This is a genomic window from Saccharopolyspora sp. SCSIO 74807, assembly GCF_037023755.1.
Lineage (GTDB): Bacteria > Actinomycetota > Actinomycetes > Mycobacteriales > Pseudonocardiaceae > Saccharopolyspora_C > Saccharopolyspora_C galaxeae.
This window is the reverse complement of the sequence record NZ_CP146100.1, coordinates 3835474-3950816: the sequence shown is the minus strand read 5'-3', so window position 1 is coordinate 3950816 and position 115343 is coordinate 3835474. Positions and strand designations below refer to the sequence as shown.

The window sequence follows — 115343 nt, the reverse complement described above, 5'->3', positions numbered from 1 at the left end:
GCGGGCAGCAGCCCGGCCGCGTCCAGGTTGGTCAGCACCTCCACCCGCGACGGGGTGAAGAACTTCGGCGGTTTCGGCCCCTTGCGCCGCCCCGGCGGGCCGCCGCGACCGCGGCCCGGCGGCATGTGCGTGCGGGCGAGTTCCTGGGTGTGCCGCAGCAGCCGCGGGTTCAGCTTCAGCTCGCGGTCCTCGGTCTCCCCGCCGAACAGGTCGAACATCCGCGAGCCCACCAGCATGTGCTGCCACAGCGGCACCGGGCGGTGCTCGTCGACCACGACGCGGGTGTCGCCGCGGACCTCGACCAGCCACTCGCCGAACTCCTCGGCGTTGCTGACCGTCGCCGACAGGCTCGCCAGCTGCACCTGCTGCGGCAGGTGCAGGATCACTTCCTCCCACACCGCGCCGCGGAACCGGTCGGCGAGGTAGTGCACCTCGTCCATCACCACGTAGCCGAGCTGGTCGATGCCCTGGGAACTCGCGTAGAGCATGTTCCGCAGCACCTCGGTGGTCATCACCACCACCTGCGCGTCCCCGTTGATCGAGGTGTCGCCGGTCAGCAGCCCGACCGCGCCGGTGCCGTGGCGCTCGCAGAGGTCGGCGTACTTCTGGTTGGACAGCGCCTTGATCGGGGTGGTGTAGAAGCAGCGGCGGCCCTCGGCCAGCGCCAGGTGCACGGCGAACTCCCCGACCACCGTCTTGCCCGCGCCGGTCGGCGCGCACACCAGCGCGCCGTGCCCGGACTCCAGGGCCTGGCAGGCGGTGCGCTGGAACGGGTCCAGGTCGAAGGAGAGCTCACCGGCGAACTCCGCGAACTTCGGGTGCGCGCTGCGGTGCCGGTGCGCCGAGTACGACTCGGCAGGCGACACGGGGGTGTCCGGGTCGCGGGGCTGCGCGCCGACCGGCTGCGGGGAGTCCGCAGGGCTGCCCGGCTGCTGCGGTTGCGCCGGTTCCGGGTTCACCATCCTCGACTCCTCCCGGGTGCCGGAGGTGTCCGGGCTGGAGATGTTCGGCTGGTTCGGGTGCGAACGGCTTGCGGCCACACTTCCAGGTTTTCACATCGCCCCGGCGGTCGTCGCACACACGCCCGCAGAGCTGTTCGGCGAGCGGCGCCGGGCGGTCACCGTTGCCGCCCTGACCGGAGCACCGGCGAGGACGACGTCGGCGCTGCTCAACCGCGAGGCGCTCGCAACACGCTCATGCTCACGCTGCTTCTCCGGTGAGGCTGGCCTCGGCCGGGGCGAGCACGCGCAATGCGCCGGGTTCGCAGCGCACGCTGACCGGCAGCCGCACCTGGGGTTCGCCATCGGCGAACGCCACCCAGCCGTTGCTGCCCGACAGCCGCACCGAACGGGCCCGCAGCGTGCGCACCGCCGGGTGCTGCACGTGCCCGCCGCTGCGCATCGTCGGCATGATCTTCAGGAAGTCCTCGCGGCCGACCTCGCCGACCACGGTGATGTCGAAGGTGCCGTCGCTCGGGTCGGCCCGCGGGCAGATCGGCACACCGCCGCCGTAGGAGGTGGTGTTGCCGATGGCCACGCAGGTCGCGGCCAGGTCGAGCACCGTGTTGTCCGCCTCGACCCGCAGCGGCATCGCCCGCAGCCGGGTCAGCTCGCGCAGGATCGCGAAGTCGTAGCGGGCGCGCCCGATGGGCAGCTTCGACCGGTTCACCCGCGCGTTGACCTGCGCGTCGAACCCGGCGCAGAGCACCGTGGCGAACCGGTTCCCGCCGACCACCCGGCCCAGGTCCAGCACCCGCCGCTCCCCGTCCTGCAGCGCACCGGCCGCCACCCGCGCCGCCGCGAGCGGATCGGCGGGCAGGCCGAGCGCCCGCGCCAGGTCGTTGCCGGTGCCGACCGGGATCACCGCCAGCGCGGTGCGGGTTCCCACGCACGCCTGCACCGCCGCGTGCATCGCACCGTCACCGCCGACCACTGCCAGCACGTCCGCCTCACCGGCCACCGCGTCACCGGCCGAGGCGGCGAAGTCCTCGGCGGTCCGGGCGATCGCGACCCGCACGGCCGACACGGCGCGGAACCGCCGCACCACCTCGGCCGCGACCCCGGCGGCGCGGCCCCGGCCGGAAGCGGGGTTGATCAACACTACGGTGCGCATGGTGCAACATCGTGTCGCACGACCCTGTTCGGTGACCAGAGCCGTCCCCGCTCAGCTGAACCGGCCGGTCCGCAGCGCCGTCGTGGGCAACCCGGCTGGTACGGAAGGGCAACGGCGCAGCGTGCCGACCGGCTGATCCACCCGGAAGTACGGCTCGGCGGCGCGCAGGCGCTCACCCGCGAACAGCCCCGTCAGCTCGCGCAGCCGGTAGCGGCCGTCGGCCTCGGCGGCCAGCAGCCCGACCTCGGCCAGTTCGTCCAAGGCGCGTTCGGCGGTGTCCACGTCCACCTCGGCGAGCACGGCCGCCTGCCCGATCGCGATCTCGCCGTTGCCCGCCAAGGACAGCCGGCGGAACACGTGCAGGGCAGGCTCGGTGCAACGGCGGCACGACGCTTCGAAGGTCTCGCGCATCTGCAGATCACCCGCGGTGAGCGCGGCGAGCCTGCGGTGCGGGGCCGCCAGCCTGCGCGCCAACTGCTCCACCCGCGCGCCCGGGCGCGCGGCCAGCTGGTTCCCGGCGATGCGCAGCGCCAGCGGCAGGTGGTCGCACAGCTCGGCCAGCGCCGCGGTCGCCTCCGGCTCGGCGCTGATCCGCCGAGCGCCTGCGATCGACGACAGCAGCCGCTCGGACTCGGCGGGCCGCAGCTGCTCCAGCGCCGTGCGCGCGACCGATTCCAGTCCGGTGAGCTGGCGGGGACCGCTGATCAGCACCACGCAGTCCGGGTTGCTGGGTAGCAGCGGCCGGACCTGCCCCTCCTCGACGACGTCGTCGAACACCAGCAGCAGCTTGCGGTCGCGCAGCAGCGAGCGGTAGCGGCTCGCGCGGGCTTCGAACCTGGTGGGCAGCTCGTCGTCCGGGACGCCGAGGGCGCTCAGCAGCACGCCGAGCGCTTGCGCGGAGTTGCGCCCGCCCAGCCCCAGATGCACGCAGCCGTCCGGGAAACGTGGTGCGAGCCGGTGCGCGGCGTGCACCAGGAAGGCGGATTTGCCCACGCCCGGCGGGCCGGACACGGTGATCACCGTCGCGGCGCGGGCTCCCCTGGCACGTCCGGCCGCGGCGAGGACTTCGCGCAGCTCCCGCTCCCGGCCGGTCAGATCGGCGATCTCCGGCGGTGGTTCCGGCCGCCCACCGGACGGGCAGCGCTGCGGTCGCGGCGGCGCGGCAGCCGCCTTCGCCCGGCCGCGGCGCAGGAATTCCGCCGACGCGGCCGATCCTTCCGGCGCCAGCACGGAACCCAGCGCCTGCAAGGTGCGCACCTGCGGGCGGACGACCCGGTCGCGCTCCATGTCGCTGATCGCGCGGGAACTCACCCCGGAACGCGCGGCCAGGTCCTCCTGGGTCAGCCCCGCCGCCTCTCGCAGCGTCTTGAGCAGGTACGGGAATCGGGTGCTCGCGGCCGTTCCGTGCCCGGTACCCGCTATCGCCATCGACCCACCACCATTCCCGGCGGCGCGCCGACGCCGCCCCGCAGACCGGCGCCGGGTGGCGAACCGCGGCGCTGCGGGACCGGCGCCCGGAAAATTTCGAGCGAAACCCGCTGACCATTATCCGGCTCGCGCGGACCTGGGCACAATACTGCGCCAAGGCGCTTTCCCGGACGATCGTTTGCACGCGAACGCCGGTAGCGATGCACCCGAACGGCAGATTCGCGACACTCGAACAGCCGGTTCTCGCAGTACCGACCGGAAGGAACCGCGTCGATTTCTGCGTGCCGAACTTCGTGGCCGAATTCAGCCGCCCCGTGATTGTCTGGCGAAAGCGCCGCGCCGGTCGGGCGGGCGGCGCCACGGGGCGAGGGGGAGGAATGCCGCACCAGTTCCCGGTGCGCGGCTCATGGCTGCGCGTTCCGGAGCACGCCTGCGACGTTGAGCAGTTCCGAGCACTGGGTGGCCTGCTGCCCGGTAGCCGGTGTGCCGGGCCGCGCGCAGGTGACCGCGGCGGTGATCCGCTCCCCGGCGGGAACCTGGATCGGCGTGACCCAGTGGTAGTCCTGGTTCCGGAAGGTTTCCAGCGCTATTCGGGTGATCAGCCGATCGCCGAAGGAGATCGTGAGCACTCCTTCATCGCCCTGGTTGTTCGCCACCACCAGATCCGTGGCGAAGAACACCTTCCCTTCCGGAACCGTCCAGGTCCCGGCCGCGTTGTCGGCGCCATCGGTCACCACGGGCAGCGTGACGGATTCTTGACCGCCGCCGGGCGTGGTGTTCAGCGCATCCCCTTCACCCGGTTGCTTGGGCGGAGTCTCCGGCTGCGGCTTCGGCGGCTCCGGCTGCGGTTCCTCCGGCTGCCCGCCGGGCGGCACGAGTTCGCCCGCCGCGGCCATTTCCCGGGCTTGTTCCTCGGCCGCTTCCTTCGCCGATCGCTGCACCTGGGGGCGTACCAGTGTGAACCACAGCAGCAGCAGGGCCAGCAGCAGCGCCAGCAGGGCCAGCAGCCACTTCGGGAAGATCGGGATCTGGTGCAGCTCGCCGTCGAACTGCTCCGGCGGCGCGAGTTCGTGCTCGCTCACCTCACCGGCATCCGGTGCGGCGGTGACCGTGAACGGCTTGCTCGGCGGTTTCCCGAACCAGTGCAACTTGCGCGCCCGCGCGCGCAGCCGCACCTCCCGCTGCTCGCCCGGTTCCAGCGCCGGTTGCTGCTCGTCGAGCCGGAACTTCAGCTCCTCGGCCGGATCCGCGGGTTCCAGCCCTACCGCGAGCGGGGTGTTGCCCTGGTTGTGCAGCACCACCCAGAAGCGTCCGCTGCGCCAGCCCCGGCGGCGCTGCGGGGCCAGCCAACCGCGCAGCATCTGGAACGGTCCGATGTGGACGGTTCCTTCGGGGACCGTGACCAGCTCCGGGCGCTCCACCGGCAGCACCCGCACGGCCAGCGGCACTTCCCCGGCCGGAACCTCCGGGGACCGCGGCGGCCGCAGCCGCAGCGTCACCGTGCCGCGCGTTCCCGGATAAAGCGAGAGCCGTGCGGGTTCGACCACGGTCCACGACGCGCACTCGCCGACCACCTCGAACTCGTACGCCTCGACGATGTCGGTGTCGTTGCGCACCGCAAGGACGGCGGTCGCCTCCCCGCCGGGGGCCACGGCGATCGTCGTGCTCTCCAGCTCCGCTGATGTGCTCACCCGAGAGAAGTTAAGCCGCCACGCACTCCGGACGGCAGGTCCGCGAGGGCAGCACCGGGGCAACACCACTGCCCGCATCGACGTTCCCACGCTGCACCCGAGCGCGGTGCCAGACCAGATTGGAGTGCGGATGACCACGAGAGTGCCGGTCGCGGTGCACGCCGCCGACGAGTTGTTGCAGGCGGGAACCATCGCGCTGCTGCGCCCCCGGCCGGAAGTGCGGCTGCTCGGCGAGGACGAGACCGACCAGGCCGCCGTGGCGCTGGCAGTGGTGGACCGGCTCGACGAGCAGGCGGTGCGGCTGCTGCGCCGGTTGCAGCGCGGCTCGCCCGCGCGCACCGGCCTGGTGATCGGCGAGTTCGGGCACAACGCGCTGCGGCTGACCATCGAGTGCGGAGTGGGCGCGGTGCTGCGCCGCGCCGAAGCCGACCAGGACCGGCTGGTGTCGCTGGTGCTCGCGCTGATCCGCGGCGAGGGCGTGCTGCCCGGGGACATGCTGGGCCGGTTGCTCGACCACGTGGGGCAGTTGCAGCGCAACGCGGGCGAATCGGGCGGGTTGAGCCTGTCCGCGCTGACCGCGCGGGAGGTCGAGGTGCTGCGGCTGGTCTCCGAAGGCTTCGACACCGGCGAGATCGCGGTGAAGATGTCCTACTCGGAGCGCACGGTCAAGAACGTGCTGCACGAGATCACCACCCGGTTGCAGCTGCGCAACCGCGCGCACGCCGTCGGATACGTGATGCGGCACGGGCTCATCTGAGGCCTCCAACGGGGCTTCGCCACCGCTGAACGGACGGTTCGCCCGATCTGTTGGGACCGTCGGCCCGTCCGCTCCGGCGAGCACCCGGATCAAGCGGTGTCGGTGCTGCCCGGCGTCCGACCGTGACGGCGACGAACAAGGGCGCATATCGGCGTTGGAGGATCCTTTACGGCAACTCGCGACCGCCGTTGACCAGCTCGACGCGGGAAACGAGCGGATCGGCGCGCCGTTCGCCGTCTGCGAAGAGGCTCAGCTGTTGCCGAACTTTTCTGCATCTGCATCAAGGCGCCGCGTTCGGCGGCGCGCGGGCGGGAGCTTTTCCGGCGCTTGCGCTCCACCGCTGGGGCGGTGTTCTCGCGCCGGAGCTCCCGCCAGCTGTCGGTGGTTAGCTGTTGACCAGTTCCGCGAAGAGACCGCGGATGCGCTGGTCGATGTTGTCGCGGATGGTGCGGACCTCTTCGATGGATTTGCCTGCCGGGTCGGTGAGGCGCCAGTCGAGGTAGCGCTTGCCGGGGAAGACGGGGCAGGCGTCGCCACAGCCCATGGTGATTACGACATCAGCCGCCTCGACGGCTCCGGTGGTGAGCCTTTTCGGCGCCTCGTGGGCGAGGTCGATGCCGAGCTCGAGCATGACCTCATGCACAGCGGGATTGATGCTCGCGGCCGGCGCCGATCCCGCCGACCTGACGGTCACCCTGCCCTGCGCATGGTGCTGCAACAGAGCGGCGGCCATCTGGGATCGGCCCGCGTTGTGCACGCAGACGAACAGAACTTCCGGCGGGTCGGTCACGGTATCTCCGTTGGGTTTCATCGGGCGGACGACGCTTCCTGCACTGGCTCAGGGGTGCTGAACCAGCGGCGTGCGGCTAGCGAGACGTAGACCAGGCCGACGAGCACGGGGACCTCGATGAGAGGCCCGACGACCCCGGCGAGTGCCTGGCCGCTGGTGACGCCGAACGTGGCGATCGCTACGGCGATGGCGAGTTCGAAGTTGTTGCCCGCCGCGGTGAACGACAGCGTGGCGGAACGCTCGTAGCTCAGGCCGATCAGCTTGCCCAGTGCGAAAGATCCGGCCCACATCAGAGCGAAGTACGCCAGCAGCGGCAGGGCGATGCGGGCGACATCGAGGGGACGGCTGGTGATCTGGTCGCCTTGCAGGGCGAAGAGGATCACGATGGTGAACAGCAGTCCGTAGAGCGCGGCCGGGCCGATCTTCGGCAGGAAACGGGCTTCGTACCAGTCGCGGCCCTTGGCGCGTTCGCCGAACTTGCGCGTGAGGTATCCCGCCACGAGCGGGATGCCGAGGAAGATCAGAACGGACTTCGCGATTGCCCAGGCCGAGACGTCCAGGCCGACCGTGGCCAGGCCGAGCCAGCCGGGTAGCACGCTCAGGTAGAACCAGCCGAGTCCGGCGAAGGCGATGACCTGGAACACCGAGTTCAGCGCCACCAGTACGGCGGCGGCCTCCCGATCACCGCAGGCTAGGTCGTTCCAGATGATGACCATCGCGATGCACCGGGCGAGTCCGACGATGATCAATCCGGTGCGGTACTCCGGCAGGTCCGGCAGCAACGTCCAGGCCAGCGCGAACATCAGCGCCGGGCCGAGCACCCAGTTCAGCAGCAGGGACGAGACCATGAGCCGCTTGTCGCCGGTGACCGTATCCAGCCGGTCGTAGCGGACCTTGGCCAGCACGGGATACATCATCACCAGCAGCCCGACCGCGATCGGCAGCGAGATCCCGTCCAGCTGCACCGCATCCAATGCCGAGCCAAGCCCCGGTATCCACCGTCCGGCCAGCAGCCCGAGGAGCATCGCCGCGCCGATCCACACCGGCAGGAAACGGTCCAGAGTGGACAGCTTCGCCGCAACGGCCTGTTCGCTGCGCGGGCGCTGTGCTGTGCCGGTCATCGCGAAACCACCGGGACTTCTCCGGCGGGGGCGAGCGCGTCCGAGACCAGCCGCAGCGTCTCGGGCCGCACCCGGTAGTAGACCCAGGTACCTCGCCGTTCTCCGTCGATCACTCCGGATTCGCGCAAGATCTTCAGGTGGTGCGAGATCGTCGGACCGGACAGCTCGAACGCCCCGGTCAGATCGCACACGCACGCCTCACCGCCCGCGTGCGAAGCGATCAGCGACAGCAACCGCAACCGCACCGGCTCACCGATCGCCTTGAACACCCGCGCGAGCGCACCCGCTTGCTCGGCATCCAGCGGTTCCCGCAGCACCGGCGAATAGCACAGCTCCGCCTCATCACCCGGCAACTCTTGCTTCGACATGCTTCTATCTTGACGTCCATCGAACCAAGGAGCAAGCTTGTCGCAGGGCTTGATTAGATGCACGTCTAAACAGGGAGAGGTCATGTCACGGATGCAGCTCGCCTTGCGGGTCGGCGACCTCGAAGGCTCCATCGCGTTCTACTCGAAGCTGTTCGGCACGGAACCGGCCAAGCTCCGGCCCGGCTACGCCAACTTCGCCCTCACCGAGCCGCCGCTGAAACTCGTCCTGCTCGAAGGCGAAGCCGGTCAGGACACCCTCATGGATCACCTCGGTGTCGAGGTCGACAGCACTGGGCAAGTCACCGCCGCTACCGAACGACTCAGCGCCCTCGGTCTGTTCACCGACGTCGAGGCCGACACCACCTGCTGCTACGCCCGTCAGGACAAGGTGTGGGTGCACGGCCCCGGCCAAGAGCCGTGGGAGGTCTACGTCGTCACAGGCGACTCCGCCACCTTCGGTTCCGACACGACGCACACCCAAACGCAGTGCTGCGCCGAGGAGAGCAACACGGCATCAGCCAACCCGTAACCACCCACCGAATACTCTGGGGCGCTCGCCGCCCCACGAGGGCTGTCAGGGCTGCGCCCGGTCGACGGGATGAGGACGCCGAGCAGGTCAGAGCAGCCACGAACGACATAGCCACACGTCAGCGAACCCCGCTAAGAAGAACAGGCCGTCCACTCCGCTCGGCGGGAGGGCGCGCGCCGGTTGCCCGAAAGTCCCGGGCGGGTTTCCCGGTGTGCTGCCTGCCGGCTACTGCTGCGCGCGGGCCCGCGCGGGTGAGCATTCGCAGGGCAGCTACACCCGGAGGTGGTCCGTGATCGGCAGTGCGCGCCCGGCTCGCAGCAACACCGCGCTGGCCGGCGTTCTCATCGTGCTGTGCGGGCTCATCTGGCTGCCCTCGGCTTCGGCGCCGCCCGCGCAGGCGCAGCAGCCGCCGCAGGATCCGCCGCCCAGCCGCATCGCGTTCTCCGGGACCCAGCACCGCAGCATCGGGGCCACCAACGGTCTTCCGGGCTCGGGCACGCAGCCGTTGCTCTCCGAGACTCCGCAGCACTTCGACCAGGATCCCGCCGCCCGCGACGGTGTCGTGGTGTTCACCAGCCTGCGCGACGAACGCACTCCGCAGGTGTACCTGCGCGAGCGGAACGGCGACGTCCGCAAGCTCACCGAGGGGCAGGACGCGGCTCATCCGCAGCTGTCGCCGGACCTGCAGTGGGTCGCGTTCGATTCCGCCGACGGCGGTCAGCGCGACGTTTGGCTGGTGCGCGCGGACGGCACCGGCGCGCACCGGCTCGCCGACACCGGCTCGAACGAGACGTTCCCGTCGTTCTCCCCGGATGGCGCGAAAATCGCCTACTCGTCCGACTCGGGCCAGCGGTGGCAGATCTACCAGCGCCCGGCGGGCGGCGGCGCCCAGCAGCAGGTGACCGACGTGACCTCCGGCGGCGCGGTGCAGCCAGCGTGGAATCCGGTCGACGAGGACCGGATCGCCTACACCTTCGACGGGGACGGCGACCTCGGCGACAACGCCGACCAGCGGGTTTACCTGCTCGACGGGCCCAACCAGGTCCCGCTGCTGGGAGACGAGTGCCAGTGCTGGCAGAGCCGCCGCCCCGCGTGGCTGCCCAGCGGCGAGCAGGTCATCTTCATGAGCCACCAGAACCAGCAGGGCGCGGTCACCGATCTGGACCGGGTCTACCGCGTGCCTGCGACGCCGCCGGTGACCTCCCCGCCGGAGCTGCTGCTGGACGAGGACCGGCTGGCGGACTCGCCGACGTGGCTGAACGGCCGGCTGGTCGTCTCGCGCACCACGGGCGAAACCCGCTACACCGCGCGGTTGCAGGACATCCGCAGGGACGGCAGCGACCCGCGGGACCTGAACATGTCGGTGCTGACCGAGGACCCGGAGGCGGCCACCAACGACATCCGGCTGTTCGAGCCGCGCGAAGGCTACGACCCGTGGACGCAGCGGCAGAGCTACTCCCCCGACGGCACCCAGCTCGCGGTGAGCCGCTTCGAGACCATCGACGGGCAGCGGGTCCAGCGCATCTGGCTGATGAACGCGGACGGCACCAACCAGCGCAGGCTGCCGATCGAAGACCGCGAGACGGCGGACTGGGAAACCGACGCGGTCTGGTCCCCGGACGGCAACACGCTCGCGATCGCCCGCAGATGCCCCGGCGGCAGACCCGAAACGCCCCGCTCCCGCAGCCGCATCGTGCTCGTCGACGTCGACTCCGGGCAGGTCACCGGTCGGCTGGCGACCAGCAACGCCGATGACGACGACACCCAGCCCGCCTTCTCGCCGGACGGGACCCAGTTGGCGTTCAGCCGCGGCCGGTCCGCCGACGTCCCGGACGACCAGCGCCGCAACCGGATCTGGACGGCTCCGATAGGCGCGTTGGGCGATGTGGGCCGCCAGACCGACATCAGCGGGAAGGTCTGCAACTGCGACGTGGTCGACGACAGCCCGGCGTTCTCCCCGGACGGCAAGAGCATCGCGTTCAACCGCGAGCGGGACGGGCTGCTGCAGGTGCCGCTGACCGGCGACGGCTGCACGGTGCTGCTGCCGCGCAACCAGCAGAGCTGCCTGGCCAGCGACGAGCCGGTCGCCGGGGACGGCGGGCCGTACCAGCCGCGGGACATCAGCTGGTCGCCGGACGGCAAGCAGATGGTGTTGTCGCAGCGTGCGACGAACAACCCCGCCGAGCCGGAGTTCTCCTCGATCTTCGACGTCGCCACCAGGCGGCTGACGCCGATCACGGATCGGCTGCCGGGGCGGCAGAAGGAGTCGACTTGGCAGGCCACAGTGGACCTGACCATCGACGCGCCGGAAACCGCCGACGACGTGCCGGTGGACGGGACGCGGCAGATCACCGCGACGGTCACCAACCGCGGTCCCGCGACCTCGCCCGGCACGGTGGTCGACGTGGACGTGCCGCCGGGATTGCGGCTGGACCGGCTGCGCGCCCCTTCCGGTGAGTGCGACGCCGCTCGGTGCGACTTGGGGGTGCTCGAAGCCGGGCAGTCGATGCAGGTGATCGCGGAGCTGACCGGGGTGACACCGGGGCCGCAACAGGTCGGCTGGAGCACCTCCGGTGCCCTGCGCGACACCAACAGCTCGGACAACACCGCGAACACCGCCGTGCTGGTGAATCCGCTGGCTCCACCGCCACCACCGCCGCCTCCTCCGCCGCCGCCACCGGTGGCCGGACCCGGTGTCGCAGTCCGCGCCGACCCGAATCCGTCCTATGTGGGCGGTCGTACCGACGTGACGTTCACGGTGCGCAACACCAGCGAGGGCGTGGCCACCGGCCTCCGGCTCGACCTCGCGCTGCCACCGGGTGTGCCGGTGAGCGCGGTGCCACCCGGCTGCACCGCAACCCGATGCCTGCTGCCGGACCTGCCGCCGGGCGGAGTGCTGACCGAAGTCGTCGTGCTGGTGCCGAACGCGGCGCTCGAAGCGCCGATCTCGGCGACCTTGCGCACCACCGGCAGCGACAACACCGACGCGGACAACTTCGCCACCACCCCGTACCGCGTGCTGCAGCCGCGGATCGTCGCAGTGCCGGAGGTGGGTGAGCCCGGATTCGTGACCTCGGTGCGCGGTTTCGACTTCCCGCCGGGAACACCGGTGCGGCTGCGCTGGGATCCGGGCATCACCGCAGCGGCGGTGCCCGCCATTCCGGCCGCGGACGGGCGGTTCATCGCGCAGCTGCTGGTGCTGCCGAAGGACGAACTGGGCCCCCGCACGATCACTGCCTCCGGGCCGGGATTCGGGCCGGTCACGGCACGGTTCCTGGTGGTGAAGCCGTCCGTCGCACCGCCACTGATGCTCGGCCCCCGCTGACCGGGGCCACCACCGCGAAAGGACCTGCGTGATCCACGAAACCGACGAGGGAGTACGGCTGCTGCTGGCCGAGGAGGGCGTTCCGGGCGCGGGCGTGGAGCTCGCGTTCGACCCGCCCACCACGGACTGGGCGGCCAAGCGCAACTCCCCGACGGTCAGCGTGTTCCTCTACGACATCCGCGAGGACGCCGCGCTGCGCAGCACCGGCGCGGTCGAGCAGCGCGACGAGGACGGCGTGGTCGTCGGCTGGCTCGGCGCCCCGCACTGGTTCCAGCTCAGCTACCTGGTGACAGCGTGGACGAACCGCCCGCAGGACGAGCACCGGTTGCTCTCGGCGGTGCTGCGCGGGCTGATCAAGCACGAGTCGTTCGCCGAGCGGTGGCTCACCGGAACGCTGGCCGAACTGGGGCTGACGGTGCGGATGCAGGCGGGCGGGGACATGCCGGAGGGCCGGTCGGTGACCGACGTGTGGTCGGCGCTGGGCGGCGCGCTCAAGCCGTCGATCAACCTGCGGATCACCGCGCCGCTGGCGGGCGAACGGCTGCCCGCCGGGCCGCCGGTCACCGAGGGCATGCTGCTGCGGTCGGAGTCCGCGGTCACCGAGCAGGCGCAGGACACACCTCGGCACCTGCGCTACGAGGGGACGAACGTGGACGAGGGCGACGGGCTCGCCGCATCCAGGCAGCGTCCGGATCCGCGGCACCCGGAGGCGCGGCGGCGGCACCGGAGTCCGCGGCGATGAGCGGCGCCGATCTGCGCCACCTCTGGGCGCGGCTGCGCGGAGTGGAAAACCGCGTCCGGGTGGCAGTGGCGAAGCGGCGAGCCACCGATCCGGCACCGGACGATCCCTATCGCGGGTTGTACCTGACCGACGAGCTCGTCGAGCGGATCCTGGACTCGCCGTCCGCAGCTTGGTCCGGTGCTCTTCCGATCGGTGATTCCTGGGCGGATGAAGGGGAAACGGCCCCGGAACCCGACGACCGGCTGCGGCTGCCACGGCTGGCCGCGGATTTCGGGCTGACCGAACTCGACGTGGAACTGCTGCTGGTGGCGCTGGCGCCGGAAGTGGACCCGCGGTTCGAGCGGTTCTACGGCTACCTCAACGACGACGTGACGCTGCGGCGCCCCACCACCGGTTTGGCGTTGGAGCTGTGCGGGATGCCGCTGGCCGGTGACGGGCGATTCCGGCTCGCCGAGGGAGCGCCGCTGAGTTCGTTGCTGGAAGTGGCCGAGCCGGAGCGGCCGTGGGCCACGCGGACCTTGCGGGTGCCCGACCGCGTGGTGGCGCACCTGCTCGGTTCCGATGCGCCGCCCCCTGCGCTGGCCGAGCTGGTGCGGGAGGCACCGGCGCCGCGGTCGGCCACGGCTCCGGCGAAGCGGCTCGCGGGCGGCCTGGACGCCGGTATCCGGCTGGTCCACCTGCGCAGCGCGGACGGCTCGGCGGCGCAGGTAGCGGTGGAATCCTTGGCAGCAGGCGGTTTCGGCGCTCTCGTGCTGCAACCGCAGGCGCTCACCGAAGCCCCGGACCCCGCGGCCGCGCTGGCGGCTGCGATCCGCGAAGCGCGGCTGCGGCGGGCCGGTCTCATCTTCGGTCCACTTGAGACGGTCGAGGCGGCGCTGCGCCCGCTGCTGCGGCGGATCGTGGCCGCATCGCAGGCGATTCCGGTGTTCGTGCACGGCGCTTCGAGCTGGGATCCGGGCTGGGCGCGGGAATCGCCGGTCTCGATCGCGGTCGAAGCACCCGAGCTGCGCGCGCAGGAATGGCGCGACGCCCTGGAAGACGCCGGTGAAGCACCGCGGCCCGAGCACATCGAAGCCCTGACCCCGTACCGCCTCGGCCCCGACCAGGTGCGCCGCGCGGCTTCCGTCGCCGCCCGGCTCGCCCGGCTCGACGACCGGGCGATGGACACCGCCGACCTGCGAGCCGGCGTCCGCGCGCAGAACGGCGCCGGTCTGGAGCGGCTCGCCCGCCGCATCACCCCTTCGGTCGGCTGGGACGACCTGGTGCTGCCCGAGTCGGCCCAGCGCGCGCTGACGGAGCTGTCGCTGCGCGCCCGGCACCGCGACCGGGTGCTCGGCGAATGGCGGATGCGGCCCGGTGGTGGGCGCGGCCGCGGCGTGCTGGCCCTGTTCGCGGGCGAATCCGGCACCGGCAAGACGATGTCGGCCGAGGTCGTGGCTGCCGACCTCGGCATGGACCTCTACGTCATCGATCTGTCCACAGTGGTCGACAAGTACGTCGGCGAGACGGAGAAGAACCTGGAACGGATCTTCACCGAGGCCGCCGGGGTCAACGGCGTGCTGCTGTTCGACGAGGCCGACGCGATCTTCGGCAAGCGCTCCCAGGTCAAGGACGCGCACGACCGCTACGCCAACGTCGAGTCCGCGTATCTGCTGCAACGCATGGAAAGCTTCGACGGGCTCGCGGTGCTGACCACGAACCTGCGCGCGAACCTGGACGAGGCGTTCACCCGGCGCCTGGACGTCATCGCCGACTTCCCGATGCCCGAGGCCGCCCAGCGCCGCGCCCTGTGGGACCGCTGCCTGGGCACCGCACTACCCCGCGCCGAAGACCTGGACCTGGACTTCTGCGCGGAGCGCTTCGAGCTCTCCGGCGGCTCCATCCGCGCCTGCGCGGTCACCGCCGCCTACCTCGCGGCCGAAGCCGAAAGCGAGGTGGGGATGCCTGAAGTGATCGCGGCGGTGCGGCAAGAGTATGCCAAACTGGGAAGGCTCATCCTGGAATCCGAGTTCAGGTAGCGAGACGACTTCAGAAATTCTCGCAGTCACGCTGTTGCTCTAATCAGAAAACGCAAACCGCCAGTATCCATTAACCTTAAGAAGGATTGCTGCGACACGCCACCGATCGTCAGGTGGACTCTTCTCGTTGCTTTTCCTTAACGGTCAGTCGCTTGTCATCTGTAGCACGCCCGATCGTCTTCGCGATGAGCAAGGCCAGCGATAGCCACTGCTCCCGAGGCAGCGCGCCGCCGAGGTCGCGCAACTCGAATACCGACAGATGCGGTTCTGTACGGTCCGCCCCCATGGCCCCCACCCCCTCAGGCTCTTTGCCACCATCACCATGCGCGGGATACCCGGGCGGCGGCGAGAGCAGATCCTTTTCACCCACCGTGCCGGTCAACACTGATCTAATCCACTCAGCTCGCGTCGGAACCTCCACCCCAGACATTTCTTTTTTGTATTTGTTCAACACAGGACGTTCGATGTCCTCACCGGAATGCTTACTCATTAGCGGCAAGACACCGGAATCGCAGTTTTCAACCAGCCAGGCCTTGACGTCATCGGGCAACGTTTCCCGCATGCTCACAAAATCTGTACGCGGCATCATCGAAAAGTAGTACTTGGGATCATCTTTGTCACTCCCCTGCTTCGTGAGATCGTAAATTGTCTTCAGTATTACAGTTAAGAATCCTTTCGCGGACTTCTCCCAGCCGTCCCCCTGCGGGGACTCACCCCTGGCCCGCCCCTTCAGCTCTTCGACAATTCTCTCCGCGTTCGACTTCGCTTCGGGGAACCCGGGTTGAACCCCTGAGATTCGTTGTTCGTTGTCTCGATTTTCCTTCGTCTCCTTCGGCTCCCTGGTGCGAGTCCGCTTCGCGGGCGGCTCAGTGTCGCCCTGGTGAAACTTATCGAGTTCACTCACCAGGTCGGGTATGTTCCGCATCGCCATACCGAAGGACGCTTGAGGTTTCGCCTGACCGACGCTTTCGGCTTTGATAGAATACTTTCCACTAGGTTCCGTGTGCGTGCCCCTTCGGGCAACATCCTCATGGAAGTTAGTGATATTACTTACTGCGGATTCCACCTGATCCAACGTTGTCAGCGGGTCGGTAACGAATTCCACATTTCCGTTGTCCGCAGCAACATGCGCCCCGCTTCCGAGGTCGATAAGGGGATTCTTCGTGTCCGTTTTTAGCCTCTTGCCCCCTTTCTGGTCACCTCTCGGTATGTTCTCGAAAAACTGCCATGCCCTATTGGGTGTAATTTCGAACTCGTAGCCCACTTTCCGCTGGATCTGCGGTTCGTCCGCGGAAGGCGGCGACGCGGACTCGGCCGGGGCGTCGTCTGTGCGGCCTGATCCCGAATCCGCCATCACCCGCCGCGCATTGTCCTCCGCCGCGCGCTCGTAGCGATCCGACGGGTCGGAGACCTTCAGCCCGTCACCGTTGTCGGTGCCCGCGACCGGCCCCGAGCGTTGTTGCAGCACATGGGTGAGCTCGTGCGCGAGCGTGTGCTTGTCCGAAGCGCCCGAGCCGAGCACGACGTGGTTGCCGGAGGTGTAGGCGCGAGCGCCGATCTCGGCCGCGGATCGTTGCGCGGTGCCGCCGGTGTGCACGCGGACGTCCGAGAAGTCCGCGCCCATCCGCGATTCCATCTCCTCGCGCACCGGGGCGCCCAACGGCTGCCCCGACGAACTCAGCACACCGTGCACAGCGGACCGCTGCACCTCGTCCTCGCCCTGCGCGCCTTCGACCATCCGCGCCACCGCCGCGTTGCCCAGGGTCCGTTGCAGGTGCAGGAGGTGCGCGGCGGTACCGGACTCCGGTGCGGGTGCGACGCGTCGTGGTCGCTCGTGGCGGCTTGTCGAGTCCTTGCCCGGCTCCTGCCGATCGCGCATGGTTCCCCTCCGGATCGCACGGCTCGGCACCACACGTACCCGCTCGCGCGGGCGCGGCGGAATGCACGGAAGGGCAGCACCGCGGGCAACACCACCTGCGCGTCCCGAAAGGCAACGATCCGCTGCCCGCGAAGGCACCCGTGCTGCCCTCAGCCAGGGCCGCGCGGACCTGTCGGCACCCCGCCACGGCTCGCGAAGCTGCCTGCTGGGAGATCGCCGCACACCGAGGAGCGCACATGCCGTCGTACCTGTCCCCAGGCGTGTACGTCGAAGAGGTCCAGAACGGCTCGCGGCCGATCGAGGGCGTCGGGACCGCGGTCGCCGCCTTCGTCGGGTTCGCGCCGCAAGGGCCGTTCCACGAACCCACGCTGGTGACGAACTGGAACCAGTACGTCGAGAACTTCGGCGGGTTCGACGACGGGTACCTCGCGCACGCGGTGTACGGCTACTTCGCCAACGGCGGCGGCTCGGCCTACGTCGTGCGCATCGGCGGACCCGCGCAGACCTCCGCGCAGTCCGCAGCGCCCGCCGAATCCCGCCCGGACCCGGTCGAACTCGGCGACCTGCGGATCTCCGCGCTGCCGGGCGCGGGCGGCGAGGTGACCGTGGAGGTCGCCGACGCCGACGGGGACAACCCGCCGGACGACCGGTTCAAGCTGCTGGTGCGCCAGGGCGGCAAGGTCAGCGAGACCTTCGACGTCTCCACCCGGCGCAACGTCAAGAGCTACGTGGTCAACCAGGTCCGCGAACGCTCCAAGCTCATCGAGATCACCGAGCCCGCAGCGGCGCTGAGCCGCCCGGACAACCAGTCGGTCACGCTGCCCGCCACCCCGGCGCCGAGCAACGCACCGGCCAAAGTGGACGCCGGCGAGTACGTCGGGGACCTCGCCGCGCGCACCGGGTTCGGCGGCCTGGAAACGGTCGACGAGATCACGATGGTCGCGGTGCCCGACCTGATGAGCGCCCACCAGCGCGGGCTGATCGACGCCGAGGGCGTGCGCACCGTGCAGCTGGCGGCCATCTCGCACTGCGAGCAGCTCGGCGACCGGGTCGCGATCTTGGACGCCCCGCCCGGGCTGAACGCCCAGCAGGTGCGGAACTGGCGGGCCGACCAGGCCGGTTACGACTCGCACTACGCTTCGCTCTACTACCCGTGGATCAAGGTCTTCGACCCGGGCACCGGACGCAACGCACTGGTGCCGCCGAGCGGGCACGTCGCCGGGGTCTGGGCGCGCAGCGACAACGAACGCGGCGTGCACAAGGCACCGGCCAACGAGGTGATCCGCGGCGCGGTGGATCTGGAGACGCGGCTGAGCAAGGGCGAGCAGGACCAGCTCAACCCGATCGGCGTGAACTGCGTGCGCGCGTTCGCCGGGCGCGGCATCCGGATCTGGGGTGCCCGCACCCTTTCCTCCGACCCTGCCTGGCGGTACTTGAACGTGCGTCGGCTGTTCAACTACCTGGAGGAGTCGATCCTGCTCGGCACCCAGTGGGTCGTGTTCGAGCCGAACGACGACCGGTTGTGGGCCAGCATCCGCCGCAACATCAGCGCCTTCCTGCACGAGGCGTGGCGCGACGGCGCGCTTTTCGGCCGCACTCCGGACGAAGCCTTCTACGTCAAGTGCGACCGGGACAACAACCCGCAGGAATCCATCGACCTCGGCCGGGTGGTGTGCGAGATCGGAGTGGCGCCGGTGAAACCCGCGGAGTTCGTCATCTTCCGGCTCTCGCAGTTCTCCGACAGCACCAGCCTGCTCAGCGAATGACACTCCAGCAACGTGAAAGGTGATCGATCATGGCCGAAGGTGATGCGCTGTCCGTCCACCGGTTCGGTGTCGAACTCGGCAGCGTGCAGGTCGAGACGGTCAAAGAGGTCAGCGGTCTGGTACTGGAGCAAGAGGTGGTGGACATCCCGCAAACGACCCCGACCGGCAAGCCGATGGTCAAGCGCCAGCCCGGCCCGCAGCAAGGCGGCGAGGTCACCATCACCCGCGGCCTGGACAAGAGTTCCGAGTTCTCCCAATGGCTGAACAAGACGCTGATCGACGGCGACGTGGAGAACGCGCGGGAGAACCTGACCATCGAGGTGATGGATTCCAAAGGGGAATCCGTGCGCCGCATCATGCTGTTCGACGCCTGGGTCAGCAAATGGGAGGGCCCGGAACTCACCGCCGGGGAATCCAACGCCGCCACCGAGAAGGCCACCATCGTCTTCGAACGGATCGAGCTCGAGTGAGACGGAAGATCACATCGCTGTCCGACCTCGACGAGGCCGCGGGGCGCAATCGTCCCGAGGCGGCGGAGAGCCGCGCACCGCAGTCCACCGGTGGGCAGGAGCCGTCCGGCGGCCAGCAGGCGCCGCACGCCGAGTTCGACTTCGAGCTGCCGCGCGGCTACCTGCACACCGACGGCACCGTGCACCGGCACGGCCGGATGCGGCTGGCCACCGCGCGGGATGAGCTGCGCCCGCAGATCGACCTGCGGGTCAAGGAGAACCCGGCATACCTGAGCGTGGTGCTGCTGAGCCAGGTCATCACCCGCCTCGGCGATCTCACCAGCGTGCACGCCGGGCTGGTGGAGAACATGTACGCCACCGACATCGCGTTCCTGCAGGACTTCTACCGCCGGATCAACAGCGAGGGCCACACCAGGGCCGGGGTCACCTGCCCGTCCTGCTCGGCCAGCTTCGAGATCGACCTGGCGGGTGGTCGCCTGGGGGAATCGTGACCTGCGCGGCCGACCGGCTCTACGAAGAGGTCGCCTACGTGGCCTACCACTTCCACTGGCCGCGCGAGGAGATCTTGGAGCTGGACCACCTCGAGCGCAGGCGCTGGGTGCGCGAGATCGCGAACATCAACCAGCGACTGAACGAGGGCGGGTGAGACGGTGCCGCGCTGGAATCCCTTCCGCCGCCGCAACAGGACCGCGTCACCGGACCGCGGCCCGGACGCCTCGCACGACGCTCCCGCCCCGCAGGCCGATCCGGCCTGGGACGGCGGCTGGCGCCGGAGCACGCCGATGACCGGGGTGGTGCAGCGAGCGGGCTGCGACGTCACGCAGGCGACGCGGTTCACCGAGTCGGTGACCTCGTACCAGCGGCACGGGGTGCTGGGCGAGCTGGGCCATCGCGTGCGCGCGGACGCGCCTTCCGGGGTGATGACCGGGCTGGCGCAGGTGGTTCCGGGTACGCCGGTGCAGCGGAGTTCGGACGAGCAGCTGCCGGTTCGGCTCGCGGGCCCGGAACTCGGTGCTGCTGAATCCGGTGCTGCTGAATCCGGCGGCGCTGCATCCGGTGCTGCTGGCTCCGGTGCCTCCGGATCCGGATCCGTGGGCTCCGGCCGTGCTGTTTCGTGGAGTGCTGTTTCGCGCCGCAAGGGCTCTGCGCGCTCGCGTACTGTGGGTTCGCGTACTGCGGGTTCGCGTACTGGGGGCGCCGGAAGCGCGCCCTCCGGCACCGGGAACTCCGGGACTGGGACCTCCGGCAGGGGCATCGGCACTGGGGGTCACGGCGACGCGGTTTCCCCGGCGGGCGCGAGCGGTTCAGGCTCGGGCGGTCCTGCATCCCGCGGCACGGACGGTCCCGCTTCGACCGCTGAGCCGGCTTCGGGCGCTTCGCACGTTTCCCCGCCCGTGCAGCGGAAACCGGTGCCGGTGCAGCAGGTCCGGCCACCGCTGACCGTCGCCCGGCTGGCGACGCCGCTCGCGCCGCGGCCGGTGCCCGCCGTGCCCGGCTCGGCGGTCGCGAAGCCCGAATCCTCGGTTTCCGCAACGAAATCGGAAACCTCGCGCGGCACGACGACTTCTTCGGCCCCGAGCTCTTCGGCGAAGCATCCGAACACCGACGCGTCGCCCGCGGGCGCAGCGCCGGAATCTCCGGACGCGCCTTCCCGCGAAGACGCGCCGCCGTTGCAGCGCTCAGTGCGCGCTGACGCGCCGCCGCTGTCCACGATCGGCGAACCGCTGCACGACCTGCCGCCGAACGCTCAGGTCGCGCATTCCCCGCAGCCGACGGAGAACCCGCTGCCGTTGGCCGGCCGGGAAGGTTCCGCGAGCACGCCGGAATCCCCCGGTTCTTCCGTGGAAGCATCACCAGCGGCGAAACCGGCACCACGGCCCACATCGTCCAAGCCGAGCGGTGGCCCCGGCGACAACAGCGGCGGGAAGTACCCCGTGCAACGAGACACCGGGTCCGCATCGCAGAAAAAGGGTGCCGCGCCCGCCCCGCACAGCGGTGGTGGCTCGACGCCTCCCGCGCAGTCGGCCGGACCTGGAACCGGCGATCCCGCAGCGGATTCCGCCGCAAAATCGGGAAATTCCGGTGATCGCCCGTCGGTCCAACGGCGCGCTTCCCGCAGTGCCGACGACCGCGATGCCGACGGTACGGTGCAACGCAGCGTCGGCGATCCCGTTCGGCCCGTGGAACCCACCGTCGGGCTGGGCAGTCCGATCGCCGCGATCCCGCAGTCCGCTCGACCGCTGGCGGAAGGCGACCCGGCCAGCACGACCACTTCCGCCGATCCGCTGCCGCTTTCGGGAAACATCCAGCGTGCGCAGGATTCGCACGCCGATCGCCCCGTCCTAGGCGAGCAGAACACACCACAGTGGACGGATAGTGCACCGGAGTCCCCGCACTCGGACCGAACCGAAAACCGGACGGTTTCCCCGGAAACGCACTCGGTGCAACGATCCGAGGCCGCGACGCCCAACCCGCTGGAAACTCCCGATCCTGCGCACCTCCCGGTCGCCGGACCGGCAACGGCGCAGCATTCCAGCCCGGCGTCCCCGGCCGAGCAGCGGCCGACGCTGCAACGCCTGACGACATCCACCCAGCCCGAGTCCGCGAATCCGAGCTCCGGGCCGACCGATCCTGACCAGCCCGGGAAAGCGGCGACGACCGGCTCGCGCGCCCCGAGCTCACCCGTCCAACGCAGCACGTCCGGCCACGCGGACTCCGGTGCCGAAACGCCTCCGCTGGTGTCGCCGAAACCGGGCGAGAGCCATCCGGCCGCCGCCGACACCTCCCTGGGAGGCGGACCGCAGCTCGTCCGACCGAAGTGGACGGATCGATCGCCGTTCGCGGCACCGGAATCCCGGTCGCTGCTGGCGAAACGACCGTTGCACGTCGAGGGCGCGCTGCAACGGGCAGCCGAGCCGACGAACTCAGCGACGCCGGTCGTCCAGCCGCGTTGGCGACGTTCCTCCGGCACGCCGCCGGGTTCCCCCGGCACAGCACAGAGTTCCCCCGGCACACCGCAGACGAACCCGTCCAACCGGACGAGCCCGCACCCCCCTGCGGCTGCGCCGAGCCTCCCGCACGTCCCGAGCACGCCCGCTGCGTCCCCGCTCGGCGGTGATCCGCCCAGCACCGGAGGGAACGAGCCACCGGGCCCGGGCAGCGTCGTGCAGCGCTCCGAAGCGCCCGGGCCTTTCCCCCTCCCCCAGCCCGGACCGGGCACCGCAGGCCCACCACCCGGTCCGGCGAAAACCCCGCCCGTGCAACGCAAAACGCAGCAGCCCGCGCAGAATCCCGGCCCCCGAGTCCAAGGTGTCCCGCAAGGCGTTCCGATCAACGTCGTGCAACGGGACGCGGCGGAGAAGACCGGGCGGCAGGATCAGCAGGGCGAGCAAGCGGGATCGAGCACGGCCGACCCCGACCTCGAAGAGATGGCCCGCAAGCTGCTGGACCCGCTGCGCCGGCTGCTGCGCGCCGAACTGCGCCAAAGCCGCGAACGCTTCGGCCGCCCCTACGACCGCCGCCGCTGATCAGGAAGGACCCCCGTGGCCGACGACATCTTCGCCAGCAGTGTGTTCTTCCAGCTCACCATCGCGGGCAACGAGCTGGGCCGCTTCCACAGCTGCAGCGGGCTCGGCGCCCAGCTGGAGGTCGAGGAGTTCGCCGAAGGCGGCAACAACTCGTTCGCCTGGCAACTGCCCACCCGACTGACCTGGACCAACATCACGCTGACCCGGCCGGTCACCGAGGACACGATGAAGATCTCGCGCTGGCTGACCCGCACCATCCGCCGCAACACGCCGAAGGACGGCGAGATCGTCGCGCTGCGCCCGGACCTGACCCCGATCGCCCGCTGGCAGATCCAGGGCATCGTCCCGGTCAGCTGGCAGGGCCCGTCGTTCGACCCGGCCAGCTCGGAAGCCGCGGTGGAAACCCTCGAAATCGCCCACCAGGGCTTGCAACCGTCCTGACAGGAGGCACACCGATGGTCACCGCACCGGGCCGCAACCTCACCCGGGCCCAGCTGCGCATCATGGAGCCGCCCGCCAAGACCGGGGCGAAGCCGGGCGCCACGATCAAACGCGTCCGCCTGCAGTTCAACCCGAACAAGCTGGCGCTGACCAAGAGCACCGAGTGGCGGCGCAAACCCGCCCGCTCCGCCTCCGAATCGGCGATGCCGGAGTTCGTCGGCAGCGGCCCGCGCTCGCTGTCGCTGGAGGTCTTCCTGGACGCCACCAGCAAGCACGACGACTCCGTGGAGAAGAAGGTCGAAGACCTCATGGTCGCGTGCGTGCCCAGCCCGAAGAGCCTGAAGAAGAAGAAACCCGCCAGCCCGTGGGTGCGGTTCGAGTGGGGCACCGCGCGCACCACCTCGTTCAACGGGGTGCTGACGAACTTCTCGGTGGACTACTCGCTGTTCGACGTCGACGGCAAGCCGCTGCGCGCGACCTGCTCGCTGGCCATCGAGGAAGCCACCGTCGACGAACCCGGCCAGAACCCCACTTCCGGCGCCGAGAACGCGCGCCGCACGCACCGGGTGGTGGCCGGTGACACGCTGCCGCAACTGGCCTGGCAGGAGTACGGCGACGCGACGGTGTGGCGGATCATCGCCGAGGCCAACGGCATCGACGACCCGATGGTGCTGCGCCCGGGCAGCGAACTGCTCGTGCCCGAAGAGACCGAACTGGACGGTGCGCGATGAGCGGCAAGGAGAGCGGGCGTTCGATCGCCGCCTACCCGATCATCCGGGCGGGCGCGAAGCTGCCCGAGAAGTGGCAGGACAACCTGGTCTCCTGCGTCGTCGACGAGAACGTCGGGCTGCCGGACGAGGCGCTGGTGACCTTCCGCGACCCGGACCACGAGCTGCTCACCGACAACCCCAAGCTCGCCATCGGCGAGCAGTTGGCCGTCTCGGTCACCGCCACCAACGAAAGCGGCGAGCAGAAGCTGTTCACCGGCGAGATCACCTCGCTGGAACTGGACCACGACGGCACCGGCACGTTCACCATCGTGCGGGCGATGAGCAAGGCGCACCGGCTGATGCGCGGCCGCAAGGTGCAGGCGTTCCAGAACATGGCCGTCGAACAGATCGTGCGGAAGGTCGTCACCGGAGCGGGTCTGCGGGCCGGTCGGGTGAAGACGCCCAAGCGGGTCACCTACCAGCAGCTGTCCCAGGCCAACGTCTCGGACTGGGAATTCCTGCAACAGCTCGCCCAGGAACACGGAGCCACCGTGCAAGTCGACGAGAACGGCAAACTCGACTTCCTCCCGCTGGACCCGGCCTCCGGGGCACCGGCGCCGCGCACCCGGGCATCGGCCAGCCCGTTCGTGCTCGAGTACGGCGACAACCTGAAGGCGCTGCGGGCCGTGCTCACCTCCACCGACCAGGTCAACAGCGTCCAGGTCCGCGGCTGGGACGTGCAGACCAAGACCGCGGTGGTGGCCAACAGGCCCGTCACCAGCAGCAGCACCACAAAGCCGGGCATGACCGCCACGGAAGCCACCAAGAAGTTCGGCAAGGGCCGCAAACTCGTCGTCACCGACACCCCGTACAGCACCCGGGCAGAAGCCCAGGCCGCCGCGGGCGCGCTGGCCGACTCGGTGAGCGCGGGCCTCGGCGAACTCGAAGCGGTCGTCAACGGCAACACCGAACTGCGCGCGGGCACCCCGGTGACGCTGGGCAACGCGGGCGAGAAGTTCTCCGGCCGCTACACCGCGACCGCGGTGCACCACGTGCTCGAACCCGGCACCGGATACCGCACCACCGTGCTGGTCAGCACCTCGCCGGACCGGTCGCTGGCCGGGTTGACCACCGGCGCCGGCGCACCGGATCCCGGATCGCGGATGCCCGGACTGGCGACCGGCATCGTCACCGACATCAAGGAGGCGGGCCGGGCCCAGCGCGGCTGGGTGAAGTTGAAGTTCCCCTGGCTGGACGCCAAGTACGTCACCGACTGGGTCCGCACCGTGCAGCTCGGCGGTCAGGGCGGCGGCGGGGTGTTCAGCCCGGACGTCAACGACGAGGTGCTCGTGGGGTTCGAGCAGGGCTGCCTGGACAAGCCCTACGTGCTCGGCGGGCTCTACAACGGCAAGGACTCCCCGTCCGAGCACGACCTGCCGCTGGTGGACCGCCGGACCGGCAAGGTCAACAGGCGTTCGCTGGTGTCCCGCAAGGGCCACCGGCTGGAACTGATCGACGGCATGCAGGGCCCGCCCGGTGTGCGCATCGCCAGCGGGAACAAGCGGCTCGAAGTACGGATGGACGAACGCGGCCGCAGCGTCGAGATCGCGGTGAAGCGCCCCGGCGGTCGCGGGGCGATGAGCACCGTGTCGGTCACCGATCGCGGCATCACGCTCGACGCCGGGATGGGCGACATCAACCTGTCCGGGCGATCGGTGTCCATCGACGCGAAGACCACGGTCTCTGTCAACGGCAAGGCCGGCGCCAACATCTCCGGCGGCACCAACGCTTCGCTGCGCGCCGCCATGGTCCGGATCAACTGAGCTTTTCCCAGCCGACAAGGAGTTTCGCAACATGCCACCCGCAGCCCGGGCAGGAGATCCGACAAACCACGGCGGCGTCGTCGGGCCGCCGCCCGGCCCGGCCGCCACCGTGTTCATCGGCGGCAAACCGGCGGCGGTCATGGGCAGCACTTACACGTGCGCGAACCCATACCACCCGCCGAACACCGTGGTGGCCAAACCAACGCGCGGCGGTCAGGTGCTGATCGGCGGAGCGCCCGCCGCAAAGATGCTCGACAACACCGCCTGCGGAGCACAGATCATGGCCGGCGCGCCGAACGTGCTGATCGGGGGACCGTTGTGAGCGACCGCTTCATCGGCCGCGGCTGGGGATTCCCGCTGCGAGTCGGGCCAACCGGCGGGATCGGCATGGTCGAACGCGATCAGGAGATCGCCGAGGCCATCCGGCTGGTGCTGGGCACCGCGCCGGGCGAACGACCGATGCGCCCGGAGTTCGGCTGCGGCATCCACGACTACGTGTTCGCCCCCGGCGACGGCGCCACGGCCGGGCAGATCGCCTTCGAGGTGCGCAGCGCGCTGCGCCGCTGGGAGCCCCGCATCGAGGTGACCGACGTGGTGATCGCCTTCGACACCGAGCAGGAAGGCGTGCTCTACATCGACTTGCACTACCGGGTGCGCAGCAACAACGACGAGCGCAACCTCGTGTTCCCGTTCTACACGATCCCGCCCGGCGAATCGGCGGAGGTCGTGTGATGGCGCTGCCCAGCCCCAACCTGGACGACCGGCGGTTCCAGCAGCTCGTCGACGAGGCCAAACGGCACGTGCAGCAACGCGCGCCGGAGTGGACCGACCACAACGTCTCCGATCCCGGCGTGACCCTGATCGAAACGTTCGCGCACATGGTGGACCAGCTGGTCTACCGGCTGAACCGGGTGCCGGAGAAGAACCACCTGGCGTTCCTGGAACTGCTGGGAGTCCGGCTGTTCCCGCCCGCGGCCGCGCACGCGGAGGTGACGTTCTGGCTCTCGGCGGCGCAGGACGAGACGGTGCTGCTGCCGCGGGGCACCGAGGTCACCACCGCGCACGCCGAGGAAGAGCAGGAGATCGTGTTCGCCACCGTCGGCGAGCTGCCGATCCCCCCGTGCGAGCTGCAGACGCTGATGACGTTGACCGCGGGCGGCCGGCCCGCCGACCGCACCCCCGACCTCACCGCCGAGCAGGACGTCCAGTGCTTCCAGCCGGTTCCCGTCGCGGGTGACGCGATGCTGATCGGGCTCGACCGGCCGGTTCCCCGCTGCATCGTGCTGGTGCAGCTGGACAGCCAGGTCGAAGGCATCGGGGTCGATCCGCGCCAGCCTCCGCTGGTCTGGGAGGCGTGGGACGGCGCGGGCTGGGCCGGCTGCGAAGTCCTCGAGGACACCACCGGCGGGCTCAACCGCCCCGGCGACGTGCTGCTGCAGATCGGCCCGGCGCACACCACTTCGGCCGTGTCCGGGGTGCGCGCCGGATGGCTGCGCTGCCGGGTCGTGGAACCCGAGCCGGACCAGCCGTTCTACTCCGAGACCCCGACCGTGCGGGTGGCCGAGGTGTGCACCATCGGCGGCACCACCACCGCCGAGCACGCCGAGACCATCCGGGACGTGCCGCTCGGCGAGTCCGCGGGGGTGCCCGGCCAGCGGTTCGCGCTGGAGCAGGCACCGGTGCTGACCGACGGGGAGCCGATCGTCGTGCAGGTTTCCGCCGACGAGGGCTGGCAGGACTGGACGGTCGTCGAGCACTTCGGACACTCCGGACCCGCGGACCGGCACGTCACGCTCGACGCCACCAACGGCGAGTTCGCCTTCCCGCCCGCCGTCCGGTCACCGGACGGCTCGCTGCACCGATACGGCGCGGTGCCCGCGAAAGGCGCGCACATCCGGGTGCCGAAGCTGCGCACCGGCGGCGGCCGGGACGGCAACGTCGCACGTGGCGCGATCTCGGTGCTGCGCAGCTCGGTGCCCTACATCTCCGAGGTGCAGAACCGGGAAGCCGCCGCTGGCGGCGTGGACGGTGAAACCGTCTCGGAAGCCATGGTCCGGGCCCCGCACCAGCTGCGGATCCAGGAACGCGCGGTCACCGCGGAAGATCACGAGCAGATCGCCCGCCAGGCCGCTCCCGCGGCCGCCCGCATCCGCTGCCTGCCTGCCGGTTCCGATCACGAACCCGGCGCGGCCCGCGTGCTGGTGGTGCCGGACGCGGTGGCCGACAGCGGCGACCGGCTCCGGTTCGAGCAGCTGATCCCGACCGAGCAGATGCTGGCCAAGATCGCCGCGCGGCTCAACGAGCGGCGCCTGCTCGGCGCGCGGCTCGTGGTGGAACCGCCGTACTACCAGGGCATCACCGTGGTGGCGCGGCTGACCACGGCCGAACCGGAGGTGAACCGGGTCAACACCGCGGCGCTGGAGGCGCTGTACCGGTACCTGAACCCGCTGCGCGGCGGCGTCGACGGCACCGGCTGGCCGTTCGGCAGGCACGTGCAGGCAGGCGAGATCTTCGCCGTGCTGCAGCGGGTCGAGGGCGTCGCGCTGGTCGACGAGGTGCGGTTGTTCCCCGCCGACCCGATCAGCGGGCGGCGCGGCAGCCCGGTGGAACGCGTCGAACTCGCCCGGCACGCGCTGGTGTTCTCGCACCAGCACCAGGTCGTGGTGGACAGCGCGGAAGGCAGCGGGACGGCATGACCCGGGGCGAGCTGCCCGAGCTGCCCAGCCGCTACCCGCTGGGCGAGCTGCTGCCCGGGCTGTACGCGGGCGATGACCTCGCGCAGCGGTTCACCGCCGGGCTGGACACCGTCCTCGCACCGATCTTGTCCACTTTGGACAACTTGGCGCACTACTTCGACCCGCGCACGGCGCCGGAGGACTTCCTGGAGTGGCTGGGCGGCTGGGTCGCCGCGCAGCTGGACCCGTCCTGGCCGGACCCGCTGCGGCGGGCCTTGGTGCAGCGAGCCGTGGAGCTGCACCGGTGGAACGGCACGCCGCGGGGCGTGGTCGAACGGTTGTGGCTGTGCCTCGGCGTGCGGTCGCGAGTACTGGACGGTCCGGGCGCGGTCATCTCGACCAGGCCCGGCACCGCGCTGCCCGGCGCGCCGATCAGCGAAGCCGTCGTGCAGGTGTGGCCGGGCCGGGCGGCGGTGGACCGGGCGCGCGTCACCGAACTCGTCGACGCGGTCCAGCCGGTGCACCTGAACTGCACCGTCGAATTCCTGCCCGGCCCACCGGAAGGGGTGTAGCAATTGCGACCGTGTTCGACGTGCGGCGCCGGAGTCGCCGCCACCGACGACTTCTGCGGCAACTGCGGCAGCTACTTGGGTTGGGACACGACGCCGCGCGCGCAGCCGGACCCGGAACCGCCGACCGAACGGATCCCGCGCCCGCAAGCTCCAGACGCCGCACCGGCCGATCCCGTGCCGCGCGACCCGACGTCAGGCGACCCCGCCTCGGCAGGGCCGGTGCGGCCCGATTCCGCAACCTCCCGCCCGGCGGCAGCGCAAGACGCAACTGCGCAGAACGCCGCTGCGGCCGCTCCCGAGGTCCCCGGCGCGGTGCAACCGGCCAAACCCGTCGCACCACGCCCGGAGCGCAGCGCCGCCCCGCCGACCGAAACGCCCGACGGCCCGCCCTGCGACTCCTGCGGCACCCCCAACCCGCCGGGCCGGCACTACTGCCGCCGCTGCGCAGCGCCCCTCGTGGAAAGCGAGCGAGCCGAACAACCGCCGTGGTGGCGCCGCCTGCGCCGCCCGCGGAGCAGGGCCGGGCCGGGCAGGATGGCGCGGCGGCTGCTCGCGCTCGCCGCGTTGGCGGCACTGCTGATCTGCGCGATCCTGCTGTACCCGGCGGGCCAATGGCTGGTGCAGGACGTGCTGGACAAGACCATGCCGTCAGCGCACTACAACCCGCGGACCTGCACCGCCGACGCCGAGGTGCCCGGCCATCCCGCCTCGAACGTGGTGGACGGGGTGACGAACAACTACTGGGGCTCACCAGCCCCCGGCGCGACCCTCGACTGCTCCTTCGACGAGCCGTACCGGCTGCTGGAGATCCAGGTGACCCCCGGTCCGTCCATCCGAGGGGAGATATTCGGCTCCCAGGCCAGGCCCAGCAAGGTGGAGATCACCGCCACCGACGCCCAGCACCGGACGACGACTCTCGAGGAACCGGTGGACGCGAACCCGAAGGAACCGGCCAAGATCAAAACCCGGCTCAACGACGTCGTCAACGTCCGGATCCGGGTGCTGGAGGCCGCCAACCTGACCGAGGGCAAGCACGTCGCGGTGGGCGAGATCCAATTCGTCCGCCGCAACTGAAGCGCTGGCACGTGGCCGCTGACGGGCTGCGCGGCTACGGCGGCCTGTCACCCGGCCCCTGTCACGGTGTCGGCACTCCGCCCAGCTCGTTCGAGACCAGATACGCCAGCGTCACACCTCGCCCCAACGCGAACCCGCTGTTGTAACCGGTCCCGGTCGTGGTCAACGCCGCGCAGGACCCCACCGCGTGGAGACCGTCGATCACCTCGCCGCCGGCGGCGAGGACGTGGCCGTCCCCGTCGATGCGCACCCCGCTCGACCCGATCCCGGTCCCGACGAGCTTCAGCCGCAACCCGTGGAACGGCGGCTCCACGAGTTCCCCGAGCACCGGGCACGGCCGCTGGTCCGGGTCGCCGGCGAAACGGTTCACGTAGGTGACCGTTCCCCGGCCGAAGTCAGGATCCACGCCCCGCGCGGCGTTCGCGTTGAACCGCGCCACGGTGTCCGCGAACCGCTCCGGGTCGATGCCCAGCTGTTCGGCCAGCGCGCGCGGCGTGGGCGCCGAACTCACCCAGCCCTCGGGGTAGGTACCGCCCGGCGGAGTGGCCGCCAAGCCGTACTTGCGCCGGTGCTGGTCGTCCCACACCAGGAAGAACGGCAAATGGCGGTCTTGCGGGTCCAGGGTCTTCGAAACGATGTCGACCCAATAGGAGTCGTTGCAGAACCGGTTCCCGCCGCTGTCCACGATCATCGAATGCGGCATCGCGTACTCCGGGCCGTAGCCGTAGCCGGTGCCGACCTGGGAACGCCATCCCGGCAGCATCGGCACGCTCGTCGCCGGGATGCGGGCGATGTCCGCGCCGACCTGCCGCGCCAGCTTGATCCCGTCGCCGCGCAAGCTCTCCGGGGCCACGCTGCCGAAGTCCTCCGGATCCAGACCGACCATCTCCCGCACGAGCTCGGGATCCCAGTCGTAGGTGCTGGTCGCCAACACCACCGGACCACGTTCCTGCACCGGTCCGTCCGGCCCGTCCGCGCGCACGCCGACGACGGCTGAACCCTCCCGCAGCAACTCGGTCACCGGGGTCGACCTGCGGATTTCGACGTTGGGCTCGACGCGCAACCTGGCCAGGAAGCTCGCCACCACGCCGGTGCCGAACGTCAGCGGGTCACCGCCGTCGTGCGTCCGCGCCCGTTCCGTCCCGTCCGCCAGCCCGAACGCCGGCACGCCCGCGTGGGTGCCCCGCTCCTGCTCGGCCTCGTCGACGTAGGCCGCACGCCTGCCTTTGGCCAGCATGTCGTCATAGGTGGTACCGACCGGGAAGTACGGGCTCACGCGCATCAGTTCGCGCCACTCACCCAGTTCGGCGCCGTCGACCAGGTCGTTGGTCAGGTACCTGCCCTCGGGCAGCGCCCCGTCCGCTTCGTTGTGGTAATCGGCCAGCCCCGGAATCACCTTCCACCGGATCGCACCGACGTCCTCCCAGTACCGGATCGCCTGCGGCGCCGTGTTGATCCAACGCAGCATCGCCTTCTCGTCCAGCGCATCGGGATCGGCTTGCGCGATGGCGCGCACGTAGCGCTCGGTGAGCTGCTTCGAGTCCTCGATCCCGTCCCGGGCGGCGACCGGGTTCGCCCCGCACCAGACCTGCCCACCGGAGTACGCAGCAGCGCCGCCCACCAGGTCCGCCGACTCGAAGACCACCACCCGCCTGCCGTGCAGGGCCGCGCCGAGCGCGGTCGCCAACCCGGAAAGCCCCGCGCCGACCACGATGATCGGCTCCTGAGCAGCTCGCCCCACCATCCCCGAACCTCCCGCGCCGTTGCAGCAGTCCGGGCGAAACTATAATCATCATTATACTGGAGTCAACACGTGCCGCGGGCACGGAGCGGCGCCACCGCGGAGACCGGGAAATGCGGAACCGCCGGCAAAACCGGAAAGATCGATGCGCCGGAAAGATCGGGAAACTGGGAACGATCCGCGATGGCCGAAGCCGAAAAAATCGCGCCGCCGCCGAATCGGAATTCAGGCGGCGGCGCGACTGCAACGAGCCGGAAATGCAGATATCAGGTGGCGTCGTCCTGGCTGCGCGCCTTGGCACTCGCCGCGGTCGCGTCCTGCTCGGAATCCAGCGACGACGGCCGGTGGTCGATGTTCGACGCCTCGTCCAGCCCCACGCCCTGCAAGCCCTGCTCGTCGAGCTTCTTGGCCTTGGCGCGGTCCTGAGCGCGGCAGATCACCAGCGCGATGACGAACAACAACACCAGGCACGCCGCCAGCACCAGCATCGAGAACGGGTCCTGGCCCGGGGTGGCGATCGCCGCCAGCACGAACAACCCGAACACGATGCCGCGCCACCAGCTCTTGAGCTTGGCGTAGCTGACCACACCGGCGCGGTTGAGCATCACCAGCACCAGCGGCATCTCGAAGCTGATGCCGAACATCAGCACCATCAGCAGCACGAAGTTGATGTACTTGCCACCGGTCAGCGCGGTGAAGAACGAATCGCCGCCGAAGCTCGTCATGAAACCGAGCCCCTCGGGGACGACGTAGTAGGCCAGCACCGCACCGGCGACGAACAGCAGGGTCGCCAGGCTCACGAACGTGCGGGCGTACTTGCGCTCCTTGGAGTACAGGCCGGGCGTGATGAACGCCCACAGCTGGTACAGCCACAGCGGACTGGTCAGCACGGCACCGACCGCGATACCGACCTTCAGCCGCAGCATGAAGACCTCGAAGGCCTCCGTCTGCAGCAGCCGGCAGCCGCCGCCCGGGCTGAACCGCACGGTCTCCGGCAGCTGGCAGTACGGGCCGATGAGCAGATCACCGAGCGTGGGCAGCCCGAACAACGAGTTCGAGAACCAGATGAACCCGAGGATCCCGCCGAGCACGAGCCCGAAAGCCGCCCAGCCGAGGCGGTAGCGCAGCTCGTAGAGGTGGTCGACGAGGGTCATGGTGCCGTCGGGGTTGTGCCTGCGCCCCCACCGACGGCGGTCACCGCGCCACGGGTTCAGACGGCGCAACGGGTTTGCACTCACTGCGCGTTCCGTCCCCGATCAGTTCTTGGAATCTTTGCGCTGCGCCTCTTCCGGGGAGGACGCGTTCACCGGCGCGCTGGCCTCACCGGCGGTGAGCTGCTGCGGCTCTTCCTTGGAACCGTCCTTCTTGGCCGCTTCCTCGTCCTGCTTCATGCCGCGGGCCTCGGCCTTGAACACGCGCGCGGACTGACCGAGCGACCGGGCCATCTGCGGCAGTTTGGTGGCACCGAACAGCAACACCAACACACCCACGATGAGTACGAGTTCCCACCCACCTGGAATACCCATCAGTGCACACCTTCCTTGGGGCTTCCTGCCAGCGCAATGGTACGCGGGCAGGACAAGCGATCATAGGGCCGTCAAGCGGCTCCGTTCCGGCGTTCGGATACGGCCACCCGGAGTCCCGCGGCTCGTGCTTTCAGCATTCCGGTCCGATCCGCCAGGTCGGAGACGACGCGGCGTTGCACCGCACGCGCCCGGCGCAACGCGCCGAACAACCGGATCAGGAAAGCGAGCAGGAGTACGACTCCCAGCACCAGCAGCACGAGGCTCCAGATATATGGCACACGATCACCGTAGCGCGTTCAGTCCGCCGGTAGGTGACGTGCCCGCGCCAACGCTGCTTCGCAACGTTGCCGGATTTCCTCGGACAGCTCGCGCGGCTCGACCACCCGGCCCCTGCCGCCCAGCCCGAGCACCAGCCGCACCATCCAGGACCGGTCCGAGTAGCGCATCCGCACCCGGATGCGGCCCTGCGGCGACTCGCTGAGCTCGTCGACCGGGTAGTACTCGCTGATCCAGCGCGCCTCCGGATCGAGCTCGAGCACCGCGCTGGGCTGGTCCGGCATCGGCCGGAACAACCCCTCGGACAGGTCGGTCTGCTCCGCCTCCGCGGGTGGCCGCGCCGCTTCGGCGAGCTCTTCGACAGCGTCGATCCGGTCCAGCCGGAACCGGCGCACCGCACCCGCCGAGCGGCACCACGCTTCCAGGTAGCTGCGCCCGTCGACCAGCACCAGCCGCATCGGGTCCACGGTCCGCTCGCTGATCTCGTCCCGCGAAGCCGTGTAGTACCGCATCCAGAGCGCGCGGCCCTGCGTCGCCGCCCGTTGCACCGCCTCCTGCACGCCGGGGGCCATCGGGCCCTCCCGGCTCGCCAGCCCCACGACGACGCCCGGTGGCTGCGCCTGCCCGACGGCGTCCTCCACCTTCGACAGCGCGCGCTGGACGACTTCGGTGTCGGCGATGCCCGGCGTGTCCGCCAGCGCCCGCAGGGCCACCAGCAGCACGGTCGCCTCCGAAGAGGTCAGCTGCAGCGGCCGCCGCATACCGGCGTCGTAGGTGACCGTGATCGTCTCCCCCTCGAAGGAGAGGTCGATCAGGTCGCCCGGCCCGTAACCGGGCAGCCCGCACATCCACAGCAGCTCCAGGTCGCGCCGCAGCTGCTGCTCGCCCACTCCGAAGTCCGCGGCCGCGTCGGCCACCGGAATCCCCGGCCTGCTCAGCAGGTACGGCACCAGCGCCAGCAGCCGCGGCAGCCGTTCCGTGGCGCTCGCACTCATCCGTCCACCTCCGCACCGCTGAAGGCGGCCACGGTCCCCAGATGCGCTTCGTGCACCGACTTGCGCAGCACGTCCGGCTCCAGCACGACCACGTCCGGCCCGTACCCGGCGATCCAGGACGCCGCCGAGTCCGGGTAGAACAGCTCGATCTCCAGCACGTCTCCGTCGACCCCGTCGAGCCGCTGCTGCCCGACGACGCTCGCGCGCCGACGCAGCCCCTGCGCGCGGCCCTGCTCCACCCACAGCCGGGCGGAGGTGGCGGGCGGCGGATCCCGGTCAACGCCTGCGACGAGCTTGAGCAGGTCCACGTCTTCCGGCCGGGAGACGGCCCCGGCTCGGCCGGAAGCCTCCGGCCGGTCGGTGATCCGGGACAGCCGGAAGCACCGCGTCGCTTCCCGGTCCTGGTCGTGCCCGACCAGGTACCAGCGTCCGCGCCAGGAGACCACGCCCCACGGCTGCACCGTGCGCGTGCGCGGCTGCGGATCGTTCGGGCGCCGGTAGTCGAACGAGACCACCCGGCCGGACTGCACCGCCGCCAGCAATGCCGGGAAAGCAGGCTCGCTGGTACGTACCCGCGGCTCAATCGCCCCGGACGCCCGCTCGTCGACCTCGACCCCGGCGGCCCGCAGCTTCAGCAGCGCTCCGCGTGCGGCGCCGGTGAGCTCCGGCGAGTCCCACAGCCGCAGCGCGAGCGCCACCGCCGCCGCCTCGTCCGGTTCCAGTCCGATGTCGGCGAGTTCGTAGTCGCGCCGGGCGATGCGGTAGCCGTCGACCGAGTCGAACGCCGAGTTCCGCCCGATCTCCAGCGGCACCCCCAGGTCCCGCAGCTCGGACTTGTCCCGCTCGAAGGTCCGGTAGAACGCCTCGTCGGTGGGTGCATCGGCGTAGCCCGGGACGATCCTCCGGATGCCCTCCGCCGTGAGGTACTGGCGGGTGGACAACAGGCACAGCACCAGGTTCACCAAGCGTTCAGCACGCGCAGTGGCCACCTTGAAACCCTAGCTCCATCGCAGTTGATCAGACCTTTCGGGCACGACCGCGAAAAGCGCCGCCGCCTCGCACCGCCTCGGCCCCCCAAGCAGGCACGAACAGCCATCGCCACCTTTCCACGGCCGCCCGCCTCCACAGTGGCTGAAACGGCGAATAATTTCACTCCTCTCTGAAATTCCGGCAACGACGAAGTCGCTCGTCGGCGCCGACCGACGAATAGGGTGCGCACATGACCGCACCAGTCCTGTTGATCACCGGGGCGTCCCGCGGCATCGGTGCCGCGACCGCGCGAGCCGCCGCGCGCGCCGGCTACCGGCTGGCGCTGCTCGCCCGCTCCGCCGAGTCGCTTACGGAACTCGCGCAGGAAATCGGCATGGGCAATGCGCTCGCGCTGCCGTGCGACGTCACGGAGTGGCCCGAAGTCCAAGCGGCCGTGCAGCGCGCGGAAGAGCACTTCGGCCACCTCGACGCCGTGCTCGCCAACGCAGGCAGCAGCGTGCCCACCTCCTTCCTCGGCTCCGAGGGAGCCGATCCCGAACAGTGGCGGGAGATGACGCTGATCAACGTCCACGGCACCGCCATCACCGCCCGTGCCGCGCTGCCCGCCCTCGTCCGCAGCGGCGGGCACCTGCTGCTCACCGGTTCGGTGGCCGGACGCGGCATCCGGCCGGGCAACCTCTACTCGGCGACCAAATGGGCGGTGACCGGGATGGCGCAGAACATCCGAGCCGAGTGCGTCGGCACCGGAGTCCGCGTCACCCTGCTGCAACCGGGCCTGGTGGAGACCGGGATGAACACCCCGGAGCAAGCCGACCGCCCCAAGCTGCAGGCCGCGGACATCGCCCGAGCCGCGCTCTACGCCCTCGACCAGCCGGAGACCGTCGACGTCAACGAGATCCTCATCCGGCCGACCGGCCAGCATCCCCTGCGCTGAACCGAACCGCGGACCAGCCCGCGGCGAGTGGAGGGCCACGCACCGGCACACGCGACCGAGCGGTGAACTCCGGGCTGACGACCATGGTGGACTCCTCTGCTCGAACTGACTATCGCCAGTCTATGCGAACTCGCGTTCGAACATCGGCATTTCCGGTCCGCTTCACCGGATCGTGTCCGCGACCGGTGCTCAGCCGGCACCGGACCGGCCCGGCTACAACGAGCCGATCAGCCGCTCCACCCGCTCGTCGATCGCCCGGAACGGGTCCTTGCACAGCACCGTGCGCTGTGCCTGGTCGTTGAGCTTGAGGTGCACCCAGTCCACCGTGAAGTCCCGCCCGGCGGCCTGCGCAGCGGCGATGAAATCCCCGCGCAGCTTCGCCCGGGTGCTCTGCGGCGGCGTGTCCTTGGCGGCCTCGATCTCGCCGTCGTCGGTCGCGCGATCCACCAGGTCCTTGTGCTGCAACATGTCGAACAGCCCGCGCCCGCGCCGGATGTCGTGGTATGCGAGGTCGAGCTGGGCGATCCGCGGGCTGGACAGCTCGAGCCCGTGCTTGGTGCGGTAGCGCTCCAGCAGCCGGTGCTTGATCGCCCAGTCCACTTCGCGGTCGATGCCCGAGTAGTCCTGCGTCTCCACCGCGTCCAGCGCCCGGCCCCACAGGTCGACCAGCCGGTCCGTCATCGGATCCGAGCCGCGCCGGGCCACGTGCTCGACCGCCTTCGCGTGGTACTCGCGCTGGATGTCCAGCGCGGACGCCTCCCGGCCGCCCGCCAGCCGGACCGTGCGGCGCCCGGTCATGTCGTGGCTGATCTCGCGGATCGCCCGGATCGGGTTGTCCAGGGCGAAGTCCCGGAACTGCACGCCGCTCTCGATCATCTCCAGCACCAGGTGCGCGGTGCCCACCTTCAGCAGCGTGGTGACCTCGGACATGTTCGAGTCGCCGACGATCACGTGCAGCCTGCGGTAGCGCTCGGCGTCGGCGTGCGGCTCGTCGCGGGTGTTGATGATCGGCCGCGAGCGGGTGGTGGCGCTGGAGACGCCCTCCCAGATGTGCTCGGCGCGCTGGGACAGGCAGTACACCGCACCGCGCGGGGTCTGCAGCACCTTGCCCGCACCGCAGATCAGCTGGCGGGTCACCAGGAACGGCAGCAGCACGTCCGCGATCCGGGAGAACTCGCCGGAGCGGCCCACCAGGTAGTTCTCGTGGCAGCCGTAGGAGTTGCCGGCCGAGTCGGTGTTGTTCTTGAACAGGAAGATGTCGCCGCCGATGCCCTCGTCGGCGAGCCGCCGCTCGGCGTCCACCAGCAGGTCCTCGAGGATCCGCTCACCGGCCTTGTCGTGCGTGACCAGTTGCGTCAGGTCGTCGCACTCGGCGGTGGCGAACTCGGGGTGCGAGCCGACGTCGAGGTAGAGGCGCGCCCCGTTGCGCAGGAAGACGTTCGAGGAACGTCCCCACGACACGACCCGCCGGAACAGGTACCTGGCCACCTCGTCCGGGGAGAGCCGCCGCTGCCCGTGGAAGGTGCAGGTGACCCCGAACTCGGTTTCGATGCCGAAGATCCGCCGCTGCATGTCTCCACAGTAGGCGCAACGGCGGCCATCGGCGGTCCGCCGTTCGGGCGTGGGTAGCGTCCGGGGCGTGCACGAGTGGTTTCGCAAGATCGTCCAGCGGGCCGACGCCGCGGACCGGCAGCTGGTCGGGCGCAGCGCGGCGCTGCCCCGCAACATCGCCGACCCCGGCCTGAAAGCCCTGAGCACGGCCGCGAACCACAGCGTGCTGTGGCTGTCCGCCGCAGCTGCGCTGAGCCTGCGCAACGGGCCCGCGCGGCGCGGTGCGCTGCGCGGCGTGGTCGCCATCGCCGCCTCCAGCGCGACCACGAACCTGCTGGGCAAACCGTTGTTCCCGCGGCGGCGCCCTGCGGCGCGCCTGGTTCCGCGGCACCGCAGGTTCAGCGACCCGCCACGTTCCTCGTCGTTCCCGTCCGGGCACGCCGCGTCGGCTGCGGCGTTCGCCACAGCGGTGGCCATGGAGTCGCCCGCGCTGGGGCTCGCCGTTGCTCCGATCGCCACAGGGGTCGCCTACTCCAGAGTGCACACCGGCGTCCACTGGCCGACGGACGTGCTCTGCGGCAGCGCGATCGGGACCGCGACCGCTTGGGCGACGCGGCACTGGTGGCCGCTGCGCCCGGACACCACCGCAGCGGTGCGCCGTCCGGCCGAAGCGCCCCGCCTGCACCGCGGCGAAGGCGTCCTGATCCTGATCAACCCGGAATCCGGTGACGGCTTCTTCGACGCCGAGCACTGGGTCGGCACGCACTGGCCGGCCGCCAAAGTGGTACGCCCGGAGCCGGACGCCGACCTCGCCGCCGGCCTGGAGGCCACGCTGGAGCGGGAAGGCGGCTCCGTGCGCGCGCTCGGGGTGGCGGGCGGCGACGGCACCGTCTCCGCGGTCGCCGCCGTCGCCACCCGCCGGAACCTCCCGCTGGCGGTGCTCTCGGCAGGCACGCTGAACCACTTCGCGCGGGACACCGGGGTCGCCGATCCCGGCGCGATGGCCGCGGCCGTCGAACGCGGCAGCGCCGCCCGCCTCGACCTGGGCGGGATGGCCGTGGACGACCGTCCCACCAGGTGGTTCCTCAACACCGCCAGCCTCGGCGGCTACCCGGACATGGTGCGGTTCCGGGAGAAGTGGTCGCCGCGCTGGGGAAAGTGGCCCGCGGCCGCGGCGGCCCTGGTGCGCGTGCTGCACGAATCCACGCCGCTGGAAGTCGAGCTGAACGGGGTCCGGCGCCGCGTGTGGGTGCTGTTCGTCGGCAACGGCGCCTACGAGCCCCGCGGTTTCGCGCCGACCTGGCGCCCGCGGCTGGACAACGGGCGGCTGGACGTCCGCTACGTGCGCGCGGACGCGCACCTGTCGCGGCTGCGGTTCGTGCTCGCGGCGTTGACCGGAGCACTGCACCGCAGCCGGACCTACGTCGAGCGCGAGCACCGCTTCCTGGACGTCCGGGTGCTCGGCGCACCGGTGGCGGTGGCCACCGACGGAGAGATCGGGCAGCGCGGCAGCCACTTCGCGTTCACCGCGCACCCCGACGTGCTCACCGTCTACCGGCCGTTGTGAGCCTCACCCGCGCTGCTCGGCACCGCTGCCGTACTCCCGGGTGAGGACTTCGAGGATGTGCCCGTTCGGGTCGTCGAAGTAGAAGCCGCGCCCGCCGTCGCGGGTGTTGATGGTGTCCGGCTCGGTGTGGTGCGGATCGGCCCAGTACTTCAGGCCGCGCTCGGTGACCCGGCCGAAGATCTCGTCGAACTCGTCGTCGCGGACGAGGAACGCGTAGTGCTGCGAGGTGATCGCACCGTCGGCCGCGGCGACGTCCAAGGTGACCGAGTTCTCCGGCTGCACCATGAGGAACGGGCCGAAGCGCTGCGGCTCGGCGAGCCCGAGCACTTCGGTGAAGAACCGCGCGGTCGCGTCCTGGTCGCGCGCGGCGACGATGGTGTGGTTGAGCTCGACCATGGTCGGTTTCCCTCCTCGGCGGGCTTTCAGGGCACCGACCACGATGCGAGTTCGACCGCGGTGGAAGTCAATGCGGCTACTTGCCGCTGCCCGACCCCTTGTCCTCGGAACCGTTCTTGTCGTCGTCCGAGCCCTCGGAGTCCTTACCGGACTCCTTCGGCAGCAGCGCTTCCAGCGCCGCACCGGAGATGCGGCGGAACGTCCGGTGCGGCCGCTCCCGCTCCAGCAACGCCACTTCGAGCTGCTTGCTGCCCAGCTCCCGCGAGTTCTCCCCACCGGACCCCAGCGCCTTCACCGCCACCTCGACGGCCGGGCCGAGCTCGAGCCCGTCGGAGAAGGAATCCTTCAACGTCGAAGTGATCGCGTCGGCCTGCCCGCCCATCACGACGTACTGCGGCTCGTCGACGATCGACCCGTCGTAGGTGAGGCGGTAGAGCTGGTCGGTCTCGGCGGTGGCGCCGACCTCGGCCACGCAGATCTCCACCTCGAACGGCTTGATCTGCTCGGTGAAGATCGCACCGAGGTGCTGGGCGTAGGTGTTGGCCAGCGCGCGGCCGGTCACGTCCCGGCGGTCGTAGGAGTAGCCGCGCACGTCGGCGATGCGCACGCCGGCGACCCGCAGGCTCTCGAACTCGCTGTACCGGCCCACCGCGGCGAACCCGATCCGGTCGTAGATCTCGGAGACCTTGTGCAGCGTCGTGGACGGGTTCTCCGCGACGAACAGCACACCCCCGGCGAATTTGAGCACCACCACGCTGCGCCCCCGCGCGATGCCCTTGCGGGCCAGCTCGGAGCGCTCCCGCATCAACTGTTCGGGAGAGGTGTAGAACGGCATCGTCACAGCAGGCACTCCTGGATCGAATCGTTCGGCGCGCCGGCGCCGCGGGGGTACGACAACGTGCGGAGGCGACCTCAGCCGCCGGGGTTCTCCTGACGGCCCTGGACGACCTGCTCGGCGACCGCCGCGGCCCGCTCGTCGGAGAGCCGGACCGCGCCCTCGGCACCGGTGATCGTCACGACCGTCGGATAGATCTGCCGGGAGAGGTCGGGGCCGCCGGTGGCGGTGTCGTCGTCGGCGGCGTCGTAGAGCGATTCGACCGCGTTGCGCACCGCCGAGTCCACGTCCGCATCCGGATCGTGGCGCTTCTTCAGCGCCGATTTCGCGAACAGCGAACCGGAGCCGATGGCGTGGTAGCCGACCTCCGGATAGCGGCCGCCGGTGATGTCGTAGGAGATGATCCGCCCGGCCCGATCCGGGTCCTCCGCGGCGGTGTCGAAGCCGACGAGGATCGGAACCACCGCCAGTCCGGCCATCGCGCCCTGCAGGTTCCCGCGCAGCATCGCGGCGAGCTTGCTCGCCTTGCCGTCCAGCGAGAGCGGAACGCCTTCCAGCTTCTCGTAATGTTCCAGTTCGACCGCGAACAGCCGGCCCATCTCCAGCCCGATGCCCGCGGTTCCCGCGATGCCCGCGGCCGAGTAGGCGTCGGTGACGTAGAGCTTGTCCACGTCGCGCTGCGCGATGACGTTGCCCATCGTGGCGCGCCGGTCACCGGCCAGCAGCACACCGCCGCGGAAGGTCAGCGCGACGATCGTCGTGCCGTGCGGAGCCTCGGTGGTTCCCTCCGGCGCGGCCGCCGCCCGGTTGCCCGGGAGCATCTCCGGTGCGGTGGCCTGGAGGAAGTCGGTGAACGACGAGGACCCGGACGTGAGGTAGGCGGCGGGCAGTGCCGAACCCGGGGAGTTCCGGGCCGAGCTGGATTCCATCGGCGACATCGTCTCCTCGAAGTGACGGGCCGTCCCGGCGGCACGAGGCCGCTGCGGGGACCGTGCGGGGAGGCCCGGGCCCGGGCCTCCCCGCACTCTAATCATGATCGGGTCCTCGAGCGAAGACCGCCGGACCGTGTCATACCGGCCCGGCGGTGCCGCCCCGGGCGGTTACTCGCCGCCCTTCTGCACGTACGCCCGCACGAAGTCCTCGGCGTTCTCCTCCAGGACGTCGTCGATCTCGTCCAGGATGGCGTCGACGTCTTCGCCGAGCTTCTCGCGACGTTCCTGACCGGCGGCTTCCGGACCCGATTCCTCGTCGTCGTCCCCGCCGTCGGGCCGCTGGACCTTTTCCTGGGACATCTCGCCTCCCGGTGATCGTCCTTGGATGTCCGTCCCTCCGGATGCCGGTACCGCCACCGGTGCCGGTGCCCGATTCGCCCCGGTTAACCCGATCAGCCTCGGACGTGGTCGCCGGACAAGGACATCCTGACTGAACAGTACCCAGCAGAACCCCTGTTCGCCCACATCCGAAGGGGCGGCGTCGGATCTTTTCCCGGAGCGCGGAACCGATCCGGAGTCGTCGGTGCCGAGCCGTTCGGTGCTGGGCTGTCCGGTGCCGGGCCGTTCAGCCGCGGGTGAGCGAGTCGACGAGCTCCTCGGCGCTGGAGGCGGCCTCCAGCAGCTCGCCCACGTGCGAGCGGGTGCCGCGCAGCGGCTCCAGCGTCGGGATGCGCACCAGCGAGTCCCGGCCCAGGTCGAAGATGACCGAGTCCCAGGACGCCGCCGCGACCGCCGCCGGGTAGCGCTCCAGGCAGCGGCCCCGGAAGTAGGCGCGGGTGTCCTCCGGCGGCTCGGTGACCGCCGCGCGGACCTCGTCCTCGGTGACGATCCGGCGCATCGAACCGCGCGCGACCAGCCGGTTGAACAGGCCCTTGCCCAGCCGCACGTCGGAGTACTGCAGGTCGATCATGTGCAGCTTCGGGGACGCCCAGCCGAGGTTGCCGCGTTCGCGGTAGTTCTCCAGCAGGCGCAGCTTGGCGGGCCAGTCCAGCCGATCGGCGCAGTCCATCGGGTCGCCGCCGAGCAGGTCCAGCACCTCTCCCCAGGTTTCGAGCACTTCGCGGCCGACCTGGTCGGGGTTGGCCTCCAGGTGCTGCGCGGCCCGCTCGTGGTAGGCGCGCTGCAGGTCCAGGCCGGTGAACCGGCGCCCGTCGGCGAGCTCGACCACTTGGCGCAACGAGGGGTCGTGGCTGATCGCGTGCACCGCCTGCACCGGATCGGCCAGCTTCAGGTCGTCGAAGCGCACCCCGGACTCGATCATGTCCAGCACCAGCGCGGTGCTGCCGACCTTCAGGTAGGTGGAGGTCTCGGCGAGGTTGGCGTCGCCGATGATGACGTGCAGCCTGCGGTACTTGTCGGCGTCGGCGTGCGGCTCGTCGCGGGTGTTGATGATGCCGCGCTTGAGCGTGGTCTCCAGCCCGACCTCGACCTCGATGTAGTCGGAGCGCTGGGACAGCTGGTAGCCGGGTTTCTCCCCCGCCTGACCGAGCCCGACCCTGCCGGAGCCGCACATCACCTGGCGCGACGCGAAGAACGGCGTCAGCCCGGCGATGACCGCGGTGAACGGGGTGCTCCGGGCCATCAGGTAGTTCTCGTGGGTGCCGTAGCTGGCGCCCTTGCCGTCCACGTTGTTCTTGTACAGCTGCATCTGCGCGGTGCCGGGCACGCTGGCCGCCTTGATCGCGGCCTCCTCCATGACCCGCTCACCGGCCTTGTCCCAGACCACCACGTCCCGCGGGTTGGTGACCTCGGGGGCGGAGTACTCGGGGTGCGCGTGGTCGACGTAGAGCCGGGCGCCGTTGGTGAGGATGACGTTGGCCGCGCCGAGGTCGTCGCTGTCCGAACCGTTGTTCTGCGACGCCTGCGCACCGAGGTCGAAACCGCGGGCGTCCCGCAGGGGCGACTCCACTTCGTAATCCCACCGCGCCCGGCGGGCGCGCGGGATGTCCGCCGCGGCCGCGTAGGCGAGCACGATGTGGGTGGAGGTCAGCACCGGGTTGGCCGTCGCGTCGCCCGGCACGACGATGCCGTACTCCACCTCTGTTCCCATGATCCGCCGCATACCTGGAAGCCTACGGGTTCAACGGCGCTGAGCAGAGTTTCCGGCGATGTGCGTTCGGCCCCGTTACCGCGGTGGGTGGCACGCCGGTGTCTCGTGGGATTCACGTGCAGCTCTGGCACGGATGCGGTTCTGCGAGGATGGCGGCGTGGGAGCGCAGGACGAGCAGGTGGCGATCTACGAGCGCAGCGGCCGGGTCGCGGGTGCGGCGCCGCGCTGGCTGATGCGCCGCGACGGGCTTTGGCACGCGGCCTCGTCGGTCCTGGTGCTCTCACCCGACCGGGAATCGGTGTACGTGCACCGGCGCACCGACGACAAGGACGTGCACCCCGGGATGCACGACTGCTGCGCCGGGGGCGTCGTGGCGGCCGGCGAAGAGCCGGACAGCACCGCCCAGCGGGAGCTCGCCGAGGAACTCGGCATCCGGGACGCGCCGGTGCGGTTCCTGTTCCGGTCGGTGTTCGACCAGGGCACGGTCCGGTATCACGCGTTCCTGTACGAAGCGCGGTGGAGCGGGCCGATCGTGCACCAGCCCGAAGAGGTCGCCGACGGCTGGTGGATGCGCATCGCGGAACTGCGCGCCCGGCTCGCCGACCCGGCGTGGCCGTTCGTGCCGGACGGGCGCCAGTTCGTCGAGGAATGGCTGAGCTGGCGGCAGGACCACGACTAGCAGCGCGTCACATGGGCACGCCGTCGCGGCCGGGACCGAACGGCACGCTCGGCGTGCGGAAACCCGCTGCCGCTGGACGGCGACGAGGTCCGGCCTGCCCAGCTGGTCGCGGCCGCTCGCGCCGCGCGACCCGCTGAAGGCTCCCTAGTGCCACGGCAGCGCCGAACGCTCACCCCAGTAGGTCGGCGCGTCCCGCGCCACCGAAGCCAGTTCCCGCAGCTCGTCGTCGGTGAGCTCCACCGAGCACGCCGCCAGGTTCGACCGCAGCTGCTCCGGCCCCGCCGGGCCGACGAGCACGACGTCCGCCCACGGCTGCGCCAGCACGTGCGCCAGCGCGACCGCGTCCGGCCCCACGCCGCGCCGTTCGGCGATGCGCGCGACCTGCTCCGGCGGATTCACCGCGAGCCGCCCGTTGGCCAGCGACTCCTTCACCAGCACCTGCCAGCCGCCGTCGTGCGCCGCGCGCAGCGCCCGTCCCGCCGAAGGTTCCAGCGAGTTCCACGTCGACTGCACCGCGCCGAACAGCTGCCGCCCGCCCGCTTCGAGCTCCCACGCGCGTTCGATCGTCTCGGCCTGCGCCGCACCGCTGGTGGAGATGCCCAGTCGCACGCCGGAATCGCGCAGCTTCGCCAGCTCCTGCTGCAACGCGGCGTCCTCGAACAGCGGGCTGTCCGTGGTCAGCGAATGCACCTGGTAGAGGTCGACGCGGTCGGCGAGCAGCTCGCGGGTCTGCGCCCACTGCTCCCGCAGGCGCTCCACCGAGTGCTCCTTGACCTCGTGCACCTCGGTCTCGATGCGCCACTCCGCGACGTAGGCGTAGCCCCACTTGCTGGAGACGGTGACGTCCTCGTGGCCGCGTTCACCCAGCCAAGCCGCCAGGAACTCCTCGGCGCTGCCGTAGGAACGAGCCGCGTCCACCCAGCGCACCCCGGCCGCGTAAGCCGCGTCCAGGACGACCGCGGTGTGCTCGCGCATCGCTGCGGCGGTGCGGTGCTCGGGCAGCGCGTCGGTGCGGCCGACGTTGATGTAGGCGGGGCGGCCCAGCGCGGCCAAGCCCAGACCGATCCGGCGCGTGGAGATCATGCTGCGAACCTAACCGCCCGCCGCCGGGATCGACACCCGGACCCCGCACACACCCGTGGCGGGCACCGGAGTCCGGCGCCCGCCACGGGAACCACTCGGTTCCGTCCTTGCCGGAACCCGCTGTCTTTCTTTTAGTCAGCGGCGAAGCCGCTGAGCAGTAACCACCAAAGCAGCCAGAACAAGTCCGAAACAGTTCCTACAGGTATTGGCCGGTGTTGGTGGCCGTGTCGATCGCCCTGCCGGAGTCCTGGTTCTTGCCGCTGACCAGGGTCCGGATGTAGACGATGCGCTCGCCCTTCTTGCCCGAGATCCGCGCCCAGTCGTCCGGGTTGGTGGTGTTGGGCAGGTCCTCGTTCTCGGCGAACTCGTCGACGATCGCGTCCTGCAGGTGCTGGACCCGCAGGCCCGGCTGCCCGGTGTCGAGCACCGACTTGATCGCGGACTTCTTCGCCCGGTCCACGATGTTCTGGATCATCGCCCCGGAGTTGAAGTCCTTGAAGTACAGGACCTCCTTGTCCCCGTTGGCGTAGGTGACCTCCAGGAACCGGTTCTCGTCGGTCTCGGCGTACATCCGCTCGACGGTGGTCTGGATCATCGCGTCCACGCAGGTGTCCTGATCGCCGCCGAACTCGCGCAGGTCCTCCTCGTGGATCGGGAGTTCCTTGGTCAGGTACTTGGAGAAGATGTCCTTGGCCGACTCGGCGTCCGGCCGCTCGATCTTGATCTTCACGTCGAGCCTGCCCGGCCGCAGGATCGCCGGGTCGATCATGTCCTCGCGGTTGGAGGCGCCGATGACGATGACGTTCTCCAAGCCCTCGACACCGTCGATCTCGGACAGCAGCTGCGGCACGATCGTGGTCTCCACGTCGGAGGAGACGCCGCTGCCGCGGGTGCGGAAGATCGAGTCCATCTCGTCGAAGAACACGATCACCGGGGTGCCCTCGGAAGCCTTCTCCCTGGCCCGCTGGAAGATCAGCCGGATGTGCCGCTCGGTCTCGCCCACGAACTTGTTCAGCAGCTCGGGACCCTTGATGTTCAGGAAGTACGACTTCGCCTGGCCGTCGTCGTCCCCGCGGGCCGCGGCGACCTTCTTGGCCAGGGAATTCGCCACCGCCTTGGCGATCAGCGTCTTCCCGCAGCCGGGCGGGCCGTACAGCAGCACGCCCTTCGGCGGCTGCAGCTGGTATTTCACGTAGAGCTCGGAGTGCAGGAACGGCAGCTCCACGGCGTCCCGGATCTGCTCGATCTGGTTGCCGAGGCCGCCGATGTCGAGGTAGCCGACGTCCGGCACCTCCTCCAGCGTGAGGTCCTCGACCTCCGCCTTCGGCACGGTGTCGTAGGCGTAGCCCGCCTTGCTGTCGACCAGCACCGAGTCGCCGGAGCGCAGCCCCAGGTCGAACAGCGGTTCGGTCAGCCACACCACGCGTTCCTCGTCGGTGTGGCCCTGCACCAGCGCACGCGGCAGGCCGGAGCCGTCGCCGCCGCTGGAGGGCAGCACCTCGCGGAAGGTGCACACTTCACCGATCTGCTCGAAGGCACCTTCCTCCACCACGGTCAGCGCCTCGTTGAGCCGGACCGATTGGCCCAGTTTCAGTTGTTCGACGTCCACGTTCGGCGACACCGCCACGCGCATCTTGCGACCGGAGGTGAACACGTCGACCGTGCCGTCTTCGAAGCGGGTCATGAAGGTCCCGTAGCCGCTCGGTGGCTGCGCCAGCCGGTCGACCTCCTCGCGCAGGGCCGTGAGCTGGCCGCGCGCTTCCTTCAGGGTCTCGGTGAGTTTGGCGTTCCGTTCGGTGAGCTGGCTCACCCGCTCGGATGCCTCGGCCAGCCGCTTTTCCAGCAACCGGGCCTGTTGGGGGGATTCGTTGAGCTTTCGGCGCAGCAATGCCACTTCGTCTTCGAGCAGACGGACCTGGCTTCGCAGCTCGGTCTGGTCACCGGGCTGCTGCTCGCCGCCCTCTTCAGGCTGGCTGCCGGGACGGTCGTGCTGCATGTCGGCACCCTCCTCCCGTGCTCGTACCACCACGGTACCGGCGATCACCGACGACGGCGGCGTCGTGATTGCCCGCCGGATCCGCCAGCGTGCCACAAAAATCGGCGAATACCCATGACTTCGCAGCGGCCACCGAGCACGCCCGGGCGCGGCGGGCGCGGCGGCCGACCACGGTGTGCTCACGATCATGGTCCGTTCGGTGCGGGTGCCGCTGTGCGGTCCCGGCTGGACTCGGCGCCGAACCCACGAGTTTTCCGCTCCGCCACGGCATTTCGGACGGGATGGCGGCATCCGGGTGTCCGGGAGCCGACAACCGGGTGTCGTTGGAGTGCCGACGCGCACGGGCGTGTCGGCGAATCGTCACAGCTCCCACCATTTGGAACACAGCGCTGCTGCGACCGGCCCAAACCTCGGTCCACGAGATCCTCGTGTAGGACATCTCACGCCCAGCGGGTTGATCGGCTCCGCTCTTGGGCGCCTCCCCGCTCTGGTCTACTTGCCTAGCCGCACACCGGGCGCACCGCACCGGACGCCGTTGTGCCCGGACGACCCCTGGGGGTGGACATGACCTATCCGCCGCAGCAGCCCGACCCGGGCGGGTGGGGCCGGCGAGCCGCTGAGGACGCGGACGAAGATGCGCCGGAATCGCAGCAGCAGCCCGCCTTCTACGGCAACCAGCACGCCGGGTTGCCGAAGGGGCCGATCACCGGAAACCCCGCGCAGCCGGGACAGCAGCCGTTCCCGCCGCCGCAACACGCGCAGTTCGGCGGTCCGCAACCGTCGTTCCCGCCCGCACCGGACTGGGAGAACTTCGGCGCGCAGGACCGCGAACCGTTCCCGGACATCGAGGCGGAGCCGCGCGGGCGCCGCCGGCTGCCGTGGGTGCTCGGCGGCGCCGGGGTGCTGGTCGTGGCGGCGGCGGTGGTCGGCGGGCTGCTCCTGTTCGGCGACGCCGATCCCGGCGAACCCCGGCCGGTCGCCCAGGACATGGTCGACAAGGTCAACGCGGGCGACTTCGGCGCGCTCGGCTCCTCGTTGTGCGAGTCCAACCGGGCCGAACTCGACCAGCAGCTCGGGCAGCTCTCGCAGGGCCGGTTCGAGCTGCGGCTCGGCCCCGTCACCGCGCAGGGGCGGCAGGCCCGCGCCGAACTGACCGGGACCTACGAGCTGGACGGGGCGCGGATACCGGTGGCCCAGGCGCTGCTGCTGGAGGTCGAGGACGGCCGGTGGAAGGTGTGCAGGCTCGGGACTCGATGAGCCGGGTCGTGATCGTGCGCGGCGTCAGCCCTTGCTCGGCCTGCGTTGCGGGCGCGGTGGCGTGACACCGTCCGCCAACCGCCGGGTGACCAGTAGGAACGCGGTGTGCGCGACCATCCGGTGTTCGGGCCGCACGGCCATGCCCACGACGTGCCAGGGACGCAGCATCGTCTCCCAGGCTTGCGGCTCGGTCCAGCACTGCTGCTCGCGCAGCGCCTCGGTGACCCGGGAGAGCTGTGTCGTGGTGGCCACGTACGCCACCAGGACACCGCCGGGGACGAGCTTGTCGAACACGGTGTCCAGCACGTCCCACGGGGAGAGCATGTCCAGCACGACGCGGTCCACCTGGCCGCCGTCGTAGTCGGTGAGGTCGGCGACCCGCAGCGTCCAGTTCTCCGGGACCTCGCCGAAGAACTTGCGCACGTTGCGCTCGGCGTGCTCGGCGTGGTCCGCGCGGACCTCGTAGGACGTCACGCTGCCCTCGTCGCCCACGGCACGCAGCAGCGAGCACGTGAGCGCGCCCGAACCCGCGCCCGCTTCGAGCACCCGCGCGCCGGGCCGGATGTCGCCCCACATGAGGATCTGCGCGGCGTCCTTCGGGTAGATCACCTGAGCACCGCGCGGCATGGACAGCACGTAGTCCGCCAGCAGCGGCCGCACCGCCAGGAACGAAGTGCCGCCCGCGGAAGTCACCACCGAGCCTTCCGGACTGCCGATGAGGTCGTCGTGCGCCAGCACGCCGCGGTGGGTGTGGTACTCGCCGCCCTTCTCCAGGACGACGGTGTAGCGGCGGCCCTTCGGGTCGGTCAACTGGACCCGGTCGCCGGGTTCGAACTCACCGCTGACGGTGCTCACGTGCGTCGGACCTCCATGTGCGCAAGAAGGGAAAAGCCGCCGGCCGGTGAGATCCACGGCGGCGGGTACGGCGGACCATCGTCGCAGAGGGGTGCGCCGGGCTCTTGCGCGCGCCCCGCTCACTGCCTGCGTCTGCGCGCGTTGAGCGCGTTGCGCACGTCCTCGCGGCGCAGCACCCCGCAGGGCCGCCCCTCGGAATCGATCACCAGGAACTGCCAGGCGCGCACGGTGCGCACCCGCTCCAGCACGGCTTCGCCGGATTCGCTGTAGAGCAGGATGGTGTCCGGTTCGACGGGTTCGGCGGCGCGCTCGGCTGGATCCTGCGGCGAACGGGTGGCCAGCCGCTCGGCAGCGGTCTGGTCCAGCAGGCCGACCGCGATGCCGTCGGCGCGCACCAGCACGACGCCGCGCCCGGCCGCGGCGACCAGCGCGTCGCCGACCGGGCTCTCCGCGGGCAGCTGCAGCACCGGCCGCATCAGCTTGGGCAGGGACAACCTCGTCGGGCGGCTCTTGCGGTGTTCCGAGGAGTGCTCCGCGCTCGCCCCAGCCACCACGAACCAAGCCATCAACACGCACACGGCCAGCCGCAGCCATTGGTCGCCGGTGTTGCTCAGCAGGCCCACGAGCGCGTAGATGAGCAGCGCGGCGGCCACCAGACCGGCGCCCACGACACCCGCGTTGGTGCCCGTGTGCCGGTTGCCCGTCATCGCCCACAGCAGCGCGCGCAGCATCCTCCCGCCATCCAGCGGCAGTCCCGGCAGCACGTTGAACAGCGCCACGACCAGGTTCGCCACGCAGGTCTGCGCGATCAGCAGCCACACCGCCCCGTGCGGCGTCACCGCGAACCAGCCGATCCCGGTTGCCGCGGCCAACAGCAGGGAGACCGCGGGACCGGCCGCGGCCACCAGACCTTCGTGCCCAGGTTTCGACGGTGCGCGGGTGATCTCGGAGATGCCGCCCAGCAGGAACAGCCGCACCCGGCTCACCGGTAGCCCGAGCCGCAGCGCCACCACGCAATGGCCCAACTCGTGCAGCAGCACCGAAGCTCCCAGCAGCACGGTGAACACGGCGGCGATCAGCGCGCTGGTCAACGTTGTCGCCTGCGGGAGGATGTGCCCGACCAGCGGGGTGTAGAGCAGCACGATCAGCACGGCGCCGAGCCACCACGACGGCGACAGCAGCACCGGCACACCGGCTACCCGGCACAGCAGCAGACCGCCGTCGCCGGATGCGGAGCGGCTGCGGGCGTTGGTGGCGGGCATGGCCGAAAGGGTAGAACGGCCGCGGTGAACCGCCGGTGATCCGGCGTGCTTGGGATCTTGTCGGGGCGCTGATCTATCGTGCGGACCATGTCGGAACCGGCCCGGACCAGCACAGCTACGCAGGACAGCACGCAGCGGGACGGTGCTCGCCCGGATGATCCGGGCGCGGGCGGTCCTCCCTCGGGCGGCCCTTCGTCGAGCGATGCTGCCGCGGATCACCGCTCGCCGGACGTCGAGAACTCCGGCACGCCGGGGGCGGGCCAGCGGACGTCCTCCGGAAGGCGGCGCCCCGCGCTCTCGCCCTCGCGCGCGGGCGATTTCAAGCAGTGCCCCCTGCTCTACCGCTTCCGCGTGGTCGACAAGCTGCCGGAGCAGCCGACGCGGGCCCAGGTCCGCGGCACGGTCGTGCACTCCACCCTGGAGCGGATGTTCGCGCTGCCGACGGCCGAACGCGACGCCGAGCACGCCCGCGACCTGCTCGAACCGGCATGGGAGGAGTTGCTGGCCGAGCAGCCCGAGCTCGGTGCGCTGTTCACCGACGACCCGGAGCTGACGAAGTGGCTCGGCTCGGCGCGCAAGCTGGTGGACTCCTACTTCGAGCTGGAGGACCCGCGCAGGCTGGAGCCGGAGGCGTGCGAGCTGCGAGTGGAGACCGAGCTGGACTCCGGGCTGCTGCTGCGCGGCTTCATCGACCGCGTCGACGTGGCTCCGACCGGCGAGATCCGGCTGGTCGACTACAAGACCGGTGCGGCCCCGCGGGAGATCGGCGAGGCCAAGGCCATGTTCCAGATGAAGTTCTACGCGCTGGTGCTGTGGCGCACTCGCGGCGAGATCCCGCGCCAACTGCTGCTGATGTACCTGGCGGACAAGCAGTCGCTGGCCTACACCCCCGACGAGGCTGAGCTGCGCAGGTTCGAGCGCACGCTGGAGGCGATCTGGCAGGCGATCCTGCGGGCCGGGCGCACCGGGGACTTCCGGCCGAGCCCCAGCAAGCTGTGCGACTACTGCGACCACAAGGCGCTGTGCCCGTCGTTCGGCGGCACCCCGCCGCCGTACCCGGGCTGGCCGGAACCGGATCCTGGGCAGGAGACCGCGCTGGACCGCGCCGACTGATCTCTCCGCGGTCGGCGAACGCGGCCGAGTGCGGCGAGCTCCCAGCAAGCGGCCCGGCAGCGGGGCGGTTCCGCTACCGGGCCGAACGTGCCCGCTCGTCTTTTCAACTGTCCTGGGATTGTTCGGCTCCGGACGCCGGTCCGGTTCCGCCGGCCGAGCAAAACGAGCTCAACGGACGAGCACTTGCGAGCTCAGTCGTCGTACGGGTCGAAGTTGGCGGCGCTGTCGAACCAGTCGGTGGCCTGCGTGCCGTCCACCACCGCGAACCGCGCGCCCGTCGGGTCCCGCAGCACCGCGACCCGCCCGATGCTGGAACCGTACGGGTCGACGCGGATGCGCCCGCCGAGGCCGACCGCCCGGTGCACCAGCTCGTCGACGCCCTCTTCCGCGTCCGCGCCCAGGTACACCAGCCAGTGCGGCCGGGTGCTGGGCGTGAGGTAGTCGCGGATCATGCTGACCCGCGCCAGCACCGACTCGTCGGCCAGGTACCACACGGAGTAGTTGGAGCGGTTCTCCGCGCCGAACTGCTCGGCGGTGTAGCCGAACATCGACTGGAAGAACGTGTCCGCGGCCTGCGCCTTGATGGTGACCAGTTCGGCCCACATCAGCGTGCCCGGCAGCCCGACGTCGAACTGCCAGGACTCCGCCGGGGTCAGCAGCCCGAACTCGGCATCGGCGGGGCCGAGCAGCACCGCCTTCGAGCCGATGCCCGGCACGTGCGTGATCGGCACGGCGAGCTCGGCGCCGTGCCGTTCGGCTTCTTCGGTACTGGCGTGCACGTCCTGCACGGCGAGGAACAGCCGCCACACCGAATGGTCCGCGGCGGACCGCCGGATGCTGGCCACCGGGAAGCCTTCCCGGGAGGCGATGATGTGCTCGCCTCGCTGCCCCTCGTCGTGCACCGTGTAATCCCAGCCGAACAGCCCGGCGTAGAACTCGCACGCCTGGTCCACATCGGTGGTCGCCAGCTCGATCCAGCACGGCATTCCTGCGAGCAGCTCCCACCGCGGAGCCGCCGATCCCGGCTGCACGACGGACATTTCGCTCACCCCCGACTCTCTTCCCCCGGCTCCATGATCGTCTGAGCCCATTATGGCGCAGTGATCGCCGCGGGCGGGCCGACACGACGCGATCGGATCAACGCGATGCGCGGAAACGGCCTACCGGGCTGAGGAACTCACAGGTACCGGTAGACGTCCTGCGGGGTCAGGCCGCGGGCGAGCATCACGACCTGCAGCCGGTACAGCAGCTGGGAGATCTCCTCGGCGAGGGCCGCATCGGACTCGTGCTCGGCCGCGAGCCACACCTCACCGGCTTCCTCGATGACCTTCTTGCCCTGCGCGTGCACCCCGGCGTCCAGCGCGGCCACGGTCGCCGAGCCGTCCGGGCGGTTGCTTGCGCGGTCCTGGAGCTCGCTGAACAGCTCGTCGAAGGTCTTCACGAGCGCTGATCCTCGCATTCGGCGGGCGGGCGGACCACAGCCACCTCACCACCGGGCAGCCCGCAGCACCCGGGCGCCCTCACGCGCCGGGCAGCAGCGCACCCAGCGTGCGCACGTCGAGCCCTTCGAGGCTTTCGCGCACCACGCGCCGCTCCCCCGGCTCCAGCGGCACCTCGCACGGCACCGCCAGCACCGTGCACCCGGCGGCGACGGCCGCGGCCACACCGGTCGGCGAGTCCTCCACCGCGACGCACCGGGCGGGGTCCACGCCGAGCAGCCGGGCCGCCCGCAGGTAGGGCTCCGGGTCCGGCTTGTTGCGCCCGCCCACCTCGTCGCCGCAGACGGTGACCTCGAAGGAGTCCCTGCCGAGGGTGTCCAGCCCGATCTCGGCCAGCGAGCGGATCGTGGAGGTCACCAGCGCGGTCGGCACGCCGAGCGCGCGCACGCCCGCCAGCGCCTCCTGCGCACCCGGCCGCCACGGCAGGCCGCCGCGGAACAGTTCGGCGCTGCGGGCTTCGACCCAGTCGGCGGCCGCGGCCACCTCGGCCTCGGTGGTGCTCAGGCCGAGGGCTTCCAGCAGGATCCGCATGCTGGTGCTCATGTTGGAGCCGACCATGGTCTCGCGGGTGGCCAGGCTGAGCTCGCCGCCGCGGTAGGTCGCGTAGTCGCCCAGCGCGATGCTCCACAGCTTTTCGGAGTCGACCAGGGTGCCGTCCATGTCGAACAGGACGGCGGCGGGGGCGGTATCAGTCATCGCGGCCGGTTCCCGGCGTGCTCGCAGTTGCCACGCGTCCCAGTAGAGCAAAACCCCGCGGGACCTTGACAAGGAAGGTGGCCGATCCCTCCCGCGGCGGCGCGTGTCCGGTTGCGGGATGTCGGGCGCTGCGGTTCGCGATAGGTCGTAGGCTGACACGGTGAACGATCGCGAACCACGCTCCGCAGACCCGGTGGACCGGACCGAAGGGAGCCCCACAGCGGCCAGCGAGACCGGGACCGGCACGAACGGCGCCGGCGAGACCGAGGCCGATCGGAACGGCACCGGACCGGCCAAACCGGACGGCCCGGTGGCGATCTTGGGCTTTGAAGGATGGAACGACGCAGGCGACGCCGCCAGCTCCGCGATCGAGCACCTGGAACTGACCTGGGACGCCGACCCGCTCACCGAGATCGACCCGGATCCGTACTACGACTTCCAGGTCTCCCGGCCGACGGTGAAGCTGATCGACGGCGTCACCCGCCAGGTGACCTGGCCGACCACGCGGCTGTCGGTGTGCAGGCCGCCGGGTGCCGACCACGACGTGCTGCTGGTGCACGGCATCGAGCCGAACATGCGCTGGAACGCGTTCTGCTCCGAACTGCTCGGGCACCTCAACGAAGCAGGCGTGCGCACGGTGGTGTCGCTGGGCGCGCTGCTGGCCGACGCGCCGCACACCCGGCCGGTGCCGGTGACCGGCACCGCCTACGACGCGGATGCGGCCGCGCACTACGGGCTGGAGCGGTCCCGCTACGAAGGCCCGACCGGCATCGTCGGCATCTTCCAGGACTCCTGCGTGCAGGCGGGCATCCCGTCGATCGCGTTCTGGGCGGCGGTGCCGCACTACGTCTCGCAGCCGCCGTCGCCGAAGGCCACGCTGGCGCTGCTGCACCGCGTGGAGGAGACGCTGGACCTGGAGGTGCCGCTGGGCAACCTGCCGGACCAGGCGGAGGAGTGGGAGACCACGGTCAGCGAGATGGCCGAGGAGGACGAGGACGTCCGCAACTACGTCCGCGCGCTGGAAGAACGCGGGGACGCCGAGGTGAAGCTGACCGAGACCAGCGGTGACGCCATCGCCGCCGAGTTCGAGCGCTACCTGCGCCGCCGCGGCCCCGGCGGCAAGGGACCGCTCGGCCCGGGACCGGGCTGACTTCAGGCGAGAACGCCCTCCGCGCGGAGGGCGTTCTCGCGTTCAGCTCACGCCACGGAGGCCAGGTACCGGTCGGCCAGCTCCGGGTCGAACAGCCACTCGGCGAAGGTCGAGGGATCGTCGAAGCCGTTCACGAACCGCCCGGCCACTTCGTCGCTGTGCTGCGCCGCGCCGAGGATCCGCATCATGTGCTCCGGCAGCGGTTCCAGCATCGCGTTCGTCCACCTCGTAACGTGCGCCGCGTAATCCCAGTACCGCTCGAAGGTGGTCCGCATCCAGTCCGCGTCGAACGGTTCCGCGCCGCGTTCGACGATGCTGTGCTGGAACGACGCCGCGCACTTGGCGGCGTTGTTGGAGCCCTGCCCGGTGATCGGGTCGTTCGCCACGACCACGTCGGCCATGCCGAGCACCGCCCCGCCGGAAGGCAGCCGGCCGACCGGTTTCCGCACCACCGGCGTGTAGCCGCCGGTCAGCGTGCCGCGGGCGTCGGTGAGTTCGGCGCCCGCGAAGCGCTCGTACTCCCAGGGGAAGTACTCGCGCATCAGCCCCAGCATCCGCTGCCAGTGCTCGGCCGGCTCCGGGCGGTCCCGGAAGGAGTCCAGCGCGCCGCCGGGGACGGCCTCGAAGAACGGGATCTCGCAGGGCCCGCTGAAGGTGTAGCCGGGGATCACGAACAGCTCCCCCACCCCCGGGCACGGGTTGAACCGCACCGCGTCGCGGTCCGGGTGCTCCGGGCGCCGCCCCGCGCCGTGCACGTAGGAGACCGTGAGCATCCGCTGCGGCGAGGTGAACCTGCAGCGTTGCGGGTCCCGGTCGAACAGCTCGACCAGTTCGCCCTTGCCCGCGGCGACCAGCACCAGTTCGTAGTGCTGGGTGAGCCGGTCCAGGTCGGCGGTGGTCACGCCGTGGTAGATCACCTTGCCGCCGCGGTTCTCCAGCAGCTCCAGCCAGCCCGCCATCTTCACCCGCTGGTCCACGGACTGCGCGTAGCCCGCCAGCAGCCCGACCCATTCCAGCGCGCGGGAACCATCCGGGCCGCCGACTCCGGTGACCTTCGGCGTCTGCTCCTCCCAGAGGTTCAGCCCGAGGTCGCGTTCGTGCTGCAAGGCGTTGTGGAACATGCACTGGGTGGAGGTCACGCGGCCGTTGCGGATCTCTTCCGGGGTGCGCGCGGACATCACGGTCACGTCGTAGCCCTGGTCGTTGAGCCCGAGCGCCAGTTGCAGCCCGGCCTGCCCGGCACCGACGATCAGTATCTTGCGCATCGCCTACTCGTCCTCCTGCTCGATCATGCCGCGCCGGAGACCACGTTCAGCCGCATGGTGTGCGACACCAGCGCGCGCAATGCGTCCACAGTGGACACGCTGTCGCGGGCGTCGCAGGTGACCAGCGGGGTCTCCGGGCTCAGCGCCAACGCGTCGCGCACCTCGTCGAGCTCGTAGGGCAGCTGCCCGTCGAAGAGGTTCAGCGCGACGATGAACGGCACGTCCGAGTCGTGCTCGAAGTAGTTGATCGCGGCGAAGGACTCCTGCACCCGCCGGGTGTCCACCAGGATCACCGCGCCCAGCGCGCCGCGGGCCAGGTCGTCCCACAGGAACCAGAAGCGGGCCTGCCCGGGCGTGCCGAACAGGTACAGCATCAGGTCGGAATGCAGTTCGATGCGGCCGAAGTCCATCGCCACCGTGGTAGTGGTCTTCGCGCCCTCCGGATCCGGCTCGTCGATCCCCGCAGCTGCCTCGGTCATCCACGCCTCGGTGTTCAGCGGAGGGATCTCCGAGACCGAGGAGACGAACGTCGTCTTGCCGACGCCGAACCCGCCCGCGATGACGATCTTCGCCGAGAGCATCAGCTCGGCGGGGTCATGCGGAGAGCTTGTTGAGGCCATCCAGAACCCTCTCCAGGATGTCGTGGTCGTAGCGGTATGCGTGCCCGGTGGGGTGGATGAACACCGCGCCGTCCGCGGCCAGGTCGCTGACCAGCACCCGGATCACGCCGAGCGGGATGCTCAGGATCGCGGAGAGCTCGGCCAGCGAGATCGGCCTGCGCGCGGACTCGTAGACCGACCGCGACTCGGGCAGCAGCCCGGTGGCGAACTCGGCGTCGTAGTTCGGCACCGAGATCATCGTCTCCACCAGCAGCTGGTGGCGGGTGCGGGTCCGGCCGCCGGTGAGCGCGTACGGGCGCACCCGGCTGCTGCGGGACTCGGGCCTTCCGGGATCCGGGTGCGTGCGCCCCGGTTCCCGGAGGTGGTGCGGCTCGGAGTCCTGGGCTCCGCGATCCTGCGAGTTCTGGTGTTGCTCCCCCGCCGCGCCGGAATCGCTCCGCGCGGTTGCACTCATCTCGTTACCTCCCGCATCCGCGTCACGCCGGCCGCCGCGCGCTGACCACGCGGCGCAGGTCGGCGCGCACCTCCGGGGTCAGCGCGTGCCCGGTGTTCTCGACGAACTGGGTCATCTCGTAGGCCACCACCCGCATCTGCGCGTCGTGCGCGGTCAGCACCGCCAGCCCGGCGCCCGAGCCGATGCCCATGAACAGGAAGTAGCCCTGGCTGAGCCGGATGATGATCTGCTCGCAGGTCCCCTTGTCGAACAGCGCAGCGCTGTTGTGCGCAAGGCTGAGCACGCCGCTGGAAATGGCGGCCAGCTGCTCGGCCTCGTCGCCGGAGATCGACGAGGACCCGGCCAGCGGCAAGCCGTCCGCGGAGAGGATCAGCGCGTGGGTGGCTCCGGCCACGCGGTCGACGAAGTCGTCGACGAGCCAGCCGAAATCGCGTCCTGTGGTGTCGTTTCCCGCCGTCACTGCTGATTTCCTCCGGGCGTGCGGCCGGAGCCCGGCCGGTCTTGGGCGTCCGGCTGTTCGTGGGTGTGCTGATCCCGGTCGTGCCGTTGCGCGCCGGACTGTTCGTGGCCGGGCCGCTGTTGCTGGCTGTGCCGCTGTTGCTGGCCGGGCTGCTGTTCCTTGCTGTGCGGCTGTTCCTTGCTGTGCTGCTGTTGATTGCTGTGCTGCTGTTGATTGCCGGGCCGCTGCTTGGCCGCCTGTTCGCCGTCGGCGAAGTCGCCGAGGTCGGCCAGCAGCTGCTCGTGACCGGCGCGCTGTTCCTGCGGGTCGTGCTCGGTGGGCTGCTGCGCGGGCCGGGCCGATTCCTTCAGGCTCTGCGGAACGCGGCGCGGCAGGCCGTTCGGCGTGGTCGGCGCGGCCGAAGCGTCGTCATCGGCGGGCCGCTGCGGATGAACGGCCTCGGCGATCACCGTGCCGGTGGCGCCGGGTATCGAGCGCCCGGTCCCGTTCCCACCGGGTCTCGCCGCGCGTGCGGGCGCGGGCGCCGGTTTGGCCTCCTTGCGCGGCCGGTTCGGGCCGGCGCGATTCGCGCCCGGGGTCTCCTGCACCAGCGCAGCGGGCAGCAGCGCCGAAGCGATCGTGCCGTGCGGCGCGCGCCGGGAAAGCCACACCCGGACGCCGTGCCGCGCGGAGATCCGCCGCACCACCGCCAGCCCCATGTGCTGCACCGCGTTGCGGTCCAGCACCGGCGCGCTGGCCAGCCGCTCGTTGAGCGCGGACAGCCGCGCGGCGGGCAGCCCGATGCCCGCGTCCTCCACCCGTACCAGCACGCTGCCCTGTTCGGTCAGGTGCGCGCTGACGGTGACCTGCGAGGTCGGAGGTGAGTGCGAGGTGGCGTTGTCCAGCAGTTCGGCCAGCAGCCTGCTGACGTCGTCGGCGGCGAAGCCGACGACACCGAGCGAGGCGACCGTGCCCAGCTCGACGCGGGCGTAGTGCTCCACCGCGGAAACGCCCGCGCGGATCACGTCGACCAGCGAGGCCGGTTCGGAGCTGCCGCCGCCGGCGTCGCGCCCGGCGAGCACGCGCAGGTTCTCGCCGTTGCGCCGCAGCCGGGTGGCGAGGTGGTCCAGCCGGTAGAGCCGCGCCAGCGCGTCCGGGTCGTCCTCCTCGGCCTCCATCTTCTCCAGCTGCTCGAGCAGCGAGTCGACGAGGTTGAGGTCGCGCAGCGCCACGCTGGAGCACACCCCGGCGAGGATCTCCTGCGGGCCGGTCTCGCGGGTCGCGGGCTGGCCGACGAACTGGGCCACCGTCGCGCGGGACCGTTCCAGCAGGTGCCGGGTGGAGCCTTCGATGCGTTGCCGGGCGGTGCCGTCGAGCAGCGATTTCCGGGAGCGTTCCAGCACGTCGCGGACCCGCGTCACCATTGCACCTCACGACCCGCGATGCGATCGCCAATTCGTGGTTCGTGCCGAGTCATGGACCGGGATCCAACCAGAGCGAATTCGGAAAGTCACGCGGCTACCGGCGGTTCAGTCGGTTTTCGGCGAGCGAGGAAAAGCGCAACGTACGCGCAGGGTCACCAAATCGGACGTTCGCGCCTCCGCCAAAGATCGAGAATATTCAGATTATTCCGCCATCCGAATGACGCCCGCCGCATCGCGAACACTCTCGACCTGCAATGAAGCCCGCTCAGCAGGAATCAACTCGTCCAATTGCGCGTAACCGGATCGCCGCGACTACTCCACTGGCGGCATGGCATCAATCACGCCAAGTGCTCGGCCCGACCTGCGCCGCGATGCCGAAATGCGCCCGGCGGGATTTTCGGCCAGGTCGCACCGGTCCGACCTCCGCCGATTGCGGAGGCAACCTTCGGCGCACGAACCGCGCGGAAAAGGAAAAGGTGCCGCGGCGATCGACCGAACGATTGCCGCGACACCTTCCGCGAAAACAATTTCGCCCGCAATCGGGCGCGCGAAACTACAACCGGACCCCGAGCAACGCGTCCACCGCATCCCGCACCGCACCCGGCGCCGACTCGTCCGAACCACCGCCGGACAGCGCCGCGTCCACCCAGGCGTCCACCGCCAGCAGCGCCCGCTCGGTGTCCAGGTCGTCGGAGAGCCGGTCCCGCAGACCCGCGATCGCCTCGTCCGCGGACGGCCCGGCCGGCAGCGCAACCGCCGAGCCCCACCGCGCGAGCCGGGCGGAGCCCGCGGTCAACGCGTCCGCCGTCCACGAGCGGTCCGCGCGGTAGTGCCCGTCCAGCAGCGCCAGCCGCACCGCCATCGGGTCCACCCGGTCACCGCGCAGCCGGGACACGAACACCAGATTGCCCTTGGACTTGGACATCTTCTCGCCGTCCAGGCCGACCATTCCGGCGTGGCAGTAGTGCCGGGCGAACGGGTGCTGCCCGGTCAGCGCCTCGGCGTGCGCTGCGCTGTACTCGTGGTGCGGGAACGCCAGGTCGGAACCGCCGCCCTGGACGTCGAAGCCCATCCGCAGCCGGTTCAGCGCGATCACCGAGCACTCCAGGTGCCAGCCCGGCCTGCCCGGCCCGAGCTCGGAGTCCCAAGACGGTTCACCCGGGCGCGCGGCCCGCCACAGCAGTGCGTCGAGCGGGTGCTCCTTGCCCGGCCGTTCCGGATCGCCGCCGCGCTCGGCGAAGAAGCGGTCCATGTCCGCGGCGCTGTAGTTCGACTCGTAGCCGAAGCGGCCGGTGGCGTCGTGGCGGTAGTAGATGTCCGGGTACTCGGCGTCGTCGGCCCGGTATGCCGCGCCGGAGGACAGCAGTTTGCCGACCGCCTCGATGATCTCCGGCATGGCCTCCACGGCGCCGATGAAGTCCTGCGGCGGCAGCACCCGCAGCGCCTCCATGTCCTCGCGGAACAGCGCGGTCTCGCGCATCCCGAGGACCATCCAGTCGTCGTTGTCCCGCTCCGCGCGCTCCAGCAGCGGGTCGTCGATGTCGGTGACGTTCTGCACGTAGTGCACGTCGTGGCCGTTGTCCAGCCAGATCCGGTGCACCAGGTCGAACGCCAGGTAGGTGGCGGCGTGCCCGAGGTGCGTTGCGTCGTAAGGGGTGATGCCGCAGACGTACATCCGCGCCAGCGGGCCGGGCGCGACGGGCCGGACCTCGCCGGTGGCGGTGTCGTGCAGCCGGAGCGGACGGGGGGTGCCCTGCACCTGGGGCACGGATACCGACGACCAGGGTTGCATGTACCCGACCTTAAACGTCGCCGGTCGGCGGACGCGCCCCCGTTACACATGGTGAGAACCACTCCGGCGCGCCCGGGCGGGTGCCTCTCGCTCCGCAGCAGCACCGCCGGACCCGATTCGGACCGCTTCGCAGGCACCCGTGGGGTCGGTCCCGGCCCGCCGTTGCGCACCTTCCGCGATCGCCGCGGCGCGAGCTTCGCCGCGCTTGCCGGTCTTCGCCGCACAGCTCGCGGTCCGCGCAGGTCGCAGCCCGCTGGATCCGTTCTCGGCCGCGGTCGAGGGGACTTTCGATCCGGGTTCTTTCCCGGGTTCCGGGTCGTATCCTCATTCGCACGGGGAATGTCGTTCCTCATCGCGCGACCCGGTGCCGTGCGACCCATTCCGGCTCGCCGGAGGCGGGACGGTTCGCGGGAGGCGGGATTTGACATCGGTACGGGTGGACGAGCTCTGCAAGGTCTTCGGTCCGCATCCCGCCGAAGCGCTGCGGCGGCTGCGTGACGGCGCGGACACCGCGCGGCTGCGCGCCGAGGGCGCCACCGCAGCGGTGCTGGACGCCTCGTTCACCGTGGCCACCGGCGAGATCTTCGTGGTGATGGGGCTGTCGGGCTCCGGCAAGTCCACGCTGATCCGGATGCTCAACGGCCTGCTGCGACCGACCGAAGGCCACGTGTACGCCGACGAGGAAGACGTCACCGCGCTGTCCGGCAACGCACTGCGCGACCTGCGGCGGCGCACGATGAGCATGGTGTTCCAGCACTTCGCGCTGCTGCCGCACCGCACCGTGCTGGACAACGTCGAATACGGCCCGCGCATCCAGGGCGATCCCGCCGGGCAGGCGCGGCGCGCGGCCGGGGAGGCGTTGGAGATGGTCGGACTCACCGGCTGGGAGCAGCGGTTCCCGCAGCAGCTCTCCGGCGGGATGCGGCAGCGCGTCGGCCTGGCTCGCGCGCTGGCCGCGGGCACCGACGTGCTGCTGATGGACGAGGCGTTCAGCGCGCTGGACCCGCTGATCAAACGGGACATGCAGGACCAGCTCGCGCAATTGCAGCAACGCCTCGCCAAAACGATCGTGTTCATCACGCACGACTTGAACGAGGCGATGCGGCTGGGCGACCGGATCGCGGTGATGCGGGCCGGTCGCATCGTGCAGCTCGGAACCGCATCGGAGATCCTGCGCGGTCCCGCCGACGACTACGTGGCCCGGTTCGTCCGGGACGTCGACCGCAGCCGGGTGCTCACCGCCGCGCAGGTGGCCGATCCGGAGTTGGCCGTGTCCGCCGACCGCACGCCGCAGCACGCGCTGGCGGCGCTGCAAGGCGCCGAGCGGCTGCTGATCACCGACGGCGAGCGCAAGCTGCTGGGCAGCGTGGACGCGGCCGCCGCCGGACGGGCCGCGCGGGGCGGGCTCGCGGAGATCCGCGACGTCGTGTCCCCGACGGCCGAGCCGATCACCGGGGACCGGCCGCTGCGCGAAGTCCTCGGACGCGCGACCGCGGAAGCCGTGCTGCCGGTCGTGGACGGCGAAGGGCGGCTGCTCGGCGCGCTGACCCCGGCGGTGCTGCTGCGGGCGCTGGGTGATCAGCGATCTCAGGAGGCCCCGGATGCCTGAAGTGCCCCGCATCCCGCTCGGCGACTGGTTCCAAGCCGTCGTGAACTGGTTGAACGACACGATCGGGCCGGTCTTCGACTTCATCGACCTGGTGGTGCGTTCCGCGGTGGACGGCTTGACCGCGGCGCTGCTGTGGCCACCGCAGTGGCTGCTGGTGCTGGTGCTCACGGCGCTGGCCTGGTGGCTGCGCGGCTGGCGGTTCGCGCTGTTCACCATCATCGGATTCGGGCTGGTGGCCGGGATGCGCGAGTTCCAGCCCGCGATGCAAACGCTGGCACTGGTCCTGGTGGCCGCCGTGATCGCGATCGTGGTGGCGATCCCGGTGGGCATCCTCGCCGCGCGCGAGCGGGTGGTGAGCCACGTGGTGCGGCCGGTGCTGGACCTGATGCAGACGATGCCCGCGTTCGTGTACCTGATCCCGGTCATCTTCTTCTTCAACATCGGCGCGGTGCCGGGCGTGGTGGCCACGGTGATCTTCGCGCTGCCGCCCGGAGTGCGGCTGACCGAGCTGGGCATCCGGCAGGTCGACGCCGAGGTGGTCGAAGCCGGGGAGGCGTTCGGGGCGCCGCCGCGGCGGATCCTCACCGGCATCCAGTTGCCGCTGGCCATGCCGTCGATCATGGCGGGCATCAACCAGGTGATCATGCTGTCGCTGTCGATGGTGGTCATCGCGGGCATGGTCGGCGCGGAAGGACTGGGCACCGAGGTCTACACCGCGGTGACCCGGGTGCAGTTGGGGGCGGGTTTCGAAGCCGGGGTCGCGGTGGTGGTGCTGGCGGTCTACCTGGACCGGATCACCGCCGTGCTGGCCGACCGCTCCCCCGTCTCGCGCGCGGCCGAGGAGACCGCGCCGGTCGCCTAGGAAGGGCGGGAAGTGCCATGCCGAAGAAGCGTTGGACCCGTCGGCTGGTGGCATGTTTGGCGATGCTCGCCGCGTTGGTGCTGGTCGCTGCCGGGTGCGGGGGCCGGGAAGCGGGCACCGGGCAGCAGGCGAAGCGGATCAACATCGGCTACATCGCCTGGGACGAGGCGATCGCGGTCAGCAACCTCTACAAGGTGCTGCTGCAGCGGCAGGGCTACCAGGTGCAGCTGACCGAGCTGGAGGCCGGGCCTACTTACGCGGGCCTGGCGCGCGGCAACATCGACCTGTTCATGGACGCCTGGCTGCCGCAGACGCACGCCGACTACTGGAACCAGTACCGCGGTCAGCTCGAGGACCTCGGGGTCTGGTACGACCAGGCGACGCTGAACATCGCGGTGCCGAAGTACCTGACCGACGTGAACTCGTTGCAGGACCTGCGCGGCCGGGGCGCCGAGTTCCACGGCACGATCACCGGCATCGATCCGGGCGCAGGGCTGAGCCGGGTGACGCGGGACCAGATGATCCCGCAGTACGGCCTCGCAGGCGAGTACACGCTGCAGACCTCGTCGACGACCGCGATGTTGGCCTCCTTGGAGCGCGCGATCAACGAGCGCCAGCCGATCGTCGTCACGCTGTGGCACCCGCACTGGGCGTACGCGAAGTACCCGATCAAGGACTTGGCGGACCCGCGCGGCGCGATGGGCGCTGCGGAGCAGATCCACGCCGCCGGGCGGAAGGGCTTCAGCGCCGACTTCCCGGACGTGACCGGGATGGTGCACAAGTTCCGGTTGAACGACCAGCAGCTCGCCTCGCTGGAGAACGAGATCAACAGTGCGCCGAAGGGCCAGGAGGAAGCCGCCGCGCAACGCTGGGCGGACGCCAATCCGCAGGTCATCGCGACGTTCGCGCCGACGCGCTGACCGCGGTTCGCGCAGGTTCGTGGAGTCCGGGACGCGGGCGCCGGAGCGAACGGGGTCGCCTCCGCCGAAGCCGTCCGTGCGGTGCTCGCCGACGTCCCGCGGTCACTGGTGCACGGGCAGCGGACGCGCGGCGCGGCGGCAGGCGCCGCCACTACCAGCGACCGCCCGAGAGCCGAGATCGACGGGCGGTCACCTGACCAGGTGATCGCCAAGTTACTATCCGGCACTGCCGAGCGTGCCCGCCCGCACGAACCTGGAGGACCCCCGTGCACGACGCCGGAAGCAGCGCGCGCCCGATCGCCACTTCGGCCAACGACGCCTTCCCGGCGGGCCATGCGCCGTCCGCCCCCGGCGACGCGGCGGTGGACCGGGGCAGCCGGTCGCTGTCGATCGCGGCGCTGTTCTTCGTCGCGATGGCCGCCGTGATGGGCTGGGGCGCGAGCTTCGTCGGCCTGCACGAGTACGGGATGCAGTCGATGGCCGGGTTCACCAACGTCACGGCCTGGCTGGTGCCCGCGACGTTCGACGGCGCCGCGTTCGCCTGCACGCTGATGACCTACCGCTCGTCCATCAACGGTCGTTCCGCGGTGCGCGGCCGGATCCTGATGTGGGCGTTCACCGGGGTCAGCTCGTGGATCAACTGGATCCACCAGCCGAGCCAGGAGGCGCAGATCGTCGCGGCCGGGCTGCCGATCGCTGCGGTCGCGGTCTTCGACGTGGTGCTGCTGGAACTGCGCGCCGACTACGAGGCCAAGCACGGGATGCGCGGTTTCCGGCTGCGGCCGGGGCTGCTGGTGCTGCGCTGGATGGTCGACCGCAAGAGCACCAGCGAAGCGTTCCGCAACCAGGTCATCGACATCCCCGTCGAGGAGATCGCGGGCCTCGGCACGCTGTCCCCGCCGGAGGCCCGCCGCGCCGCTGCGCTGCAGGCGTCGTCCGAGGCGCACGCAGCGGGACCGCGGTCCGGCGGCGAACCGGCGGTGCCCGCGCGCGGCGACCGGTTCGCGGGCGATTCCGCCGCGGTTGCGGGAATTTCGCCGGATCGGCAGGAAGAACGCCGGACGGTCGCTCCGGCCGGGAACGAGTTCGGCGGCGCTGCGGAACTGCCCGGCGGGCAACGCGCACCTCGTCCGGACGACGTCGGCACGCTGCCCCATGAGTCCGATGTGGACAGTGGTCGCGGCGATGCCGTGCACGCCCGCGTCCCGGCCTCCACCAGCGCCGCTTCGGTGCGCACGTCCGCGGTTTCGGCCGACTACCCGGCTCCCGGCCGGGACGAGCCGACCAGCGCGAACAGCGACTCCGGCGAGTCCGGATCCGCCGACGACGCTGCGACCGCGCGCAGCGGCCGAGGACCGGCCGCGCAGTCCGGAGGCGAACCGGAAGCGTCGGCGGGCACGAAGGACGTTCCGACCGCGGAAACCGAGCCGCACGCCGCGCGCGCGGTCGCGGCTGCCGCTGCGGCCGGCGCGGACGAGACCGGTTCCGAGGCTCCCGGCTCCGGGACACCCGGCGACGGATCGGCCGAATCCGGCACCACGAGTTCCGGGGCGGCAGGCACCGCCTCGGCCGATCCCGAAACGACCAGCTCGACGGCTCCCGCCTCCGGCAAGGCCACCGCGAACAGCACCGGCGAGGCGAACGGCACCGGAGCGGAACCGTCCACTTCGGACGCAGAAGCCGCCACGGTGACCATGGAGCTGCCCAGCACGACCGGCGGCTCCGGCGAAAAGCCGGGCAACGGCCCGAAGTCGGCGGATCGGCCGGGCAAGGGCTCCGCGGCGTCCAACTCCCGCGCAGGCTCCGGCAAGACCACCGGGGACGCGGCGCCCGCGGACACAGACAAGACCGCTGCGAGCACGGCATCAACCGGCGCGAACGCCGCCGACACCTCCGACGCGGAGAAGACGCTGCAACTGCCCCCGGTCCCGGACGGCCCGATGAGCGACCGGGACAAGCGCTCCGCCGCCCGCAGCGACTATCGCACGTCCCTGGCGGCCGACCAGCCCGTCAAGCCCGCCGAGCTCGGCAAGCGCTACGGCCTGTCGGAAAGCTGGGGCCGCCGCCAGATCAACGCGGTCCGCAAGTCCATGGCCCAGGAACAGGCCCAGGAGCCCGCGGACCTGGTGGGCGCGAACAAGCAGTAGGCGCCGCTTTCCGCTCGCGCCGCCGAGCGCGGCGGCCACCGGATTCCGCTGCGGCGGGCAACCGCCCACGCGCAGCCGCCTCGAAACGCGGCCGGCAGCGCCCCGCCGGTGGTCGTCGCCCGTGCCGCGCCCCGGACCGCTCGGTGAACGACCTCGCAGTCGCCGCTGCCACCGGAATCGGTGGCAGCGCAGCGGCACTTCCGGCAGGCCTGATCGCGAGTCACGCCGCCTCGGACCTCGCTGGAGCGGCCGCCCCGGTGGTTCGAATCCGCCCCGCGCGGACCGCTCGCACCGGACCGCGAAGGCCCCGCGCTGCGTTATCTTCAAAATCGCACGGACACCGCGCCGCGAACTACCGCTTTCGCGAACACGGAATACCCGAACCGCGTGTCCGGCACTACCGCGCAGGTGGACCGATCGGAACGAGAGAGGCTCGCTTGGAACCCGAATTCGTAGAATTCCGCGACGGTGAACAACTCGCTGCCTGGCAGGATTTCCAACTGTCCGGAATGCCGGACATGATCAGCTCGATGAATCTGTGCCACGCCATCTTCGCGCTGGTGGACGGCGGCATCCTGGACAACCTGCGCGCCGGCAAGAAGTCGCCGGACGAAGGACTGCTCGACGGCACGGTGGAAAAGATCGGCGCCGGACTGCTGGACTACCTGGTCCTGCGCGGCGTGCTGGAACGCCGCGCGGACGGATTCGCCCTCACCCGCAAGGGCGAGCTGCTGACCGGCGAGGTCCCGCTGGCCCGGCTCGGGGTCTACCTGGAGTCCTACGGCCCGGTCATGAGCAGGCTCCGCGAGCTGCTGACCGGCGAGGCCGTCTACGGCGAGGACGTGCAGCGCAACGGCGGTCCGCTGGGCAAGCACTCGGCCACCATGTTCTCCGCTTTCCACACCCCGGTGCTGGTGGAGGCCATGCGCGGCCGCGGCGTGCGCAAGATGCTCGACATCGGCTGCGGCGGCGGGAGCCTGCTGGTCGATGCCTGCAAACGCGATCCCGGGCTGACCGGCATCGGGTTGGACATCGACGCCGACGCGATCGGCGAAGCGCAGCGCCTCGCCGCGCGAGAAGGGGTGGACGACCGGCTGGAATTCGTGGTCGGCGATGCGTTCGCTCCGCAGGATTGGCCCGCGGTGTGCGGGACCGCTGACGGGCTGTGCATCGTGAGCGCCTTGCACGAACTCTTCCGGGACGGCGAGCAGGCCGTGGTCGACATGCTCGACGCATACCGGAAAGCGCTGCCGGAGCAGAAGATCCTGCTCGTGGGCGAGCCGGAGATCAAATACGTACCGCGGGACAACGACGACGATTTCTACCTCGTCCACGTGCTGACCGATCAAGGAATTCCCCGGCAACGCGGTGAGTGGCTGGAAGTGTTCGGGAAGACCGAACTGGAATGCCGCCGCGTCTACTCCAGGCCCGGCGCGGGCCCGCCGGTTTGCTTCTACGACCTCGCACCGCGGTAAGCGCGGGCGGCGGTGTCCCGGCAGGATCCGGTTCCTGCCGGGACACCCGTCGTCATGCCAAGCGAGCGGGTGCACCCGCGGTCAACGCCGTGCGGGCGATCTCCGCGAGCGTGCCGGGAAGCTCCGCCTTGCAGCGCACCGCGGGAGGCTCTTGCAGCTCGATCGGCTCTTCGGCGCGGCTCGGCGCCCACTCCGGGTAGAGACCGTTGGCGGCGACGTCGAGATTCACCGCCTGCAACCGCCGCACCAGCTGGGTCACCACCGCGCGCCAGTCGGTGCCGGAGGCGCGCATCGTCAGGAAGGTGCCGTCGTAGAGCGCGCGCAGCATGTCGCGGCCGGCCGCCGGCCCGCGGTGCCCCTGCGCGGATTGCAGCAGGGAAACCCCGGAAGGCACCAACTTGGTCGCGATGCCGTTGTGGATGCGGTCGTTGAGCGCGCACTCCTCCGCCAGCGCCGAGCCCGCGGGCCCGGGCACGTCCACCTTGCCGCGCAGCAGATCACGAACGGGCCGGTAGTCCCTCGCCCAGGAACCGCTCAGGTTCGGATGCTGCCGGAACAGCGTCGAGCGGATCACCCGGCCGTAGACATCCCGCGGGCACGAGCTGGAATACAGCAGCATCTGGGAATAGCCGCGCACGTACAGCCGCGCCCGCCGCACCGCGCCGGAACCGTCCGGCACGTCGGCCATGACACCGGCGAGCAACTGCCAGAGCAGGAAGGTCACCTGGTGCCCGGTGATCCACCGGAACCAGAACAACCGGTCCACCTCGTCGCCGTCCGAGGGCACCAGCCCGGCGAGCACTTCAGGCTCCGGTGCCGTACCGGTCGGCAACCGCTCCGGGTCGTCCGGCAACGTCCGCGCGGACTCGTCCGGGCGGATCCACCGCGGCGGCAGGAACAGCGGCTCCAGCCCGAACGGGATGCCACCGAACCGCCAGGTGTCGTCGGCGGGGATCGCCACGTCCACCCCGGCGGCATCAGTCCAGTCACTCACCAGGGAAGAAGCTGAACTCATATTCCAATCCGTTCACGTCGAAGGCGTAGAAGCTCTGCATCCCGTCGGGATCGGTGTCGATCCCGCTGGCCGGTTCGTCCCGGGCGAAGGTGAATCGCCCGGAGCGGTAAAGCCGCATCCACTTGTCCCGCCACTGCACGAGCGCATCCGGTGAGGCGGCCTGCAGGCACAGGTGCTGGAACTGCTCCGCCTTGGCCGGAACGGTCGAGCGGGTTTCCGGATCGACGTTGAACAGGTGGAACCGCAGTGATCCCGCCTTCAGTTCGGCGAGCCGCGTGATCCCCGGCAGCCGGCTGTGGCTGAGCTCGGAGAACTGCTCCAGCGTCCAGGAGACCTCGCAGCCGAAGAACTCCTGGTACCAGCGGATCGAGTTGTCGAGTTCCGCCGTCTGCACTCCGACGTGGTGAAATCCGCCGATCAGTGCTTGCGCGTCGTCGCGGGCCGCGCCCGCCAAGTCCGAGGACATCGGTACCTCCTGGGATCGGTATCGGTCGCGCGATCACCGGCAGACCGCGTAGGGCTGGCGCCCGCGCGGGCTGGCTGCGGCGAGCAGCAGCTCGTTGTGCAAGTCGGTCCCGACGGCGCACACCTTGCCCATCGAGAATTCGGGCCCCGGTTCGGCGACGTGGCCGCGCCGCCGGAGTTCGTCGAAAACCTCCTGCGAGCAGCCGCTTTCCAGGCTCAGGAAGCCGGGGTGGAACTCGTGCGGGACGAACGAGGACGGCACTTGGCCGGTGCGGAACGTGGGGGCTTCCACGGCGGCTTGCAGGTCCAGGCCGAAATCGATGACGGCGAGGAAGAACTCGAGGGTGTACTGGTCCTGCTGGTCCCCGCCCGGGGTGCCGAAGGCGAGCACCGGGTTTCCCTCGCGCAGCACCACGGTCGGGCTCAACGTGGTGCGCGGTCGCTTGCCCGGTTCCAGCGAATTCGGATGGCCGCCCGCGAGGTGCATGGTCTGCCCGCGGGTGCCGAGCGAGAAGCCGAGTCCGGGGATGACCGGGGAACTCTTCAGCCATCCGCCGCTGGGCACCGCCGCGACCATGTTCCCGTACCGGTCCGCGACCGTAACGCTGCAGGTGTCGTTGCGGGTGTTGCTGAGCTCGACCACGGTCGGCAGCCCGTTGCCCAACTGCCGCAGCCATTCCGCGTCCGCGGCCGGAATCTCCTGCTGCGGCGGGCGTTCCGGCACCCGGGGGACGCGACCGCCCACCGCGCCCGGCCGGAATTCGTGGTTCGCGGACCCGGTCACCAGGCTGCGCCGCCGCTCGTTGTACTCGGCGGACAGCAGCACGTCCATCGGGACGTCGGTGAAGGCCGGATCGCCGTACCACGCCTCGCGGTCGGCGAAGGCCAACTTCGCGCATTCGACGACCGTGTGCAGGTGTTCGGCTCCGTAGGGCGCCATGTCGCCGAGGGGGAAGCCTTCCAGCAGCGCGAGCTGCTGGGCGAACACCGGGCCTTGCGACCAGGGGCCGGGCTTGAACACGTCCACCCCGCGGTACGGCTGGTGCAGCGCACGATCGACCTCCGGCCGCCAGCCCGCGAGATCCTGCCCGGTGAGCAGCCCCGGGTTGCGGCGCCCGGTCGCGTCCAGCACCGGACCGGCGGAGACGAACTTGTCGATCGCTTCCGCCGCGAAGCCTTCGTAGAACGCCCGGTGGGCTGCGCCCAGCTGCTCCTCCCGATCGGCGGAGGCGGCCTCCGCCTCGCCCAGCAACCGCCGGTAGGTCTCGGCCAGCATCGGGTTGCTGAACCGCGAGCCCGCGGGCGGTGCCGCGCCGTGCGGCAGGTAGACCTGTGCCGAGCTGGGCCATTCGGTGTTGAACAGCGGGGACATCGTCTCGATCGCCCGCGCCATCTCCGGCAGGACCGGGAAGCCGGACTCGGCGTAGCCGATCGCCGGCGCGAGCACCTCTGCCAGCCGCTTCGTGCCGAACTCCGCGAGCAGCCGCAGCCAGGCCCCCATCGCTCCAGGCACGCAAGCGGGCAGCAGCCCCGAGCCCGGGATCTGGTCCAGTCCCAGTTCCGCGAACCGCTCGGGCGTCGCGGCCATCGGCATCGGGCCTTGACCGCACACCGCCACGGCGTCCTCGGTCCCGGCCCGGTGCGCGACGATCGAAACATCGCCGCCCGGACCGTTGAAATGCGGCTCGACCACCTGCAGCACGAATCCGGCCGCCACCGCAGCGTCGAAGGCATTCCCCTCCCGCTCCAGAACGGCCATCGCGACTCCCGAGGCCAGCCAATTCGTGGACGCTACCGCGCCATGCGTTCCCCTGAGTTCCGGTCGTGCAAAGTTCACTGGCCCACCGCCGAATCCTTTTGGGCACTGCACAATTCCGCGGCACGAGCTTAATTGACCGGGCAGGGAACCGGGGCGGTGCGCACGCCTGTCTCGCCGGCGAGACAGGAGCGTCCCGCCATCTCCTCGCGCTTTTCCGCGCGCGGGAGAACACCGGACCGCGCCCCGGGCGGACACCGAACGCGCACCACTTCTCGACGCGGCTCGCCTATCGTTGCCGCCATGACGGTCAACTCTGGCAGGCCGGCCGGAAACGATGCCCGCGTCCGGGAGCTGTCCGCGGAACAACGGAAGCTCGTCGAAATGCGGTTGCGGGGGGCTGCGAGCACTTCTGCGCCCGTTCCGGAGATCTCCCCGCGCGATCCGGAAAAGCCGGACGAGGCGTCGTTCGCGCAACGGCGGCTGTGGTTTCTCGAACAACTCGTTCCGCGGTCCGCCATGTACACCGTCGAAAGCCTCTGGCAGATCAACGGCCCCCTCGACACCACGTCGCTGGCGCAGGCGCTGGAACACGTGTGGCGCCGCCACGACGTTCTGCGCACCCGTTTCGCCGACCGCGCCGGAGAACCGCGACCGATCATCGACCCGCCGCACGGCTTCGAGCTGCCGGTCACCGAGGTTCCCGCGGCTTCGATCGGCGAAGCGCGCGAATTCGCCCGGGACGCGGTCGCGCAGGACGCGACGCGCGGATTCGACCTCGTCTCCGGCCCGCTGCTGCGCGCGCACTTGTGGCGCTGGCAGGACGAGTGCCACTTCCTGCAGATCAACCTGCACCACATCATCGTGGACGGCTGGTCGATCCAGGTGCTGTGGGACGAACTCCGTTCGGCGTACCGGGCGTTCTCCCGGGGGGAGACCGACCCGCTGCCGCGGCTGCCGATCCAGTACCCGGATTTCGCCGCGTGGCAGCGCGCCTGGCTGGAAGGCCCGGAGGCGATCCCGCACCTGCGGTACTGGCGCGAAAACCTCGCCGCCGCCCCCGACCCGATCCCCCTGCGCACCGACCACCCGCGCCCGTCGGTCCTAAGCGGACAGGCGGACGAGGTCGGCTACGTGGTCCCCGCCGAGATCACCGATCAGCTCCGCGCGCTGGGCAACGAGCACGGTGCCTCGCTGTTCATGGTGCTGCTGACCGGTTTCGCCGCCGCGCTGTCGCGGTACGGCCCGGGTGGCGACCTCGTCGTCGGAACCCCAGCGGCAGGCCGCTCGACCACCGAACTCGAGCGGCTCATCGGCTTCTTCGTGAACTCGATCCCGCTGCGGTTGCGCTGGGACGGCGACCCGACGTTGCACGAGCTGCTCGAGGTGGTCCGCGAAACCACGCTCGAAGCCCACAGCCACGAGCAGATCCCGTTCGAGCGCATCGTGGAGGAGGTCGCGCCGCGGCGGGAGGCCAACCGCAACCCGCTGTTCCAGATCTGGTTCGACGGCGGCCGCGAGGTCGAACGGCCCGAACTGCCGGGCGCCACCGTCGAACGGCTCGAGACGGGGTTCCGCAACACCCGCTTCGACCTGGAGATGCGGCTGGAAGTGCGGGGCCGCGAACTCGTCGGCTCACTGCTGTACAACACCGACCTGTTCGAGGCGGCAACCGCGCGGCGCCTGGTCGAGAACTACCGCAGCGCGTTGGCGGCACTGGCCCGCAGGCCCGCGGCCGGACTGTCCGAACTGCCCGTCCCCGCCCTGGCGGAGGCCGAGCTGGTCGTGCGCGAGTGGAACCGGACCGGCCACCGGGCCACGCCGACGGCCGACCTGCTCGCCGAGTTCGCCGCGATCGCCGCGCGGCGACCGGAGCTGCCCGCCGTGCGCTGCGGCACGGAGCAGCTCGACTACGCCGAGCTGAACGCGCGCGCGAACCGCCTGGCCGACCTGCTCATCGAGCGCGGCGCGGGGGCCGACGAGGTCGTCGCGCTGGCGGTACCGCGATCCGCCGACGTGGTCGTGGCCATGCTCGCGGTGCTCAAATCGGGCGCCGCGTACCTGCCGCTGGACGTCGACCAACCCGCCGACCGGCTGGCGCTCATGCTCGACGCGACCCGGCCGGTGCTCGCGGTCGGGACCGCCGAGACCGCCGCCGCGCTCCGGCGGAACGAGGCCACGCCGCTGATCGTCCTCGACGACCCTGCTACGCAGCGGGACATCGCCGACCGCCCGGGCACCGATCGCCCCGCGGAAACCGTGCCGGAGCCGCTCGCACGCGACTCGCTGGCCAACGTGATCTACACCTCCGGGTCCACCGGCCGGCCGAAGGGCGTGATGATCACCCGGGCCGGGTTCGGCAACCTGCTGGCGCTGGTGCGCGAGCGGCTCCCGATGGCACCGGGCGACCGGTTCCTCGCCGCGACCACGGTGGCGTTCGACGTCGCGGCGGTGGACATCTTCCTGCCGCTGATCTGCGGCGCCACCCTGGACCTGGTTCCCCGCGGCACGGCGCGGGAACCGTTGCGGCTGGCGGCGCTGGCGGAGTCGGACGTGCCCACGACCATGCAGGCCACCCCTTCCCTGTGGGACGCCCTGCTGGAGGCTTCCCCGGATTCGCTCACCGGCCTGCGGATGATCACCGCCGGGGAGGCGTTGCCCGCCCACCTCGCGCGCAGCATGTGCGAGCGGGGCCGCGCGGTGTTCGACTTCTACGGCCCGAGCGAGACCACGATCTACTCCACCGGTGTCGAGCTGGACCGCGCCGACCCCGCGCCGACCATCGGCGCACCGGTGCGCAACACCGAGGTCTACGTGCTCGACCGGTTCCTGCGGCCGGTCCCGGTCGGCGCGACCGGCGAGCTCCACATCGCGGGCGAAGGCCTCGGCCGCGGGTACCGCGGACAGCCGGAACTGACCGCGGAGCGCTTCGTGGCCTGCCCGTTCGGGCCGCGCGGTGCACGCATGTACCGCACCGGGGACCTGGTCCGGTGGAACCCGGACGGGCGGCTCGAATACCTGGGGCGCAACGATCAGCAGCTCAAGCTGCGGGGCTTCCGGATCGAGCCCGGCGAGCTGGAGTCGGCCTTGGTGGAGCACGGATCGGTGGGTCGCGCCGCGGTCGTACCCCGTGCCGACGCACCGGGCGGGCAGGGACTCGTGGCGTACGTGACCCCGGCTGCGCAAGTGCGCGCGGGACGGGCCGGCACCGACCGCCAGGTCGCGGAGTGGGCCGAGGTCTTCGACTCCGCGTACGCGACCGGCCCGCAGCGCGGCGCGGGCCCGGACGCCGCTGCGGCGTCGGACACCGACGATCCCGAAGACGAGTTCGGCGTGTGGCAGAGCAGCTACACCCGCCGCCCCATCCCCCGCCCGGAAATGCGCGAGTGGGTCGACCGCACGGTCCGGCACGTCCTCGGACGGCAACCCCGGCGGGTGCTCGAGATCGGCGCCGGAACCGGCCTGATCCTCGCCGAGGTCGCCCAGCACTGCGAGTCCTACTGGGCGACCGAGGTTTCCGCCACCGCGTTGCAGCGGCTGCGAGCTCGGGTGCGCGCCGCCCCCGAGCTCGCCGGCGCGGTCGAGCTGCGCCATCAGCCCGCGCACGACACCGGTGGGCTGCCCGAGCGGTACTTCGACGCGGTCGTCATCAACTCCGTGGTGCAGTACTTCCCGAGCGCCGCCTACCTGCTCGAAGTGATCCGCGCCGCGCTGCGGCTGACCGCTCCCGGCGGCTGCGTCCACCTCGGCGACGTGCGCAACCGCGACCTGCTTCCGCTGTTCCACGCGGCGACCAGGGTGGCGCGAGCAGCGGCGGGCGAGGATCCGGGCACCACCCCGGAGCAGGTGGAGCAGGCGATCTCCGCCGAGGAAGAACTCGTCATCTCCCCCGACTTCTTCGCGCTGCTGGAGGAGTCCGAGGGCCTGGCCGGAGTCGACGTGCGGCTGCGCGGCGGCCGGCACGACAACGAGATGACCCGCTACCGCTACGACGTCGTCCTGCACACCCGGCCTACCGCGGTGACGCGCGCGGACGACGCGCCGGAGCACGAGTGGCCGGACGGCGGAATTCCGCACGACGAGGCGGAATCCTGGCTGCGCGGCCTGCTCGCCGACGCTCCCGAGGTGATCCGGGTCAGCGGCGTGCCCAACGCGCGGCTTGCCGCCGACCTGGCCCGCGCCGCGACGCTGTCCACCGGCGAGGTGGCACCAGCGCGCACCGCCCCGGGACTCGAATGGTTCGGCGAAGTGGGCGCCGCGGCCGGCTACGCGGTGGTCGCGAGCTGGTCCGGGACCGGCCCCGAGAAGATCGATGTCATCTTCGCGGACCGCACTCGCACCACCGCGCTGACCGGCACGCACAGACCCGCCCGGCGACCGTCGGCCGACCCGTCCGCACACGCGAACACTCCCCTGGGGTCCCGGGGCGGGATCTCGATCCCCAGGCTGCGGGCGGACCTGGCCGCCGTGCTGCCCGATTACCTGGTGCCCGCTGCCATCGTGGTGCTCGATGATCTCCCGCTGAACCCCAACGGGAAGGTCGACACGGCCGCGCTTCCCGCTCCGCAAGCGCGCACGACGCGGGCGCAACGGCCGCGCACCACCACCGAGTCCGCGCTGTGCACGGTGTTCGCCGAGGTGCTCGGGCTGGCCGAGGTCGGCGTCGAGGACAGCTTCTTCGCACTCGGCGGGCATTCGCTGCTGGCCACCCGGCTGGTGAGCCGCGTCGCCGCGGAACTGGACATCAACTTGACCGCGCGAGCGGTGTTCGACAATCCCACGGTGGCGGGCCTCGCCTCCGCAGTCGCCGACGCGGGTGGCTCGCGCCCCCGGTTGCTGCCCCGGCACCGTCCCCGGCCGCTGCCCACGTCGTACGCCCAACGCCGGTTGTGGTTCATCCACCAGCTCGAAGGCCCCTCGGCCACGTACCACATGGGCGCGGCGCTGCGGCTCACCGGAGCGCTGGATCTCGCGGCGCTGCGCGCCGCGTTCGCCGACGTGGTGGCCCGGCACGAAAGCCTGCGCACCGTGTTCCCGGAGCAGGACGGGGAGCCGGTGCAGCTGGTGCAGCCGCACGCGCAGGCGCCGGTGCGGGTACGGCCGGTCACCGAGGCCGCGCTGCCCGGCGAACTCGCCGCGGCGGCGGGAGAGGGCTTCGACCTGATCGCCGAGCCGCCGATCCGCGCGACGCTGTTCCAGCTCGGGCCGCACGAGTCGGTCCTGCTGATCGTGCTGCACCACATCGCGGGCGATGGCTGGTCGGTGCATCCGCTGACCCGGGATCTCGTGCGCGCTTACCGGGCACGAGCCCGCGGTGCCGCACCGGAGGTGGAGCCGTTGCCGGTGCAGTACGCGGATTACGCGCTGTGGCAGCGCGAAATGCTGGGCTCCGAGGACGATCCCGAATCCGTGCTCGCCCGCGAACTCGCCTACTGGACCGAACGGCTCGCCGGTCTCGCGCCGGAACTCGAACTCGGAGCCGACCGGCCGCGCCCGGCGGTCGCGCAGCACCGGGGCGGCACGGTGCACTTCACCGTCGAGACCGCGGTCGTGGACGAGCTGGAACGGCTCGCGCACGCCGCGAACGCGAGCCTGTTCATGTTCCTGCACACCTGCGCGGCCGCGCTGCTGACCAGGCTCGGTGCCGGAACGGACGTGCCGATCGGCACACCGGTGGCCGGGCGCGCCGACAGCGCGCTCGACGACCTGGTCGGACTGTTCGTGAACACCCTGGTGCTGCGCGCCGACACCGGCGGGGACCCGACTTTCCGGGAGCTGCTCGAACGGATCCGGGCGACCGACCTCGAAGCCTTCGACCACCAGGACGTGCCGTTCGAGCGGTTGGTGGAGGCGCTCAACCCGGACCGGTCCATGGCCCGGCACCCGCTGTTCCAAGTGGCGCTCGCGTTCGAGGAAGGCGCCGCGGAACCGCCGGGCTTTCCGGGGCTGGAAGTCGAGGCCGAGCCGGTGCCGACCGGCACGTCGCGATTCGACCTGACCTTCGCGCTGTCCCGGCGGGGCCCCGGCGGCGAGCTGCGCGGCGGGCTGGAGTACAGCCGCGAGCTGTTCGATCCGGACACCGCGGAGCGGATCGCGAGCCGTTTCGAGCGGCTGTTGCGGGCCGCCGCCCGCGACCCCGATCTCCGGCCGTCCCAGGTGGACCTGCTCGAACCGGCCGAACGCGCCGCCGCGGTCGCCGTGCCGGGCGCGGTCGCCGTGCCGGAGAACTCGATCCCGGCGGTGTTCGAGGAGCGAGCGCGCCGAGCACCGAACGCGATCGCGGTGGACTCCGCGGAGGGCGCGCTGACCTACCGGCGACTGGACGAACGATCGAGCGCGATGGCCTCCGCGCTGCGCGAGCGCGGAGCGGGCCCGGACCGGTACGTGGCGCTCGTGCTCCCGCGCGGGACCGATCTCATCGTCTCGCTGCTGGCGGTGCTCAAGGCCGGGGCGGCTTACGTGCCGGTGGATCCGGAGCACCCGGCCGAGCGGATCCGGTCGTTGATCGCCGATGTCGCCCCCGTGCTGGTGATCAGCGCTGCGGACCCCGGTCTCGGGGTCCCGCACACCTCGGTGCAACAGCTGGAGCGGGCGGGCACCGGGAACGCGCCCGCTGCCCGGCCGCTTCCGGACTCGGCGGCCTACCTGCTGCACACCTCCGGCTCGACGGGACGACCGAAAGGCGTGGTCGTCAGCCATCGCAACGTGCTCAGCCTGCTGGCCGCAGCCGACACCGGGATCGGTTTCCGCCCCGACGACGTGTGGAGCTGGTTCCACTCGATCGCGTTCGACTTCTCCGTCTGGGAGATCTGGGCGCCACTGCTGCACGGAGCGCGCGTGGTCGTGGTGCCCCGGGAAGTCGCCCGCTCCCCCGAGGAGTTCGCCGACCTGCTCGAGCAGCGCGGGGTCACGGTGCTCAACCAGACGCCTTCGGCGTTCGCGCAGCTGACGGCGGCCGTTCGCGACCGAGCCGCGGACGCGCTGCCCGCGTTGCGCTGCGTCGTGTTCGGCGGTGAGGCGTTGGACGCGGGAACGGTCCGGGAGTGGTTGTCCTGGACCGGAACCGCACGGCCACGGCTGGTGAACATGTACGGCATCACCGAGACGACCGTGCACGTGACCTGGCAGGAGCTGACCGCGCAATCCGTGGACGCGCGCCCGCGCGCCATCGGAGACCCGATCCCCGAAGGGGCGGTGTACCTGCTCGACGAACGGCTGGAACCGGTGCCGCTCGGGGTCGTCGGCGAGGCGTACGTGGCCGGAGCCCGGCTCGCCCGCGGCTACCGCGACCAGCCCGGATTGACCGCCGGGAGCTTCGTCGCCTGCCCCTTCGGCCCGCCCGGGACGCGCATGTACCGCACCGGCGACCTGATGCGCCGCACCGGCAGCGGCACGCTGGAATACCTCGGCCGCGCGGACGCCCAGATCAAGGTGCGCGGGTTCCGCGTGGAGCCGGGCGAGGTCGAAGCCGTCCTGGCAGCGCACCCCGAAGTCGCGCGGGCAGTGGTGCGCGCGGACACCGACGCCGGGCACGACCGGCGGCTGCACGCCTACGTCGTCGCGACGAGCGGCGCGGCCCCCGCGCCGGAACAGCTGCGGGCGTTCGCCGCCGCCCGCCTCCCGGCGCACATGGTGCCGTCGACCTGCACCGCGCTGAGCACGCTGCCGCTGACCCGCAACGGCAAGATCGACAGCGCGGCGCTGCCCGCCCCGGCCGCTGCTGCCCGGGCGAGCGGCCGGAGACCGCGCACCACGCGGGAAGAGGTGTTGTGCGGCCTGTTCGCCGAAGTCCTCGGGCTGGGCGAGGTCGGTATCGACGACGGCTTCTTCGAACTCGGCGGCCACTCGCTGCTGATCACTCGCCTGCGCAACCGGATCCGCGAGACGCTGGGCGTCGCGGTGCCGGTCCGGGAGGTGTTCGCGGCCCCCACCGTCGCCGAGCTGTCCGAGCGCATCGACCGGCCGGGCGCTCGCCAAGGGCTGCGCACCCTCCTCCCGCTGCGCTCGACCGGTACCCGGGCACCGCTGTTCTGCGTGCACCCGGCCGCCGGGGTGAGCTGGCGCTACGCCGGCCTGCTGCGGCATCTCGGCCCGGACGTGCCGGTCTACGGCCTGCAGCATCCCGCGTTGTCCGCCGAAGCGGCCGCCGACGGCGAGGTCCCGGGTCTCGCCGAGCTGGTCTCGCATTACCTCCGCCGGATCCGCTCGGTGCAACCGGAGGGGCCGTACCACCTGGTGGGCTGGTCGTTCGGCGGTCTGCTCGCACATCAGATGGCGGCGAGGCTGCGGCAGGACGGGCAGGACGTCGCGGTGCTGGCGATGCTGGACTGCTACCCGCCGGAGCTCACCGCCCGGGTCGATCTGGAGCTGCTGCGGCAGAACTCGGACATCGCGGGCGTGCTGCGGGACCAGTCCGGTGTCGGGTTCGAATTCGACGAGGACGAGCAACGCGCGGTGCACCGGGTGATGCTGGCCAACGCCGAAATCGCCCGCGACTTCGAACCCGTTCCGTTCGACGGCGACATGACCTTCTTCGCCGCGATGCGCGACCAGCGCGCGTTCGGCTGGAGCTCAGCGGACTGGAAACCGTTCGTCACCGGGCGCATCGAATGCCACGAGATCGACTGCGAGCACCTGCACATCATGCACCCCGAGCACCTCGCCGAAATCGGTCCGGCGCTGGACGCGCTCGTTCGGCGCCCGTCCCGCTGATCCCGCGAGCAAAAGAACACCGATCCCCGGAAACACCGGAAAGGAATACGGATGAATCCGTTCGACGACCCGGACGGCACGTTCTTCGTGCTGACCAACGACGAGGGCCAGCACTCGCTGTGGCCGGCGTTCGCGGACGTTCCCGAGGGCTGGTCCGTGGCGCATTCCGAGGCGTCCCGCGAAACCTGCCTGGCCTACGTCAGCGAGCACTGGACCGATCAGCGCCCGAAGAGCCTGATCAACGCCATGGACGACTCCGCCGCGGCGGAATGAGCGGCCCGTCGGTCCGATCGGAGAGCAGGTGAGCATGTCTTTTCCCGCGGAAGCGGAACAGCTGGTCGATCTCGTGGAGCGTCAGGTGGCGGCGACGCCCGACGCCGTCGCGCTCCGCACCAGCACCACCCGACTCACCTACGCCCAACTCGACCGCACCGCCAACCGGTGGGCGCACCACCTCAATCACCACGCTCAGCCCGAAAACCCCATCGCCATCTGCGCGAGCCCCGACGCCCAGCTGTTCGCCCTCCTGCTCGCCACCCTCAAGACCAACACCACCTACCTCCCCGTCGACCCGCACCAACCCGACGAGCGAATCCACCACATCCTCCACCAGACAAACCCCCCGCTCGTACTCACCGATCCGACCCACTACCGACGAATCCGCGCACTCGCCCCGTCCGGCACCACCATCCAAACCCGCACCGACCCGCCCGCGCACGAATCCACGAAACCGCCCCGCACCCGCCACCCGCACACCAGCACCTACATCGTCTACACCTCCGGATCCACCGGACGGCCAAAAGGCATCACGCTCACCGAAGCCACCATTCGGAATCCGGCCGAATTCCAGCTCGGCCGGGGCGGGGGACGGCGAACCGGCGCGCAGCTCTCCTCGATCGGGTTCGACGTGTCCCTGCTGGAGATCTTCGTGACCTGGCTCAGCGGAGGAACCCTCGTGGTGGCCGATGAGCAGCAGCGGCAGGACCCCGACGCGCTGCTGCGGCTGCTGGCCGAACAGCAGGTGGAGCGGCTCTACCTGGGCCCCGCGTTGCTGACCCAGCTCGCGTACGCCTGGTGGCGGCGGCCGGTCGAGCTCGCGCTGAGCGAGGTCCTGGTATCCGGGGATGCGCTGCGGCTCACCGGCGCGGTGCGCGAGTTCGTGCACTCGCTCGCCCCCGGCGCGGTGCTGGAGAACCAGTACGGTCCCTCGGAAACGCACGAGGCGACCGCCGCGCTGCTGTCCGGGCAGCGGGAGCACTGGCCGGAGGCGCCGTCGATCGGCCGCGCCATCACGAACGTGCCGGTCTACGTCCTCGACGAGTTCTTGAACCCGGTTCCGGCCGGAGTGCCCGGCGAGATCTACGTAGCCGGGCCAGGTCTGGCGCGCGGTTACGTGGCCAGAGCGGACCTGACCGCCGAACGCTTCGTCGCCGACCCCTACGCCGCCGTTCCCGGCACCCGCATGTACCGGACCGGCGACCGAGCGCGCCGCCGGGCCGACGGCGCGCTCGAATTCCTCGGCCGCACCGACGACCAGGTCAAGATCCGCGGCTACCGCGTCGAACTCGGCGAGGTGGAGGCGACCTTGGCCGCGTGCCCCGGTGTGGCATCAGCGGCCGTGACGGTCGTCGAGGGCACCGGCGGGGTGGAGGTCCTGTCCGGATACGTCGCGCTGTCCGCCCCGGCGCCGTCCGTGCGGCGGATCCGGGAATTCCTCGCGGAGAAGCTGCCGGACCACATGATCCCGGCCGCCATGACCGTTGTCGAGGACATGCCGCTGAACCGGAACGGGAAGGTGGACCGGCGGGCGCTGCCTGCGCCGGAGCTGTCCCGCCCGGAGCTGTCCAGCGAGTACGAACCCGCGCGCACCAGCCACGAACAGATCCTCTGCCACATCTGGTGCACCGTGCTCGGCCTGGACGACATCGGCATCCACGACGACTTCTTCGAACTAGGCGGCCACTCCCTGCTGGTCACCCAGGTCATCTCCCGCATCCGGACCGCGTTCGCCGTCGACCTGCCCACCCGCACCCTGTTCGAGCACCGCACCGTCGCGGCGCTGAGCCCGCTGGTCGACTCCGCGTCGCGCGACGAACTCCCGCCGATTCCCCGCCGCCGCGGCGAGGAACCCGACCTGTCGTTCGCGCAGCAGCGCATCTGGCTGATCGAGCAGCTCACGCCCGGAACCCCGATGTACGCCGTGGAGAACCTCTGGCACATCACCGGCGCCCTGGACACCACCGCGCTGACCCGGGCGCTGGAGCTGATCTGGCACCGGCACGACGCATTGCGCGCGACGTTCCGCGACGAGCACGGCAGTCCCCGGCAGCACCCGCGACCCGCCGGAGAGCTGCCGGTCCCGGTCGCGGACCTGTCCCACCTGAGCCCGGCAGAAGCCGAGGCCGCCGCGAAGCGGTTCGTCGAGCAGGACGCGGCCGCGGGCTTCGACCTCGGCACCGGCCCGCTGCTGCGGGCACGGCTGTTCCGCGTGCGCACCGACGACCACCTGCTGATGATCAATTTCCACCACATCGCGGTGGACGGCTGGTCGATGCGGGTGCTGTGGCAGGAGTTCACCGCCGCGTACGAGGCGTTCCGCGCCGGCGCGCAGCCCCGGCTCCCGCAGCTGCCGGTGGATTACGCCGACTACGCCGACTGGCAGCGGCGTTGGCTGGAGGGCGAGCAGGCCCAGCAGCAACTGCGGTTCTGGCGCGAGGAGCTGGACGGCGCCGATTTCGCGCTCGAGCTGCCGACCGATCACGACCGGCCGGCGGCGCTGACCGGTCGCGGCCAGCGGGTGCACTTCAGCTTCGACCGGGAGCTGACGCACCGGCTCCGCGACGTCGCCCGGCAGCACAGCGCCACGATGTTCATGGTGCTGCAGGCCGCGCTCGACGTGGTCCTGGCGCGCAACGCGGCGAGCACGGACATCGTCACCGGATCGCCGGTGGCCGGCCGCTCCCGGCCCGAGCTCGAAGGATTGATCGGCTTCCTGGTCAACACGATCCCGTTGCGGGTCTCCTGGTCGGGCGACCCGGCGTTCACCGAGGTGCTGGCCCGGGTCCGGACCAGCGCGCTGGGCGCCTTCAGCAACGACGACGTGCCGTTCGAGCGGATCGTCGAGGACCTCGCCCCCGTTCGCGATCTGGCGCGCAACCCCCTGTTCCAGGTGTGCTTCGTGTTCGACAACTCGCTGGAATTCGAGGCCCCGGCGGAACTCGCCGTCGAACAGGTGGCGACCGAGCCCGCCAGCACGCGCTTCGACCTGGAATTGCTGGTCGACGAATATCCGGACGAAATGCGCGGGTTCCTCGGATTCAGCGTCGACCTGTTCGACGAGTCCACCGCGCGGCGCTTCCTCGAGCACTTCCGCAACGTGCTGAACCACATCGCCGAAGACCCCGAGTGCCGGTTGTCGCGGATTCCGATGCTCGGCACCGAGCAACGGCACACCCTGCTGGCCGCGTTCAACCGGCAGAACGGGTTCGAGCTACCCGTCGGGCGGGATCTCGCGAGCATGGTCGAGCACCAGGTGGCGGCGACACCCGACGCCATCGCGCTGCGCACCGGCACCACCCAGCTCACCTACGCCGAACTCGACCGAGCCGCCAACCAATGGGCCCACCACCTCAAGCAGCACAGCACCCGGCCCGAAACCCCCATCGGCATCTGCACCGCACCCGGGCCCGAACTGTTCACCCTCCTGCTGGCCACCCTCAAAACCAAAACCACCTACCTCCCCCTCGACCCGCACCAGCCCGACGACCGGCTCCACCACATCCTCCACCAAACCAACCCCCCGCTCGTGCTCACGCACCCCGCGCACCAGCAACGAATCGAACAGCTCACGCCGCCCACCACCACGATTCACACCACCACCAACGCACCCACCGACCAACCCACCACACCACCCCCACGCACCCACCACCCGCACACCAGCGCCTACATCGTCTACACCTCCGGATCCACCGGAGAGCCCAAAGGCATCACGCTCACCGCGCGCACCATCGAGCATTTCGTCGGCTGGCAACTCGCGCTCGACCCGCGCCCCCGGGTGTGCGCGCAATTGGCCACGACCGGTTTCGACGTGTCGTTGCAGGAATTCTTCGTGACCGTGATCGGAGGCGGCACTCTGGTCGTGCCGACCGAGGAGGAACGGGGCGATGCCGACCGGGTGCTGCGGGTGCTCGCGGACAACGGCGTGCAGCGCGCCTACCTGCCGCCTGCCCAGCTGGAGGAACTGGCGCTGGCGCACCGGCCGGGCAGCGCGGACCGCCAGCCGCTCGTGCTGGACGAGATGATCATGGCGGGCGAGGCGCTGCGGTTGTCCGGCGCGGTCCGCGACTTCGTCTCCGCGCTCGGCCCGGACGCCGTGGTCGAGAACCAGTACGGCTCGTGCGAAACCTACAAGGTCTCCGCGACCGTGCTCTCCGGTGATTCGGCGCAGTGGCCGGAGCTGCCGTCGATCGGACGGCCGGTCTCGAACGTCTCCGCGTACGTGCTGGACGACTTCCTGAACCCCGCTCCCATCGGGGTTCCCGGCGAGCTGTACGTGTCCAGCCCGGCGCTGGCGCGCGGTTACGTGGCCAGACCGGACCTGACCGCCGAACGCTTCGTCGCCGACCCCTACGCCGATGCCCCCGGCACCCGCATGTACCGCACCGGCGACCGAGCGCGCTGGCAACCGGACGGCACCTTGGACTTCATCGGCCGCACCGACGACCAGGTCAAGATCCGCGGCTACCGCGTCGAACCCGGCGAGGTCGAGGCCGCGCTGACCGCGGCTCCAGGGGTCGGGGCGGCCGCGGTGAAGGTCGTGGAAGCGGCGGGCGGGCAAACGGTGCTCGCCGGCTACGCCGTACCCGCCGCCGGGTCCAGCACCACCGCCGACGACGTGCGCAAGTTCCTGCGCAGCAAGCTGTCCGACTACATGGTCCCGGCGACGCTGCAGCTGCTGCAGGCCCTCCCGCTGACCCGCAACGGCAAGGTCGACCGGGCCGCACTGCCCGAACCGGTCCTGCGCAGGCCCGAGTTGTCCAGCGAGTACACCCCGCCCCGCAGCAGCCACGAGGAGATCCTCGCCCAGCTCTGGTGCGGCGTTCTCGGGCTGGACGACATCGGCGTCCACGACGACTTCTTCGAACTCGGCGGCCATTCCCTGCTGGTCACCCAGATCACCTCCCGCATCCGGGACGCCTTCGCCATCGACCTGCCCACCCGCACCCTCTTCGAGCACCGCACCATCGCGGCACTCGCCGACGCGGTAGAGGAAGCCGTCGTCGCCGCGGTCGCCGCGATGCCCGAGGAAGCCGTCCGCAGCGAAACGGCCCCGGACCCGAACGACTCCTGACCATCGGTCACCAGCAGAAGGGAAGACCCTCCATGACGACCTACCAGCGCGTCTCCGGTGGCAGCGCTCTCGAGGACCGCTTCGGCTATTCCCGCGCGGTGCGGGTCGGGCCGTGGATCTCGGTCGCGGGCAGCACCGCGGCAGGCCCCGACGGACCGGTGGGCGGATCGGACATCACCGCGCAGACGCGGGAAGCCCTCGGCCGCATCGCCGAGACCCTGCGCCAGGCGGGCGCCTCGACGGCGGACGTCGTCCGGACCCGGCTGTTCGCCACCGACATGGCCCACTTCGACCGGATCGGGGCCGTGCACCGGGAGTTCTTCGCCGACGTGCTACCGGCGAGCACGATCGTCCAGGTCGAGCGGCTGGTACTGCCGGAGCTGCTCATCGAGGTCGAAGCCGACGCTTACCGCGCGGAGTGAACCCACCAGGCGAGCAGCGAGGAGCGACAGTGACCGAACGCGCGGACGGCGAGCCGACGCCGATCCTGTTCGAGCGGCAGGCGGCGACCACACCGCAGGCCGTCGCCGTGATCTCCGCCGCGGCGCGGTTGTCGTACGCGGAGCTGAACGAACGCGCCAACCGCTTCGCGCATCTGCTGATCGAGCGCGGTGTCGGGCCCGACGACGTGGTGGCGCTCGCGCTGCCGCGCGGAGCCGGAACGGTCGTGGCGATGCTCGGCGTGCTCAAGGCGGGCGCGGCGTACCTGCCGGTGGATCCGGAAAACCCGCCCGAGCGGAACCGCTACGTGATCACCGACGCCGCACCGAGCCTCGTCGTGTGCGATCGCGCCACCCCGCCACCCGAGGTCTCGGTACCCGTCGTCGATCCTTCGGCCACCGGCGGGTACCCGCGCACGAATCCCGCTGATACCGACCGGACCGCTCCGCTGCTACCCGGGCACCCCGCCTACGTCGTCTACACGTCCGGCTCCACCGGTGCGCCGAAAGGTGTCACCGGGCTGCACGAGGGCCTGGTGAACAGGCTGCTGTGGTTCGCGGCGGAATTCCCCGAGCAGCGGGGAAGAGCGGTCTTGGGCAAGACCTCGCTCGGCTTCATCGACGGCACCACCGAAATCCTCGGCACGCTCGTCACCGGCGGCACGCTGGTGATCGCGGAGGAGACCTCGCTGGTCGAACTGCCCGAACGGGTCCGGCAGCACGGGATCGAACGGCTGACCGCGGTGCCGAGCGCGTTGAACGAGCTCGTCCGGCACCCGGAGGTGGCATCCCTGGACCCGTGCCGGTTCTGGATCAGCAGCGGTGAGCAGCTCACGCCCGCGCTCGCCGCGGCGTTCGCGGAGACGTTCCCGGGAGCACGGCTGATCAACCTCTACGGCGCCTCCGAAATCAGCGGCGACAGCCTGTGGTCGGAATGCAGCGGTGCGGACGCCCCCATCGGCACGCCCATCAGCGGCACCCGGACGCACGTGCTGGATCAGCGACTGCACCCGGTCCGGCCCGGGGAGACCGGTGAGCTGTACATCGCCGGAAGCGGATTGGCGCGCGGTTACCGCGGACGGGCAGCGCTGACGGCGGAGCGCTTCGTCGCCGAAATCGGCGGGCCGCCGGGTTCCCGCATGTACCGGACCGGTGATCTCGTCCGCCAGCGGCCGGACGGTGCCCTGGAGCACCTGGGACGCCTCGACGACCAGCTCGAGATCCGCGGAGTGCGCATCGAGATCGGCGAGATCGCCGCGGTGCTGGAACGGCACCCGGCGGTCGGCCGGGCGACGGCGGCCGAGCACGGGGATCGGCTCGTCGGCTACGTGCTGGCCGAGTCCGAAGTGGACACCGACGACGTCCGCGAGCACGCTCGCGCGACCCTGCCCGCGCAGGTGGTCCCGGACGTGGTGGTAGCGCTCGAGAGCTTTCCGGTCACCGCCAGCGGCAAGCTCGATCGGCGTGCGCTGCCGGAACCGGAATTCCGATCCGGCCGGGCCGCTGCCCGCGATTCGCGCGAGAGCGCGCTGTGCCGCATCTTCGCCGAGACGCTGCGGGTCTCCGCCGTCGGCACCGACGACGACTTCCTGTCCCTCGGAGGTCACTCGCTGGCCGCGGTGCGCATCGTCAACCGGGTGCGCAGCGATCTCGGCGCACGACTGGACATGGGGCTGCTGTTCGAGCAGCGGACCGTGGCCGAGCTCGCCCGGGAACTCGACACCTCCGCAGGGGAACACCGGCCGCCGCTGCCCGTGGGCCCGCGACCGGATCGGGTTCCGCTCTCCGCCAATCAGGAACAGCTGTGGTTCCTGAGCCGCCTGGACGGCAGCAGCGCGCTCTACAACCTGCCGCACGCGCTGGAGTTGTCCGGCGAACTGCGGGTTCCCGTTCTCGCGGAGGCGCTGCGCGACGTCGTGCAGCGGCACGAAAGCTTGCGCACCGTTTTCCCGGACGACGACGGCGTGCCGCGGCAAGTCGTTCTGGACGCGGAGGCGGCGGCCCCCGTCCCGGAACTCGTGCACTGCGCACCGGACGAACTCGACGCGCTGCTCAGCGCCGCGGCCGCCGAGGAATTCGACCTGGTCAACGATCCCCCGTTCCGAGCCGCCGTGTACTCCACCGGCACCGATGAGCAGGTGCTGCTGCTGGTGACGCACCACATCGCGTCCGACGGGTGGTCCTTCGGCCCGCTCGTGCGCGATCTGGCCACCGCTTACGCGGCGCGCGCAGCGGGGCGGCCACCGGAATGGTCGCCACTTCCGGTGCAATACGGCGATTTCGCCGTCTGGCAGCGGGAGTTCCTCGGCGCCGAGTCCTCTTCGGACAGCGTGCTGGCCCGCCGCACGGCCTGGTGGACCGGGAAATCGCGCGGTCTGCCCGAACAGCTCGAACTGCCCACCGACCGGGACCGTCCCGCGATTCCCAGCCACCGCGGCGGCATCGTCACCATCGAGGTCGGCGCCGAGACCCGCAGCCGGATCCGCGAGATCGCCACCGAGCACCGCGCCACGACGTTCATGGTGCTGCACGCCGCGCTGATCGCGCTGCTGACCAGGCTCGGCGTCGGAACCGACGTCCCGGTCGGGACGGTGGTCGCCGGGCGTGACGGTGCGGCGCTGGAAGACACCGTTGGCTTCTTCGCGAACACGCTCGTCCTGCGCGGCGACACCTCGGGCAATCCCGCGTTCGCGGAACTGCTGGACCGCGTGCGGGACGACGACCTCGAGGCGTTCGCGCACCAGGACATGCCGTTCGGTCGGCTGGTGAGCGCGCTGAACCCGCCGCGGCATCCGGCCAGGCACCCGCTGTTCCAGATCCTCCTGGAGCTGGACGACACCACCTCCGAGCAGCCGCGACTGGCCGGGACCACGCCCGCGCGGCGTCCCGTGCACATCGGCCGCTCCCGTTTCGACCTCGCCTTCGAGTTCCTCGGAGGTTCCGGCGACACCGATCCGGAGGGGCTGAGCGGAACCGTGGAGTACAACGCCGACCTGTTCGAGCGTTCCAGCGTGCAGCGCCTGGTGCAGCGGCTCGTCCGGGTCCTCGAAGCGGTCGCGCGCGACCCGCAGGTGCGCCTCGGTCGGATCGACATCCTGGGAGACGACGAACGGCGGGAGCTGCTCGGCAAATGAACCGCACACCTCCGACCACCACCGCAGCGGCCGCGGAAGCGGGCGGCACCGGATTCGCCCGGCTCCCGTCGCTGACCGGAATGCGCTTCGTGGCGGCGTTCCTCGTGTTCGTGCACCACGCCTTCTACCAGAGCTTCTTCGCGGACCCGGGCACGAACGCCGTGCTCCAGCGGATCGGCATCGGCGGAGCCTTCACCGGGGTCGGCTTCTTCTTCGTGCTCAGCGGCTTCGTGCTCACCTGGTCGGCCACCGGCGACGACGGCGTGCTCGCGTTCTGGCGGCGGCGGCTGGTGAAGATCTACCCCAACCACCTGGTCACCTGGCTCGCCGGGATCGCGCTCGCGGTGCTGTCCGGAACGGCGTTCACCGCGATGCAGGTGGTGCCGAACCTCTTCCTGCTGAACGTGTGGGCACCGGACCCGGTGCTGCTAACCGCGATCAACCAGCCCAGCTGGTCGCTGTGCTGCGAGCTGTTCTTCTACCTGCTGTTCCCGTGGCTGCTCGGCCTGCTCAAGCGGATCCCGGAGCACCGGCTGTGGTGCTCGACCACCGGATTGCTGCTGGTGATCGCCGCACTTCCGTTCATCGTGCTGGCGGTGCTGCCCGACACCCCCACTTACCCGGGCCTGCCGGCATCCGCGTCGCAGTGGTGGTCGATCTACCTCTTCCCGCCCACCCGGTTGCTCGAATTCGCGCTGGGCATCCTCGTGGCGCGGATCGTGCGCGCGGGCCGCTGGATTCCGATCAGCCTGGCGGCCGCCTTCGCACTGCTGGTCGTCAGCATGATCGTGCAAGTGGTCCTGCTGCCCAACGTGTACGGCATCATGGCCCCGGTCGCGGCACCGCTGGCGCTGCTGATCGGCGCGGCCGCGACCGCGGATCTGCGGGCGGCGCCCAGCCCGTTCCGCGGCAGGCTCATGCTCCGCCTGGGCGAGCTGTCGTTCGCGCTGTACATGGTGCACTTCCTGGTGCTCACCTTCGGCAGGCTCGCGTTGAACACCCCCGGTGGCTGGGCCGCTCCGGTCGCGATCGGGCTGATCGTCGCGTCCTTCCTGATCTGCCTGGCATTCGCGTGGCTGCTGTTCACCTGCGTCGAGAAGCCGCTGGTGCGCCGCTTCGGCGCGCCGAGGAAGCGGCTGCCGCGCACCGACGCGGTGCCGGGCTGAGCGCGGCGTGCGAAGGCCCGGTCACCGCGATCCGCGATGACCGGGCCGTTCTGCGCGGTCGGCCCGGACGAGCCGGGCGCGGGGTTCACAACGTGTAGACGCTGCTGCCGTCCACCAGCTCTGCGAGCTGCGGGTCATCGGAATGGCGCAGCTTGTCCGTCAACGCGCCCTCGGGCGGCACCCCGAGGGCCACCTCGTTGCGCAGCCACGCCGGTGCGTAGGAGAACAGCAGGAGTCTGCGCTGCCCGCAGCCGGGAGCGGTCGGCACCGTGCGGTGCCACAGGTTCCCGTGCATCAGGACGGCGTCGCCCGGGGCGAACTTGATCCGGTCCTCCTCCGGATGCGGCTCGTAGGTGCCGTCCAGTTCCATCCGCGGCGTCTTGTGGCTGCCGGGGATGACGCACAGCGGTCCTTCGGACTCGTCGATCTCGTCCAGGTAGATCAGCCCGTGCACGCTGTGCGGGAAGCAGAAGAACGGCGGGAGCGGCTCCGGGATGACGCACAAGTGCATGTGCCACGGCACGCCCGCGTCCGCGACCCCGGCCAATGCGTAGCGGCAGTCCATGCTGAACGAGACGCGCGGCCCCAGCAGGGCCCGCGCCACGGACAACGCGGGATCGTAGGTGATCAGCTTGTGGAACGACGCGTCCTTGTCCAGCAGCCGGCGGAAGTACAGGCCGTTGCGCTCCAGCACCTCGGCGCCGGCCGCGTCCTTTTCCTGCTCCGCCAGCGCGTCGACGGCGGCGCCGAACTCCCGCACCCATTCCGGCGGGATGAACCCCCGCCGGAGCACGTAGCCGTCCTCGACGAACCGGTCCATCTCCTCCTGCGAAGCGTGCACATCGATGTCGTGGCGCGGGTAGTCGTGCAGCCGGTTGTTGATCTCGTAGCTGACTTCGTGCCTGGACGTGGTCATGCCAACCTTCCGTCGTTGTTGCTACTTGCCGCGCGGGCTCTGCCTGATCTCCAGGTGCACGCCGGCGCTTTCCGCGGTCTCGAAGAAGGTGAAACCGCTCGAGTCCTCGCGTCGTCCGGTCAGCCAGGGCGGCAACCCGAGCTGTCCGGCCGAATCCGTGGCCGCGGCCACGTCGTCGACCAGGAACCCGAGGTGGAAGACCCCTTCACCGCGCTCCTCCAGGAACCGCCGCTGCGGGGAGTCGCCCTCGCCGGGCTCGACCATCTGCAACTGCATGTCGCCCAAGCCGACGAACTTGTACTTGAGGTTCAGCAGCCCGTCGTGGTCCGGCGGATCGAACGTGTACTGCGACAGCGGCGGGTAGTCCTGCCACGGACCGATTCCCACGGATTCGTAGAAGCGCACGGCGCGCTCGATGTCGCGCACCACGATGCAGATGTGGTGCAGCCGTCGGAACGGTGTTTCCATTCTCGCACCTTTCGGCGTCGGAATTGCGGACGCCGGGATCACAGCCGCCGAATCCGCGGCAGCGCCTCCTCGGCGATCTTCTCGAAGGTGGCGAAATCAGCGGCGTAGACGCCGGACTCGCGCGGCCAATGCACCACGAGTTCGGTCACCCCCGCCGCCGCGTACGACTCCGCCGTGCGCAAGAACTTCTCCGGCGAATCGAGGAAGTCGCCGGTGTAGCCCGTGGTCGCGTAGATCTTGTCCATCCCGGCGAAGTCGGTGCCCGCGCGCTCGCACGCCCGGGACAGCTCGCCGAGCTGCTGCCCGACGATTTCCCGCACGTCGTCGGGGGTGTACTTGCCGGAGAGGTCCGGCGGTCCCAAGCTCACGTACGCGTCCCCGCGCCGCGCCGCCAGCTCGATGCCCCGCCGACCGGCCGCGGCGACCGCGATCGGCACTCGCGGCAGCTGCCTGCAACCCGGGGTCATGCGCACGTCCACCGCCGAGTAGAACTTCCCCCGGTAGTTCGTCACATCGTTGCGCAGCAGTTCGTCGGACAGGTCGACGAATTCCTCGAACCGCTCGAAGCGCTCCCGGCGCTGCACCTGCGTCCCCAGCGCCGCCGCGTCCCCGGAATTCTCCGCTCCCGCGCCGATGCCCAGCGTGAACCGTCCGCCCGAGATGTCGTCCACGGTCACCACGTCCTTGGCGGTGGTGACCGGGTGCCGGAAACTCGGCGAGGTCACCAGCGTGCCGAGGCGGATGCGGCTGGTCACGGCGGCCGCGGCCGTCAGCACCGGGAACGCCGAGAACCACGCCCCGTCCCGCAGCGGATCCCACCACAGGTGGTCATAGGTCCAGGCGGAGTCGAAGCCCATCTCCTCGGCTGCCCGCCACCGCTGCGCGGCTCGCGACCAGCGTTGTTCCGGCAGGATCAGCACACCACAACGCACGGCTCCTCCTCAGCGAAATTCCCCGGCGGCTCGCACCGCCCGCATGACGACCTCTTGACGGCGAACGATCCGCCGCGCGCTCACCAGGCCACCGGAAGCCGCCGGATCGTCCGCAGCAGCAGGTCCGACCGCCACTCCACGTCCTCGGCCGGGATCGCCAGCCGCAACCGGGGCAACCGGCGCACCAGCAGATCGAGCACGACCTGGATCTCCATCCGCGCCAGCGCCGCACCCAGGCAGTGGTGCACGCCGTGGCTGAAGGTCAGGTGCGGGTTCTCCGAGCGGGTCAGGTCGATCTCCTCCGGGCGGTCGAACACCTCGGGATCGCGGTTGCCCGCGTACGGGAAGGAGATGACCGCGTCGCCCTCCTTGATCAGGACACCGCTGAGCTCGATGTCCGCACCGGCGACGACCGGGAACGTCGTCTCCTGCACCAGCGGCAGGAAGCGCAGCAGTTCCTCCACCGCATTCGGCACGTACTCCGGGGATTCGACGAGCCGGTTCCACAGCTCCGGCCGCTCCAGCAAGGTGTAGACCGAGTTGCAGATCTGGTTGGCCGAGGTCTCGAAGCCGCCGACCAGCAGCACCATCCCGGTGGAGATCAGCTCCTCCTCGGTGAGCCGATCGCCTTCGTCCCGCGCCAGCACCAGCGAGCTGAGCAGGTCGTCGGCCGGGGCCGCGCGACGCGCCGCGACGAGCTGCGCGAGGTGCGCGTTCAGCTCGGCGTGGCCCTGCTCCATCTGCTCGCGCCCTTGCGACCCCTGGACCTGCACGGCCCACTTCGCGAACCGGTCCTTGTCCGCCACGTCGCCGCCCAGGATCTTGCAGATGATCCTGATCGGGAGCTGCCACGCGATCGCCTCGCCGAGATCCGCAGGAGAACCGCGCTCGACCATGTCGTCGATCAGTCCGTCGACGATGACCTGCGCCTGCTCGCGCAGCTTCTCGATCTCGCGGTGGGTGAACGCCTTCATGACCAGTCGCCGCAGCCGCATGTGCTCCTGCGGTGGCGCGGTCAGCAGCGATTCGCGGCTCGCGGGGTAATCCTCCGTCGTGCGCGGAACGTCGGGGTCCTCCGGGGTCGTCCGCCGGAATCTGGGATCGTTCATCGCCGTTTTGATGTCCGCGTACCTGGTGAGCAACCAGGCCCGGCCGCCGTACGGCAGGCGCACCTCGGCGACCGGCTTGGTCGCGCGCAGCTCGGCGAACCGCGGGTGCAGTTCGAGCCGACGAGCCGGACCGAACGGATACGGCTCGATGTCGTCGTTTTCCTCGTCCACTTCTTCGCGAGCGGAAGTCATGACCTGTTCTCCTTTTCGGCACACCAGGCGGAACCGGAACCACCGCCCCGGATCCGCCGCACAGCATCGACTTTGCCGGGAAACGGTCCGGGAACCGCCGTTCAGCAGCGGTCCCTTCTGCCGGACATCCACCTGGCCGGCCGGAACTCCCCAGCTTTCCGGCCGCCTCGCGCGCCCGTGATCCCGGCGCCGATCACCCGTTGTCGGCCGCGGCGTCCAGCGTGCTCACGATCCAGCTCTGCAGACTGCGATTGCTGCGCTGCGCCGCGCTCTCCCAGCTCTGCACCCGGTTCTGGTTCAGTTCGAGCTGCACGTTGAACGACGAATCCGCGCATTCCCCGGCCGCACGCTCCGAGCTGTTTTTGATCTGCTTCCGCAGCGCGTTCTTGGACCACTTGAACTTCTCGGACAGTTCGAGCCAGTGGTCCTGCTCCTCCGGCCGCAGCCCGGCCACCTCGACGTGGTGCTGGAAGCTCAGCGACTTCCGCCGCCGGGACGGCGCGAACTTGCGCGCCACCCAGGAATAGTTCCGCAACGTCTGGTAATCCAGCATCGTCCGGTCGATCGCCCGCTTGTAGCGATCGGGGTAGGCGTCCTGCCCGTACACCAACCAATCGCCGATCCACCAAGCCGACGCACTTGATACCGTTGCCAGGGTCTCACCGATAGCACGCCAATCCTCCAGCGTTACCGGTTCGACGATCTGCAATCCGCTGGAATCCGCCACCACCGCGGGATGAATCGGCATCAAGTTGTTTTGTCCCGTTGCGTCCGCACAGTATGTGCCGACTGTCGGAATACTCAAGCGCGTCCCCCAAGAAACGGCTCAAACCTCTGCAGGCAGTGCAAGCGGAGCTTAACAAGCCGGCCTACCGGCACAAGGTCCGATCGAGTGGACGCGCCCGGCCCGTTGCCGGTCACACCGGCACCCGCACATCGGCGAAGCCCTGCTCGCGATGTCGACGAAAGGAGGTACCGGACCTCGGCTGCGCCTGCTATTCGACGCGCATGGCGCGCGTCCGGACCTGTCTCGCCGGCGAGACGGAAGCGGGCCGCCCCACGCCTCGATTCTCACCGGGAAGTCCCCGGGAAAGGAACGATGCGGGGCGCGCGGCCCGTACGATCGCAACCGCAGAAGAATTCGCGTCGGTACCCGGAGGCTCGGCGTTCCCGCCGAATGGGGGAATCGTCCGCTTTCGGGTGTTCGAAAGGAGCAGCGCATGGCCGTGCGGGAGGTGCCGATCAACTCGCTGGCGGGCACCCGGATTCGACTGCGCGAATACGCGGGAACGGCCATGCTGATCGTCAACGTGGCCTCGGAGTGCGGACTGACCGGCCAATACACCGCGCTGGAGCGGCTGCACCGCGACTACCGCACGCGGGGGTTCACCGTCCTCGGCGTCCCGTGCAACCAGTTCTACGGGCAGGAGCCCGGTGATCCGGTGGAGATCGCCGAGTTCTGCTCGACCCGTTTCGACGTGACGTTCCCGATGACCGAAAAGGTCGAGGTCAACGGCCAGGGCAGGCACCCGCTCTACGACGGCCTCGTCGAGGCGCCCGACGCGGACGGATACCGCGGCGACATCCGGTGGAACTTCGAGAAGTTCCTCGTCACCCCGGACGACGTTGTCGCCGCCCGCTTCGCACCGACCGTCGAACCCGATTCGCCCGAGGTGCGCGCCGCCATCGAGCGCGTCCTTCCCCGCTGACCCGCCCTCCGGACCGGCGCCGTCCGCAGTGGGCGGTCAGCACCGCCGCTTGGTGCGCAGGTAGTCGCCGACCACGGCCGCACCGAGGCCGTCCGCGGTCGGTGCCACGACCCGGCCGCCGCCGCGGCGGGCGACGATGTTCACGAACCGCTCCAGGCGCGGGTCCTCGCCGAGCATGAACACGCTCAGCGTCGCGCCCAGCCGGTGCAGCGAGTCCACTTCGGACAACGTGACGCCGAGGGTGCGCGGCGTGGGCGGGTACTGGAACACCGCTTCGCCGTCGGTCTCCAGGTGAGCGGTGGGTTCGCCGTCGGTGACCACCAGGACCACCGGCTGCGCGTCGGAGTTCCGCCGCACGTGCCTGCCCGCCAGCAGCAGCGCGTGGTGCAGATTCGTCCCCTGCTCCCAGGTGCCTTCCAGCGCCGCCAGCTCCCGATCGTCCACAGTGGACGCATAGCGGCCGAAGGTGACCAGTTGCAGGGCATCCGAGCGGTAGCGGGTGGCGACCAGGTGGTTCAGCGCCAACGCGGTGCGCTTCATCGGCACCCACCGGCCGTCCTGCACCATCGACCACGAGGTGTCCACGCACAACGCCACGGCCGCGCGGGAACGCTGCTCGGTCTCGGCGACCTCCAGGTCATCCACCTGGAGCAATGGCGACCGCGGGCCCTCGGCGGCGCGGCGCAGCACCGAATTGCGCACCGTCCGGCCGGCGTCCCACGGTTCCGTGTCGCCGTAGGACCACGGCCGGGTCGTGCCGGTGAGTTCCCCTGCCGCGCCCGCCCGGTCGGTGTCGCGTTCGCCCTGGCGGCTGCGCAGCTGCGAGATCACCGACTGCAACGCGGTTTCCCCGAGCCTGCGCATCGCGCGCGGGCTCAGCTGCAGGTTGCCGTCCGGAGCACGCTGCAGCAGGCCCTGCTGCCGCAGCTGCCGCTCGATCTCGGAGAGCCGCTGCGCGTCCACCACGGCCTGCTCGCCGAGCTGGCGTTCCAGCGCCTCCAGGTCGATGTCCTGCAGGCTCGCGCCCGGGTAGGACTGGCCGAGCTGCTGGGCGAGCTGCTCCAGCTCACCCAGCTCGGCCATCGCCTCGGTGGCCTCAGCCAGCCCCATCGGCTGATCACCGCGGAACCGCCCCCGGCCGGACCAGTCCTCGCCGGGACGCAGCGACTGCAACTGCTGATCCATCCGGTTCAGCGCCTCGCCGATGCGCGGATCGCCGAACGCCTGTTGCGACAGCTGCGACAGTTCGGCGCGCTGCTGCTCGCTCATCGAGTTCAGCATCCGCTGCGCCGCCGCGGAACGGGCGGCGAGCGCATCGATCAGCTCGTCGACGTTGCGCGGATTCTCCGGGAAGAACTCGCCGTGCTCGGCCATGAACTCGTCGAACCGCCGCGGCACGTCGGCATCGCCGCGGGCGTGCGCGGCCAGCAGCTCGGAGAGGTCGTCGAGCATCTTGCGCACCCGCTCGACGTCCTCCGGGGTGGTGTCCTGCAGCGCTTCCTTCATGCCCTTGAAGCGCTGCTCGAGGAATTCCGAACCCAGCATCCGCTGGATCTCCTCGAAGGTTTCCCGCGCGTCCTGGGATCGCCAGTCGTAGTTCGACAGCTCCTGCACCGAACCGGCCGCGTCCGGCGGCAACGCGTCCAGCTGCAACTCGCGGAACCGGGCGTCGTCGCCTTCCTCGGCCACCAGCGACTCCCGCTCCTGCGCCACCGCGCGGTCCAGCAGCCTGCGCACCTCCTGCAAGGTGCCGTCCAGGTTGTGCCTGCGCTGCAGCTCCGAGCGGCGCTGCCACAGCCTGCGGGTCAGTTCGTCCAGACCGGACGTTTCGCGCGTGCCGGTGCGCAGCATCTCTTCCAGCGCCGACCGCGGCGACGCGCCCTCCATCACGTCGCGCCCGATCTGGTCCAGCGCCTCGCGCAGGTCCACCGGCGGCTCCAGCGGATCGGAGCCGCCGTGCCATGCTCCGTAGCGGTAGCGGCGCGGCCTCGGAGTCATCAGCCGTACACCGACCGATCTTCGTCGAAGTCCTTGGCCAGCTTCTTGTTCAGGTACAGCGATTCCAGCGCCAGCTCGACCGCGCTGGCGATGCGCCCGGACGAGTCGTCCGCGCGCACGCCGAGCCGTTCGGCGACCTGCTGCAGCACCGGCAGCTCCGGCAGCGCGGTGAGCACGTCGCCGCCGCTGATGCGCTCGCCGGTGGCGACCTGGTGCCCACCGGTCACCGCTTCGACCAGCGAACGCAGGTCCAGCCCGGCGAACAGGCCGCGCGCGGTGTCGGCGACCGAACGGCGCAGCAGGTAGCCGAGGACCTCGTCCTCCCGGCCTTCCTCACCCGCCTCGAACTCCAGCTTGCCGCGCAGCACCGCGGGCACCGCGTCCAGGTCCACCGGCCGCGCCACCGCCGGTTCCTCCCCGGTCAGCGCGGCGCGGTGCACCGCGGCCGCGGACACCGTCTCGGCCGCGGCGATCGCGAACCGGGCCGAGACCCCGGAACGCTGATCCACCGCGGAGGACTCCCGCAGGTGCCCCACGAACCGGGCCAGCACCTCCAGCAGGTGGTCACCGACCTCGGCCTCCAGCAGCGCCTCCTGCCGGATCAGCGAGATCTCTCCTTCGAGTTCCAGCGGGTAGTGCGTGCGGATCTCCGCGCCGAAGCGGTCCTTGAGCGGCGTGATGATCCGGCCGCGGTTGGTGTAGTCCTCCGGGTTCGCGGTGGCCACCAGCAGCACGTCCAGCGGCAGCCGCAGGCTGTAGCCGCGGATCTGGATGTCGCGCTCCTCCATCACGTTCAGCAGCGCCACCTGGATCCGCTCGGCCAGGTCGGGCAGCTCGTTGATGGTCACGATCCCGCGGTGCGCGCGCGGCACGAGTCCGAAGTGGATGGTCTCCGGATCGCCCAGCGAGCGGCCCTCGGCGACCTTCACCGGATCCACGTCGCCGACCAGGTCGCCGACCGCGGTGTCCGGAGTGGCCAGCTTCTCCACGTAGCGCTCGCTGCGGTGCCGCCACTCGACGGGCAGCTCGTCGCCCTGTTCGGCGGCGCGGCGGATCGAAGCCGGGGTGATCGGTTCCAGCGGGTGTTCGTCCAGTTCGGACCCGGGCAGCACCGGGGTCCACTCGTCGAGCAGTTCGGTCAGCCCGCGCAGCAGCCGCGTCTTGCCCTGGCCGCGTTCGCCGAGCAGCACCACGTCGTGTCCGGCGATCAGAGCGCGCTCCAGCTGCGGCAGCACGGTGCGGTCGAAGCCGACGATGCCCGGCCACAGCCGGTCGCCGGAACGCAGCGCGCTGAGCAGGTTCCGGCGCACCTCGGCCTTCACGCTGCACGGCAGGTACCCGCCCGCACGCAGCTCTCCAGCCGTACGGGGCAGTCCGGTGGGTGGAGTCTGGAGATTCGTCACCCGTCCGACGCTACTCCCCAGAGCCTGTTGTTCAGGGGTTTGCGTAGGTGGTCGCTTAGCGGAACCTCAGTGCCTCGCTGCGGGATCTCCTACTCAAGCAGCTCCGGTCGGCCGAGGCCGCCCGCGACGATCACCACTCGGCATGGCGACCGGCCCGCGCCTGCGCGTAGAAACGAACCAGCCAGGTCGCGAAGGAGGACGCCGTGAGTCAGTCGCAGTTCGAGATCGACCCCGCCGGAGCAGGCTTCGACCCGCAACGACTGCAGCGGCTCGACCGGCACTTCGCCCGCTACGTCGACGACGGCAGGCTCGCGGGCTGGCAGGTCCTGATCGCGCGCGGCGGCAAGATCGCGCACTCGAGCACCTGCGGCCTGCGGAACCTGGAGTCCGAGGACCCGGTGCGCGACGACACGCTGTTCCGGATCTACTCGATGACGAAGCCGATCACCTCGGTGGCGGCGATGATGCTCTACGAGGAAGGGGCGTTCGAGCTCACCGACCCGGTCAGCGACTTCATCCCGTCGTTCGCCGACCTGCGGGTCTACACCGGCGGCCCCGCACGGGAAGCGCAGACCCGGCCGGCCATCGAGCCGATGCGGATCTGGCACCTGCTCACGCACACCTCCGGGCTGACCTACGGGTTCCACCGGCTGCACCCGACCGACGAGATCTACCGGCAACAGGGCTTCGAGCTGGGCACCCCCGCCGACCTGGACCTCGAGGGCGTCTGCGACGTGTACGCGGGGATGCCGCTGCTGTTCGACCCGGGCAGCTCGTGGAACTACTCGGTGTCCACCGACGTGCTCGGCCGGGTGGTGGAGGTGGCCTCCGGCATGGGCCTGGACGAGTTCTTCCGCACCCGCATCTTCGAGCCGCTGGGCATGACCGACACCGGTTTCGCGGTGCCGCCGGAGTCGCTGGACCGGCTCGCTTCGCTCTACGTCGCCGACTCGAACGGCAAGGCGGTGCGGCCGAAGCGCCCGTCGGTGCCGGAGACCCCGCCGAAGGCGCTGTCCGGCGGTGGCGGCCTGGTGTCCTCGGCGCACGACTACCACCGGTTCACCGGGATGCTGCTCGGCCGCGGGCAGCTGGACGGGGTGCGGCTGCTCGGCGACCGCACCGTGCGGTTCATGGCGCGCAACCACCTGCCCGGCGGGGCGCACCTCGACCAGCTGGCGCACGGCTCGTTCTCCGAGGTCAGCAACGCGGGCAAGGGTTTCGGCCTGGGCTTCGCGGTGGTCGAGGACCCGGTCCCCTCGCGCGTGGTCGCCAGCCCCGGCGAGCTGTCCTGGGGCGGGCTGGCCAGCACCGCGTTCTGGGTGGATCCGGCCGAGGAGCTCACCGTCGTGTTCCTGACCCAGCTGGTGCCCTCCAGCACGCACCCGATCCGCTCGCAGCTGCACCAGATGGTCTACCAGGCGCTGGTGGACTGAAATCCGGTTCACCGGTCGGTGCGCGGGATCTCCCCGCGCGTGCGCCAGCGCGCGAAACCGCCCTCGGTGTTGATCACCTGGCCGGTGATCCAGCGGGCTTCGTCGGTGCTCAGCCACGCGATCAGGCGTGCGGGATCGTCCGGTTCGCCGTAGCGGCCGAACGGGAACATCGGTGCGACCACGTGCCAGTCCCGCTCGCCCAGGTACCCGGTCTGCACCGGGCCGGGATTGACCGTGTTCACCGTGATACCGGAGTCGGCGAGCTGGTCGGACAGGGTGAGGGTGATCTCCGCGAGCGCACCTTTCGCCGCGGCGTAGGCGACCTCGCCCGGCATCGGGCCGAGCTGCTGGCCGGAGGTCAGGAACACGACCCGCCCGCCGGGACGGCCGTCGTGGTGGGCAGCGAAGGCTTGCGCGAGCAGGATCGACGAGCGGGTGTTGACCGCCCAGTGCCCGTCCAGCACCTCGGCGTCCAACTCCCCCAGGGCGCCGTCCGAACCGCTGCGGGCGTGGTTGCAGACCAGCACGTCGAGGTGCCCGAACTCGGCGACCGCGCGCTGCACCAGCCGCTCCGGCTCGCCGGGTTCGACGAGATCGCCCGGCGCGTCCGCGACCCGGGCGTCGCCGACCAGGTGCCGGGAGACCCCGGCGCGGACCTCGTCGGCGTCGTCGGCGCCCCACGGCTGCTCGATATCGTGCGGCCGGTGGTGGTGCAGGAAAACGCTCCCGCCCCAGGCCGCGAGCCTGCGGGCGATCGCGAAACCGATGCCCTGCCTGCGGCTCGCGCCGGTCACCAGCGCCGCGCGGCCGCGCAGCGGATGCGGGTCCCGGGCCAGGTCGAGATCTTGTTCCACGTGCGCATGGTGACGTTCCGAGCACGCAGCGCGCACCTGATTTTCGCGGGCTGCTCCGGGTTCAACCGTTGCTGTGGAGTGGCTCCACGCGCAGCGGCCTCAGCCGTTTCCTGGGAGAACGAGCGGGAAAACCAACGCTCAGAACGGCGGCCAGGGAATCGCGGGCCACTCCCCGGAAGGCGCCGGGAAAACGCCCTCGCCGAGCAGGGCCTGCACCCGCTCGTTGATCGCCTGGACTTCCTTGGGCGTGATGTGCTCGGCCAGGTCGGCGGCCAGCTCGCCCTCCATCAGCGCCCGGAAGCGGCCCAGCGCCTCGGTCGCCTCCGCGGGCAGCGGTTTGCCGATCCAGCCCCACAACACCGTGCGCAGCTTGTTCTCCGCGTTCAGGCTCACGCCGTGATCGATGCCGAAAACGTCGCCGTCGGGCGCGTGCAGGATGTGCCCGCCCTTGCGGTCCGCGTTGTTGATCACGACGTCGAGCACCGCGAGCCGGCGCAGCGCCGCGTGGTCGGCGTGCGCCAGCACCACCGGATCACCGTGGTTGTCCTGCGCCTGCAGCACCGCCCGCCAGCCTTCCGGGACGTCCGCCGGTTCGGCCAGGTCGACCAGCTCCGAGTCCTCCTCGGTGTCCACCCACAGCTGCACCATCCCCGGCCCGAACGGGCCCTCGCGCAGCAGCGTCGGCGGGACCAGGTGCCAGCCCAGCGCTTCGGACACCAGGTAGGAGGCGACTTCCCGACCGGCCAGCGTGCCGTCCGGGAAGTCCCATAACGGACGTTCCCCGCGCACCGGCTTGTAGACGCATTCGGCCGCCGCGCCGTCGTGCTCGACCGAGCACAGCAGCGTGGCGTTCGAGGCTTCCACGAGCCGCCCCTCGACCTCGATGCGGCCCTGCGCCAGGACCTCGCGGGCGGCCGGATCGGCGGGATGCACGAGCCGCTAGTCCTCTTCCGACCGGCGGTAGCCGTTCTGCCGCGGGCAGATGTGGCCTTCCGGGTCCAGCGGCTCGTTGCACAGCGGGCACGGCTTGCGGCCCGCGTTGATCACCCGCTCGGCGCGGTCGGCGAACGCGCGGGCGCGCGCCGGGCTGAGGAACACGCGGACCGCGTCCGGGCCCTCCTCGGTGTCGTCGAGCACCACGGACTCGTCGATCTCCTCCTCGGTGACCGCGAGCAGCTCCACCACGACGGCTTCGGTCTCGGCGTCCCAGCCGAGTCCCATCGTGCCGACCCGGAACTCCTCCTCCACCGGCACCGCCAGCGGGTCCGAGTCGACGAGGTCGTCCGGGGCGTCGGCGGGCAGCTCCGCGTCGAACCGGCGCTGCACCTCCTCCAGCAGCGCACCGATGCGTTCGGCGAGCACGGTGACCTGCTGCTTCTCCAGCTGCACGCTGACCGTGCGGACGTCCTCGGACGCCTGCAGGTAGAAGGTGCGCTCGCCTGGTTCCCCGACGGTCCCTGCGACGAACCGGTCGGGCTGGCGGAAGACGTGGATGACACGAGCCATGGCACCTTCGACACTAAGCCACCCGCGGTCGGGCGCGCGCAGCCGTCCCCCGTATCCGGCCGGACGCCTCCTCAGCAGGGTTCACCTGCCGCGAAGCCGGGCTCGCAACGGCGCTGCGGGCGGCCGCGGAACGGCAGAGCCGCGAGTTCGCCGAACGCGAACACGCCGCTGCCGGGCTGCTCGCCCGGGCGTTGCGGACCGCTACGCTCACCTCGCCCCCGGAGTCCGGAACTTCTCCCCCTCATGGAGCGCCGCATTGAGCACCCGCGAACGACGCCGTCCCCCGCGGCTGCGCGCCGGGGACACCGTCGCCGTGGTCGCCCCCGCCGGACCGGTGCCCGCCGACCTGCTCGAGGCCGGGATCGATCTGCTGCGCAGCTGGGATCTGCGAGTGGTGCCCGGCAAACACGTCCGCGAACGGCATCCGCGGCTGGGCTACCTCGCCGGAACCGACGCCGACCGGGCCGCCGATCTGCAACAGGCGTGGTGCGACCCGGACGTCGCGGGCGTCGTGTGCGCCCGCGGCGGCTACGGCAGCATGCGGTTGCTGGACCACCTGGACTGGACCGCGATGAGCAACGCGGGGCACAAGGTGTTCGCCGGCTCGAGCGACGTGACCGCGCTGCACGGCGCGTTCGGCAACAAGCTCGACTTGGCCACGGTGTTCGGCCCGATGATCGGCACCGCGGCGTTCGTGGAGGACGGCGCGGCGCGCGAGCACTTCCGGCGCACCCTGTTCGCCCCCGAGTCGGTCACGATCATCACTCGCCGCGGTGCGGAGGCACTGGTGCCGGGGCGGGCGCGCGGCATCACCTACGGCGGCAACCTGGCACTGGCCGCGGCCGCGCTCGGCGCACCGGACACCGCCCCGCCGCCGGAGCGCGGGATCGCGCTGCTCGAAGACGTCGGCGAGGACCCGTACCGGCTGGACCGCGCGCTGACCCAGCTGCTGCGCGCGGGCTGGTTCGACCGCGCCAGCGGTGTCGCGCTCGGCTCGTGGAGCGGCTGCGGGCCGCAGGAAGACGTGCGGGACGTGCTCCGGAACCTCCTCGGCGACCTGGGCATCCCGGTGCTCGGCGAGCTCGGCTTCGGCCACTGCGCGGCGCAGCGGACCATGCCGCTGGGAGTGGCCGCGGAACTGGACACGTCCGCGCAGCGGCTCAGCGTCCTGCAACCGGCGCTGCGCTGACACCCATGGCCGGGTCGGCCGGCAGTTCCGGATAGAACGGGGACATGCGGGTCCGAGCGATCACACCGGAAAAGCTGGCCGATGAACTCGCCGAGACCATCGCCGAGGTGCGCGCGCCGCGGCCCCGGGTGGCCGTCGACGGCGCCGTCGGCACCGCGGAGTTCGCCGACGGTCTGGTCGAACCGCTGCGGGTGCGCGGCCGGGAGGTCGTGCGGGTGAGCACCTGGCGCTACGTGCGCGCGGCGTCGCTGCGGCTGGAGCACGGGCGCGACGATCCGGATTCGTTCTACGAGAGCTGGTTCGACTTCGGCGGGCTGCGCCGCGAAGCGCTCGATCCGCTCGCCAGCGGCGGCTCCGGACTGGTGCTGCCCGCGCTGTGGGACGTGACGACCGACCGTTCCCCCAGGCTCGACCGGGTCCGGCTACCGGAGCACGGCGTGCTGCTCGTGGACGGGCCGCTGCTGCTCGGCGCCGGATTGCCGTTCGAGCTGACCGTGCACCTGTGGCTGCCGGGGCGGTCGCTGCAACGCCACCTCGCCGAGTCCGAGCACTGGACGCTGCCCGCGTTCGACCGCTACAGCGCCGAAGTCGCGCCCGAACGACTCGCCGACCACGTCGTCCGCGTGGACCGTCCGGGCCATCCCGCGGTGGTCGACAGGTTCGGCTGAATCACGCGTGATGCGTCGCCGCGACCGTGTACAGCTTCGGATCGGAGGTCGCCAGCGCCGTGGCCGAGGACATGTGCTCCTGCGCGGCCGGGTCGGCGAGCATCGCGCGGAAGGCGGCTTCGTCGCGCCATTGCGCGTAGTTGACCACGGTGTGCCCGTCCCGGCTGGCGTGGATGTTCGCCGAGACGAACCCGTCGCGGTGCCGCATCACCGCTTCGGTCGCCTCGTTCAGCAGCGACACGAGTTCCTGCTGCTTGTCCGGTTGGACGTGGAAGACGTTGATCAGCGTGGTGATCGCGGCGTCCGGGTCGATCGTGCTGGTGGCCATGACGGCTCCTCACCGGTGCGAAGTTCCTACTCGGCCAGGGTGCCCCAGCTGCCGGTCCCGTTCGCGTCGATCGCCGCGGCCACCGGTTCGCTCACTCCGCGGCCGGTTCGCCGCGGCCCGCCAGCGAAGGCACCGCGGCCAGCAGCGTCCTGGTGTAGTCGTGCTGCGGTTCGAGCAGCACCTGTTCGACCGGCCCGAGTTCGACGATCTCGCCGCGGTACATCACCGCCACCCGGTCGGCGATGTTCCAGGCCAGCCCCAGATCGTGCGTGATGACCAAAGTGGACAGACCGCGGGTTTCGCGCAGCCGCAGCAGCAGCGCGAGGATCTCGCCGCGGACGGTGGCGTCCAGCGAGGCCACCGGTTCGTCGGCCACCAGCGCCTTCGGGTCCAGCACCAGCGCACCGGCGATCACCACCCGCTGCCGCTGGCCGCCGGAGAGCTCGTGCGGGAAGCGCGACAGGAAGTCCTCGGCGGGCCGCAGCTCGGCCGCCTCCAACGCGGCCACGACCTTCGCCGATTCGTCGGCGGCGGCACCGTGGATCCGCAGCCCTTCGGCCACCAGCTCGTAGACGGTGTTGCGCGGGTTGAGCGCACCGGTCGGGTCTTGCAGCACCAGCTGCACCAGCCGCCGGTACTCCCGCAGCCCGGCCGACGAACTCGGCAGCGGTGCGCCGTCGAAGCGCACCTCGCCCGCGGTCGGCGGCTGCAACCCGAGCAGCGTCCTGGCCAGCGTGGTCTTGCCGGAACCGGACTGGCCGACCAGCGCCACGATCTCCTGCTCCCCCACCTGCAGATCCACTTCGCGAACCGCGCGCACCGGCGGGCCCGAACGCGCCGGGAACGTCACCGACACCCCCTCGGCCGACAGCAGCGCACGACCCGGCTCGCCCGGCTGCACCAGCCGGAACCCGGGATCGCCCACGGTCGGGAACGCCTCCGCCAACGCGCGGCTGTGCGGGTGTTCCGGAGCGGCCATGAGCCGGTGGGACGGGCCGTGCTCGACGACCTCGCCCTGGTACATCACCGCGATCCGGGCGCAGCTCGACGACAGCACCGACAGGTCGTGGCTGATCACCAGCAGCGCGATGCCGCGCTCGGCGACCAGCCTGCCCAGCAGTTCCAGCACCTGCGCCTGCACCACCACGTCCAGCGCGGTCGTCGGCTCGTCGGCGATGATCAACCGCGGATCGCAGGCCAGCGCCATCGCGATCATCACGCGCTGCTTCTGACCGCCGGAGAGCTCGTGCGGGTAGGCGTCTGCGCGCTCGGCGGGCAGCTCCACCGCCTCCAGCAGCTCGACCACCCGCGCCCGCGGATCGCCGGAGACGGTCTCGTGCAACCGCATCGGCTCGGCGATCTGCGCGCCGATCGTCTGCACCGGGTTCAGCGCGTGCATCGCGCCCTGGAACACCACCGACGCCGTGGACCACCGCACGGCGCGCATCCGCCCGAACGACATGCCGCGCACGTCCTGCCCCTCGAGCAGCCGCGCACCGCCCACCTCAGCCGAGCGCGGCAGCAGCCGCAGCACCGACATGGCCAGCGTCGTCTTGCCGCACCCGGACTCCCCGGCCAGGCCGAGCGTGTCGCCCGGTTCCAGGCTCAGGTCCACGTCCCGCACGGCCGGGGATGCCGCGCCGCGGTAGGTGATCGACACTCCGCGCAGCTCCAGGATCGGGCTCATCGCTGCCCCCGCAACCTCGGGTTGAACACCGTCTCCATCGCCCTTCCGCACAGCGTGAAACTCAGCACCACCAGCACGATCCCGATCCCGGGCGGCAGCAGGTACCACCACGCGCCGCCGGTGACCGCACCGGTGTCCATCGCAGACTTGAGCATCGAGCCCCACGAGGCGCGGCTCGGATCGCCGAGCCCGAGGAACGCCAGCGTGGACTCCATGATGATCGCGCTGGCCACCGACAACGTGGTGTTCGCGAACACCAGCGGCAGCACGGCGGGCAGCACGTGCTTGCGGATCACGTGCGCGTGCCCGCCGCCGAGCACCTGCGCCCGCTCGATGTAGGGCCGGGCTTCGACGGTCAGCGTCTGCGCGCGCACCAGCCGCGCCGTGGTCGGCCACGAGGTCACCCCGATCGCCAGCACGATCGTGCCGAGCCCGCGTTCCAGCACTGTGGACAGCGCGATGGCCAGCACCAGCGCGGGCAGCACCAGGAAGAAGTCGGTGATCCGCATCAGCACCGTCTCGGTCCACCCGCTGAAGTGCGCGGACAGCACGCCGACGATCGTGCCGATCACCACCGACAGCACCGCCGCGGCCAGGCCCACCACCAGCGACACCCGCGCGCCCCACCACGTCAGCAGCAGTACCGAGCGGCCGGATTCATCGGTGCCGAGCCAGAAATCCGCGTTCGGCGCCTGCAGCGAATCACCGGTCGCGCTGGTCACGTCCAATCCGGACTGGTCGGTCAGCACCGGTGCCAGCAACGCCAGCGCGGTGATCGCCACCAGCAGGACCAGCCCGGCCACCCCGCCGCGGTCCTGCCGGAACACCCGCCACGACTCGGCCGCGGACGCGCGCCGCCGCGCCCGCAACAGCTGCCCTGCCGTGGGTTGCCGGCCCGTCGGTTGCTGCCCCGTCGGTTGCTGCCCCGTGGGTTGCGGCGCCGTCACGAGGCACGCACCCGCGGGTCCAGGACCCGGTATAGCAGGTCCGCCACCACGTTCATCACGATCACACTCCCCGCCAGCACGATGAATGTGCCTTGCAGCAACGGCAGATCCGGCACCTTCAGCGCCTCGTAGGTCAGCAGGCCGAGCCCGGGCCACGAGAACACCGTCTCCACGGTGATCGCCCCGCCCACGACCAGGCCCAGGTGCAGGAAGATCAGCGTCACCGTCGGCAGCATCGCGTTCGGCACCGCGTGCCTGCGCCGCACCAGGTCTTCGCGCAGGCCCTTCGCGCGCGCGGTGGTCAGGTAATCCGCGCCCATTTCCTCCAGCAGCGAGGACCGCATCACCATCAGGTATTGCGCGTAGACCACCGCGACCATCGTCGACGCGGGCAGCACCAGGTGCCGCGCCACGTCCAGCACCTGCGCGGGCAGCTCCGGCGGCGTGTCCGGCGAGTTGATCCCGCCGACCGGGAACAGCCCGGGAATCGGCCCGACCCCGACGCCGAAGACCATCAGCACGATCAGCCCGAACCAGAACGTCGGCACCGACCAGAACGTCAACGCCACCGAGGTCGAGATCTTGTCGAACTTCCCGCCCTGGCGCCACGCCGCCCGCGTGCCCATCCACAGCCCGAGCACCACCGCCAGCACCGTCGCGGTGCCGACCAGCAGCACCGTCGGCCAGAACCGCTCCGCGATGAGGTCGGCCACCGGGCGGCTGTAGGTGTAGGAGGTGCCCAGGTCACCGCGCAGCAGCGCGCCGAGGAAGTCCAGGAACTGCTTCCACAGCGGCTGATCCAGCCCGAAGCGGTGCCGCAACTGCTGGATCTGCTCGCCGGAGACCGCCGCGCCGCGGGTCATCGTGCGCACCGGATCACCGGGCATCACCCGGAACAGGAAGAACCCGAGCACTGCCACCAGGAACAGGCTCAGCAGCCCGCCACCGAGCTTGCCCGCGGCGTAGCGCAGCCAGCCGCCGGAGCCGGTCGCGGCGTCCTCGGTCGCCGGTTCCTCGGCCGGGCGTGGTTGGTGCTGCGTCACCGGATCGGCCATCGCGTCACTCCCGTTCGTCCATGGTGGCCCGCCGGTGGCGCGCCACCAGCAGGATCACCACTCCGCCGACGACCACGATCCCGAGCAGCACCAGCCCGATCCGCCCGTAGTCCGGGGGATCCGAGGCGTGCTCGGCCTTCGGCGTCGGCTGGGCGCCGTAGTAGCCCCAGTAGCCCTGCTGCCCGGTGATCACGCCCCCGTTCGCGGGCTGGGTGGTGAACCCGCTGAAGCGGTCGGAGCGGTACGCCTCCAGCGAGTTCTGGTAGTACAGCACCGATGCGCTCGCCTGGTCGTAGAACCGCCGCTGCGCCTGCTTGACCAGGTCGATGCGCTTGGCCGGGTCGAACTCGCCGAGCTGGCGGGCGTAGAGGTCGTCGTAGACCGGGTCGCACAGGAACGAGTCCGGCGTGCCACCGCCGTCCGGGCTGGGCCGGGATCCGCAGGTCTGCAGCCGCAGCACGTAGTCCGGGTCCGGGTTCGCCGACCAGCCGGACATCGCCAGGTCGAAGTCACCCCCGGTGGTGCGGTCGTTGACCTGGTTGTCCGAGACCGGATCCAGCTGCACCGCGATGCCGATGTCGGCCAGCCACTGCTTGACGAACTCGCCCACCTGCGCATCCGCCGAGGTGCTCGCGTGCAGCATGAACTCGAAGTTCAGCGGCTCGCCCTGCGGCGTGCGGCGGATTCCGTCCGGCCCGCGCAGGTAGCCTGCGGCGTCCAGCTCCCGGTTCGCCGCGGCCGGGTCGAACCCGCGCGGCCGCGGCGGCTTCCAGTGGTAGTCGTCGAAGATCGGCGGCAGGTACCCGCCACCGACCTGGCCGTATCCGTTGAGCACCCTTTCGATCAGCTTCGGCTTGTCGATTGCCTTGTCGACAGCGCGGCGCACCCGCACGTCGGTCAGCGCCGGATGCCCGCTGCCGATCGGCTGCCCTTCGCTGTTGGTGGCACCCGGGTTGATCAGCATCTCGGAGAACCGGCGCCCCTGGCCCTTGACCTGCTGGATGTCGCGCTGCCCGGCCAGCGCTTCGAACTGCGTGGGAGTGAGCTGCTGCGCGACGTCGATCTCGCCCTTGCGCAGCGCCTGCACCGCGGCGTCGGTGTTCTTGAACTGCACGAACCGCAGCTCGCCGATCTTCGCCGGGCCGCGCCAGAAGTCCGGATTGGCCCGCAGCGCGGCGTAGCGCTCCGGCTCGTACTCGGTGAGCTGGAACGGACCCGACCCGACCACCGGCATCCGGTCGTTCGGGTAGGAGGTCAGGTCGGGGATCTTCGACCACACGTGCGCGGGCACGATCGGCGCGTCGATGGCCAGCATCGTCGTCTGCGGGGTCTTGGTGCGGATCACCAGCGTGCCGTCGTCCGGCGCGGACACCGACTGGAAGTTCTCCACGAAGTTGCCGTTCGCGGTGGCCGCCGTGGGGTCCCGCATCATCCGGTCGTAGGTGTAGGCGGCGTCGCGCGCGGTCACCGGCAGCCCGTCGGTCCAGCGCACCCCTGGGCGGATCTTGAAGGTCCAGGTCAGCTTGTCCGGGGAGGTCGACCACGACTCCGCCAGCTCCGGTTCCGGCGCGAAGTCCCGCGGGTCGTACGTGGTCAGCGTCGGGTAGATCAACCGGAACAGGTCGGTCGACGCCAGCGAGTAGCCCAGGAACGGGTTCAGCGAGTCGATCTGCTGCGCCGTTCCGACCCGCAACGTCGCCGCGCGGGCGGGCGCATCCGCCGGTTGCGCGCCTGCCGCCGCCGGAACGGCGAAACCGGCCAGCACGGCCAGCAGAACCACGATTCTTCGAGCCACGAGGACCTCCTCTTCTCCCGAAGTGAGAAAAAAGAACCATCCTCGGCGGCTTCTCGTCAATAGTTCACAAGAGCTTGCGCCGAATGGCTAACCCAATGTGTACCGAACAGTTACCGAACCCGTCCGGCAATCCCGTGACCTGCGATCACGTCTCGCCCCACCGGGCTTGCTGCCATTGCAGCGCCTCCGGCCGGGAACCGTCCGCGACGTACTCCAGAAGGCCCGCGCGCAGCTCCCGGAATGCCAGCACCGAATCGCGCGGGAACAGCAGCGCGCTGCCCACGTCGAAGCGCAGCTTCGGCGGCTCGGCGAACGGTTCCGGGTTGCGGGTGTGCCAGGACGTGAGCTCGCCGTCCTCGGATTCCTCGGTGTAGTTGACCACCCCGACCTCGGCTTCGCCGTCGGTCACGACCCGCACGCTCTGGTACGGCCCCGGGATGTCGTCGCTCTCGTAGGGGCGGTCCCAGACGTAGAGGTGGCTGGCGCGGCCCGCGGTGCCCGGCCGCAGCACCTTCTCCACCAGCCCGGCCTTGTCCTCGGAGGTGTGCGCGTAGTGCCGCTCGCCGTCGACCACCGCCGTCGCCACCGAGACGCCGAGCTCGGAATTCCGCGCGCCCACCGCCTCGGAACGCAGTGCGTCCAGGCATTCCCTCGCCTCGCGCAACGCCTTGATCGCCGCGCCCTGGTGCAGCACCAGGTCGCCCCAGTAGGCGTGACCGTGGACCTTGTTGAGGTCGCCGTAGACCGCGTTGGTGGACTCGATCAGCTTGTCCAGCACGTCCAGCGGAACGTCGGCGAGGCGGGCGAACACCACCGCCAGCGGATCGACCGGGCCGTCTTGCAGCGGCGGATTCGACATGCCTTCGTTGCACCCCACGCAGTCGATAGCTGTACTCGCCTGGAAACGCCGTCGGCCAATGATGCCAACCCGCCGGTTCACGACGTACGGCGCCTACCGCGCAACGGACACTACCTCGCGTGATCTTGCGGTCGCGCAGCGCGGCCCCCGAGCCGATGTGTGCGGCGGAAACGCAGCTGACGCGCGGCAGCGGGCAGGTTTTCGGTCAGCAGCGCAACGCGGCGCGGGGGCAGCACCGAGCGCGCATTTCACCCGAACCGCGCAGCGCTCAGCTCGCCTGCCCGCGCAACAACCCTTCCGCCGGCTCCGCGTCCGCGGCCATGTCCAGCAGCGACCGCCCGAGCGCGTCCGGGTCGTCGAAGCCGATCCGGCCCACCACGTCGTCCGGCAGGCTCAGCATCGTCATCGCCACGCCCAGCATCCCGGCGTCGAGCAAACCCGCGCCGCGCGCCGGGATCGGCTCGCCGACCGCTGCGTGCAGGTGCACCGCCGAATCCACCCCGGCCAGCGTGATCTCCCCCAGCGCCGAGCGGACCTGCGGATTGCGCACCCCTTCCAGGTGCAGCTCGAACAGCGCGAGGAATTGGGACCGGGCCGTGGTCACCATCCGCTGCAGCATCGCCAGGTACAGCGCGGTGACGTCGCCCTGCGCGACCCCGTCGGGCAACTGCTCGCGCAACCGGCGCATGGCCGCGGTCTGCTGGTCGGCGACCCGGCGGCCGATCGCGGCGAACAGGGCTTCCCGGGTGGCGTGGTAGTTCTTCGTGGTCCCCTCCGGGAACCCGGCCTCCCGGTCGATGGCCCGGTGCGTGAGCCCGCGCCCCCCTTCGCGCGCCAACACCTCGACTGCTGCGTCGGCGAGCACGGCGCGGCGATTGCTGCGCTGCGACATGCGACCCCTGCTGATCTGTCCCGTTGACCTTGTCGGACGCCGACCGGTTCGCGAATCGGCACGTCCGGCCCCTCGAAGCGATCATTGTAGACCCGCGTTGATCACACCCGCGCGATCAGCACGCCGAGCGGCGCGGAATCGACGTGCTTGCCGCGCACCGCCGAACAGGTATAGACCAGCGGTGTTCGCGCCATCGACCCGAGGAGCAGTGCCCATGTCCGGAGTTCTCGGCAGCCAGCCCGCGCCGCCGCACGCCGAAGCCACCCTCGAGCACCTGCGCGGAGTCGGTGCGCACAACGCCACCGCGCTCGCCGAAGCCGCGGACGCGCTGCTGACCTGCCTGCGCGCGGACGGCCTGGTGTGCACCGCCGGGGCCGGGCACTCGCTGGCCGGAGTCATGGAGTCCTTCTACCGCGCAGGCGGACTGGCGGCCGTGCGCCCGCTCTACCGCCCCGACCTGCTCCCGCTGCACGGCGCCGTGGCTTCCACCGGCACCGAGCGCACCAGCGGCCTGGCCGCAACCGTGCTCGCCGACGCGGAGTTCCGCGGCGGCCAGGACGCCTTGGTGGTCTTCTCCAACTCGGGCGTCAACCCGTACCCGGTGGAACTGGCCGTGACCGCGGCGGGCACGGGATCCACCGTCATCGCGGTGACTTCCCCGGCCGCGAGCGCCGACGCCCCCAAGCGGGCGGGCACCACCCTGGCCGAGCAAGCGCACATCGTGCTGGACACCCGAACCCCCGGTGGAGACGCCAGCTACCCGCCCCGAGACCCGGTCACCGCGCCGCTGTCCTCGCTGGCGAACGCCTACCTGTGGAACCTGCTGCTGGTCCGGCTGCACGACTCCGCGCAGCGCGCCGGACTCGAGCTGCCGGTGTGGCGCAGCGCGAACACCGTCGGCGGCGACGACGCCAACGCCGCGAACCTGCGCCACTACGGCGCCCGCGTCCCCGGCCTGACCTGATGTGCCTCCCGACCCGGGCACGAAAGACCGGGCCCGACCCGAAGGTCGAGCCCGGTCCGGGCGATTCGCTCAGTTCGCTTCGAGCGCGCCTGCCAGCTCCGTGATCCGCCGGATCTGCGCCGCCCGCTCCGCGGCGAGCTGCTGCTCCGGGTCCACCGCCTCGTCGGCCTGCGCCAGCAAGGCCAGCGTCTCGCGCACCGCGCCTTCCGGCGGGGTGCTGACCGCCTCGGCGAGCTGATCGACCGCGGCGTCCAGCCCTTCGACGGGCACCACCGAGTTCGCCAAGCCCATCCGCAGGGCTTCCTCGGCACCAACCTCCCGGCCGGCCGCACAGATCTCGACCGCGCGGGCGTAACCGATCGCGCGCACCAGCGGCAACGTCCCACCCAGATCCGGCACCAGGCCCAACCCGGTCTCGGCCATCCGCAACCGCGCGTCCTCGGTGAGCACCCGCAGGTCGCAGGCCAGCGCGAGCTGGAACCCGGCGCCGATGGCGTGGCCTTGCACGGCCGCGATCGTCACCCGGTCGGGTTCCCGCAGCCAGCTGAAGCCCTGCTGGAACCCGGCGATCTCGGCGTCGGCCTCTTCGGTGGGGCGCTGCCCCAGTCCGATCAGGCCGGGCGCCCCGTCCACGTCCTCGGACCCGAACAACCTGCGGTCCAGCCCGGCGGAGAACGCGCGCCCCCGCGCGCGCACCACGACGACCCGCACTCCCGGGTCGAGGGACTGGCCGATCTCGCGCAGCGCCGCCCACGTCAACGGAGTCTGCGCATTGAGCTTGTCCGGGCGGTCGAGCGTGATGGTGGCGCGCCGCCCCTGAACCGTGAGCCCCACACCGCCACGGTCCAGGAGGTCGGCGTCCATCCTCGACTGCTGCAAACGGGCCTCCATCAGTTCTGCGTCGACCGGGCGGAACCGAACGGTACCCGCCGGCCGGAAAGGAACCGCAACGAACCGATCATGCCCGCTGCCTCACTTCTTCTTCGAACGCGTCGCACCCCCGCGGCCGCGCAGTTGCACGCCCGATTCGCTGAGCACCCGGTGCACGAACCCGTAGGACCGGCCGGTCGCCTCAGCCAGGGCGCGGATGCTGGCTCCCTTCTCGTACTTCTTCTTAAGGTCACTGGCAAGCTTGTCCCGTGCGCTTCCGGTGATTCGCGCACCCTTCTTCAGGTCAGCCACAGTGTCCCCGCCTTCCCTCCGAACAGGTCGGGCCGCTCGCGACCCCTGTCGTCGCAATGATCGAACAGGACGGCCGTAAACGCCAGGCGATCATGCAAAAAGATCGCCCAACGGTCGAGATCAGCCCACGGCGATCACCGGAATGCGCTCACCTGTTCGGACTAACTCAGCCGCGACATCCGGCGGTGAGCCGCCTAGCCGCCGGAGTTCTTCGCAGGTCAGGGCGTTTCGATGCGCCGAGCCGGGCATGATTGGTCGTAACGGGTGTTCGCGCCACCGGAGCAGCGGTCGTCACGCCGCGTACGGCCCAGGGTGGGAAAAACCACTCGTCAGGCGAGTTGCACTAGCTCCATGTAGTCCTCGGACCAGTGGTCCTCAGTCCCGTCGGGCAACAGGATCACCCGTTCCGGCTCGAGCGCTTCGACCGCGCCGGGATCGTGCGTCACCAGGACCACCGCTCCGGTGAAACTGCGCAACGCGTCGAGCACCTGCTCGCGACTGGCCGGGTCCAGGTTGTTCGTCGGCTCGTCGAGCAGCAGCACGTTCGCCGCGCTGGAGACGAGCCCGGCCAGCGCCAGCCGGGTCTTCTCCCCGCCGGAGAGCGTGCCCGCGGGCTGCTGGAGCTGTTCACCGCGGAACAGGAACGCGCCGAGCAGCGTGCGCAGCTGCTGCTCCGGGGTGTCCGGGGCCGCGCTGCGGATGTTCTCCCACACGGTCGCGTCGTGGTCGAGGGTTTCGTGCTCCTGCGCGTAGTAGCCGACGCGCAGCCCGTGGCCGGGCACCATCTCGCCGGCGTCGGACTCCTCCATGTGGCCGAGCAGCCGCAGCAACGTGGTCTTGCCCGCGCCGTTGAGCCCGAGCACCACGACCCGGGAGCCGCGGTCGACGGCGAGATCGACGCCGGTGAAGATCTCCAGCGAGCCGTAGGACTTCGACAGCCCGCGGGCGGTC

The 115343-nt window shown here is 70.7% G+C and carries 96 protein-coding genes (2 of these 96 only partly in view); 40 read left to right on the top strand and 56 right to left on the bottom strand.

The features are described from left to right. The 4 genes from V1457_RS18160 to V1457_RS18145 all read right to left on the bottom strand — a co-directional run. Positions 1–866 carry the 5' portion of a DEAD/DEAH box helicase gene (locus V1457_RS18160; protein ID WP_338605029.1) on the bottom strand. It extends 1882 nt beyond the left edge of the window, so only the first 866 of its 2748 coding nucleotides appear in the window; its start codon is at positions 864–866; its stop codon lies beyond the left edge, outside the window. Between the two features lie 334 nt (positions 867–1200). After that, positions 1201–2112 (bottom strand): YegS/Rv2252/BmrU family lipid kinase, encoded by a 912-nt coding sequence (locus V1457_RS18155; protein ID WP_338595722.1) that lies wholly within the window; start codon positions 2110–2112, stop codon positions 1201–1203. A 51-nt stretch (positions 2113–2163) separates the two neighbouring features. Continuing rightward, entirely contained in the window at positions 2164–3540 is a 1377-nt protein-coding gene (locus tag V1457_RS18150; RefSeq protein ID WP_338595720.1) for a helix-turn-helix domain-containing protein, read from the bottom strand. A 404-nt stretch (positions 3541–3944) separates the two neighbouring features. Further along, positions 3945–5231, bottom strand: a complete 1287-nt coding sequence (locus tag V1457_RS18145; RefSeq protein ID WP_200069666.1) for a hydrolytic protein — start codon at positions 5229–5231, stop codon at positions 3945–3947. A gap of 130 nt (positions 5232–5361) precedes the next feature. On the opposite strand from V1457_RS18145, the gene V1457_RS18140 reads away from it, so the two are divergent. After that, the gene (locus V1457_RS18140; protein ID WP_338595718.1) at positions 5362–5988 is read left to right on the top strand and encodes a LuxR C-terminal-related transcriptional regulator; all 627 of its coding nucleotides are present in this window, start codon (positions 5362–5364) and stop codon (positions 5986–5988) included. Positions 5989–6373: 385 nt separating this feature from the next. Here V1457_RS18140 and V1457_RS18135 read toward each other — a convergent pair whose 3' ends face one another. Genes V1457_RS18135 through V1457_RS18125 form a run of 3 tightly spaced genes read right to left on the bottom strand, consistent with a single transcriptional unit; the run spans position 6374 to position 8267 of the window. Then, the gene (locus V1457_RS18135; protein ID WP_338595717.1) at positions 6374–6778 is read right to left on the bottom strand and encodes an arsenate reductase ArsC; all 405 of its coding nucleotides are present in this window, start codon (positions 6776–6778) and stop codon (positions 6374–6376) included. 17 nt (positions 6779–6795) lie between these two features. Next, the gene (gene arsB, locus V1457_RS18130) at positions 6796–7899 is read right to left on the bottom strand and encodes an ACR3 family arsenite efflux transporter (RefSeq protein WP_338595716.1); all 1104 of its coding nucleotides are present in this window, start codon (positions 7897–7899) and stop codon (positions 6796–6798) included. Further along, positions 7896–8267 carry a metalloregulator ArsR/SmtB family transcription factor gene (locus tag V1457_RS18125; protein WP_338595715.1) on the bottom strand — a complete coding sequence of 124 codons (372 nt, stop codon included), beginning with the start codon at positions 8265–8267 and terminating at the stop codon, positions 7896–7898. Before V1457_RS18125 ends, arsB begins: the two co-directional genes overlap by 4 nt. A gap of 82 nt (positions 8268–8349) precedes the next feature. Between V1457_RS18125 and V1457_RS18120 the strand changes: the two genes are divergently transcribed. The 4 genes from V1457_RS18120 (at position 8350) to V1457_RS18105 (ending at position 14881) form a co-directional block, all read left to right on the top strand. Further along, a complete protein-coding gene (locus V1457_RS18120; RefSeq protein WP_338595714.1) occupies positions 8350–8796 on the top strand; it encodes an ArsI/CadI family heavy metal resistance metalloenzyme in 447 nt (148 codons plus the stop codon). 289 nt (positions 8797–9085) lie between these two features. Further along, complete coding sequence (locus tag V1457_RS18115; RefSeq protein ID WP_338595713.1) at positions 9086–12121, top strand: hypothetical protein; 3036 nt, start codon at positions 9086–9088, stop codon at positions 12119–12121. Between the two features lie 28 nt (positions 12122–12149). Then, positions 12150–12863, top strand: a complete 714-nt coding sequence (locus V1457_RS18110) for a DUF4255 domain-containing protein (protein ID WP_200069672.1) — start codon at positions 12150–12152, stop codon at positions 12861–12863. Next, positions 12860–14881 carry an ATP-binding protein gene (locus V1457_RS18105; RefSeq protein WP_338595711.1) on the top strand — a complete coding sequence of 674 codons (2022 nt, stop codon included), beginning with the start codon at positions 12860–12862 and terminating at the stop codon, positions 14879–14881. Before V1457_RS18110 ends, V1457_RS18105 begins: the two co-directional genes overlap by 4 nt. A 109-nt stretch (positions 14882–14990) precedes the next feature. Here V1457_RS18105 and V1457_RS18100 read toward each other — a convergent pair whose 3' ends face one another. Further along, positions 14991–16760 carry a DUF4157 domain-containing protein gene (locus V1457_RS18100; protein ID WP_338595710.1) on the bottom strand — a complete coding sequence of 590 codons (1770 nt, stop codon included), beginning with the start codon at positions 16758–16760 and terminating at the stop codon, positions 14991–14993. Between the two features lie 236 nt (positions 16761–16996). Here V1457_RS18100 and V1457_RS18095 point away from each other — a divergent pair, with 236 nt between their 5' ends. The 13 genes from V1457_RS18095 (at position 16997) to V1457_RS18035 (ending at position 29818) form a co-directional block, all read left to right on the top strand. Continuing rightward, a complete protein-coding gene (locus V1457_RS18095) occupies positions 16997–18526 on the top strand; it encodes a phage tail sheath family protein (RefSeq protein WP_200069675.1) in 1530 nt (509 codons plus the stop codon). A gap of 29 nt (positions 18527–18555) precedes the next feature. After that, the gene (locus V1457_RS18090) at positions 18556–18996 is read left to right on the top strand and encodes a phage tail protein (RefSeq protein WP_200069676.1); all 441 of its coding nucleotides are present in this window, start codon (positions 18556–18558) and stop codon (positions 18994–18996) included. Next, entirely contained in the window at positions 18993–19487 is a 495-nt protein-coding gene (locus V1457_RS18085) for a hypothetical protein (RefSeq protein ID WP_200069677.1), read from the top strand. Before V1457_RS18090 ends, V1457_RS18085 begins: the two co-directional genes overlap by 4 nt. Then, positions 19484–19642, top strand: coding sequence for a DUF6760 family protein (locus V1457_RS18080; protein ID WP_200069678.1), 159 nt, complete (start codon positions 19484–19486; stop codon positions 19640–19642). Before V1457_RS18085 ends, V1457_RS18080 begins: the two co-directional genes overlap by 4 nt. Positions 19643–22253: 2611 nt before the next feature. Then, the gene (locus V1457_RS18075) at positions 22254–22523 is read left to right on the top strand and encodes a hypothetical protein (protein ID WP_295141580.1); all 270 of its coding nucleotides are present in this window, start codon (positions 22254–22256) and stop codon (positions 22521–22523) included. Between the two features lie 15 nt (positions 22524–22538). Next, complete coding sequence (locus V1457_RS18070; protein WP_200069680.1) at positions 22539–22964, top strand: phage tail protein; 426 nt, start codon at positions 22539–22541, stop codon at positions 22962–22964. A gap of 14 nt (positions 22965–22978) precedes the next feature. Beyond that, entirely contained in the window at positions 22979–23695 is a 717-nt protein-coding gene (locus tag V1457_RS18065; protein ID WP_200069681.1) for a LysM peptidoglycan-binding domain-containing protein, read from the top strand. Next, a complete protein-coding gene (locus V1457_RS18060) occupies positions 23692–25497 on the top strand; it encodes a VgrG-related protein (protein WP_338595706.1) in 1806 nt (601 codons plus the stop codon). The genes V1457_RS18065 and V1457_RS18060 overlap by 4 nt, the downstream gene beginning before the upstream one ends. A 31-nt stretch (positions 25498–25528) precedes the next feature. Further along, on the top strand, positions 25529–25819 hold the full coding sequence (locus V1457_RS18055) for a PAAR domain-containing protein (protein ID WP_200069683.1): 291 nt from the start codon (positions 25529–25531) through the stop codon (positions 25817–25819). Further along, positions 25816–26229, top strand: coding sequence for a GPW/gp25 family protein (locus V1457_RS18050; protein ID WP_295141588.1), 414 nt, complete (start codon positions 25816–25818; stop codon positions 26227–26229). Before V1457_RS18055 ends, V1457_RS18050 begins: the two co-directional genes overlap by 4 nt. After that, the gene (locus V1457_RS18045; RefSeq protein ID WP_200069685.1) at positions 26229–28193 is read left to right on the top strand and encodes a putative baseplate assembly protein; all 1965 of its coding nucleotides are present in this window, start codon (positions 26229–26231) and stop codon (positions 28191–28193) included. Before V1457_RS18050 ends, V1457_RS18045 begins: the two co-directional genes overlap by 1 nt. Continuing rightward, positions 28190–28744 (top strand): phage tail protein, encoded by a 555-nt coding sequence (locus tag V1457_RS18040; RefSeq protein WP_200069686.1) that lies wholly within the window; start codon positions 28190–28192, stop codon positions 28742–28744. The genes V1457_RS18045 and V1457_RS18040 overlap by 4 nt, the downstream gene beginning before the upstream one ends. A gap of 456 nt (positions 28745–29200) precedes the next feature. Beyond that, positions 29201–29818: a discoidin domain-containing protein gene (locus V1457_RS18035; protein ID WP_200069687.1), complete on the top strand. Its 618-nt coding sequence runs from the start codon at positions 29201–29203 to the stop codon at positions 29816–29818. Between the two features lie 61 nt (positions 29819–29879). Here V1457_RS18035 and V1457_RS18030 read toward each other — a convergent pair whose 3' ends face one another. The 6 genes from V1457_RS18030 to V1457_RS18005 form a co-directional block, all read right to left on the bottom strand. After that, positions 29880–31562, bottom strand: coding sequence for an FAD-dependent oxidoreductase (locus V1457_RS18030; protein WP_338595701.1), 1683 nt, complete (start codon positions 31560–31562; stop codon positions 29880–29882). A 263-nt stretch (positions 31563–31825) separates the two neighbouring features. Beyond that, on the bottom strand, positions 31826–32797 hold the full coding sequence (gene tatC / locus V1457_RS18025) for a twin-arginine translocase subunit TatC (protein ID WP_307849978.1): 972 nt from the start codon (positions 32795–32797) through the stop codon (positions 31826–31828). A gap of 18 nt (positions 32798–32815) precedes the next feature. Next, the gene (gene tatA / locus V1457_RS18020; protein WP_200069689.1) at positions 32816–33085 is read right to left on the bottom strand and encodes a Sec-independent protein translocase subunit TatA; all 270 of its coding nucleotides are present in this window, start codon (positions 33083–33085) and stop codon (positions 32816–32818) included. A gap of 71 nt (positions 33086–33156) precedes the next feature. Further along, positions 33157–33363, bottom strand: a complete 207-nt coding sequence (locus V1457_RS18015) for a bacteriophage holin (protein WP_200069690.1) — start codon at positions 33361–33363, stop codon at positions 33157–33159. A gap of 18 nt (positions 33364–33381) precedes the next feature. Further along, entirely contained in the window at positions 33382–34356 is a 975-nt protein-coding gene (locus V1457_RS18010; RefSeq protein WP_200069691.1) for a YafY family protein, read from the bottom strand. Then, positions 34353–35345 carry a YafY family protein gene (locus tag V1457_RS18005; RefSeq protein ID WP_200069692.1) on the bottom strand — a complete coding sequence of 331 codons (993 nt, stop codon included), beginning with the start codon at positions 35343–35345 and terminating at the stop codon, positions 34353–34355. The genes V1457_RS18010 and V1457_RS18005 overlap by 4 nt, the downstream gene beginning before the upstream one ends. A gap of 230 nt (positions 35346–35575) precedes the next feature. Here V1457_RS18005 and V1457_RS18000 point away from each other — a divergent pair, with 230 nt between their 5' ends. Continuing rightward, entirely contained in the window at positions 35576–36280 is a 705-nt protein-coding gene (locus tag V1457_RS18000; RefSeq protein ID WP_338595697.1) for an SDR family oxidoreductase, read from the top strand. A gap of 213 nt (positions 36281–36493) precedes the next feature. Here V1457_RS18000 and pafA read toward each other — a convergent pair whose 3' ends face one another. Then, positions 36494–37852: a Pup--protein ligase gene (pafA, locus tag V1457_RS17995; protein ID WP_200069694.1), complete on the bottom strand. Its 1359-nt coding sequence runs from the start codon at positions 37850–37852 to the stop codon at positions 36494–36496. Between the two features lie 67 nt (positions 37853–37919). On the opposite strand from pafA, the gene V1457_RS17990 reads away from it, so the two are divergent. Then, positions 37920–39398 (top strand): phosphatase PAP2 family protein, encoded by a 1479-nt coding sequence (locus V1457_RS17990; RefSeq protein WP_338595696.1) that lies wholly within the window; start codon positions 37920–37922, stop codon positions 39396–39398. A gap of 3 nt (positions 39399–39401) precedes the next feature. Here V1457_RS17990 and V1457_RS17985 read toward each other — a convergent pair whose 3' ends face one another. The 5 genes from V1457_RS17985 to dop form a co-directional block, all read right to left on the bottom strand. Then, entirely contained in the window at positions 39402–39794 is a 393-nt protein-coding gene (locus tag V1457_RS17985) for a VOC family protein (protein WP_200069696.1), read from the bottom strand. Between the two features lie 76 nt (positions 39795–39870). Next, positions 39871–40635, bottom strand: coding sequence for a proteasome subunit alpha (prcA, locus tag V1457_RS17980; RefSeq protein WP_338595694.1), 765 nt, complete (start codon positions 40633–40635; stop codon positions 39871–39873). A gap of 71 nt (positions 40636–40706) precedes the next feature. Then, entirely contained in the window at positions 40707–41558 is an 852-nt protein-coding gene (gene prcB / locus V1457_RS17975; RefSeq protein ID WP_200069698.1) for a proteasome subunit beta, read from the bottom strand. Positions 41559–41729: 171 nt separating this feature from the next. Further along, positions 41730–41921, bottom strand: coding sequence for a ubiquitin-like protein Pup (locus tag V1457_RS17970; protein WP_200069699.1), 192 nt, complete (start codon positions 41919–41921; stop codon positions 41730–41732). Between the two features lie 265 nt (positions 41922–42186). Further along, positions 42187–43683 (bottom strand): depupylase/deamidase Dop, encoded by a 1497-nt coding sequence (gene dop, locus V1457_RS17965; RefSeq protein WP_200069700.1) that lies wholly within the window; start codon positions 43681–43683, stop codon positions 42187–42189. A 145-nt stretch (positions 43684–43828) separates the two neighbouring features. On the opposite strand from dop, the gene V1457_RS17960 reads away from it, so the two are divergent. Next, positions 43829–44350 (top strand): NUDIX domain-containing protein, encoded by a 522-nt coding sequence (locus V1457_RS17960; protein WP_307849980.1) that lies wholly within the window; start codon positions 43829–43831, stop codon positions 44348–44350. Positions 44351–44494: 144 nt separating this feature from the next. Here V1457_RS17960 and V1457_RS17955 read toward each other — a convergent pair whose 3' ends face one another. Further along, entirely contained in the window at positions 44495–45433 is a 939-nt protein-coding gene (locus tag V1457_RS17955; protein ID WP_338595692.1) for an aldo/keto reductase, read from the bottom strand. A gap of 196 nt (positions 45434–45629) precedes the next feature. Continuing rightward, positions 45630–47429 carry a proteasome ATPase gene (gene arc / locus V1457_RS17950; RefSeq protein ID WP_200069702.1) on the bottom strand — a complete coding sequence of 600 codons (1800 nt, stop codon included), beginning with the start codon at positions 47427–47429 and terminating at the stop codon, positions 45630–45632. A gap of 564 nt (positions 47430–47993) precedes the next feature. Here arc and V1457_RS17945 point away from each other — a divergent pair. Beyond that, positions 47994–48686, top strand: a complete 693-nt coding sequence (locus tag V1457_RS17945; protein ID WP_338595690.1) for a hypothetical protein — start codon at positions 47994–47996, stop codon at positions 48684–48686. A 24-nt stretch (positions 48687–48710) separates the two neighbouring features. Here the strand turns inward: V1457_RS17945 and V1457_RS17940 are convergent, their stop codons facing one another. Both V1457_RS17940 and V1457_RS17935 read right to left on the bottom strand, forming a co-directional pair. Beyond that, positions 48711–49541: a tRNA (adenine-N1)-methyltransferase gene (locus V1457_RS17940; protein ID WP_200069704.1), complete on the bottom strand. Its 831-nt coding sequence runs from the start codon at positions 49539–49541 to the stop codon at positions 48711–48713. A 119-nt stretch (positions 49542–49660) separates the two neighbouring features. Further along, positions 49661–50803 (bottom strand): site-2 protease family protein, encoded by a 1143-nt coding sequence (locus V1457_RS17935; RefSeq protein WP_338595688.1) that lies wholly within the window; start codon positions 50801–50803, stop codon positions 49661–49663. Positions 50804–50890: 87 nt separating this feature from the next. Between V1457_RS17935 and V1457_RS17930 the strand changes: the two genes are divergently transcribed. Continuing rightward, positions 50891–51916: a RecB family exonuclease gene (locus tag V1457_RS17930; RefSeq protein ID WP_338595686.1), complete on the top strand. Its 1026-nt coding sequence runs from the start codon at positions 50891–50893 to the stop codon at positions 51914–51916. 191 nt (positions 51917–52107) lie between these two features. On the opposite strand, the gene V1457_RS17925 is transcribed toward V1457_RS17930, so the two are convergent. The 3 genes from V1457_RS17925 to V1457_RS17915 form a co-directional block, all read right to left on the bottom strand. Then, positions 52108–52956 (bottom strand): VOC family protein, encoded by an 849-nt coding sequence (locus tag V1457_RS17925; protein WP_200069707.1) that lies wholly within the window; start codon positions 52954–52956, stop codon positions 52108–52110. 137 nt (positions 52957–53093) lie between these two features. Beyond that, positions 53094–53357 (bottom strand): phosphoribosyl-ATP diphosphatase, encoded by a 264-nt coding sequence (locus V1457_RS17920; protein WP_200069708.1) that lies wholly within the window; start codon positions 53355–53357, stop codon positions 53094–53096. Between the two features lie 79 nt (positions 53358–53436). After that, positions 53437–54111: an HAD family phosphatase gene (locus V1457_RS17915; RefSeq protein ID WP_200069709.1), complete on the bottom strand. Its 675-nt coding sequence runs from the start codon at positions 54109–54111 to the stop codon at positions 53437–53439. A gap of 310 nt (positions 54112–54421) precedes the next feature. Between V1457_RS17915 and V1457_RS17910 the strand changes: the two genes are divergently transcribed. Further along, the gene (locus tag V1457_RS17910; RefSeq protein ID WP_295140700.1) at positions 54422–55261 is read left to right on the top strand and encodes a PAC2 family protein; all 840 of its coding nucleotides are present in this window, start codon (positions 54422–54424) and stop codon (positions 55259–55261) included. Between the two features lie 47 nt (positions 55262–55308). Here V1457_RS17910 and V1457_RS17905 read toward each other — a convergent pair whose 3' ends face one another. The 6 genes from V1457_RS17905 to mshC all read right to left on the bottom strand — a co-directional run bounded on the left by V1457_RS17905 (position 55309) and on the right by mshC (position 61255). Continuing rightward, entirely contained in the window at positions 55309–56526 is a 1218-nt protein-coding gene (locus tag V1457_RS17905) for a styrene monooxygenase/indole monooxygenase family protein (protein WP_338595683.1), read from the bottom strand. Between the two features lie 23 nt (positions 56527–56549). Beyond that, positions 56550–57146, bottom strand: a complete 597-nt coding sequence (locus V1457_RS17900) for an ATP/GTP-binding protein (protein WP_200069711.1) — start codon at positions 57144–57146, stop codon at positions 56550–56552. Next, positions 57121–57447 carry a DUF742 domain-containing protein gene (locus tag V1457_RS17895; protein WP_295140706.1) on the bottom strand — a complete coding sequence of 109 codons (327 nt, stop codon included), beginning with the start codon at positions 57445–57447 and terminating at the stop codon, positions 57121–57123. The genes V1457_RS17900 and V1457_RS17895 overlap by 26 nt, the downstream gene beginning before the upstream one ends. A gap of 175 nt (positions 57448–57622) precedes the next feature. Further along, positions 57623–58060 carry a roadblock/LC7 domain-containing protein gene (locus tag V1457_RS17890; protein ID WP_200069713.1) on the bottom strand — a complete coding sequence of 146 codons (438 nt, stop codon included), beginning with the start codon at positions 58058–58060 and terminating at the stop codon, positions 57623–57625. Beyond that, entirely contained in the window at positions 58057–59463 is a 1407-nt protein-coding gene (locus tag V1457_RS17885) for an ATP-binding protein (protein WP_338595682.1), read from the bottom strand. The genes V1457_RS17890 and V1457_RS17885 overlap by 4 nt, the downstream gene beginning before the upstream one ends. Positions 59464–60016: 553 nt before the next feature. Next, positions 60017–61255, bottom strand: coding sequence for a cysteine--1-D-myo-inosityl 2-amino-2-deoxy-alpha-D-glucopyranoside ligase (mshC, locus tag V1457_RS17880; protein WP_200069715.1), 1239 nt, complete (start codon positions 61253–61255; stop codon positions 60017–60019). Positions 61256–61691: 436 nt separating this feature from the next. Here mshC and V1457_RS17875 point away from each other — a divergent pair, with 436 nt between their 5' ends. The 5 genes from V1457_RS17875 (at position 61692) to V1457_RS17855 (ending at position 68268) form a co-directional block, all read left to right on the top strand. Further along, positions 61692–62864 (top strand): betaine/proline/choline family ABC transporter ATP-binding protein, encoded by a 1173-nt coding sequence (locus V1457_RS17875; protein ID WP_338595680.1) that lies wholly within the window; start codon positions 61692–61694, stop codon positions 62862–62864. Further along, entirely contained in the window at positions 62857–63726 is an 870-nt protein-coding gene (locus V1457_RS17870; RefSeq protein ID WP_200069717.1) for a proline/glycine betaine ABC transporter permease, read from the top strand. The genes V1457_RS17875 and V1457_RS17870 overlap by 8 nt, the downstream gene beginning before the upstream one ends. Before the next feature lie 17 nt (positions 63727–63743). Further along, positions 63744–64646: a glycine betaine ABC transporter substrate-binding protein gene (locus tag V1457_RS17865; protein ID WP_295141436.1), complete on the top strand. Its 903-nt coding sequence runs from the start codon at positions 63744–63746 to the stop codon at positions 64644–64646. 266 nt (positions 64647–64912) lie between these two features. Continuing rightward, positions 64913–66793 (top strand): DUF2637 domain-containing protein, encoded by a 1881-nt coding sequence (locus tag V1457_RS17860; RefSeq protein WP_338595677.1) that lies wholly within the window; start codon positions 64913–64915, stop codon positions 66791–66793. 437 nt (positions 66794–67230) lie between these two features. Then, on the top strand, positions 67231–68268 hold the full coding sequence (locus tag V1457_RS17855; RefSeq protein ID WP_338595675.1) for a class I SAM-dependent methyltransferase: 1038 nt from the start codon (positions 67231–67233) through the stop codon (positions 68266–68268). Positions 68269–68320: 52 nt separating this feature from the next. Here V1457_RS17855 and V1457_RS17850 read toward each other — a convergent pair whose 3' ends face one another. The 3 genes from V1457_RS17850 to V1457_RS17840 are packed head-to-tail and all read right to left on the bottom strand — an operon-like array spanning position 68321 to position 71507. Further along, positions 68321–69262: an L-tyrosine 3-hydroxylase gene (locus V1457_RS17850; protein WP_338595673.1), complete on the bottom strand. Its 942-nt coding sequence runs from the start codon at positions 69260–69262 to the stop codon at positions 68321–68323. After that, on the bottom strand, positions 69255–69749 hold the full coding sequence (locus tag V1457_RS17845; protein ID WP_295147929.1) for a VOC family protein: 495 nt from the start codon (positions 69747–69749) through the stop codon (positions 69255–69257). The genes V1457_RS17850 and V1457_RS17845 overlap by 8 nt, the downstream gene beginning before the upstream one ends. 33 nt (positions 69750–69782) lie before the next feature. Beyond that, entirely contained in the window at positions 69783–71507 is a 1725-nt protein-coding gene (locus V1457_RS17840; protein ID WP_407074698.1) for a gamma-glutamyltransferase family protein, read from the bottom strand. Positions 71508–71807: 300 nt separating this feature from the next. Here V1457_RS17840 and V1457_RS17835 point away from each other — a divergent pair, with 300 nt between their 5' ends. The 6 genes from V1457_RS17835 to V1457_RS17810 are packed head-to-tail and all read left to right on the top strand — an operon-like array spanning position 71808 to position 90306. Next, a complete protein-coding gene (locus V1457_RS17835; RefSeq protein ID WP_338595668.1) occupies positions 71808–80216 on the top strand; it encodes an amino acid adenylation domain-containing protein in 8409 nt (2802 codons plus the stop codon). Between the two features lie 51 nt (positions 80217–80267). After that, positions 80268–80489: an MbtH family protein gene (locus V1457_RS17830; RefSeq protein ID WP_295145757.1), complete on the top strand. Its 222-nt coding sequence runs from the start codon at positions 80268–80270 to the stop codon at positions 80487–80489. Between the two features lie 34 nt (positions 80490–80523). Then, positions 80524–85566: an amino acid adenylation domain-containing protein gene (locus tag V1457_RS17825; RefSeq protein ID WP_338595667.1), complete on the top strand. Its 5043-nt coding sequence runs from the start codon at positions 80524–80526 to the stop codon at positions 85564–85566. 32 nt (positions 85567–85598) lie between these two features. Then, on the top strand, positions 85599–85988 hold the full coding sequence (locus V1457_RS17820) for a RidA family protein (RefSeq protein ID WP_295145753.1): 390 nt from the start codon (positions 85599–85601) through the stop codon (positions 85986–85988). 29 nt (positions 85989–86017) lie between these two features. Then, complete coding sequence (locus V1457_RS17815; RefSeq protein WP_338595666.1) at positions 86018–89140, top strand: amino acid adenylation domain-containing protein; 3123 nt, start codon at positions 86018–86020, stop codon at positions 89138–89140. After that, positions 89137–90306, top strand: a complete 1170-nt coding sequence (locus tag V1457_RS17810) for an acyltransferase (protein ID WP_338595664.1) — start codon at positions 89137–89139, stop codon at positions 90304–90306. Before V1457_RS17815 ends, V1457_RS17810 begins: the two co-directional genes overlap by 4 nt. 85 nt (positions 90307–90391) lie before the next feature. Here V1457_RS17810 and V1457_RS17805 read toward each other — a convergent pair whose 3' ends face one another. The 5 genes from V1457_RS17805 to V1457_RS17785 form a co-directional block, all read right to left on the bottom strand. Then, positions 90392–91222: a phytanoyl-CoA dioxygenase family protein gene (locus tag V1457_RS17805; protein ID WP_295143717.1), complete on the bottom strand. Its 831-nt coding sequence runs from the start codon at positions 91220–91222 to the stop codon at positions 90392–90394. 21 nt (positions 91223–91243) lie between these two features. Further along, entirely contained in the window at positions 91244–91690 is a 447-nt protein-coding gene (locus V1457_RS17800) for a VOC family protein (RefSeq protein ID WP_295143720.1), read from the bottom strand. A gap of 38 nt (positions 91691–91728) precedes the next feature. Continuing rightward, positions 91729–92622 carry an LLM class flavin-dependent oxidoreductase gene (locus V1457_RS17795; RefSeq protein WP_295143723.1) on the bottom strand — a complete coding sequence of 298 codons (894 nt, stop codon included), beginning with the start codon at positions 92620–92622 and terminating at the stop codon, positions 91729–91731. An 80-nt stretch (positions 92623–92702) separates the two neighbouring features. Beyond that, on the bottom strand, positions 92703–93923 hold the full coding sequence (locus V1457_RS17790) for a cytochrome P450 (RefSeq protein ID WP_295143726.1): 1221 nt from the start codon (positions 93921–93923) through the stop codon (positions 92703–92705). A 193-nt stretch (positions 93924–94116) separates the two neighbouring features. Then, positions 94117–94671 carry an LmbU family transcriptional regulator gene (locus tag V1457_RS17785; RefSeq protein WP_295143729.1) on the bottom strand — a complete coding sequence of 185 codons (555 nt, stop codon included), beginning with the start codon at positions 94669–94671 and terminating at the stop codon, positions 94117–94119. A 472-nt stretch (positions 94672–95143) separates the two neighbouring features. Between V1457_RS17785 and V1457_RS17780 the strand changes: the two genes are divergently transcribed. Then, entirely contained in the window at positions 95144–95632 is a 489-nt protein-coding gene (locus V1457_RS17780) for a glutathione peroxidase (RefSeq protein WP_338595660.1), read from the top strand. A gap of 36 nt (positions 95633–95668) precedes the next feature. On the opposite strand, the gene V1457_RS17775 is transcribed toward V1457_RS17780, so the two are convergent. Together V1457_RS17775 and V1457_RS17770 are read right to left on the bottom strand one after the other, a co-directional pair. Further along, positions 95669–97630 (bottom strand): VWA domain-containing protein, encoded by a 1962-nt coding sequence (locus tag V1457_RS17775; RefSeq protein WP_338595659.1) that lies wholly within the window; start codon positions 97628–97630, stop codon positions 95669–95671. Then, the gene (locus V1457_RS17770) at positions 97630–99033 is read right to left on the bottom strand and encodes an ATP-binding protein (protein ID WP_338595658.1); all 1404 of its coding nucleotides are present in this window, start codon (positions 99031–99033) and stop codon (positions 97630–97632) included. The genes V1457_RS17775 and V1457_RS17770 overlap by 1 nt, the downstream gene beginning before the upstream one ends. Before the next feature lie 203 nt (positions 99034–99236). On the opposite strand from V1457_RS17770, the gene V1457_RS17765 reads away from it, so the two are divergent. Next, positions 99237–100466 (top strand): serine hydrolase, encoded by a 1230-nt coding sequence (locus tag V1457_RS17765; protein WP_200069721.1) that lies wholly within the window; start codon positions 99237–99239, stop codon positions 100464–100466. An 8-nt stretch (positions 100467–100474) separates the two neighbouring features. Here V1457_RS17765 and V1457_RS17760 read toward each other — a convergent pair whose 3' ends face one another. The 3 genes from V1457_RS17760 to V1457_RS17750 all read right to left on the bottom strand — a co-directional run bounded on the left by V1457_RS17760 (position 100475) and on the right by V1457_RS17750 (position 102826). After that, a complete protein-coding gene (locus tag V1457_RS17760; protein ID WP_338595656.1) occupies positions 100475–101320 on the bottom strand; it encodes an SDR family oxidoreductase in 846 nt (281 codons plus the stop codon). Between the two features lie 138 nt (positions 101321–101458). Continuing rightward, positions 101459–102253, bottom strand: a complete 795-nt coding sequence (locus tag V1457_RS17755; RefSeq protein WP_338595655.1) for an SCO1664 family protein — start codon at positions 102251–102253, stop codon at positions 101459–101461. 6 nt (positions 102254–102259) lie between these two features. Next, a complete protein-coding gene (locus V1457_RS17750) occupies positions 102260–102826 on the bottom strand; it encodes a DUF3090 domain-containing protein (protein ID WP_200069723.1) in 567 nt (188 codons plus the stop codon). Between the two features lie 256 nt (positions 102827–103082). On the opposite strand from V1457_RS17750, the gene V1457_RS17745 reads away from it, so the two are divergent. Continuing rightward, complete coding sequence (locus V1457_RS17745) at positions 103083–104015, top strand: LD-carboxypeptidase (RefSeq protein ID WP_338595654.1); 933 nt, start codon at positions 103083–103085, stop codon at positions 104013–104015. Positions 104016–104059: 44 nt separating this feature from the next. After that, a complete protein-coding gene (locus V1457_RS17740; RefSeq protein WP_338595653.1) occupies positions 104060–104683 on the top strand; it encodes a uridine kinase in 624 nt (207 codons plus the stop codon). Between the two features lies 1 nt (position 104684). Here the strand turns inward: V1457_RS17740 and V1457_RS17735 are convergent, their stop codons facing one another. The 7 genes from V1457_RS17735 to V1457_RS17705 all read right to left on the bottom strand — a co-directional run bounded on the left by V1457_RS17735 (position 104685) and on the right by V1457_RS17705 (position 112246). Further along, on the bottom strand, positions 104685–105011 hold the full coding sequence (locus V1457_RS17735) for a putative quinol monooxygenase (protein ID WP_200069726.1): 327 nt from the start codon (positions 105009–105011) through the stop codon (positions 104685–104687). A 91-nt stretch (positions 105012–105102) separates the two neighbouring features. Continuing rightward, complete coding sequence (locus V1457_RS17730; RefSeq protein WP_338595651.1) at positions 105103–106698, bottom strand: ABC transporter ATP-binding protein; 1596 nt, start codon at positions 106696–106698, stop codon at positions 105103–105105. Continuing rightward, positions 106695–107567, bottom strand: coding sequence for an ABC transporter permease (locus V1457_RS17725; protein ID WP_338605026.1), 873 nt, complete (start codon positions 107565–107567; stop codon positions 106695–106697). Before V1457_RS17725 ends, V1457_RS17730 begins: the two co-directional genes overlap by 4 nt. A gap of 74 nt (positions 107568–107641) precedes the next feature. Further along, positions 107642–108700 (bottom strand): ABC transporter permease, encoded by a 1059-nt coding sequence (locus V1457_RS17720; protein ID WP_200069728.1) that lies wholly within the window; start codon positions 108698–108700, stop codon positions 107642–107644. A 4-nt stretch (positions 108701–108704) separates the two neighbouring features. Beyond that, positions 108705–110495 carry an ABC transporter substrate-binding protein gene (locus tag V1457_RS17715; RefSeq protein WP_200069729.1) on the bottom strand — a complete coding sequence of 597 codons (1791 nt, stop codon included), beginning with the start codon at positions 110493–110495 and terminating at the stop codon, positions 108705–108707. A 145-nt stretch (positions 110496–110640) separates the two neighbouring features. Beyond that, the gene (locus V1457_RS17710; RefSeq protein WP_338595649.1) at positions 110641–111354 is read right to left on the bottom strand and encodes an Imm1 family immunity protein; all 714 of its coding nucleotides are present in this window, start codon (positions 111352–111354) and stop codon (positions 110641–110643) included. A gap of 268 nt (positions 111355–111622) precedes the next feature. Continuing rightward, a complete protein-coding gene (locus tag V1457_RS17705) occupies positions 111623–112246 on the bottom strand; it encodes a TetR/AcrR family transcriptional regulator (RefSeq protein WP_200069731.1) in 624 nt (207 codons plus the stop codon). Between the two features lie 214 nt (positions 112247–112460). On the opposite strand from V1457_RS17705, the gene V1457_RS17700 reads away from it, so the two are divergent. After that, positions 112461–113210, top strand: a complete 750-nt coding sequence (locus V1457_RS17700) for a sugar isomerase domain-containing protein (RefSeq protein WP_338595647.1) — start codon at positions 112461–112463, stop codon at positions 113208–113210. 69 nt (positions 113211–113279) lie between these two features. Here the strand turns inward: V1457_RS17700 and V1457_RS17695 are convergent, their stop codons facing one another. The 3 genes from V1457_RS17695 to V1457_RS17685 form a co-directional block, all read right to left on the bottom strand. Beyond that, on the bottom strand, positions 113280–114074 hold the full coding sequence (locus V1457_RS17695) for an enoyl-CoA hydratase/isomerase family protein (RefSeq protein WP_233627192.1): 795 nt from the start codon (positions 114072–114074) through the stop codon (positions 113280–113282). A 108-nt stretch (positions 114075–114182) separates the two neighbouring features. After that, positions 114183–114392 carry a helix-turn-helix domain-containing protein gene (locus tag V1457_RS17690; RefSeq protein ID WP_200069734.1) on the bottom strand — a complete coding sequence of 70 codons (210 nt, stop codon included), beginning with the start codon at positions 114390–114392 and terminating at the stop codon, positions 114183–114185. A gap of 329 nt (positions 114393–114721) precedes the next feature. Further along, positions 114722–115343, bottom strand: partial view of an ABC-F family ATP-binding cassette domain-containing protein gene (locus tag V1457_RS17685; RefSeq protein WP_200069735.1) — the 3' end only. 1007 nt of this gene lie beyond the right edge of the window; only the last 622 of its 1629 coding nucleotides appear in the window; the start codon falls outside the window, past its right edge — the gene reads right to left on this strand; the stop codon is at positions 114722–114724.

What these genes read in the sequence shown, in the direction of transcription:
- V1457_RS18155 (WP_338595722.1), bottom strand. Translation starts at nt 2,112, where the DNA reads ATGCGCACCGTAGTGTTGATCAACCCCGCTTCCGGCCGGGGCCGCGCC.
- V1457_RS18150 (WP_338595720.1), bottom strand. Translation starts at nt 3,540, where the DNA reads ATGGCGATAGCGGGTACCGGGCACGGAACGGCCGCGAGCACCCGATTC.
- V1457_RS18140 (WP_338595718.1), top strand. Translation starts at nt 5,362, where the DNA reads ATGACCACGAGAGTGCCGGTCGCGGTGCACGCCGCCGACGAGTTGTTG.
- arsB (WP_338595716.1), bottom strand. Translation starts at nt 7,899, where the DNA reads ATGACCGGCACAGCACAGCGCCCGCGCAGCGAACAGGCCGTTGCGGCG.
- V1457_RS18125 (WP_338595715.1), bottom strand. Translation starts at nt 8,267, where the DNA reads ATGTCGAAGCAAGAGTTGCCGGGTGATGAGGCGGAGCTGTGCTATTCG.
- V1457_RS18120 (WP_338595714.1), top strand. Translation starts at nt 8,350, where the DNA reads ATGTCACGGATGCAGCTCGCCTTGCGGGTCGGCGACCTCGAAGGCTCC.
- V1457_RS18105 (WP_338595711.1), top strand. Translation starts at nt 12,860, where the DNA reads ATGAGCGGCGCCGATCTGCGCCACCTCTGGGCGCGGCTGCGCGGAGTG.
- V1457_RS18100 (WP_338595710.1), bottom strand. Translation starts at nt 16,760, where the DNA reads ATGCGCGATCGGCAGGAGCCGGGCAAGGACTCGACAAGCCGCCACGAG.
- V1457_RS18095 (WP_200069675.1), top strand. Translation starts at nt 16,997, where the DNA reads ATGCCGTCGTACCTGTCCCCAGGCGTGTACGTCGAAGAGGTCCAGAAC.
- V1457_RS18090 (WP_200069676.1), top strand. Translation starts at nt 18,556, where the DNA reads ATGGCCGAAGGTGATGCGCTGTCCGTCCACCGGTTCGGTGTCGAACTC.
- V1457_RS18065 (WP_200069681.1), top strand. Translation starts at nt 22,979, where the DNA reads ATGGTCACCGCACCGGGCCGCAACCTCACCCGGGCCCAGCTGCGCATC.
- V1457_RS18060 (WP_338595706.1), top strand. Translation starts at nt 23,692, where the DNA reads ATGAGCGGCAAGGAGAGCGGGCGTTCGATCGCCGCCTACCCGATCATC.
- V1457_RS18055 (WP_200069683.1), top strand. Translation starts at nt 25,529, where the DNA reads ATGCCACCCGCAGCCCGGGCAGGAGATCCGACAAACCACGGCGGCGTC.
- V1457_RS18045 (WP_200069685.1), top strand. Translation starts at nt 26,229, where the DNA reads ATGGCGCTGCCCAGCCCCAACCTGGACGACCGGCGGTTCCAGCAGCTC.
- V1457_RS18040 (WP_200069686.1), top strand. Translation starts at nt 28,190, where the DNA reads ATGACCCGGGGCGAGCTGCCCGAGCTGCCCAGCCGCTACCCGCTGGGC.
- V1457_RS18030 (WP_338595701.1), bottom strand. Translation starts at nt 31,562, where the DNA reads ATGGTGGGGCGAGCTGCTCAGGAGCCGATCATCGTGGTCGGCGCGGGG.
- tatA (WP_200069689.1), bottom strand. Translation starts at nt 33,085, where the DNA reads ATGGGTATTCCAGGTGGGTGGGAACTCGTACTCATCGTGGGTGTGTTG.
- V1457_RS18010 (WP_200069691.1), bottom strand. Translation starts at nt 34,356, where the DNA reads ATGAGTGCGAGCGCCACGGAACGGCTGCCGCGGCTGCTGGCGCTGGTG.
- V1457_RS18000 (WP_338595697.1), top strand. Translation starts at nt 35,576, where the DNA reads ATGACCGCACCAGTCCTGTTGATCACCGGGGCGTCCCGCGGCATCGGT.
- pafA (WP_200069694.1), bottom strand. Translation starts at nt 37,852, where the DNA reads ATGCAGCGGCGGATCTTCGGCATCGAAACCGAGTTCGGGGTCACCTGC.
- V1457_RS17985 (WP_200069696.1), bottom strand. Translation starts at nt 39,794, where the DNA reads ATGGTCGAGCTCAACCACACCATCGTCGCCGCGCGCGACCAGGACGCG.
- prcB (WP_200069698.1), bottom strand. Translation starts at nt 41,558, where the DNA reads ATGGAATCCAGCTCGGCCCGGAACTCCCCGGGTTCGGCACTGCCCGCC.
- V1457_RS17970 (WP_200069699.1), bottom strand. Translation starts at nt 41,921, where the DNA reads ATGTCCCAGGAAAAGGTCCAGCGGCCCGACGGCGGGGACGACGACGAG.
- dop (WP_200069700.1), bottom strand. Translation starts at nt 43,683, where the DNA reads ATGCGGCGGATCATGGGAACAGAGGTGGAGTACGGCATCGTCGTGCCG.
- V1457_RS17955 (WP_338595692.1), bottom strand. Translation starts at nt 45,433, where the DNA reads ATGATCTCCACGCGCCGGATCGGTCTGGGCTTGGCCGCGCTGGGCCGC.
- arc (WP_200069702.1), bottom strand. Translation starts at nt 47,429, where the DNA reads ATGCAGCACGACCGTCCCGGCAGCCAGCCTGAAGAGGGCGGCGAGCAG.
- V1457_RS17945 (WP_338595690.1), top strand. Translation starts at nt 47,994, where the DNA reads ATGACCTATCCGCCGCAGCAGCCCGACCCGGGCGGGTGGGGCCGGCGA.
- V1457_RS17935 (WP_338595688.1), bottom strand. Translation starts at nt 50,803, where the DNA reads ATGCCCGCCACCAACGCCCGCAGCCGCTCCGCATCCGGCGACGGCGGT.
- V1457_RS17930 (WP_338595686.1), top strand. Translation starts at nt 50,891, where the DNA reads ATGTCGGAACCGGCCCGGACCAGCACAGCTACGCAGGACAGCACGCAG.
- V1457_RS17925 (WP_200069707.1), bottom strand. Translation starts at nt 52,956, where the DNA reads ATGTCCGTCGTGCAGCCGGGATCGGCGGCTCCGCGGTGGGAGCTGCTC.
- V1457_RS17915 (WP_200069709.1), bottom strand. Translation starts at nt 54,111, where the DNA reads ATGACTGATACCGCCCCCGCCGCCGTCCTGTTCGACATGGACGGCACC.
- V1457_RS17905 (WP_338595683.1), bottom strand. Translation starts at nt 56,526, where the DNA reads ATGCGCAAGATACTGATCGTCGGTGCCGGGCAGGCCGGGCTGCAACTG.
- V1457_RS17900 (WP_200069711.1), bottom strand. Translation starts at nt 57,146, where the DNA reads ATGGCCTCAACAAGCTCTCCGCATGACCCCGCCGAGCTGATGCTCTCG.
- V1457_RS17885 (WP_338595682.1), bottom strand. Translation starts at nt 59,463, where the DNA reads ATGGTGACGCGGGTCCGCGACGTGCTGGAACGCTCCCGGAAATCGCTG.
- mshC (WP_200069715.1), bottom strand. Translation starts at nt 61,255, where the DNA reads ATGCAACCCTGGTCGTCGGTATCCGTGCCCCAGGTGCAGGGCACCCCC.
- V1457_RS17870 (WP_200069717.1), top strand. Translation starts at nt 62,857, where the DNA reads ATGCCTGAAGTGCCCCGCATCCCGCTCGGCGACTGGTTCCAAGCCGTC.
- V1457_RS17865 (WP_295141436.1), top strand. Translation starts at nt 63,744, where the DNA reads ATGCCGAAGAAGCGTTGGACCCGTCGGCTGGTGGCATGTTTGGCGATG.
- V1457_RS17845 (WP_295147929.1), bottom strand. Translation starts at nt 69,749, where the DNA reads ATGTCCTCGGACTTGGCGGGCGCGGCCCGCGACGACGCGCAAGCACTG.
- V1457_RS17840 (WP_407074698.1), bottom strand. Translation starts at nt 71,507, where the DNA reads ATGGCCGTTCTGGAGCGGGAGGGGAATGCCTTCGACGCTGCGGTGGCG.
- V1457_RS17835 (WP_338595668.1), top strand. Translation starts at nt 71,808, where the DNA reads ATGACGGTCAACTCTGGCAGGCCGGCCGGAAACGATGCCCGCGTCCGG.
- V1457_RS17830 (WP_295145757.1), top strand. Translation starts at nt 80,268, where the DNA reads ATGAATCCGTTCGACGACCCGGACGGCACGTTCTTCGTGCTGACCAAC.
- V1457_RS17825 (WP_338595667.1), top strand. Translation starts at nt 80,524, where the DNA reads ATGTCTTTTCCCGCGGAAGCGGAACAGCTGGTCGATCTCGTGGAGCGT.
- V1457_RS17820 (WP_295145753.1), top strand. Translation starts at nt 85,599, where the DNA reads ATGACGACCTACCAGCGCGTCTCCGGTGGCAGCGCTCTCGAGGACCGC.
- V1457_RS17810 (WP_338595664.1), top strand. Translation starts at nt 89,137, where the DNA reads ATGAACCGCACACCTCCGACCACCACCGCAGCGGCCGCGGAAGCGGGC.
- V1457_RS17805 (WP_295143717.1), bottom strand. Translation starts at nt 91,222, where the DNA reads ATGACCACGTCCAGGCACGAAGTCAGCTACGAGATCAACAACCGGCTG.
- V1457_RS17800 (WP_295143720.1), bottom strand. Translation starts at nt 91,690, where the DNA reads ATGGAAACACCGTTCCGACGGCTGCACCACATCTGCATCGTGGTGCGC.
- V1457_RS17790 (WP_295143726.1), bottom strand. Translation starts at nt 93,923, where the DNA reads ATGACTTCCGCTCGCGAAGAAGTGGACGAGGAAAACGACGACATCGAG.
- V1457_RS17785 (WP_295143729.1), bottom strand. Translation starts at nt 94,671, where the DNA reads ATGCCGATTCATCCCGCGGTGGTGGCGGATTCCAGCGGATTGCAGATC.
- V1457_RS17780 (WP_338595660.1), top strand. Translation starts at nt 95,144, where the DNA reads ATGGCCGTGCGGGAGGTGCCGATCAACTCGCTGGCGGGCACCCGGATT.
- V1457_RS17775 (WP_338595659.1), bottom strand. Translation starts at nt 97,630, where the DNA reads ATGACTCCGAGGCCGCGCCGCTACCGCTACGGAGCATGGCACGGCGGC.
- V1457_RS17750 (WP_200069723.1), bottom strand. Translation starts at nt 102,826, where the DNA reads ATGGCTCGTGTCATCCACGTCTTCCGCCAGCCCGACCGGTTCGTCGCA.
- V1457_RS17740 (WP_338595653.1), top strand. Translation starts at nt 104,060, where the DNA reads ATGCGGGTCCGAGCGATCACACCGGAAAAGCTGGCCGATGAACTCGCC.
- V1457_RS17735 (WP_200069726.1), bottom strand. Translation starts at nt 105,011, where the DNA reads ATGGCCACCAGCACGATCGACCCGGACGCCGCGATCACCACGCTGATC.
- V1457_RS17730 (WP_338595651.1), bottom strand. Translation starts at nt 106,698, where the DNA reads ATGAGCCCGATCCTGGAGCTGCGCGGAGTGTCGATCACCTACCGCGGC.
- V1457_RS17720 (WP_200069728.1), bottom strand. Translation starts at nt 108,700, where the DNA reads ATGGCCGATCCGGTGACGCAGCACCAACCACGCCCGGCCGAGGAACCG.
- V1457_RS17710 (WP_338595649.1), bottom strand. Translation starts at nt 111,354, where the DNA reads ATGTCGAATCCGCCGCTGCAAGACGGCCCGGTCGATCCGCTGGCGGTG.
- V1457_RS17705 (WP_200069731.1), bottom strand. Translation starts at nt 112,246, where the DNA reads ATGTCGCAGCGCAGCAATCGCCGCGCCGTGCTCGCCGACGCAGCAGTC.
- V1457_RS17700 (WP_338595647.1), top strand. Translation starts at nt 112,461, where the DNA reads ATGTCCGGAGTTCTCGGCAGCCAGCCCGCGCCGCCGCACGCCGAAGCC.
- V1457_RS17695 (WP_233627192.1), bottom strand. Translation starts at nt 114,074, where the DNA reads ATGGACGCCGACCTCCTGGACCGTGGCGGTGTGGGGCTCACGGTTCAG.